91 protein-coding genes are annotated in these 91,882 nt (G+C 47.8%); 27 read left to right on the top strand and 64 right to left on the bottom strand.

Features of this window, described 5'->3' with window-relative positions:
* Positions 1-322 precede the first annotated feature (322 nt).
* Both L9G74_RS17450 and L9G74_RS17445 read left to right on the top strand, forming a co-directional pair.
* A complete protein-coding gene (locus L9G74_RS17450) occupies positions 323-673 on the top strand; it encodes a hypothetical protein (protein WP_238898050.1) in 351 nt (116 codons plus the stop codon).
* 28 nt (positions 674-701) lie between these two features.
* Positions 702-1,604 (top strand): 1,4-dihydroxy-2-naphthoyl-CoA synthase, encoded by a 903-nt coding sequence (locus L9G74_RS17445; RefSeq protein WP_238898049.1) that lies wholly within the window; start codon positions 702-704, stop codon positions 1,602-1,604.
* Positions 1,605-1,682: 78 nt separating this feature from the next.
* Here the strand turns inward: L9G74_RS17445 and cyoE are convergent, their stop codons facing one another.
* Genes cyoE through cyoA form a run of 5 tightly spaced genes read right to left on the bottom strand, consistent with a single transcriptional unit; the run spans position 1,683 to position 6,489 of the window.
* On the bottom strand, positions 1,683-2,567 hold the full coding sequence (gene cyoE / locus L9G74_RS17440; RefSeq protein WP_238898048.1) for a heme o synthase: 885 nt from the start codon (positions 2,565-2,567) through the stop codon (positions 1,683-1,685).
* Between the two features lie 10 nt (positions 2,568-2,577).
* Positions 2,578-2,910, bottom strand: a complete 333-nt coding sequence (gene cyoD, locus L9G74_RS17435; RefSeq protein ID WP_238898047.1) for a cytochrome o ubiquinol oxidase subunit IV — start codon at positions 2,908-2,910, stop codon at positions 2,578-2,580.
* Positions 2,910-3,518: a cytochrome o ubiquinol oxidase subunit III gene (gene cyoC, locus L9G74_RS17430; RefSeq protein WP_238898046.1), complete on the bottom strand. Its 609-nt coding sequence runs from the start codon at positions 3,516-3,518 to the stop codon at positions 2,910-2,912. The genes cyoD and cyoC overlap by 1 nt, the downstream gene beginning before the upstream one ends.
* Positions 3,515-5,500 carry a cytochrome o ubiquinol oxidase subunit I gene (cyoB, locus tag L9G74_RS17425; RefSeq protein ID WP_238898045.1) on the bottom strand — a complete coding sequence of 662 codons (1,986 nt, stop codon included), beginning with the start codon at positions 5,498-5,500 and terminating at the stop codon, positions 3,515-3,517. The genes cyoC and cyoB overlap by 4 nt, the downstream gene beginning before the upstream one ends.
* A gap of 8 nt (positions 5,501-5,508) precedes the next feature.
* Entirely contained in the window at positions 5,509-6,489 is a 981-nt protein-coding gene (gene cyoA, locus L9G74_RS17420) for a ubiquinol oxidase subunit II (RefSeq protein WP_238898044.1), read from the bottom strand.
* A gap of 1,406 nt (positions 6,490-7,895) precedes the next feature.
* Between cyoA and L9G74_RS17415 the strand changes: the two genes are divergently transcribed.
* Entirely contained in the window at positions 7,896-8,681 is a 786-nt protein-coding gene (locus L9G74_RS17415) for a hypothetical protein (RefSeq protein ID WP_238898043.1), read from the top strand.
* Entirely contained in the window at positions 8,678-9,556 is an 879-nt protein-coding gene (locus L9G74_RS17410) for a hypothetical protein (protein ID WP_238898042.1), read from the top strand. Before L9G74_RS17415 ends, L9G74_RS17410 begins: the two co-directional genes overlap by 4 nt.
* A 60-nt stretch (positions 9,557-9,616) precedes the next feature.
* On the opposite strand, the gene L9G74_RS17405 is transcribed toward L9G74_RS17410, so the two are convergent.
* Positions 9,617-12,370 (bottom strand): hypothetical protein, encoded by a 2,754-nt coding sequence (locus L9G74_RS17405; protein ID WP_238898041.1) that lies wholly within the window; start codon positions 12,368-12,370, stop codon positions 9,617-9,619.
* Between the two features lie 232 nt (positions 12,371-12,602).
* Here L9G74_RS17405 and L9G74_RS17400 point away from each other — a divergent pair, with 232 nt between their 5' ends.
* The 5 genes from L9G74_RS17400 (at position 12,603) to L9G74_RS17380 (ending at position 15,678) form a co-directional block, all read left to right on the top strand.
* Positions 12,603-12,905, top strand: coding sequence for a hypothetical protein (locus tag L9G74_RS17400; RefSeq protein ID WP_238898040.1), 303 nt, complete (start codon positions 12,603-12,605; stop codon positions 12,903-12,905).
* A gap of 15 nt (positions 12,906-12,920) precedes the next feature.
* Entirely contained in the window at positions 12,921-13,232 is a 312-nt protein-coding gene (locus L9G74_RS17395; protein WP_238898039.1) for a hypothetical protein, read from the top strand.
* 133 nt (positions 13,233-13,365) lie between these two features.
* Entirely contained in the window at positions 13,366-13,728 is a 363-nt protein-coding gene (locus L9G74_RS17390; RefSeq protein WP_238898038.1) for a hypothetical protein, read from the top strand.
* A gap of 178 nt (positions 13,729-13,906) precedes the next feature.
* Positions 13,907-14,917, top strand: coding sequence for a sensor histidine kinase (locus L9G74_RS17385; RefSeq protein WP_238898037.1), 1,011 nt, complete (start codon positions 13,907-13,909; stop codon positions 14,915-14,917).
* Entirely contained in the window at positions 14,914-15,678 is a 765-nt protein-coding gene (locus L9G74_RS17380) for a LytR/AlgR family response regulator transcription factor (RefSeq protein WP_238898036.1), read from the top strand. Before L9G74_RS17385 ends, L9G74_RS17380 begins: the two co-directional genes overlap by 4 nt.
* A 29-nt stretch (positions 15,679-15,707) precedes the next feature.
* On the opposite strand, the gene L9G74_RS17375 is transcribed toward L9G74_RS17380, so the two are convergent.
* From L9G74_RS17375 to L9G74_RS17185, 39 genes are all read right to left on the bottom strand, one after another.
* Positions 15,708-18,140 carry an ABC transporter permease gene (locus tag L9G74_RS17375; protein ID WP_238898035.1) on the bottom strand — a complete coding sequence of 811 codons (2,433 nt, stop codon included), beginning with the start codon at positions 18,138-18,140 and terminating at the stop codon, positions 15,708-15,710.
* Positions 18,141-18,150: 10 nt separating this feature from the next.
* Entirely contained in the window at positions 18,151-18,840 is a 690-nt protein-coding gene (locus L9G74_RS17370) for an ABC transporter ATP-binding protein (RefSeq protein ID WP_238898034.1), read from the bottom strand.
* Between the two features lie 10 nt (positions 18,841-18,850).
* Positions 18,851-20,107, bottom strand: a complete 1,257-nt coding sequence (locus L9G74_RS17365; protein WP_238898033.1) for an efflux RND transporter periplasmic adaptor subunit — start codon at positions 20,105-20,107, stop codon at positions 18,851-18,853.
* A 261-nt stretch (positions 20,108-20,368) separates the two neighbouring features.
* Positions 20,369-22,198 (bottom strand): glutamine--fructose-6-phosphate transaminase (isomerizing), encoded by a 1,830-nt coding sequence (glmS, locus tag L9G74_RS17360; RefSeq protein ID WP_238898032.1) that lies wholly within the window; start codon positions 22,196-22,198, stop codon positions 20,369-20,371.
* A gap of 19 nt (positions 22,199-22,217) precedes the next feature.
* The gene (locus L9G74_RS17355) at positions 22,218-22,991 is read right to left on the bottom strand and encodes a DeoR/GlpR family DNA-binding transcription regulator (protein ID WP_238898031.1); all 774 of its coding nucleotides are present in this window, start codon (positions 22,989-22,991) and stop codon (positions 22,218-22,220) included.
* Between the two features lie 162 nt (positions 22,992-23,153).
* Positions 23,154-24,515 (bottom strand): bifunctional UDP-N-acetylglucosamine diphosphorylase/glucosamine-1-phosphate N-acetyltransferase GlmU, encoded by a 1,362-nt coding sequence (glmU, locus tag L9G74_RS17350; RefSeq protein ID WP_238898030.1) that lies wholly within the window; start codon positions 24,513-24,515, stop codon positions 23,154-23,156.
* A 121-nt stretch (positions 24,516-24,636) separates the two neighbouring features.
* Positions 24,637-25,065: a F0F1 ATP synthase subunit epsilon gene (locus tag L9G74_RS17345; RefSeq protein WP_238898029.1), complete on the bottom strand. Its 429-nt coding sequence runs from the start codon at positions 25,063-25,065 to the stop codon at positions 24,637-24,639.
* Positions 25,066-25,098: 33 nt separating this feature from the next.
* A complete protein-coding gene (atpD, locus tag L9G74_RS17340; protein WP_238898028.1) occupies positions 25,099-26,490 on the bottom strand; it encodes a F0F1 ATP synthase subunit beta in 1,392 nt (463 codons plus the stop codon).
* A gap of 35 nt (positions 26,491-26,525) precedes the next feature.
* On the bottom strand, positions 26,526-27,386 hold the full coding sequence (gene atpG / locus L9G74_RS17335) for a F0F1 ATP synthase subunit gamma (protein WP_238898027.1): 861 nt from the start codon (positions 27,384-27,386) through the stop codon (positions 26,526-26,528).
* A gap of 49 nt (positions 27,387-27,435) precedes the next feature.
* Positions 27,436-28,977, bottom strand: a complete 1,542-nt coding sequence (gene atpA / locus L9G74_RS17330; RefSeq protein ID WP_238898026.1) for a F0F1 ATP synthase subunit alpha — start codon at positions 28,975-28,977, stop codon at positions 27,436-27,438.
* A 14-nt stretch (positions 28,978-28,991) separates the two neighbouring features.
* Positions 28,992-29,525 (bottom strand): F0F1 ATP synthase subunit delta, encoded by a 534-nt coding sequence (gene atpH, locus L9G74_RS17325; protein ID WP_238898025.1) that lies wholly within the window; start codon positions 29,523-29,525, stop codon positions 28,992-28,994.
* Positions 29,526-29,540: 15 nt separating this feature from the next.
* Positions 29,541-30,011 carry a F0F1 ATP synthase subunit B gene (gene atpF / locus L9G74_RS17320; RefSeq protein WP_238898024.1) on the bottom strand — a complete coding sequence of 157 codons (471 nt, stop codon included), beginning with the start codon at positions 30,009-30,011 and terminating at the stop codon, positions 29,541-29,543.
* A gap of 34 nt (positions 30,012-30,045) precedes the next feature.
* Complete coding sequence (atpE, locus tag L9G74_RS17315; protein ID WP_238898023.1) at positions 30,046-30,303, bottom strand: F0F1 ATP synthase subunit C; 258 nt, start codon at positions 30,301-30,303, stop codon at positions 30,046-30,048.
* 65 nt (positions 30,304-30,368) lie between these two features.
* Positions 30,369-31,181, bottom strand: a complete 813-nt coding sequence (gene atpB / locus L9G74_RS17310; protein ID WP_238898022.1) for a F0F1 ATP synthase subunit A — start codon at positions 31,179-31,181, stop codon at positions 30,369-30,371.
* 19 nt (positions 31,182-31,200) lie between these two features.
* Positions 31,201-31,578 carry an ATP synthase subunit I gene (locus tag L9G74_RS17305; protein WP_238898021.1) on the bottom strand — a complete coding sequence of 126 codons (378 nt, stop codon included), beginning with the start codon at positions 31,576-31,578 and terminating at the stop codon, positions 31,201-31,203.
* 248 nt (positions 31,579-31,826) lie between these two features.
* Complete coding sequence (locus L9G74_RS17300) at positions 31,827-32,714, bottom strand: ParB/RepB/Spo0J family partition protein (RefSeq protein ID WP_238898020.1); 888 nt, start codon at positions 32,712-32,714, stop codon at positions 31,827-31,829.
* 21 nt (positions 32,715-32,735) lie between these two features.
* On the bottom strand, positions 32,736-33,515 hold the full coding sequence (locus tag L9G74_RS17295; protein ID WP_238898018.1) for a ParA family protein: 780 nt from the start codon (positions 33,513-33,515) through the stop codon (positions 32,736-32,738).
* 88 nt (positions 33,516-33,603) lie between these two features.
* Positions 33,604-34,227, bottom strand: a complete 624-nt coding sequence (rsmG, locus tag L9G74_RS17290) for a 16S rRNA (guanine(527)-N(7))-methyltransferase RsmG (protein WP_238898010.1) — start codon at positions 34,225-34,227, stop codon at positions 33,604-33,606.
* Positions 34,228-34,324: 97 nt separating this feature from the next.
* Complete coding sequence (gene mnmG, locus L9G74_RS17285; RefSeq protein WP_238898003.1) at positions 34,325-36,214, bottom strand: tRNA uridine-5-carboxymethylaminomethyl(34) synthesis enzyme MnmG; 1,890 nt, start codon at positions 36,212-36,214, stop codon at positions 34,325-34,327.
* A 436-nt stretch (positions 36,215-36,650) separates the two neighbouring features.
* A complete protein-coding gene (gene mioC, locus L9G74_RS17280) occupies positions 36,651-37,100 on the bottom strand; it encodes an FMN-binding protein MioC (protein ID WP_238898001.1) in 450 nt (149 codons plus the stop codon).
* Between the two features lie 123 nt (positions 37,101-37,223).
* Positions 37,224-38,627, bottom strand: coding sequence for a sugar porter family MFS transporter (locus L9G74_RS17275; RefSeq protein WP_238897999.1), 1,404 nt, complete (start codon positions 38,625-38,627; stop codon positions 37,224-37,226).
* A 623-nt stretch (positions 38,628-39,250) separates the two neighbouring features.
* The gene (locus L9G74_RS17270) at positions 39,251-39,817 is read right to left on the bottom strand and encodes a hypothetical protein (RefSeq protein ID WP_238897993.1); all 567 of its coding nucleotides are present in this window, start codon (positions 39,815-39,817) and stop codon (positions 39,251-39,253) included.
* 198 nt (positions 39,818-40,015) lie between these two features.
* Positions 40,016-40,918 (bottom strand): OmpA family protein, encoded by a 903-nt coding sequence (locus L9G74_RS17265; protein ID WP_238897991.1) that lies wholly within the window; start codon positions 40,916-40,918, stop codon positions 40,016-40,018.
* On the bottom strand, positions 40,915-41,622 hold the full coding sequence (locus L9G74_RS17260) for a TadE/TadG family type IV pilus assembly protein (protein WP_238897989.1): 708 nt from the start codon (positions 41,620-41,622) through the stop codon (positions 40,915-40,917). Before L9G74_RS17260 ends, L9G74_RS17265 begins: the two co-directional genes overlap by 4 nt.
* Before the next feature lies 1 nt (position 41,623).
* Entirely contained in the window at positions 41,624-42,064 is a 441-nt protein-coding gene (locus L9G74_RS17255; RefSeq protein WP_238897987.1) for a tetratricopeptide repeat protein, read from the bottom strand.
* Positions 42,065-42,066: 2 nt separating this feature from the next.
* Positions 42,067-42,408, bottom strand: coding sequence for a DUF192 domain-containing protein (locus L9G74_RS17250; RefSeq protein WP_238897985.1), 342 nt, complete (start codon positions 42,406-42,408; stop codon positions 42,067-42,069).
* On the bottom strand, positions 42,409-43,284 hold the full coding sequence (locus L9G74_RS17245; protein ID WP_238897983.1) for a type II secretion system F family protein: 876 nt from the start codon (positions 43,282-43,284) through the stop codon (positions 42,409-42,411).
* Between the two features lie 5 nt (positions 43,285-43,289).
* Positions 43,290-44,144, bottom strand: a complete 855-nt coding sequence (locus tag L9G74_RS17240) for a type II secretion system F family protein (protein WP_238897981.1) — start codon at positions 44,142-44,144, stop codon at positions 43,290-43,292.
* Positions 44,141-45,865, bottom strand: a complete 1,725-nt coding sequence (locus L9G74_RS17235; protein WP_238897980.1) for a TadA family conjugal transfer-associated ATPase — start codon at positions 45,863-45,865, stop codon at positions 44,141-44,143. The genes L9G74_RS17240 and L9G74_RS17235 overlap by 4 nt, the downstream gene beginning before the upstream one ends.
* A 9-nt stretch (positions 45,866-45,874) precedes the next feature.
* Positions 45,875-47,179 carry a type II and III secretion system protein family protein gene (locus tag L9G74_RS17230; RefSeq protein WP_238897978.1) on the bottom strand — a complete coding sequence of 435 codons (1,305 nt, stop codon included), beginning with the start codon at positions 47,177-47,179 and terminating at the stop codon, positions 45,875-45,877.
* Between the two features lie 11 nt (positions 47,180-47,190).
* Positions 47,191-48,126, bottom strand: a complete 936-nt coding sequence (gene cpaB, locus L9G74_RS17225; RefSeq protein WP_238897977.1) for a Flp pilus assembly protein CpaB — start codon at positions 48,124-48,126, stop codon at positions 47,191-47,193.
* An 11-nt stretch (positions 48,127-48,137) separates the two neighbouring features.
* Positions 48,138-48,389 (bottom strand): hypothetical protein, encoded by a 252-nt coding sequence (locus L9G74_RS17220; protein WP_238897969.1) that lies wholly within the window; start codon positions 48,387-48,389, stop codon positions 48,138-48,140.
* The gene (locus L9G74_RS17215; RefSeq protein ID WP_238897967.1) at positions 48,389-49,033 is read right to left on the bottom strand and encodes a hypothetical protein; all 645 of its coding nucleotides are present in this window, start codon (positions 49,031-49,033) and stop codon (positions 48,389-48,391) included. The genes L9G74_RS17220 and L9G74_RS17215 overlap by 1 nt, the downstream gene beginning before the upstream one ends.
* Positions 49,034-49,044: 11 nt before the next feature.
* The gene (locus L9G74_RS17210) at positions 49,045-49,944 is read right to left on the bottom strand and encodes a hypothetical protein (protein ID WP_238897965.1); all 900 of its coding nucleotides are present in this window, start codon (positions 49,942-49,944) and stop codon (positions 49,045-49,047) included.
* Positions 49,941-51,584 carry a TadE/TadG family type IV pilus assembly protein gene (locus L9G74_RS17205; protein ID WP_238897963.1) on the bottom strand — a complete coding sequence of 548 codons (1,644 nt, stop codon included), beginning with the start codon at positions 51,582-51,584 and terminating at the stop codon, positions 49,941-49,943. The genes L9G74_RS17210 and L9G74_RS17205 overlap by 4 nt, the downstream gene beginning before the upstream one ends.
* A gap of 139 nt (positions 51,585-51,723) precedes the next feature.
* A complete protein-coding gene (locus L9G74_RS17200; RefSeq protein WP_238897961.1) occupies positions 51,724-52,299 on the bottom strand; it encodes a hypothetical protein in 576 nt (191 codons plus the stop codon).
* A 48-nt stretch (positions 52,300-52,347) separates the two neighbouring features.
* A complete protein-coding gene (locus L9G74_RS17195; RefSeq protein ID WP_238897959.1) occupies positions 52,348-52,929 on the bottom strand; it encodes a hypothetical protein in 582 nt (193 codons plus the stop codon).
* 90 nt (positions 52,930-53,019) lie between these two features.
* Positions 53,020-53,301, bottom strand: a complete 282-nt coding sequence (locus L9G74_RS17190) for a pilus assembly protein (RefSeq protein WP_238897958.1) — start codon at positions 53,299-53,301, stop codon at positions 53,020-53,022.
* 92 nt (positions 53,302-53,393) lie between these two features.
* Positions 53,394-54,023: a LuxR C-terminal-related transcriptional regulator gene (locus L9G74_RS17185; RefSeq protein WP_238897956.1), complete on the bottom strand. Its 630-nt coding sequence runs from the start codon at positions 54,021-54,023 to the stop codon at positions 53,394-53,396.
* 125 nt (positions 54,024-54,148) lie between these two features.
* Between L9G74_RS17185 and L9G74_RS17180 the strand changes: the two genes are divergently transcribed.
* A complete protein-coding gene (locus tag L9G74_RS17180; RefSeq protein ID WP_238897942.1) occupies positions 54,149-55,594 on the top strand; it encodes an OmpA family protein in 1,446 nt (481 codons plus the stop codon).
* Between the two features lie 501 nt (positions 55,595-56,095).
* Here the strand turns inward: L9G74_RS17180 and mnmE are convergent.
* The 5 genes from mnmE to rpmH form a co-directional block, all read right to left on the bottom strand.
* The gene (mnmE, locus tag L9G74_RS17170; RefSeq protein WP_238897938.1) at positions 56,096-57,457 is read right to left on the bottom strand and encodes a tRNA uridine-5-carboxymethylaminomethyl(34) synthesis GTPase MnmE; all 1,362 of its coding nucleotides are present in this window, start codon (positions 57,455-57,457) and stop codon (positions 56,096-56,098) included.
* Positions 57,458-57,530: 73 nt separating this feature from the next.
* A complete protein-coding gene (gene yidC / locus L9G74_RS17165) occupies positions 57,531-59,156 on the bottom strand; it encodes a membrane protein insertase YidC (protein ID WP_238897936.1) in 1,626 nt (541 codons plus the stop codon).
* A gap of 3 nt (positions 59,157-59,159) precedes the next feature.
* Entirely contained in the window at positions 59,160-59,414 is a 255-nt protein-coding gene (gene yidD / locus L9G74_RS17160; RefSeq protein WP_238897934.1) for a membrane protein insertion efficiency factor YidD, read from the bottom strand.
* Positions 59,381-59,737 (bottom strand): ribonuclease P protein component, encoded by a 357-nt coding sequence (gene rnpA / locus L9G74_RS17155; protein ID WP_238897931.1) that lies wholly within the window; start codon positions 59,735-59,737, stop codon positions 59,381-59,383. Before rnpA ends, yidD begins: the two co-directional genes overlap by 34 nt.
* A 19-nt stretch (positions 59,738-59,756) precedes the next feature.
* Positions 59,757-59,894, bottom strand: coding sequence for a 50S ribosomal protein L34 (gene rpmH / locus L9G74_RS17150; RefSeq protein WP_011758135.1), 138 nt, complete (start codon positions 59,892-59,894; stop codon positions 59,757-59,759).
* Between the two features lie 438 nt (positions 59,895-60,332).
* Between rpmH and dnaA the strand changes: the two genes are divergently transcribed.
* The 4 genes from dnaA to gyrB are packed head-to-tail and all read left to right on the top strand — an operon-like array spanning position 60,333 to position 66,373.
* The gene (gene dnaA, locus L9G74_RS17145; RefSeq protein WP_238897930.1) at positions 60,333-61,724 is read left to right on the top strand and encodes a chromosomal replication initiator protein DnaA; all 1,392 of its coding nucleotides are present in this window, start codon (positions 60,333-60,335) and stop codon (positions 61,722-61,724) included.
* A 16-nt stretch (positions 61,725-61,740) separates the two neighbouring features.
* The gene (gene dnaN / locus L9G74_RS17140; RefSeq protein WP_238897927.1) at positions 61,741-62,841 is read left to right on the top strand and encodes a DNA polymerase III subunit beta; all 1,101 of its coding nucleotides are present in this window, start codon (positions 61,741-61,743) and stop codon (positions 62,839-62,841) included.
* 15 nt (positions 62,842-62,856) lie between these two features.
* Entirely contained in the window at positions 62,857-63,939 is a 1,083-nt protein-coding gene (recF, locus tag L9G74_RS17135; RefSeq protein ID WP_238897924.1) for a DNA replication/repair protein RecF, read from the top strand.
* A 16-nt stretch (positions 63,940-63,955) separates the two neighbouring features.
* On the top strand, positions 63,956-66,373 hold the full coding sequence (gyrB, locus tag L9G74_RS17130; protein ID WP_238897922.1) for a DNA topoisomerase (ATP-hydrolyzing) subunit B: 2,418 nt from the start codon (positions 63,956-63,958) through the stop codon (positions 66,371-66,373).
* A gap of 186 nt (positions 66,374-66,559) precedes the next feature.
* Here gyrB and glyS read toward each other — a convergent pair whose 3' ends face one another.
* Both glyS and glyQ read right to left on the bottom strand, forming a co-directional pair.
* Positions 66,560-68,629: a glycine--tRNA ligase subunit beta gene (gene glyS / locus L9G74_RS17125; protein ID WP_238897919.1), complete on the bottom strand. Its 2,070-nt coding sequence runs from the start codon at positions 68,627-68,629 to the stop codon at positions 66,560-66,562.
* An 11-nt stretch (positions 68,630-68,640) separates the two neighbouring features.
* Positions 68,641-69,546 carry a glycine--tRNA ligase subunit alpha gene (gene glyQ, locus L9G74_RS17120; protein WP_037445578.1) on the bottom strand — a complete coding sequence of 302 codons (906 nt, stop codon included), beginning with the start codon at positions 69,544-69,546 and terminating at the stop codon, positions 68,641-68,643.
* Positions 69,547-69,652: 106 nt separating this feature from the next.
* Between glyQ and L9G74_RS17115 the strand changes: the two genes are divergently transcribed.
* The gene (locus tag L9G74_RS17115) at positions 69,653-70,249 is read left to right on the top strand and encodes a DNA-3-methyladenine glycosylase I (RefSeq protein WP_238897915.1); all 597 of its coding nucleotides are present in this window, start codon (positions 69,653-69,655) and stop codon (positions 70,247-70,249) included.
* Positions 70,250-70,686: 437 nt separating this feature from the next.
* On the opposite strand, the gene tusA is transcribed toward L9G74_RS17115, so the two are convergent.
* The 3 genes from tusA to fadB form a co-directional block, all read right to left on the bottom strand.
* Positions 70,687-70,935: a sulfurtransferase TusA gene (tusA, locus tag L9G74_RS17110; protein WP_238897913.1), complete on the bottom strand. Its 249-nt coding sequence runs from the start codon at positions 70,933-70,935 to the stop codon at positions 70,687-70,689.
* A gap of 540 nt (positions 70,936-71,475) precedes the next feature.
* Positions 71,476-72,642, bottom strand: a complete 1,167-nt coding sequence (fadA, locus tag L9G74_RS17105) for an acetyl-CoA C-acyltransferase FadA (protein ID WP_238897902.1) — start codon at positions 72,640-72,642, stop codon at positions 71,476-71,478.
* Between the two features lie 12 nt (positions 72,643-72,654).
* Positions 72,655-74,799 (bottom strand): fatty acid oxidation complex subunit alpha FadB, encoded by a 2,145-nt coding sequence (fadB, locus tag L9G74_RS17100; protein ID WP_238897900.1) that lies wholly within the window; start codon positions 74,797-74,799, stop codon positions 72,655-72,657.
* A 300-nt stretch (positions 74,800-75,099) separates the two neighbouring features.
* Between fadB and L9G74_RS17095 the strand changes: the two genes are divergently transcribed.
* Genes L9G74_RS17095 through hemG (L9G74_RS17085) form a run of 3 tightly spaced genes read left to right on the top strand, consistent with a single transcriptional unit; the run spans position 75,100 to position 77,730 of the window.
* Positions 75,100-75,729, top strand: a complete 630-nt coding sequence (locus L9G74_RS17095; protein WP_238897898.1) for a YigZ family protein — start codon at positions 75,100-75,102, stop codon at positions 75,727-75,729.
* 19 nt (positions 75,730-75,748) lie between these two features.
* Positions 75,749-77,206 (top strand): TrkH family potassium uptake protein, encoded by a 1,458-nt coding sequence (locus L9G74_RS17090; RefSeq protein ID WP_238897897.1) that lies wholly within the window; start codon positions 75,749-75,751, stop codon positions 77,204-77,206.
* The gene (gene hemG, locus L9G74_RS17085) at positions 77,206-77,730 is read left to right on the top strand and encodes a menaquinone-dependent protoporphyrinogen IX dehydrogenase (RefSeq protein ID WP_238897894.1); all 525 of its coding nucleotides are present in this window, start codon (positions 77,206-77,208) and stop codon (positions 77,728-77,730) included. The genes L9G74_RS17090 and hemG (L9G74_RS17085) overlap by 1 nt, the downstream gene beginning before the upstream one ends.
* Here hemG (L9G74_RS17085) and L9G74_RS17080 read toward each other — a convergent pair whose 3' ends face one another.
* Positions 77,731-78,039 carry an ArsR/SmtB family transcription factor gene (locus L9G74_RS17080; protein WP_238897892.1) on the bottom strand — a complete coding sequence of 103 codons (309 nt, stop codon included), beginning with the start codon at positions 78,037-78,039 and terminating at the stop codon, positions 77,731-77,733.
* A gap of 197 nt (positions 78,040-78,236) precedes the next feature.
* Between L9G74_RS17080 and hemG (L9G74_RS17075) the strand changes: the two genes are divergently transcribed.
* Positions 78,237-78,782 (top strand): menaquinone-dependent protoporphyrinogen IX dehydrogenase, encoded by a 546-nt coding sequence (hemG, locus tag L9G74_RS17075; RefSeq protein WP_238897891.1) that lies wholly within the window; start codon positions 78,237-78,239, stop codon positions 78,780-78,782.
* Here the strand turns inward: hemG (L9G74_RS17075) and L9G74_RS17070 are convergent, their stop codons facing one another.
* The 5 genes from L9G74_RS17070 to def are packed head-to-tail and all read right to left on the bottom strand — an operon-like array spanning position 78,783 to position 84,452.
* The gene (locus L9G74_RS17070) at positions 78,783-80,225 is read right to left on the bottom strand and encodes a TrkH family potassium uptake protein (RefSeq protein ID WP_238897888.1); all 1,443 of its coding nucleotides are present in this window, start codon (positions 80,223-80,225) and stop codon (positions 78,783-78,785) included.
* 11 nt (positions 80,226-80,236) lie between these two features.
* Positions 80,237-81,646 (bottom strand): Trk system potassium transporter TrkA, encoded by a 1,410-nt coding sequence (gene trkA, locus L9G74_RS17065; RefSeq protein WP_238897886.1) that lies wholly within the window; start codon positions 81,644-81,646, stop codon positions 80,237-80,239.
* Between the two features lie 14 nt (positions 81,647-81,660).
* Complete coding sequence (rsmB, locus tag L9G74_RS17060; protein WP_238897885.1) at positions 81,661-82,950, bottom strand: 16S rRNA (cytosine(967)-C(5))-methyltransferase RsmB; 1,290 nt, start codon at positions 82,948-82,950, stop codon at positions 81,661-81,663.
* On the bottom strand, positions 82,947-83,915 hold the full coding sequence (gene fmt, locus L9G74_RS17055; RefSeq protein WP_238897884.1) for a methionyl-tRNA formyltransferase: 969 nt from the start codon (positions 83,913-83,915) through the stop codon (positions 82,947-82,949). Before fmt ends, rsmB begins: the two co-directional genes overlap by 4 nt.
* 24 nt (positions 83,916-83,939) lie before the next feature.
* Entirely contained in the window at positions 83,940-84,452 is a 513-nt protein-coding gene (gene def / locus L9G74_RS17050; protein ID WP_238897882.1) for a peptide deformylase, read from the bottom strand.
* A 128-nt stretch (positions 84,453-84,580) separates the two neighbouring features.
* Here def and L9G74_RS17045 point away from each other — a divergent pair, with 128 nt between their 5' ends.
* The 6 genes from L9G74_RS17045 to hemF all read left to right on the top strand — a co-directional run bounded on the left by L9G74_RS17045 (position 84,581) and on the right by hemF (position 89,471).
* A complete protein-coding gene (locus L9G74_RS17045) occupies positions 84,581-85,675 on the top strand; it encodes a LysM peptidoglycan-binding domain-containing protein (protein ID WP_238897881.1) in 1,095 nt (364 codons plus the stop codon).
* A complete protein-coding gene (dprA, locus tag L9G74_RS17040; RefSeq protein WP_500142659.1) occupies positions 85,672-86,772 on the top strand; it encodes a DNA-processing protein DprA in 1,101 nt (366 codons plus the stop codon). Before L9G74_RS17045 ends, dprA begins: the two co-directional genes overlap by 4 nt.
* 2 nt (positions 86,773-86,774) lie before the next feature.
* Positions 86,775-87,248 carry a DUF494 family protein gene (locus tag L9G74_RS17035; protein WP_238897880.1) on the top strand — a complete coding sequence of 158 codons (474 nt, stop codon included), beginning with the start codon at positions 86,775-86,777 and terminating at the stop codon, positions 87,246-87,248.
* Between the two features lie 80 nt (positions 87,249-87,328).
* Entirely contained in the window at positions 87,329-87,892 is a 564-nt protein-coding gene (locus L9G74_RS17030) for a DNA topoisomerase family protein (protein WP_238897878.1), read from the top strand.
* An 88-nt stretch (positions 87,893-87,980) separates the two neighbouring features.
* Positions 87,981-88,544: an L-threonylcarbamoyladenylate synthase type 1 TsaC gene (gene tsaC / locus L9G74_RS17025; protein WP_238897875.1), complete on the top strand. Its 564-nt coding sequence runs from the start codon at positions 87,981-87,983 to the stop codon at positions 88,542-88,544.
* Positions 88,545-88,559: 15 nt separating this feature from the next.
* The gene (gene hemF, locus L9G74_RS17020; RefSeq protein ID WP_238897873.1) at positions 88,560-89,471 is read left to right on the top strand and encodes an oxygen-dependent coproporphyrinogen oxidase; all 912 of its coding nucleotides are present in this window, start codon (positions 88,560-88,562) and stop codon (positions 89,469-89,471) included.
* Positions 89,472-89,500: 29 nt separating this feature from the next.
* Here hemF and L9G74_RS17015 read toward each other — a convergent pair whose 3' ends face one another.
* Complete coding sequence (locus tag L9G74_RS17015; protein WP_238897871.1) at positions 89,501-89,932, bottom strand: group II truncated hemoglobin; 432 nt, start codon at positions 89,930-89,932, stop codon at positions 89,501-89,503.
* A gap of 127 nt (positions 89,933-90,059) precedes the next feature.
* On the opposite strand from L9G74_RS17015, the gene aroE reads away from it, so the two are divergent.
* On the top strand, positions 90,060-90,881 hold the full coding sequence (aroE, locus tag L9G74_RS17010) for a shikimate dehydrogenase (protein WP_238897870.1): 822 nt from the start codon (positions 90,060-90,062) through the stop codon (positions 90,879-90,881).
* Positions 90,878-91,138 (top strand): DUF1488 family protein, encoded by a 261-nt coding sequence (locus L9G74_RS17005; RefSeq protein ID WP_238897868.1) that lies wholly within the window; start codon positions 90,878-90,880, stop codon positions 91,136-91,138. The genes aroE and L9G74_RS17005 overlap by 4 nt, the downstream gene beginning before the upstream one ends.
* A 16-nt stretch (positions 91,139-91,154) precedes the next feature.
* Here the strand turns inward: L9G74_RS17005 and L9G74_RS17000 are convergent, their stop codons facing one another.
* The gene (locus tag L9G74_RS17000; RefSeq protein ID WP_238897867.1) at positions 91,155-91,694 is read right to left on the bottom strand and encodes a gamma carbonic anhydrase family protein; all 540 of its coding nucleotides are present in this window, start codon (positions 91,692-91,694) and stop codon (positions 91,155-91,157) included.
* The coding region (locus tag L9G74_RS16995; protein WP_238897864.1) for a hypothetical protein at positions 91,669-91,882 on the bottom strand (214 nt) is incomplete at its 5' end. The genes L9G74_RS17000 and L9G74_RS16995, both read right to left, overlap by 26 nt.

The raw sequence follows: 91,882 nt of genomic DNA, 5'->3' as shown, positions 1-91,882 counted from the left end.
CGTGTGATGAGTCACCTCATCACTACCTCTACGACCTTTGCTTTCGCGCTTTGCCGTGTCAGTGGGTGCGCATTATAAGGACCTTAAAAAACTCCGCAACCCCTTTTTTGAGATATTTTTCCAAGTGTTCAAGATTCCAGCCAACTGGCAATTTAAACAGCATTTTATGCCTAGATTATCCGCTTTAGGGCCATAATTACGGCATTACAGGCTGCAATTAGTTGTTGGCGCTTATGCAACATTCGTCGCGCATCCTTGTCTATTGCGGCGATATTGGTAATTTAGGCTATGAATTAATGCAGATAGATGCAGGGCATTGACTATGAAAGGTTGGATACTCATCGCCGTTGCGGCAGCGGTGCTTTATTACTTGGCAACGAAAACCGATAAGCTGGATGAGCCAATAGCTCAGACCGAGGCCATTCTGAAAAAGATTGAGCATAAGCTGGATGTGATGACGGGCACGCAGCTGATCCGTATAGATAAGAAGAAAAGCCAACTGCTGGCGAGTATCGGTGATCGTTTATCAAGTGTTGAATTACACGAACTAGACAAGATCCTAAGTACGCCAGATGGCTTTAATGATTTTAAGCAGCAGTATTGTCAGGGAAATGTGATATCTCATCCGGTTTTTAGTCGAGATAATTTGCAGTTCATTTGCGATAATCTGTAATTCACATAGTTAGCCTCAGGAAGTTGTTATGTCTCGTTTTGTTTCCGATACATTTGACGCCGAGCTGTGGGATGAAGTCCCAGGGTTTGAGTTTGAAGATATTACTTATCACCGCGCTAAGGCTCACGGCACAGTGCGCATTGCCATTGACCGTCCAGATTGTTTGAACGCCTTCCGTCCAAAAACGGTTGATGAGTTGTATATCGCACTCGACCATGCACGCCAGTGGTCAGATGTAGGCTGTGTACTATTAACCGGTAATGGTCCATCGAAGAAAGGCCAGTGGTCGTTCTCTTCGGGTGGTGATCAACGTATTCGCGGTAAAGATGGTTATAAGTATGAAGGTGCTGAAGCGGGTAAAGCAGATATTGCTCGCATGGGCCGCTTACACATTCTTGAAGTACAACGTTTGATTCGTTTTATGCCGAAGGTAGTGATTGCGGTTGTGCCGGGCTGGGCGGTCGGCGGAGGTCATAGCTTACACGTAGTATGTGATTTAACCTTGGCCTCAAAGGAACACGCCATTTTTAAACAGACTGACCCAGATGTTGCTAGCTTCGACTCAGGTTATGGCAGTGCCTACTTAGCCAAGATGATCGGCCAAAAGCGCGCGCGGGAAATCTTCTTCTGTGGTTTTAACTATAGTGCTGATGAAGCGTTTGATATGGGCATGGTTAACCGTTCCATTCCTCACGCTGAGTTAGAAGTAGAAGCGCTGCGTTGGGCCAAAGAGATCAACTCTAAGAGTCCAACGGCAATGCGTATGCTGAAGTATGGTTTTAACTTGCCGGATGACGGCTTAGTTGGCCAGCAACTGTTTGCCGGTGAAGCAACCCGCTTAGCTTACGGCACAGCGGAAGCGGAAGAGGGGCGTGATGCCTTCTTAGAAAAACGCGATCAGGATTTTTCTAAGTTCCCTTGGCACTACTAATCATATTCAGTTAGCTGAGATAACAAAAAGCCCGGCTTTATATAGCCGGGCTTTTTAATGCGGATAAATATGTTGGGCTTACAACTGCACAAATAACTGCGAGGTGACTTCTTTAAAGTCTAACGCCATAGTCACACTCAGCGCGGTGATAGTGATGATTGAGAAACCGAACACTTGGCGTGCCCAACCGGTAACCTCAATATCTTTACGATAGCCTCGAAGCGCCATCGCCAACCACCACAAACTGGTAGAACAGGCCACCGCCGTAAACGCCACCCCGGTATATCCTGTCAGCGGCAGTAACACGGAAACCAGTGCAAACACTGCCACATAAGCAACAATGTGCAATTTGGCTTTTTCAATGCCGTGTACGACTGGCAGCACTGGGATTTTGGCCGCTTTGTAATCTTCATAACGGAAGATAGCAATTGCGTAAGAGTGGGGCATTTGCCACAGGCAGAACATCAACAGCAGAATGGCTGCACCGGCATCAAATTTACCTGATACCGCACAGTAACCCACCACTGGTGGCACCGCACCAGACAGACTTCCCACAATCGTGCCATACACCGACATGCGTTTCATATAGAGGCTATACACCCCGACATAAACCACATAACCAATGACGGCGAACAAGGTCGCCATCGCATTGGTGTAGACAGCCAAAATACCAAACCCGGCGAATCCCAACGCCACACCGAACCAAAACGCATGGGGAACAGACAGTTCACCCGTCACGGTCACACGCTTTTGCGTACGACGCATTTTGGCATCGATATCGGTATCAATGCAGTTATTGATAGCACAGCCTGAGGCGACCACCAAAGATAACCCCAATACGGCAGCAAACATCAGCCCCCAATCAATGTGTCCTTGAGAGGCTAAGAAAAAGCCCCCCGCGACTGAGATCAGGTTGCCCATGATAATGCCGGGCTTGGTGACGTTGAGATAAGGCTTCAACATATTAATCAGCTCACATGTACATCATCAGCGCGTTAGCACTGTACAGAATCCAGATGGACAGACCCACCACCAGACCAATAATCAGCGCAGAGAACAGGAACGCAATAGTGTTCTCTTTGCCTGTCGGTGTGAAATCTAAGTGCAAGAAGTACTTCAGGTGCACAATAATCTGTACTACCGCAAATACCACCACCAATACGATGGTTGCTGGCTTAGAAAACTGGCTGCTCATTACTGCCCAAAAAGGGATCACAGTCAGAATCACTGATAACACAAAGCCGATCAGGTAAGACTTAACGCTTCCATGACCGTCGTCATGGGTTGAATGAGATAAATCGCTCATTACACTACCCCCAACAAGTAAACAACGGTGAATACACAGATCCAGATAACGTCCAGGAAGTGCCAGAACATACTCAAGCAACCCAAGCGAGTGATTGTGCGGTTGCCTAAGCCACGCTTAGCGACTTCGACCATCATAACTGCCATCCAAATCAGACCAGCAGTTACGTGCAGACCGTGCATACCTACCAACGCAAAGAACGATGATAAGAAGGCACTGCGTGACGGACCATTGCCATTGGCAATCAGGTGATGGAACTCATTGACTTCCATCCCGATGAAGATTGCACCCAACACAAAAGTGATCGACAACCAACCTAAGGTGGCTGAACGATTCTGTTTGTGTGCCGCAATCATGGCAAAACCATAAGTGATAGAACTGAGCAGCAGGGCAGCAGTTTCCACTGCCACATAATCCAACTCAAAAATATCGTGTCCAGACACGCCACCTGCGGTGTTCATGTACAGTACTGCATAAGTAGCAAATACTGACGCGAACAACAGGCAGTCGGTCATCAGGTAAAGCCAGAAACCGAAGAGGGTGTTTTTACCTGTATCGTGATGTTCATGATGCTCATGAGCATCAATTGCTTGACTCACGCTGCTCATGCCTTCACCTCCGAAGCACCTTTCACAAAGGCATCTTCAATTTTTTCAATTTCGTCAGGTTGGACGTAGTAGTCCACATCATTGTCGTAAGCACGCACGATGAATGCCACAATTGATGCAACCAGCGATACCGCTGCCAACCACCAGATGTGCCAGATCAAGGCAAAGCCCATGACGGCTAATGCGCCACCGATAACGACACCAGCTGCGGTGTTTTTCGGCATATGGATAGGCTCATACTTATCCAATTTCTGGTACGCAGTCCCTTTCTCTTTAGCATCCATGAAGGCATCGATATCGTGCACTTCAGGCAACTTGGCAAAGTTATAGAACTGTGGAGGTGACGAAGTTTGCCATTCCAGCGTACGCGCATTCCATGGGTCACCAGTGGTATCCAGGTTTTGCTTACGGTCACGGAACGATACAAACAGTTGCAGCAGTTGCGACACGATACCCGCCAGAATAATGAAGGCACCGACACAAGCGATATACAACCAGATGTTCCATGCTGGGTTATCAGTGTGGTTCAGACGACGAGTCATACCCATGAAGCCGAGCACGTACAGCGGCATAAAGGCTACATAGAAACCAACCAACCAGCACCAGAAGGCACTCTTACCGAGTTTCTCGTTCAGGTGGAAGCCCATCGCTTTAGGGAACCAGTAGGCGAAGCCTGCCAAGTAACCAAATACCGCACCACCGATGATGGTGTTATGGAAGTGAGCGATCAGGAACAAGCTGTTATGCAACACGAAGTCAGCACCTGGCACCGCCAACAGTACCCCAGTCATACCACCAATAGTAAAGGTGGTCATGAAGCCCAAGGTCCACATGATAGGCACGGTGATGCGTACACGACCGCGGTACATGGTGAACAGCCAGTTAAACAGTTTCACCCCGGTAGGCACCGCAATAATCATGGTCATCACACCGAAGAACGCGTTAACGTTGGCGCCAGAACCCATGGTAAAGAAGTGGTGCAACCATACGATGAAGCCCAGTACTGAGATAGCACCGTTAGCAACGATCATTGAGGTATAACCGAACAGACGTTTAGAGCTGAACGTCGCCACGATTTCCGAGAAGATACCAAACGCTGGCAGGATCAGGATGTACACCTCAGGGTGACCCCATGCCCAGAACAGGTTGATATACATCATGGCATTACCACCACCTTCGTTAGTGAAGAAGTGGAAATCCAAGTAACGGTCAAGCGTCAGCAAGCCCAAAGCAGCGGTCAGGATTGGGAATGAAGCCACAATCAGGATGTTGGCCCAAGTACATGCCCAAGTGAACACCGGAATTTGCATCAACTTCATGCTTGGTGTGCGGCACTTAAATACCGTTACCAAGAAGTTCACGCCCGTCAACAAGGTACCAAGACCTGATAACTGCAGTGCCCAAATATAGTAGTCGACCCCGACTCCCGGACTGAACGTCAGTTCCGACAGCGGTGGATAAGCTACCCAACCAGTTTTAGCAAACTCACCAACCCCTAAAGAGATGTTGATCAGAATCGCACCAGCGGTAGTTAACCAGAAGCTGAGGTTGTTCAGGAATGGGAAAGCAACGTCACGCGCACCAATTTGCAATGGCACCACGATGTTCATCAGACCGACCATGAATGGCATCGCCATAAAGATGATCATGATAACGCCGTGAGCACTAAAGATTTGGTCGTAGTGTTCAGGTGGAAGATATCCAGCATTGCCGTTAGTGGCGAGTGCCAGTTGGGTACGCATCATGATCGCATCCGCAAAACCACGGATTAGCATGACTAATGCCAGCACGATGTACATGATACCTAAGCGTTTATGGTCAACGGATGTAATCCAGTCACGCCACAACGGTACCCAAAGTTTGAATTTTGTCAGTAACACCACCAGCAACAGGCCAATAATACCTACGCCAGCAAGGGTGCCCATAACAATGGGTTCGTGATACGGCACCGCATCAATCGAAAGTTTACCTAATAAAGACATATTAACTCCTACGCCTCCCCATGAGCAGCGGCGTGATCAGCTGAATGTTGCATCTTAGGCATATCAGATGCTTCCGCATCGTGATGTTCGCCATGCTCCATTCCCTCACCATGTTCCTTACCGCCTTTGCCCCAATCGTTATAGTGCTGCATATACTTCATAACGATTTGATGGAACAGGCCATCTGTTACGTCGCTATAATACTGCACAGGATTGTTTTCACTTTCCTCTGCAAGCACTTCATAACTTTGAGGGTTCAATGGAGTTCCACTGGCTTTCACTTTGGCAACCCAACTATTGAAGTCAGCATCAGTAGCGGTCGCAATCGCTTTAAACTTCATACCGGTAAAACCAGCGCCACTATAGTTGGCCGAGAAGCCATCATAAGTGCCTTCATGGTTGGCAATCAGGTGAAGTTTGGTCTCCATTCCGGCCATTGAATAGATTTGGCTACCCAACTGAGGAATAAAGAATGAATTCATAGTGGAGTCAGAAGTGATCTTGAACTGCACTGGAACGTCTTTAGGGAAAACCAGCTCATTAACGGTTGCAACACCTTGTTCTGGATAGATAAACAACCATTTCCAGTTCAGCGATACAACTTCAACAACCATATGGTCCAGTTGCTTCCCATCAGCGTCTTCTAACGGCCGATATGGATCCAACTCATGGGTTGTTTTCCAGGTAATAGTCCCCAGAATGATGATGATGATGATCGGGATAGTCCAAATCACAGACTCAATTTTCGTGGAGTGCGCCCATTTAGGCATATAGACTTCATCACGACCTTCACGGTACTTCCATGCGAAATACAGCGTCATGAAAATTACAGGAATAACCACTAACAACATCAGCACGGTGGCGATGATAATCAGTTCTTTTTCCTGTACACCTACATGACCTTTAGGGTCTAGCACACCACCCTCACAACCAGATAGCACTAGGGCTAAGGCTGCTAAAGCGAATTTACTTAGGCTACGAATAAACACGAAGAACCTTCCTCTAACGACAGAGGTTGATAACATCCACCAATAACCATCATTGGTGGCATTGACGACGCTACTAACAGGGCTGACGACAAATCAGCTTTACAATAATAGACGCCGAAACCAATCTGCATACATCAAACCTTAGGATGGTTGCCAAATTAGTGATTTTTTGATTGAGAAGTATGAAAAGCAACCATTAGCTAAAACGCGTCACGCACCGCTGATTGTTCAGTGGCGGTTAATTAACAACACCTTAGATTAATAGTTAGCGACAGAATTCGATGAGTCATGGTTGATTATGCAGCTATCACACGAAGCAACACGACTCAAAAACGCCCCCGTAACACACAGCTCAATGCCAGCACCAAGAACTCGAAAAGTGGGAAAAGCTTAAAATACACTCGCAGGACTATTATTTGCCCTTTCTGAAAGCGCGCTTTGATAGCGTTTCCAGCGCGAAACTTGTACCGTTTTTTCGATTTCTCTTATAAATGGAACCACTCCAACCACACAAAAATGTGACTTCTGTATAGCTGGTTTGATAAACGTGAAGATTATCACAAAAATCTTTTGAGCACACAACGGTTAAGTGGTTTTTTACTCAGATAAATCAGTGATCAACCGCCACATACGCTCATCAAAGCCAGCGACAAAAGTCATTTATCTTTCGCTATAACTCAATACGGCAATGACTAAAAAAAGTTCAAATTAGCGTTAACTTAATTACAACTTTAGTAGTAATTCACCATAAATCATGCGGTTATAACGACCAATCATTATTTGCGCAATGGAATAGTAAGTAGGCTGGATGAAAAGTAGCTGAAGTACAATGGTCATTCTGCTTTAGTGAAGCAAATGGTTGTTAAAGCACTCAGGTAAACAGATAAACTAGCGATTTAAGCGTAAAATTTCCCCTTTAAAAATCAAACAGCTCAAAATAAAACCAGCAAACAATATGATTTAAAACATACAATTAACGACATACATCACATAAAACACCTGCAAAAAACCTTTTAACTACAAAAATAGGTAAATCTTCACCAATTTTCTATCAATCAAATTAAGGTTATGCCAGAATCCGGCCGCTCTTCTGTAGTAGCTATTTATTAGCCAAACTCAGTGAAACGACGACTATAAGGATGTAACCGTTTGTATTATCGACTATCTCCTCTGCCACAGTTCATCAGTGCGCCAGCACAACAGCCTCATTGTTATCTCGTGCCAACCCATCATTCGTTTTAGCTGCTTATGCGACATCACTCTCAATTGCTGCTTCGCTACAGCCAACCGCCGTACGCAGGTTGGCCACAAATCCCACAGGTTGAAACCAATAACAATACAGGGGTCAAACGGGTTAACATGTTGAATAAAAAACAGTTACCGCTTGGATTATGGGAGCGGCACTGATGTTGTATCCCAAATTAGCTAACGCGTTGTACATTGTGATGCTGCTGGTGGTGTCATTTATCATCGCCTGCATTCCGGAATCTCATCCCCTTGGGTTGGAGCGCAACTTCTATCTGTTCTTCGCCACCGCGTTGTTTATCGTGTCCAACACCGCATTGGTTGGGATTTGCATTAGAGACACATTGTTCTCCAGCAAGACATTAAAAATATTGGGTTATACCAACTTCGGTTTTGCGGTGGTTGGCATGTGCTACTGCGTCAGCCATCAAACCGGCGCGGCAATGATGGCGCTGATGTTCTATTTTTATCAAACCTTCATAGCTTCGGTGCTGGACAGCAATGGCATGAGCTTGGAAGAAAGCCAATATTGCGCCTATCAGTCAACGGGGCTTGCTAAGTGGCTGCTAGGCATCAACCTGTTCATTTCCGCCATAGTGACGTGTGATGTGCTGGCATTCCACCACCAGCTAGATTACCTGCTGACGCTGCTGGTGCTGCTAGGTTGTTACGCGGCGCTGTTTTTGCTGTACGGCATCAAATACCAACTCAACCTGGTTAGCCATAAAAACCAACGGCTAGCGGCTATCGGCATCCCGCTGATCAGTTTGGCTTACATCGTTAATACCGTGTTTAACCACCAGCTCATCGACCCTTTATTCGGCATTGATGGTGAACAGTTGACTATAGACCTCATCATCGCACTGTTTGCCACCGCTAGCGCCGCGATTGTGTGGCGACATCAACAGGTTGCCATCTCCAGTATAAAAGTTGAATTAATGCCATGATTTTGAAAATTATTAAAGATCTTCTTTGGCAAGATCAGTTTGTCGAAACTACAGGCAAGCGTCTCGACCGTGACCGCTACTTCATCGCCCAATCACTGCTCTTTATGATGGCAGTGCTAGTCGATACTTTAGTCATTGCAATCGGATCCAATGGTATTGCGGTGTTAAGCGTCTCCGATCTGTTGGGGCTATTGTGGTTAGCCGCACACCTATTATTGGCTTATCGAACGGTTGGCATTTGGTTCGCTTTACCGCTAACCCTTATTAACTTAGCCACCACCCACTTGGTGATCAATCTACTGCACATCGCTGCAGCGACAAGACATGCATCAAGTACCAATGTGCTCATTGCCGAGATGGCTATTAGCGTGCTTTGGTTAATCCTGCATCTATTTTGGTTTCGCAAGCTTCCACAACTGGCGCAACAACAACCTAAACATCCGCTGCTACAAAGCAATCCCGCACATCAAGATAGATTGCAGCTGCATGCTGTCGGCTACTTTTGGCAGAGTTTTCGGCTGCTGTTGTGGAATATCATCCCCATCATTTTATTCATACTCGGCCGTGCCGATGGCCTGCACTGGGATGACCAAGGTATTACTTTTTGTTTAGGCGCGTGGGGCGTATTACTCTGTTTCTTCGGCGGTAGAATGCTCTATCGTCGCAGCCTTAATATCGGCTGGCACTTTGGCAAAACGTTAACACTGCTGCTGTTGCCTTTGGCCGCCAGCATCACCTTGAAAAGCATTATACCAAGTGAAATAAACATACCTTATGAAGTGGCCCTGTTGCTTATCGGACTGCAGATGCTGCTAAGTTGGTTCAGCATTGTGGTAGTGGCACTACTCGCACTAAAAACAGCGCCACCAAAATAGTTGCACCCAGCAACAACAAAGCGGCCAGTTGGCCGCTTTCTTTGTCTGCACTGCGCAGCATTAGTCTTTAGTAAATAACTTTTTGGCTAATGATTTAACAGCAATTGAGCTGTCATTGAAAAAACGGCTAAAGACACTGTTAGGTACGGCAGCACTCTCGTTGTTATTTTCAGCTTGCTGCTGCGCGGTGGCCAGCATTTGCAGTAGCTTAGCGCGATCTTTGCGCTTGAGGTGGCTATCCATTTTAGGCAAGCGTTGTTCACTCACCAGCTTACCAACAAAGGCTTCACAATCACGCCCTTGTGTCACCGCGTAATACACCAATGAGGCGGTGTCGATGCCGCGTTGATCCAGCCAGTTAAGCGCCCAGTTATCTTTGGCCGCTAAAAATGGCAACCCCACATCAGGATCGCTAATACGGTTATGGCCAACCTCGGCGTGCTGCCACCGCTCCGCCATGGTTAACTCACCGCTGCGAATTAAATGATGGATAAAGGCAGCTTCCGCTGGGGGCACGAGCAAAAAGCGCAAGCCTCGCTCGCCTTGTTGGCAGAAAAACTGTACCAAGCGCACCGCTTGCTCTGCTGGCAGCAGCCAAACAAAGTCCGCTGGGCCAATGCGATAATCTTCCACATACGGCTTCCAACCACGCAATTCTGGCAATTCAAGTGCTTGGGGCGTCAACGCTTCCAGCCCTTCGCCGCTGTGTAGATAGGCAAGTAACTTGTCATAAAGTTGCTGCGCGGTACTGTCAGCAAAACTGTCGTGTAATGAGCGCCATAGCGCTCGTTCAAACAAGGCTTGAATCGGCAACTCACTCTCTGGATACGCTAATTGCGTGTCGGCATAAAACTGCAACACGGCCGTTTCGGTGCAGTAAGGTAACGCCTGTTCCAATGCCTGCCGTTGCAACCATTGCTGCCGTACCAACATGCCGGTTGCATGTTCATCAGCCGTCGCAAAATGCTCAATATTGGCGAGATAGCGCTGCCAAAAGCGTGGATGTGCTGGACGATAACCAGCAACGCGCTGATCCACCAGCAGTTGGAACGCTTGTAAGTGCGCTTCTGGCACACCTAATTGCGCCAGCTGTTCATATACTTGATATTCAACCGATTCATCGTCAATGGCGGCATAGTGCGCATAATTGCCGTAGTAATAGCACACGCGGCTGATCACTCGTTGCGGCGCTAATGCGAGCAACAGTTGCCATTGCCGTCTGGCCAGAATCGCCAAGTTTGACTCTGGGTGGATTTGCTCACAGCCGAGCAACCAAAAGAGGCTAAGTACACCACGTTGATAGCCATCGTGGCGCCAAAGCAGAGCATAAGCGGGTTGTTTGGTGCTGATCTGGCTGCCGCGAGTGCCACCGTCTTGATAGAAAACATCACGGGCAATGGACACCATCTCGTCGAAGTCTTCTTCCCTGCTAACTAACGCTAACCAAGCAAATAGCCGCTCACATTGCTCATGGTCGTCATCGACATAATCGTCTTTGATGTACTCCAGCGACTCATCAATAAAATATTCGTTCAGCCAATCCAGCAGCGCTTCGGTGTCGTCCTCATCCAAAGTGTGGTGTTTGAGGCGATAACTCACAAAGCTCGACAATGGATAATGCCAATCTTCATACAGCCAACGTGAGACAGGAGAGGGTAAGTTGGCGGCAATCTCATCCAAGTTAGTTTTACGTGTAAGTCGGTCCCAATTTGGGCGAATAGCAGACCTTAAATCATTTAGAGCTTGGCTTTCTGCTGCGGTAAAGTCAGTCTCATCATCAGCATCATCATCCCAATCGTCCTCTGGGGATTCATCCCGCGGCCAAGCAGCATAACGGCTCTCAAGATGACGCCATGCTTGCGCCACCACTTCTACGGGTTCACCGGGTTGCAACTCAGTAATGCGGTCGCGAATAGCTAAGGCTTCGGCTTCGACGGTTTGACCAAATATCAGTAGCGCTTGTACTGCATCTTGCCATTCATCATCTTCCTTGTAGTAAGCCAGTTCAGCATCGGCAACGGGCCACTCACCAAGACTGTAGAAGAAGCCTAGTATCACCTCTGCTTTGGTCAACGATTCCATCGGATACGCCAGCACAGGGCGCGCTAGCAGTCGCTCAAGCAATTGCGCTTTAAACCATTGGTAATCTTCTTGGTGTTGCAGCAAATGACTGAGCAAATCTGCTGCGGTCTCATCACCATCACGCCCTTGATAGAAGAAGCGCCGCATATGGGCACTATCACAATAGAGATAGGCTTTAATCAGCGGTCGTTGCCAGCCAAATTCATTCACCAAGTGTGATAGGGTTTCAGGCGCCCAACTGAAGCTTTCAGTGTTCCAATACGGCGTTAAAAAGCTGGCCAGATAGTGGCAATGATTCACATCGGTCAACGCCAGCATAAACAAAGCTTCAAGGCCGAAGTAGTTGTCATCATCCAGTCGCAAATCACCATCATCATTGCGCTGACGGGCAAAGTTCACCATAGCTTCTGCCACTTGCAACAGCTCAGGCATTAACTCGGCAAAGTTCAACGCGGCGGCAAATAAGATCGGTTCACTTTGGTAGGCCTCAGGTTCATCGGGGCGACAGGTATTAATCGCACGCTCAACCAGTGCTTGATTAGCACCAGCATCCGCCAGCGTTAGCGGGCGATCATCACTGTGCACAAATTCGATATTAAACAGTAATTTGCCTATAAAACGGAAAGCACTGCCATCTTGTAGACGTTGGTGATATTCAACTAATGCCGCTTTTATGCTGATGGCATCAGTGGGATTCAGCGCAATCGCTATGCGTTTTTCAAATTGAGACATCGTATTCCTTACTGTCGTTAACCTTGCCGAGGTGCTCTTTTGGGGTGCCTCATGCACCGCTAGAAACCAATAAAATGAAGTGGGGCAGTTTAACTAACCAGCAGTAATACACAACCCACAGGAACGTTTATTTACTCAATAAAAATAATGAGTTAACCAATATTGTGAACGCGGTTAAATTTGAACTAACGCTGTGATTCAGCCACAATGGCGCCATTTTTATGGATAAAGAATGAATCACATGGTTGAAATCAAACAGCTTATTACCACGCGCCAAAACGTTGTTGAAGATTATCGTGCCTTAGGCTTGCGCGTCGATGTGGTGCCTGACTCACAACACCAAGCCCCCTTCGGTAACTCCTGTAATGTCGTCGCCGAGATGGCGTTAAATGTGGATGAAAATGTCCTCGTTGAAGACGAAGTGCTCTGTATTCCCGAGGGTGAAGTGTTTGATTTTGCCAAGATGAAAGACGATTTACTGCGACAGTGTAGTAAACACGCTATCCAAGCCAAGTGGGAGATCAATGTGGCGTGACGCACTGGCGATACGGTGGAAAGTGCGAACTATATCGTTGAAGGTTTATTGAAAATAGCCAAAGACCCCAGCCAAATTACTCGCTTTGAACAGCTGTTTTTTCCAAAAGGCTACCAGCAATCGCTGGCCGAACTGCAACTCACCGAGACTTATCAACAGATAAACCCTCGCGCTAAAGTGCTGCAAATTTTACAAACTAAGCGCTACCAAGAACCCGTTTCTTATTACCACATTGAACTTGCCGCTAGCGTGCCAAAATGTCGATGCGCCCCGCGGGGCGAAAATATCGGTATCGATGATAATGGCCTGTTCCCTTATGACGAATAGCATTGGCAGCGACTTGGCTCATCAACGATTCAGCTAGGCGACAGCGGTCATCCCATAGTCTTACGCCAATTGAGCAATAAGCAACTATGCTTAACTGATAACCACCACAGCAATGCTGCACTAAGGAAGAGTTATGAAAAAGCGAGCAAGTAAGCTAACAGCGTTGGCAACAGCAGTCACTCTAGGTTTAGCTGGCGCCGCGCTATCTACAAGTGTTGTAGCCAAGCAAGATGATCACCACGAACACAAACAAGGCAAACATAAGCAAGAAAAACCGCTGCCGCCGGGTTTACAAAAGAAACTCGCCAATGGTGAACCGCTACCGCCGGGATGGGCAAAAAACTACAGCCGTGGCGATATCTTAGATCGTCGCATTTTTGATCGTGGCCGCATCACAGTGCCAATTGATCGTGACGGCATCATCACCGTCAACGTGGATAACCAGTTGATCCGCTTGGTACGAGACACCCGCGAAATTATTGATATTTTGAAATAACGATTGCGCGCTTAACAGTGAAGAGGAAGGCTAAGCCTTCCTTTTTTAATGATCGCAAACTGCAACTCACCCATGCCTATTTTCGCTGAAATCAACAGTGGAGCTGCATAAATTTCAGACTAGTCACTGCCAAACCATTTTGTTATAAATTGGTGACAACACGGTTATCATCAAAACTATGTCTTTATATTCTTGTATTTACGTGTGCATTCTCGGCAGTCTGTTATACACCATAACAGCCATTGCCCAACTTTACGGTGAAACCGCCTTCTACAGTCCTGTCGTGCATGGCATATCGCTGCTGTACTGCTTTATCAGCTTTATCGCCACCCGCAGCATTACTAAGCTACAACGTTATCAATCCAGTACTCAGATCATCAGGTATATAGAGATTATTTTTATTTCTGGAATGATTAACGCAGTAGCGAGTACTGCAGTCTGGCTATTGATACGGGCGTTAATCAATGAGCATTGGCAGGTACCTTGGCAGGGGTTACTTGCTAACCAAGCGTACTTTTTTGTACAAATCCATCTTATCGTGGCTGGTGGTTACTTGGCGTACTACTACCTTAATCAAGCAAGTCAGGCGGAAATTAATCGCGTTCGCGCCGAACAGGCGTCAACAGCGGCACAATTGAAACTACTGCAACAACAGCTAGAACCTCATTTTTTATTTAACAATCTCAATGTGTTGTCTTCGCTGATTAGCTTTAATCCGCAGGCGGCTGAACACTATGTCACTAAACTTGCCAACCTCTATCGCTATATGTTGAAACACAAAGAGAGCCATTTTGTGCCACTCAATAACGAAATCGCATTTATGCAAGACTACATCGATTTGATGAATATCCGTTTTGATGGCGCCTATGTGCTGAACATCAAAACCGATATTGCCGCACATCAACATGACTTGATTGCGGTAGGCAGCTTGCAAACCTTGATGGAAAACGCGATTAAACATAATCAAGCCAGCCATGATGCTCCATTGCAAATAGACCTATTTATCACCCAACAGCAGTTAACCTTAATCAATCCCAAAACGCTGAAGCCAAAGGTGAATTCAACAGGGACGGGATTAACTAACCTCATACAACGCTACCAAACCTTAGTGAATAAACCGGTCTCTATTGAAGAGTCACAAGATTATTTCTCGGTCTCGCTCCCGCTAATTGCCCCAGGAAGCCTATGAAAGTCGTCATTATTGAAGATGAAAAGCTCGCCACACAAAAGCTAAAAGCCATGTTGCTCAAAGCCGAGGCAGATATTGAGATCATTGCAGAGTTAGATTCAGTAGCGGCCACGCTACAATGGCTACAGCATAATTCCCCACCAGCACTCATCTTTTCTGATATTGAACTGTTGGACGGTAAGGTATTTAGCGCATTTGAACAAACATCGCCGAACTGCCCGGTGATATTTACCACGGCGTACGATGATTATTTGCAGCAAGCATTTGCAAGCAATGGTATTGAGTATCTATTAAAGCCGTTTGACCAGCAGCGCCTTGAAGCCTCTTTAGCGAAATTTCATCGCTTAGGTCAGCAGTTTTCTACGGTATCGACCGACTTAGTCAACCAATTGCAACAGGCGTTAACACCTAGCTTCCGTGAATATAAACAGCGCTTTACGATCAAACGGCATGATGCGATGGAGCTAGTTGACGCCAAAGAGTTGGCACTGTTTCGTTTAGATCACACCGGCTTATTTGCATACAACGGGGCGGGCAAGTATTTTCCAATGCATGACTTCACCCTCAATGCATTAGAACAACAGTTATCTCCAAAAACATTCTTTCGCATAAACAGAAATGAAATCATAAACATAGATTTCATTGAGTTCATCATTAACCACAGTAAAGATAAACTAAAACTCAAGCTGAAAGGCTTAGATTTTGACTGCATTACCAGCTCGCACCGTACGCCTGAGTTTAGAAAATGGTTAGATGCCTAAGATGCAAAAAGGGGCTAATGCCCCTTTATTTACTCTGTGCGTAACACCCGCGCTAAATTGACGTGACCAAGTAGCTTAACCACACCGACAACCACTAGCGCAATCATCCCCATCAGTAAAAACGGGGCGAGTAAATACAGCCACCATTGCGCTCCAACATGCACCATAAACTGTACCAACCAATGTTCGGTGAGCCACCACGTCGGTAAGATAATCGCACTCCAAGCCACCAGCACCAGTACCAGAAACTCCCGCCCCAAAATCCAGCACAGATCCAATACTCCAGCCCCCATGAGTTGCCGTAGTGCGAACTCTTTTAAACGTCGCTGAGCGCTAAAACTACATAAACCCAGTACGCCAAATGTCACCACCAACAATGCCAGAAGATTAAACAGGTTCACCATATTGGAGCCCAATCTATCTTGACGGTAGAGTGCAGATACACGCGAACTCAACAGTTGGTAACGCGGAAAGTTACTGGAAAACCGACTAGCCCAAAGTGTTCTTAGCTGGGCCAAAGTATCGAGATAGTGCCCAGCATCAAAGCTAACCACCAGTTGTGATTTGGCTTGTAGCACGTTGCCCGTAACAAATACCATTGGTCGCAGCGGTGCTTTAAGCGATGTTGTATAGTAATCATCCACCACTGCAACAATACGACCAAGATTGACGGTATCGAAACTCGGGTCCCAGCCTAAAGTTAACTGTTGCCCGATAGCTTCTTTGGCAGTGCTATATCCCAGCGCCACTAGCACCGTTTTGTTGATAATCACCGGGATAGATTCATTGCTGGTGGCATTGGCAGATAGCTCATGCTCCTGTGGCAAAAACTCTCTACCAGCCAGCAACTTAATTCCCATAGTGGCAAAAAAATCACTCGATACGGTATCAATCAACACATTTTCTACTGACAACTGATGCTGAGTGGCCGACCGTAAAGATACGACATTGCCGTGCTGTTGCGAGGGAATAAACTCCGCCGCTGCCACCTGTTTGATATTGCTTGAACGCTGCAACTGCTGCGAAAACATAGGTAGCGTGGCAAATAGCTCTCTAGAATCAATGTCGCTGAAAACCAACTTGTCTTGTTGCTCGTACCCCAACGGCGTTTGCTCAATCAATCGTATCTGCGCATATATATGACCACCAAGAATGGCGAGACCGATGGCGCAAGCCAGTTGGCAAAATAATACGCTTCGGCGAAACCAATGACCGCTTTTGCCCTTAAAGCCAGCGCCGCGTAACGCAGCAAGCGTGGGAATAGCAGAGAGTACCAATGCGGGATAAAAACCAGCCCCCAACACCACCAGCATAAACAGCCCGAACATCCATATAAACCAACGCAGATCCCACAGCATGGAGAACTGCAGTGATTGATCAAAGGCGGTGTTAACCCAAGGTAATAGCAGTAACATGCCGATAAGCGCTACGGTAAAGGCGATAAAAACCAATAGTAGCGACTCACACATAAACTGATTCACCATCATTGACCGAGTGGCGCCAACCACCTGCCGCACACCAATCTCTTTGGCACGACGCCCAGCGGTTGCTGTAGCAAAGTTGATATAGTTGAAGATGGCAATAAACAGAATAACCGCGATTAAGCTGGCGAATATCGACATCTGACGCGCATCACCATTGACCTTAAATTCATTCATTGCGTGGCCATGTAGGTGAATATCACTGATCGGTTGCAATACAAAATGGAGTGTAAAGTCAGGCACAATTTGTTGTATGGGTTGGCTCAACAAGTCGGTTATACGCTGCTCCAATTGCTGACGCTGAACATGGTCGGCAAGTCGCACATAGGTGTAAAAATCATTACGCATCCAACTTTCTAGCCCGCCTCGGCCTTCTATCGCCTCCAATGAGGCCATGCCGGCAATCATATCTAACTGCAAATGGGTATTACGCGGCAGATCAGCAATCACCGCCAATACTTGCATCGGTTCACCCGTTGGCATCATTACCCGCTGATTGAGCGGCTGTTGTGCACCAAACCAACGTTTAGCGGTACTTTGCGTGATGACCAATCCTTCTGGGCGCGTCAATGCTTGGTGGATGTCTCCAGCTAGCGTGTCAAAGTGCAACATATCGGCAAGGTTGGTATCAGCAAAGACCACATTGGGTTCTAAATACTGCCGTTTACCCACACGCAGATTCAGTGTTCGACGCGTCAGGCGAGTACCGTCAGCGACCAGTCCCTTTTCCACCAATAGCTGCCCCATCGGCCCAGCAATAGCGGCCACTTGTGTGTTATCCATCGAATCGAACACGATTTCCAGCCGTGCCAAACGTTGATGTTGTGGATGGTAAGTATCAAACCCGGTTTCAGAGACAATGATCAGTAACAGGATTAACGTGGCACATAGGCCGACAGCCAAGCCTAATATATTGATAATGGTATATTTCCCTTGGGCTTTTACCGCCAATAATGCACTGTGCAAATAATGCCAAAACATAGAATACTCCTCAGTTCGCTGTCGCCAATTTGGCACTATTGTTGATGAGTGTACCGTCTGCCATTTCCACCACGCGGCCGCAGTATTCGGCATGTTCCGGACTATGGGTGACCATCACAATCGTGGCGCCTTCGGCATTAAGTTCCTGCAATAAGCTCATCACTTCAGCGCCGATACGAGAATCTAAATTACCGGTGGGTTCATCAGCGAGAATGACCCGTGGTCGCGTGACAAGTGCTCGGGCAATGGCAACACGTTGCTGTTGGCCACCTGATAGCTGTAGCGGGCGATGTAATTGACGTTGTGTTAGCTCCAAACGCTCAAGTACCTCGTTAACACGCTGTTGGCGTTCACTTTTTGCCACTTTTTGATACAGCAACGGTAACTCGATATTTTGATAAACCGTTAAATCGTCGATCAGATTGAAGTTCTGAAAGATGTACCCCAAGTGCGACGCGCGAAACTTTTGCCGAGCAGAACGAGACATCTGGTACAGATCGCTGCCTTCAAACCAATAATGACCAGCGTCTGCGTTTTCTAATAAACCAATATGGTTAAGCAAGGTGGACTTGCCGCTACCAGAACTGCCCATAATGGCAATAAACTCGCCCTCATTGATGGTTAAGCTAACGTCAGTAAGCGCTTGGGTTTTCACCTCATCGTTGGCGAATGTTTTGCTAATATTTTCAAGCGTAATCATAGTGATATCCTTAACTATCAAAATTGAAATTGATGACCGTAGCGTTATTGAACTCCTTGTAAGGTGAAACGATGACGCTTTCACCCGCGGCCAAGCCACTCACCACTTCGACCTGCGTTCCGTTTTCACGACCGAGTGTGATAGCACGTCGCTGTGCCGTCTTGCCGTCGGCGCTGACAACAAAGGCCCATTGCCCACCGGAATCTTGAATAAAGCCACCAAGTGGTAACTGCAGCACTTCAGCTTCATTGGAGAGGTTTAACGCCACGGTGAGGTTTTGCCCACGACGTAGTTTTTCAGTAAGCGGTTGCTCAAATTTGAGTTCAATTTTGAATTTGCCGTTTTCGACTTGGGAATAGATCTTGTCGACGCTGACTTGCACAGCGCTATTGTTGATATACGCCGTCCCCGATAAGCCGACATACACGTTATTGAGATAAAACTCATCGATGCTCGACTCCACTTTAAACGCGGCTAAGTTGTCGACTTGTCCTAGACGCTCACCTTGCGCTTTTGATTCACCTAGCTCGGCGTTGAGTGAAGACAATTGACCGTCAATCGGCGCTTTAACGACTAGGTTATCGAGGTTCTTGCGAGCAAATTTGAGGTTTTTATTGAGTTGCTCCACGCTATCTTCAAGCTGCACAAGTTGGATTTTTCGTTGTTCGTTATCCACTTTTTGGCTTTCAATCGTTAGCTCGCGCGCCACCAACAGGTAGTTGAGTTCATCCGCAACTTGCTGGTACTCATCCTCAGAGATCAAATGCTTACCTAGCAGCACCTTGTTCTGTTTATTTTTACGCTGTAACTTTTTGATTTGATAATCATAGTTGGCAAGTTCCTGCTTTAAGCTCAAAGCATTTTGTTGAATTGCCAAACGGGTATCTTGCAGGTTATTAAGCTGCTCAGATATCTGCGCCTCACGTGAGATAACATCTAATTGCAGGCTGGTATTGCTCAATACCAATAATGGTTGCCCTTTGGTGACCAATTGCCCCTCTTCAACCAGAAGCTGCTCCACCCGCCCACCTTCAATGGCATCGAGATAGACACTTTGGTCTGGCACGTAAGTACCGCGAATACTGATTTGCTCACGAAATGGGGCTTCAACCACCGCAGCAACTTCGAGCGTTGATACGGCAATAGTCTCAGTGTGTGCCGTAGGCGTTTGCCAAGCACCAAAGGCGGCAACCGACACAACGGCAATGATGACAACCAACCACTTGCGATTAAGTTTTATTGGCCAATTGAATAATTTAATGTTCATGGCATAGCTCCTTTCTCTGTTGAGCAAACCTTAGCTAGCCTGTTCTACGAGTAAAAGCAGCAAAATGCTGACTGCGGAAGAGTGGGTTGTGAATGGGGAAAATCGCCAGTGGAATGAAATGAACTTAGGATAACCATCGGCGCAATGGCACGATAAATTCTTCAATTAGCGCCGAGGACAGGCACTTTTTAGCGGAGACACACCAATAAAAAAGGCGACTTACCATAGATAAGCCGCCCTCCTTACAGTAATTTCTAATGCTTATTCAACGGTCACCGACTTTGCCAAGTTACGCGGTTGGTCCACGTCTGTACCTTTAATCAAGGCGACGTGGTAAGACAACAACTGCAATGGCAGGGTATAGATGATCGGGGCAATAAATTCATCGCAGTGTGGCACTGGGATCACTTTCATGGTGTCATCGGAGCTGAATTTGGCATCAACATCAGCAAACACGTACATCAGACCGCCACGGGCACGGACTTCTTCCACGTTAGATTTGAGTTTTTCCAACAACTCATTGTTGGGAGCAACGACGATGACCGGCATATCGGCATCAATCAACGCCAGCGGGCCATGTTTTAACTCGCCAGAGGCATAAGCTTCGGCATGGATGTAAGAGATCTCTTTCAGCTTCAGCGCACCTTCCATAGCAATCGGATATTGCTCACCACGGCCCAAGAACAACGCATGGCTCTTGTCGGCAAAGTCTTCCGCCAACTCAGCAATCGCGTCATCCAGTGCCAAGGTTTGCTCAACTTTGGCTGGCAGAGATTGCAGGCTGTGTACCATAGCCGCTTCTACATCACTGCTCATGCCGTTGTTACGGCCGATGACGGCAGTCAACATCAGCAAGCCGGCAAGTTGTACGGTAAAGGCTTTAGTGGATGCTACACCAATCTCGGCGCCGGCTTTCATCATGTAGGCCATGTCGGATTCACGCACCAGCGATGAACCAGGCACGTTACAGATGGTCAGCGAAGCTTTGTAACCCATCTCTTTGGCAAGGCGCAGAGCCGCCAAAGTATCTGCGGTTTCGCCCGATTGGGAAATGGTGACCAACAAGCTGTTAGGGAAAGTGAATGATTTGCGATAACGGAACTCAGAGGCGATTTCTACGTTACACGACACGCCGGCCCATTGTTCCAGCCAGTAACGCGCAGTCATGGCGGCGTGATACGACGTACCACAAGCGATGATCTGTACGTGGCGGATATCTTTCAGTAAGGCCGCAGCATTATCACCAAAGGCATCGGCAATCACTTTGCCGCTGCTGATGCGCTGTTCTAATGTACGCGTCAGCGCTAAAGGCTGTTCGTGGATCTCTTTGAGCATATAATGACGGTATTCGCCTTTATCGCCTGCGTCGTGTGATACTTCGGTTTCTTTCGCTTCGCGAGTAACAGCATTACCTGCGGCATCATAGATGCTGACGCTGCGGCGAGTAATTTCAGCCACATCGCCTTCTTCCAGATAAGCAAACTTACGAGTGACCGGCAGCAGCGCCATGATGTCAGAAGCCACAAAGTTCTCACCGAGACCAAACCCGACCACCAGCGGGCTACCGCTACGAGCGACCACCATACGTTCGCTATCGCGACGGTCGATCACTACCGTACCGTAGGCACCTTCCAACTGTTTCACGGTCGCTTGTACCGCCGCAAGCAATGAGTCGTGTGATTTCAACTCGTGATGCACTAAGTGGGCAATCACTTCTGTATCGGTGTCCGATTCAAATTGATAGCCCAAACCTTGCAGCTGTTCGCGCAGTTCAGCGTGGTTTTCAATAATGCCGTTATGCACCACGGCGATATCGCCAGCGGATTGGTGCGGGTGGGCGTTGCGCTCGTTCGGTTCACCGTGGGTGGCCCAACGCGTGTGCGCAATACCAGTGCCGCCCGGCAAGGGATGTTCAGCTAGCGCATTCGCTAACTCTTGTACTTTACCCACACGGCGAGTGCGTTGCAGCGTGCCTTCGTTCAGCACTGCCACACCAGCAGAGTCATAACCGCGGTACTCAAGGCGCTTTAAGCCCTCAAGCAGAATTTCCATTACATCACGTTGTGCTACGGCACCGACGATTCCACACATAATATGTTCCCTGAATAAATTAGTTGCTCACCGAGTCCACCAGCAACAGTTGCACGCCCTGTGCAGCAATGGCAGCGGCGGCGGTAGCGGGTAAGCGGCTATCTGTGACTAAGATGTCGATCGATTCCCATGACAATTCAAGATTGGGAATACGACGTTGAATTTTGTCTGCTTCGAGCATGACGATGACCTGCTGTGAGACTTCCGCCATCACTTTGCTAAGGCCAGTCAGCTCGTTAAACGTGGTGGTGCCGCGGTCAAGATCGATACCATCAGCACCAATAAACAGTTGGTCGAAATTGTAAGAGCGCAGCACTTGTTCGGCCATCTGCCCCTGAAACGACTCCGAATGTGGGTCCCAAGTGCCGCCGGTCATCAATAAAGTGGGCTCATGTTCCAGCTCATGAATCGCGTTAGCCAATTGCAAAGAGTTGGTCATCACCACTAAGCCACGTTTGTGGTTAAGTTCGGGGATCAGTCCCAGCGTAGTGGAGCCACAATCGATAATGATGCGATTGTGATCGCGAATAAGCTCAGCCGCTTTGTTAGCAATGGCTTGTTGGTTGGCTGATGGACCGCTGGTGGGCGCGACGGCGATCTCTTGTGGCAGCGGGATGGCACCACCATAGCGACGTAACAATAGGCCATCTTTTTCGAGCGCCGCCAGATCCTTGCGAATGGTGACTTCGGAGGTACTGAATTCAGCAGACAACTGTTCAACACTGACTTCACCAGTGTGATTGAGTCGTTCGACGATGGTTCGGCGACGTTGCTGCGTGTTACGTTTGGTCATGAATCCAACCTAAATTTCGTTTCGAAACAAATTATATTCATTCGAAAGTTTTAGACAAGGACAAATTGTCATCAATGGCTATTTTTTCACGTTGTTCAGCCAGAAAACAAAAAGCACCGCCAACGGTGCTTTCGAAACGAAACTTACAGTTTTAATCAGCGACTATTTTTTCTTTACCGGACGCTGCCAACCAGCAATGTGACGCTGCTTAACACGGGTAATCACCAACTCATTCTCACCGACATCACGGGTGATGGTTGAGCCAGCCCCCAAGGTGGCATTCTTGCCCACCGTTACCGGCGCCACCAGCTGAGTATCACTGCCGACAAACACGCCATCTTCAATCACGGTCAGGTGTTTATTGGCACCATCATAGTTACAAGTGATGGTACCGGCGCCAATGTTTACCCCGCTGCCGATCTGGGCATCGCCCAAATAGGTTAAGTGGCCAGCTTTCGAGCCATCGCCTAATACCGCTTTTTTCATCTCAACGAAGTTACCCACATGGGCATCGGTTTTCAGTTCGGCGCCGGGGCGCAAACGTGCGAATGGACCGGCGCTAGCCGCATTGCCTAGCTTGGCACCTTCAATAATGCTGTAGGGTTTGATTTCGGCATTATCGGCAATCTGACAATCTTTGAGGATGGCACCCGCACCAATAGTGACGTTATTACCCAGTACCACCGTGCCCTCAAAAATCACATTCACGTCGATCATCACATCCATACCGATGCTGACATCACCACGAATATCGATGCGGGCAGGGTCGCGCAGGTTGGCACCATTGAGCATCAGCTCTTCAGCGCGGCGCGCTTGATAAGCACGTTCCAACGTTGCCAGTTGTACGCGGTTATTCGCGCCTTCGGTTTCAATCGCGTTAGTAGGATGTGCCGTGGCAATCGGTACGCCTTCAGCATGCGCCATCGCCACAATATCGGTCAGATAAAACTCGCCTTGGGCATTGTTGTTATCCAGCTTCGCCAACCAAGTTTTAAGCTGTTTACCCGGTACCGCCATGATGCCGCTGTTAACTTCGTTAATAGCTAATTGCTCAGCGTTGGCATCTTTCTGCTCGACGATACCAACCACTTGGTCATTATTGCGCACAATGCGGCCATAACCGGTCGGGTTATCAAGGTTGACGGTCAGCAGTGCCATACCATCTGCCGCGCGCGCATCTAGCAGTGCTTGCAGCGTCGCAGTTTGAATGAGTGGCACATCGCCATACAGGATCAGTACGCTGTCATCATCGCTGATATGGGGTACGGCTTGCGCCACCGCATGCCCAGTACCGAGTTGCTCCGCTTGTTCAATCCATTGCAAAGCACTGTTGTTGACTGCGGCTTGCAGCTTATCGCCACCATAGCCATAGATCAGATTAATGTTGTCGGCGTTGAGCGCCTTAGCGGTATCAATCACATGTTGCACCATCGCTTTATGAGCAACTTTGTGGAGGACTTTGGGCAAGTCAGAACGCATGCGAGTCCCTTTACCCGCAGCAAGAATGACAACATTGAGCGACATATTCACTCCTTAGTGATTGAAGACCGGCACATTCTAACCAAATCAAGTCGGGCGGTCAGTGTTTGTCTAAATTTGTGCAATAAAAAAGGCGCCCTGAGGCGCCTTTTTAAGCAGAGTTACATTATCTGGCAATGTTCTTCTTGATGGTATCAACAACACGCAACTGAGCGACGGCTTTAGCCAGCTCCATTGCGGCTGCCGCATAGTTGAAGTCAGCACCCGCGTTGGCCATTTCGGCCTCTGCACGACGCTTAGCTTCCGCTGCGGACTGTTCGTCAATCTCATCGGCACGCAATACAACATCAGCCAGAACAGACACAGAAGTAGGTTGTACTTCCAGGATACCACCTGAAAGGTAAAACACTTCTTCTTTGCCGTCCTGTTTGACGATGCGCGCCATGCCAGGTTTGATATTGGTCAGCAGTGGAGTGTGACCAGGCATAATGCCCAATTCACCCTCAGCACCAGTCACCTGCAAGCTAGCCACTAGGCCAGAGTAGATGCGGCTTTCTGCACTGACGATATCAAGTTGTACTGTCATGGCTGCCATGCTGTTCTCCTATGTTAACCGAGCTGGGCTCGATTACTTCTTCTTGTTGGCTTTCTCAACGGCTTCGTCGATTGAACCAACCATATAGAACACTTGCTCTGGCAGATCATCATATTCACCGTTCAGGATGCCTTTGAAGCCACGGATGGTGTCTTTCAAAGAAACATACTTACCAGGAGAACCAGTAAATACTTCTGCTACGTGGAATGGCTGAGACAGGAAACGCTCAATTTTACGCGCACGTGAAACTGTCATCTTGTCGTCATCTGACAGTTCGTCCATACCCAAAATCGCGATGATGTCTTTCAGCTCTTTGTAACGCTGCAGTACGTTCTGTACGCCTGTTGCTGTGTCATAGTGCTCTTGACCAACCACTTGTGGATCCAGCTGACGTGAAGTCGAATCCAGTGGGTCAACCGCTGGGTAGATACCCAGAGAAGCAATTTGACGTGACAGTACTACGGTCGCATCCAAGTGAGCGAAGGTAGTTGCAGGGCTAGGGTCAGTCAAGTCATCCGCAGGTACGTATACCGCTTGTACCGAAGTGATAGAACCCACTTTGGTAGAAGTAATACGTTCTTGCAGAACACCCATCTCTTCAGCCAGTGTTGGCTGATAACCCACAGCTGAAGGCATACGACCCAGCAGTGCTGATACTTCAGTACCAGCCAAGGTGTAACGGTAGATGTTGTCAACGAACAACAGTACGTCACGACCTTCGTCACGGAATTTTTCCGCCATGGTCAGACCGGTCAACGCCACACGCAGACGGTTGCCTGGTGGTTCGTTCATCTGGCCGTAAACCATTGCTACTTTGTCCAGTACGCCTGAATCCTGCATTTCGTAGTAGAAGTCGTTACCTTCACGGGTACGTTCACCTACACCAGCAAATACAGACAAACCTGAGTGAGCTTTAGCGATGTTGTTAATCAGTTCCATCATGTTAACTGTCTTACCAACACCCGCACCACCGAACAGACCAACTTTACCACCCTTAGCGAATGGACATACCAAGTCGATTACCTTGATACCAGTTTCCAGTAGTTCAGTAGTATTTGATTGCTCTTCATATGAAGGAGCTGCACGGTGGATAACGTATTTTTCGTCTTCACCGATAGGACCCGCTTCATCCACTGGCTCACCTAGAACGTTCATGATACGGCCCAAAGTGGCAGTACCAACAGGAACAGAAATAGGAGAACCTGTGTTTTCAACCTCAATACCACGACGCAAACCGTCAGAAGTACCCATAGCGATGGTACGAACTACACCACCACCAAGCTGCTGCTGCACTTCCAGCACCAGGCCTTTACAGGCACCTTCACCAACGATTTTCAGAGCGTCATATACCTGAGGTACAGCATCTTGTGGAAACTCTACGTCCACAACCGCGCCAATTACTTGGACAACAGTACCTGTGCTCATGATTAATCCTCTAAAACTTGTCTTCGTTACCCAGCCTAAACCGCAGCTGCACCTGATACGATTTCCGACAGTTCTTGCGTAATTGCAGCCTGACGGGCTTTGTTGTATACCAGTTGCAGATCATCGATCAGGGAGCCTGCGTTATCTGTTGCCGCCTTCATCGCTACCATACGGGCAGCTTGTTCAGACGCCAGATTTTCAACAACACCCTGATACACCTGAGATTCCACATAACGCACCAGCAATTTATCCAACAATGCTTTTGGATCTGGTTCGTAGATATAATCCCAGTGATGCTTAGCATCATCTTTCTCGGATTTAGGCAAAGGCAGCAGCTGTTCGATCACAGGAGTCTGCGTCATAGTGTTCACAAATTTGTTGAACACCACATACAGACGATCCAGTTTGCCTTCGTTGTAAGCTTGCAGCATAACGCGCACAGTACCGATCAAATCTGCCAATTTAGGTGCATCACCTAAACCAGAAGCATGAGCGGGTACTTTGCCGCCGAAGCTTTTGAAAAACTGCACACTACGAGCGCCGATTGGACAAAATTCCACGTCAACGCCTTTCTCTTTCCAGCTTTTCACGTCTGCGACAACCCTTTTAAACAGGTTGACGTTCAAACCACCACAAAGGCCACGGTCGGTTGCCACAACAATGTAACCAACCCGCTTGGCTTCTCTCACCTCTAAATAGGGGTGTTTGTATTCCAGAGAGCCTTGCGCAACGTGACCGATCACCTTACGCATACTTTCCGCATATGGACGACTTGAAGCCATGCGATCCTGCGCTTTACGCATTTTACTCGCGGCTACCATTTCCATCGCAGAAGTGATCTTCTGTGTGTTTTTCACACTGGAGATCTTTGTCTTAATCTCTTTTGCGCCGGCCATCTTTACTCTCCAATCTGGACCAGAGGTGTACTAGACACCTCGCGTATAATTACCAGGTTTGGGTTGCCACGAACTTGTCGAGACCAGCCTTCAGTTCACCTTCGATATCGGCGTTATAATCGCCAGTAACGTTGATGTTCTTCATCAGCTCAGCGTGCTCGCTGTTCATGTAGGAGAGCAGGGCAGCTTCAAAATCACCGACTTTTTTCAGTTCAACTGATTTCAGGTAGCCTTTCTCAGCTGCGAAAATAGACACAGCTTGGTCAGCAACACTCATCGGTGCATATTGCTTCTGCTTCATCAGTTCAGTTACGCGTTCACCGTGTTGCAATTGCGCACGAGTCGCGTCATCTAAGTCAGATGCGAACTGAGAGAAGGCAGCCAGCTCTCGGTACTGAGCCAGAGCGGTACGGATACCACCGGACAGTTTCTTGATGATCTTAGTCTGAGCAGCACCACCCACACGAGATACCGAAATACCAGGGTTAACCGCTGGACGTAAGCCAGAGTTAAACAGGTCAGTTTCCAAGAAGATCTGACCATCGGTAATCGAAATTACGTTGGTTGGTACGAACGCAGATACGTCACCCGCCTGGGTTTCAATAATAGGCAATGCGGTTAAAGAACCGGTTTGACCTTTTACTGCACCGTTAGTGAATTTTTCTACGTAATCTTCGTTTACGCGGGAAGCACGTTCCAGCAAACGAGAGTGCAAATAGAATACGTCACCAGGATATGCTTCACGGCCTGGTGGACGACGCAGCAACAGTGAAATCTGACGATATGCAACAGCCTGTTTTGACAGGTCATCGTAAATGATCAGCGCGTCTTCACCGCGGTCACGGAAGTATTCACCCATGGTACAACCAGAATATGGTGCCAGGTATTGCAGCGCAGCGGCTTCAGAAGCTGAAGCAACAACCACGATGGTGTTAGCCAACGCGCCGTGTTCTTCCAGCTTGCGTACCACGTTAGCGATGGTAGAAGCTTTCTGACCAATTGCTACATAGATACATTTAATACCTGAATCTTTCTGGTTGATGATGGCGTCGATAGCCATCGCAGTTTTACCAGTTTGACGGTCACCGATGATCAGCTCACGTTGACCACGACCGATTGGGATCATGGCATCAACGGCTTTATAACCGGTTTGTACTGGTTGAGAAACTGATTTACGGTCAATAACGCCTGGCGCGATCACTTCAACAGGACCAAAACCATCGTTATCTACTGGGCCTTTACCATCGATAGGCTCACCCAGAGTGTTTACAACACGACCTAACAAACCACGGCCAACTGGAACTTCCAGAATACGACCAGTAGTTTTTACTTTTGCGCCTTCCGCCAAATCGGCGTAAGGACCCATTACTACGGCACCGACAGAATCACGTTCTAAGTTCAACGCGATTGCAAAACGGTTGCCTGGCAGCTCGATCATTTCACCCTGCATTACATCGGCGAGGCCGTGAATGCGGATGATGCCGTCGCTTACCGAAACGATAGTACCTTCGTTACGGGCTTCACTGACGACTTCGAACTGCTCGATCCGCTGCTTAATCAGATCGCTGATTTCAGTGGAATTCAGTTGCATGCTCAAACTCCCAATTACGATTGCAGCTTATCAGACAGGCGGTTCAACTTACCACGGACAGAGCCATCGATGACTAAGTCGCCTGCTTTGATAATTACACCGGCAATCAGGCCGGTATCTACGCTGCAATTCAGCTTAACTTTGCGTGCAAGACGTTTCTCAAGAGAAACACTTATCTGCTGTACTTGTTCGGTGGTCAATTCAGTTGCCGACGTTACCGTCGCTTCAACTTCTTTAGCCCATTCGAGACGATACTCAACAAATTGCTGAGCCACAGCAGGCAGCACACCCAAGCGATTATTTTCCGCCATCACTTTGATCAGGTTCTGACCATTCACATCAACTTGCTCGCCACAGACTTTGATAAACAGGTCTGCCAGCTTGTCACTTGATAGTGCGCCATTCAGTAATGGCTTCATGGATTCATTTTCACTGACCAACGCAGCGAAACTCAGCATTTCTTCCCAAGCTCCGACTGCTTGATGTTCAACCGCGAAGTCAAAAGCTGCCTTAGCATAAGGACGAGCAATGGTGGTTAACTCAGCCATAACTCCACTCCCTTATTAAATTTCAGCAACGAGTTTCGCGATAATGTCGCTTTGAGCGGCTTCATCAATCGAACGTTCGAGGATTTTCTCAGCACCAGCCAGTGCTAGAGCAGAAACTTGCTGACGCAGTTCCTCTTTTACACGATTACGTTCGGCTTCAATTTCTGCTTTCCCCTGAGCGATGATTTTCGCACGCTCAGCGTCTGCTTCAGCTTTGGCTTCATCAATAATCTGCGCCTTGCGTTTATTCGCAGACTCAATGATTTCGTTGGCTGTAGCCTTAGCATCTTTCAATTGATCCGAGACTTTTTCTCGAGCCAACTCTAGGTCTTTGGCTGCACGGTCAGCGTTTGCAAGACCATCAGCAATCCTTTTTTGGCGTTCTTCGATGGCATTCATCAAAGGTGGCCAAACATACTTCATGCAAAAAACCACGAAGAGGAAAAAGGCGAGCGTCTGACCGATGAGGGTAGCGTTGATATTCACAACAGCCTCCTACTTTTGATTTAAGACAGAAGCATTAACCAGCCAGCATTGCACCCAGTGGGTTGGTGAACAGCATGTAAAGTGCGATACCTACACCAATCATGGTTACAGCGTCGAGCAGACCTGCAACGATAAACATTTTAACCTGCAGCATTGGTGCCATTTCAGGTTGACGAGCAGCGCCTTCCAGGAATTTGCCACCCAGCAGACCGAAGCCAATAGCGGTACCCAGTGCACCCAGACCAATGAGCAGAGCAACAGCAATTGCAGTAAAGCCCAGAATCGTTTCCATCTGTATCTCCAAATTCTAAATCTATGTTAGTTAATGATTTAGTTAAAAATATTTTTCAGCAATCCTTAGTGATCTTCATGTGCCATGCTTAGATAAACAATGGTCAACATCATGAAGATGAACGCCTGTAGAGTGACAACCAAAATATGGAAAATCAGCCATCCGAGTTGTAAACCAATACCCAGAGTACCGATTGCCAAGTTAGCACCATACATCAACGCAATAAGGATGAAGATCAACTCACCTGCATAGAGGTTACCGAAGAGACGCAGCGCCAGAGAAATTGGCTTAGCGATCAAGGTAACAAACTCAAGCAAGAAGTTGACAGGTATCATTGCCTTTACATTAAAGGGTTGAAGTGTCAGTTCTTTCACAAAACCAGACACACCTTTCACCTTAATGCTGTAGTAAATAATTAATACAAACACCCCGAGCGCTAAGCTGAAGGTGACATTAAGGTCAGCCGTTGGAACCACCCTAAAGTACTGGTTATGATCGCCAGCAATCAGCTGCGCCAATTGAGGCAGCCAATCCACTGGAACCATATCCATGAAGTTCATCATGAATACCCAGACAAAGATGGTTAAGGCTAGTGGTGCAATCACTTTATTGCGACCATGGAAGGTTTCTTTCACGCTAGAATCAACAAACTCCACCAGCATTTCGACAAAACATTGCAGTTTGCCAGGAACGCCCGTAGTAGCTTTTTTACCAACGCTACGGAACAGCCATAGGAACAACACCCCAAGACCTACCGAAAAGAGCAACGAATCAATGTGCCATGTCCAGAAACTACTTGGTTCTGAGCCAGAAGCCCAAAACGTCAAGTGATGCTGGATATATTCCTGCGGCGTTAAAGCTTCACCAGTTGCAGACATGATTCATCCCACTTTAACTTTACTTGAAGTATAAAGGTGCTGCCCAATGCACGATTAACCCCAACAAATAGCAACTGAAAAGCGGCACAATGGCGACTTCCATGTTGATAAATACCAGTGAAAAAAGCACGATTGTCGACAACATCTTCATCGCTTCCCCCCAGTAAAAGCCTTTTAGGACTTTCGCTGATGCCGTTGCCCCCACATGGGCAAAAGCTAGGGTTGCGAATACAAAATTAGGCAGCACAGCAATAGCCGCTCCCGCAAGTGCGGACAGACCATACTGCACTCCCCACATTGCGAAAAAGACTACTGAAGCCCCCCCAGCTACCACCGCCTGTAAGCCAACCAGTTTGTACGCTGATTTTCTTGAACGGTGGGCTAAAATCTTACTCAATCAGTCTTCTCCGCATTAACTACTTTTTGTACAACGGCCAGAATTTGTTCAAAAACTGAGTTACTCCGCACAAAAAGCTTGCGAAAGTATACCGTTAAAAGACTTCAATGCAACGTGATGCAAAATGGAAATTGGCGATGTAAATGTGACGTATCGCCAATTTATCTGCTTTAGAAAATCTGCATATGTAGGAAAATTACTACAATTTTAACTAAAATGCGGGTAAAATTAGTTCAATATTGACTAATTTAGTGAATTTTTGAAAGGATACCGTCCAACTCCGACAAATTCTGGTAATTAATTACAATTTTTCCGGTACCTTTGTTGCTGTGCGATATGGTTACTTTTGCACCTAAAGTCTCAACTAATTTGCTTTCTAGCCGCGAAATATCGGCATCTTTGGTTGGTTTTTCAGCTGGTTCGACCGGATTTAACAGCCTAGTGACCAGCCGTTCGGTTTCACGAACTGTTAATCCTTTCGAAGCAACAAGTTTGGCGGTCATGGTTTGCTTGTCACCTTCAAGCGCCAATAAGGCGCGAGCATGGCCCATATCGAGGTCGCCACGCTCTAACATCACTTTGACAGGTTCTTTAAGCGTATTGAGACGCAACAGGTTGGTCACTGCAGTGCGCGACTTACCGACAGCATCCGCCACTTGCTGGTGGGTGAGTTCAAACTCTTCCAACAAACGGTTTAACGCAATGGCTTCTTCCATGGCGTTAAGATCTTCGCGTTGGATGTTTTCAATCAACGCCATAGCCACGGCGCTTTCATCAGGTACCTGTTTGACGATACAAGGGATTTTATCCAGCTGCGCAATCTGCGCTGCACGCCAACGGCGTTCTCCAGCAATAATTTCATAGTGGTCATTATCAATTTTGCGTACCACTATCGGCTGAATGATGCCTTGGCTGCGAATCGAACCCGCCAGCTCTTCTAGCGCTTCAGGCGACATATCTTTACGTGGCTGATATTTGCCAGGGTTAAGCAGGTCAATGTCCAGATTCAGCAACTGCTCAGCGCCTGACGCACCGTCCTGCGGTTGCGGCTCACTGGCGGCTTTACTGCTGGCGGCATGGCTAGTACTCAATAGCGCATCAAGCCCTTTACCCAAACCCCGTTTTTTTAAAGACATGCGATTTCCTTTAACCCTGTTTTATGACTTCTTATGCTGTTCACTGCGACGGATCATCTCACCCGCTAATGCCAAGTACGCCTTAGCACCGGCACTGCCTTTGTCGTAATACATCGCTGGCGCGCCAAAGCTTGGCGCCTCGGCCAAACGCACGTTACGCGGGATCACCGTGCGATAAACCTTCTCACCAAAATGCTGTTTAAGCTGATCGGACACATCATTGGCAAGGCGGTTACGCGGGTCGTACATAGTACGCAAAATTCCTTCGATGGTTAACCCAGGATTGACCATGGCGGCTAACTTAGTGATGGTATCAACTAAGGCCGTTATCCCTTCCAAGGCGTAGTATTCGCACTGCATTGGTACCAACACGGAGTCGGCAGCCGACATAGCGTTAACGGTCAGCATATTGAGCGATGGCGGGCAGTCGATAAAGATATAATCGTATTGATCGCGAATGGCATTTAACGCATTACGCAAACGGATCTCGCGGGCAAAAAACTCCATCAGTTTGATCTCAGCGGCGGTTACGTCACCATTGCCAGCGATCAGATCATATTTCCCCACAGTGTTACGCACCACCACTTCATCGAACGGCTTTTCTTCAACCAGCAGTTCGTAGGCGGTGTTTTCCGCTTCATATTTGTCAACACCACTGCCCATGGTGGCATTACCTTGCGGATCTAAGTCAACTAACAGCACTTTGCGTTTGGTGGCCGCCAGAGATGCCGCTAGATTGACACTTGTTGTTGTTTTTCCTACGCCACCTTTCTGGTTAGCTACGGCTATAATTCTCGCCACAATGTCACCTTGTCCATTACTGTCAGTGATTGAGTTCCGTTTTCTATCAGCAACAAGTTGCTTGATACGCCAGCGAATTGCAACAAGCTCAGTCGCTGGATTTGATGAGCAGCAGATGCCGTTGCTCAGCTAAATGGGGCACGTGCAGGGTGATTTGCTGCTCAATCGCAAAATTCTTCGGTATGTTAGCCAATTCAGCGTTATCGAGTTGACCTTTTAGCGCAAAAAACTTGCCAGATGCGGCTGGTAGATGGTGACACCATTGCAGCATATCAGTAATTGAGGCAAAGGCGCGGCTCAGCACACCATCAAAACCTTGCTCTGGCTGATAGGCTTCTACACGGCTCTCGACCGGAGTGATGTTGGTCAACTTGAGTTCGATCTGCACCTGTTTTTGAAAACGAATGCGCTTACCCAAACTATCAAGCAACACAAACTGCTTATCGGGATTGAGGATCGCCAATGGAATGCCTGGCAAACCGGGGCCAGTGCCCACGTCGATAAAACGTTCGCCCTCAAGATGTGGCGACACCACGAGGCTGTCCATGATATGGCGGATCAGCATCTGCTCAGGCTCACGCACTGAGGTAAGGTTGTAGGCTTTATTCCACTTGTGCAGTAGCCCGACGAACGCAATAAGCTGCTGTTGCTGTTCAACAGTTGCAGTGATATTTGCTTCGGCTAAATAAGATTGTAACTGTGCAGCTAGCACTCTTAACGCTCTCCAAATTGATTAGGCGCCGATATTATGCGGCCCAGAAAAGACTAAGGGAAGCCCGAAGCTTCCCTTTGCCAGTGAAGATTCAGTGTTATGCGCTCTTACGCAGCAACCCCATTTTCTTCAAATGTACTAGCAAAATCGAAATTGCCGCCGGGGTTACCCCAGAAATGCGCGATGCTTGACCAATGGTCTCAGGTTTATGCGCATTCAGCTTAGCCGTCACTTCGTTAGACAGCCCCGGCACTTTGGCGTAATCCAGATCTAGCGGCAAACGAGTATTTTCGTTGCGCGTCGCTTTGTTGATCTCATCTTGCTGACGTTGAATATAACCGGCGTATTTCACTTGGATTTGGATCTGTTCCGCCACTTGTGGATCTTCCACCCCTGGGCCAAAACCTTCCAGTGACATCAGCTTGTCGTAATCCATTTCAGGACGACGCAGCAGTTCCTCAAATGACGCTTCACGGGTGATAGGCGTATTCAAATGCGGATTTAGCGTTGGCACCAATGGCGAATTCACATGGATCCAACTGCTACGCAGCCGTTGTGATTCAGTATCAATGGCTTCCACTTTGGCAGAGAACTTAGCCCAACGCTCATCATCAACCAAGCCGAGTTCGCGGCCTTTTTCGGTCAAACGCAGATCGGCGTTATCTTCACGCAGCAACAAACGGTATTCAGCGCGGCTGGTGAACATGCGGTACGGTTCTTTGGTACCCAGTGTGGATAAATCATCAACCAACACGCCCAAATAGGCTTGATCGCGACGAGGGCACCAAGATTCTTTGCCTTGCACCTGCAACGCAGCGTTAGCACCGGCCAATAAGCCTTGAGCGCCCGCTTCTTCGTAACCAGTCGTGCCGTTGATCTGTCCAGCAAAGAACAAACCATCGATAGTTTTGGTTTCCAGCGAATTTTTCAGATCGCGCGGATCGAAATAATCATACTCAATGGCATAACCAGGACGCAGGATCTCTGCGTTTTCCATACCTTGAATTGAGCGTACTAAGTTCAGCTGAACATCAAACGGCAAGCTGGTTGAAATGCCGTTTGGATAGATTTCGTGAGTGGTTAAGCCTTCGGGTTCGATAAAGATCTGATGCGAGTTTTTATCAGCAAAACGGTGGATCTTATCTTCGATCGATGGGCAATAACGTGGGCCAATCCCTTCGATCACGCCAGAATACATTGGGCTGCGATCTAAACCGCCGCGAATTATGTCGTGGGTACGCTCGTTGGTATGGGTGATATAACAAGAGATCTGCTTAGGATGGTGACTAACATCGCCGATAAATGACATCACAGGCAATGGAGTATCACCTTGTTGCTCAGTCATGCGGCTAAAATCGATGGTACGGGCATCAATACGGGGTGGCGTACCGGTTTTTAAGCGGCCGACGCGTAAAGGTAACTCACGTAATCGGCTCGCCAAAGCAATGGCTGGTGGATCACCGGCGCGGCCACCGCTGTAGTTTTCTAAACCAATATGGATTTTTCCTGCCAAGAAAGTGCCGGTGGTTAACACGACAGCGGGAGCTTCAAACGCTAGTCCCATCTGCGTTACCACACCAACCACCTTGTTGTTTTCAACAACGAGGTCTTCCACCGCTTGTTGGAATAAACGTAAATTGGGCTGGTTTTGCAAAATGCGTTGGATCGCTTGACGGTATAACGCGCGATCGGCTTGCGCACGAGTTGCTCGTACTGCCGGGCCTTTACTGCTGTTGAGTACGCGGAACTGAATACCGGCGTAGTCTGTAGCGGTTGCCATAGCACCACCTAGCGCATCGATCTCTTTCACTAAGTGACCTTTACCGATACCACCGATCGCTGGGTTACAGGACATCTGCCCTAACGTATCTAGATTGTGCGTCAGTAACAGCGTTTTACTGCCCATTCTAGCAGCAGCTAAAGCAGCTTCAGTACCTGCATGTCCGCCACCCACAACAATCACATCAAACCGCTCGTGAAAACGCATTACTCAACCTTTATGAAGCTCAAAAGAAAAACCACGTAGCAGATCATTTTAGCATCTCCAAAGATTGAGGTGAACGATCTATTTTGAGAAAAGATCGCCGAGGTAAAAGCTTTATAGATCTTAAGATCTTTATATAGATCTCTTTATTATGTTTGCTATTAAGCAGCGCTTTTTCGGTGGGTAAGTCGTTTAGCTGATGTAGATCATCAACTTAGGTGAGATCTAACCTGTGATCTAAAAATGATCTTATTGGCTAATTGCTGTGTATAGATCGCGGTTTTATCCACAGAGGCGATCAAGGGCGGATCGGGGGGTTGATTCATACAGGGATTGATCAGATCTAAATGACAATTTATCCACATATTTATATTTTAAAAACATAAAATGTGGATAAATTGGATCTTATCTGTGTATTACAGGGTACAACATTCAGAATTTAAGCTTGAGCAGGTTGGATCCAACTTTCAAGCCATTGAATTGCAGGATCTTCTGGAACCGGATCGTATTGCACATCAATTTGGATCTTCGCGGTGAGTTGTTTCGCTTGGTGCTGTTCTAACGCCTCTGTCAACTTGGCTGGGCCTAGGCAAAAAGTGTCATAACTGGAGTCGCCAATGGCACAAACGGCAAATGAAACGGCGCTAAGATCGCTGTCAGTTGCTAGCAAAGATTGATAGAAAGGTTGCAAATTATCGGGTAGATCGCCGGCGCCATGAGTCGAAGAAACCACCAGCCACCAAGCGCTTTTATCTAGCTCGTCCAGCGCTGGGTCAAGATGGGAAGTCACCTGATAGCCTTGCTGCTCGAGTACACTCGTAAGCTCATCTGCAACATATTCCGCCCCGCCAAGGGTGGTACCGACAATGATCTCTACCTTATTCGTCATATCCATTTACCTGAGTGTTAAACGACACTGGGCATGTTAAAACAATCATCCGCTGCCGAACAGTTAACGCACAATAAAAAGGCCACAGACAATGCTGTGGCCTTGATGTGTAAAACGAGTCAGTTATGCGCCGATATCGCGTAGCTTGTTACCTGACATCAAGTTAGATTCGATTTTTTCCAGTGTTACCCCTTTGGTTTCTGGAACAAACAGAATGGTGACTACGATGAACAGGAAGTTAAATGCGGCGTACATCCAGAAGGTTTGCGCAGTACCAATACCGTGCAACAAGCTCAGGAAAGTGGCGCCTAGCACCATGTTGGACGCCCAGTTGGTGGTAGTCGAGCAGGCAATACCAAAATCGCGGCCTTTCAGTGGCTGGATTTCAGAGCACAGTACCCACACCATAGGCGCGGCACTCATGGCGTAACCTACGATACACACCATAGACACCAATACGGCTAGGTAAGAGAAGTATGCTGGTGCATCACCTTCTAACACGTATTTCAGCAGCAAACCTAAACCAAACATGCCGATGCCCATTACGGTAAAGCCGATTTTCAGTGCCGGTTTGCGGCCCCAACTATCTGCCATCGCGATAGCAATAAAGGTCGCCAGTACAAACGCTAGGCCAACAAATGCGGTACTAAACATCTGCTCGGTTGGCGTACTGAAACCGGCAATTTCAAAGATTTTTGGCGCGTAGTACATCAAAATGTTCATGCCGGTAAATTGTTGCATGAACTGCAGCACCATCCCCAAGAACACACTGCGGCGGAAATTTGGGTTAGCTTTGAACAGGCCAAAACCTGATTGTTTGACTGACAGGCTGCGCATGATGTCGTCATATTCTTCGTCTGCTTCACGCTCACCTTTACGGATATCGTGTAGCACTTTACGCGCTTCCACCAAGCGGCCTTTTGAGGCTAACCAACGTGGTGATTTAGGCATAGACATTACCGTGCCGATCAGCAGGAATGATGGGATCAGCAGTACGGCAAACATTAAACGCCAGTTGCTCACATCCAAACCGAGCATGCTATAGGTTTCTTTCACGCTGAAAGCTGTGTCAGACAGGAAGGCAGCGAGAATACCGATAGTGACCATCAATTGATAAGTGGCAATTCGGCGGCCACGCACTGATTTTTCTGACATTTCAGATAGATAAAGCGGTGCGGCGAATGATGCAATACCAATCGAGAACCCTTGTACCACCCTAAACACATACATGACGGTGAGATCTGGTGCCAGCGCACACCCCAATGTGCCGATACCAAACAAAATTCCGCCTACCAGTAGGCTGTTTTTTCTGCCCAGTGCGGCAGACAGCCAACCGTTAGAAATGGCACCAATGGTGGCGCCAAGCATCATGGTACTGACGACCCATTCTTGTTCATGTGTGGAAATGTTCCAATCATTAACGATAAATGGCAGGGCGCCAGAGATAATGCCGATGTCTAACCCAAACAGCAGTCCTGCAATTGACGCTGCGAAGGTGACCAACTTGCTACTTTTACTGTTTGCCATAATGGTCTCATCTCATATTGTATTATAATACTAAAAATAAAACTGGCTCCGAATGTATCAAAAAATAATCGCAAGTAATGAGACATATTTGACAAATAAGGAAGAAAATTTCACATTTTGGCACGTTCCCCCAACTGGAGCGGCTACAAAGTGAACGGCTAATGCTTGTGGGGCATCAGCCCTGACAGACTACTCGTAATGGCGATAGCTGTGTAGAGCGTTTGACGGGGGTTTTGGCTTGATTTTGGGATTTCATCGGCAAAAATGAGGCTGACGTTAAGGTTTGTGTTAGTTTTTGCTTGATTTATATACTGTTAGCTAAGTGTATAAGACGCTTAATTGGTTGATTAGGGCCGCGAGCAAATTATGCCTATTCTGAAATAAAATTTCATAATAATGAGGCAATCTTAGCAATCGAGTGATGTTGTCAGCCAACGTCAATGGCTCCAGTTAGCGTAAAAATGCCTGCTGATACAGCGCTAGACACCTACAGCGACTTGGCTTTTGCTTTTCAAGTGGCGCACGCCATGGACTTTTCCTATATCAGGGGATGGAAAAGCCAACGACGATATTTGAATACTCTGCCTCAAATTAAAGCAGCTATTTTCCTTTCGATACACCCGCTATAAATCATCTGCTTTCCATAACGTTAAAGGCTCGGCAGAGCACCATTGCCAGAACTTGTCTTCCACCATATCACTGGTCTCGTGAGCATCTCGGCCCTCAAACAAACGCCAATTGTCTTCGGCAAACTTTAGGGCATGTTGTTTTAAGTGGCCTGTAGCCGATGCTAAATCCTCTCCGTCCAAAAAAAGATTCTGATAGAACGTCCATGGTACTTGTGCATCGGGAGGTAGTTGCTGGTTTTTGTAATACCCCTCGGTAAATATGCTGGCAGCGCCGCCGGTAGACACACAGTCATTCCAACGTTCGCAGTGATATAAAAACTCTTTTTCCTCCTCCTCTGTGCCTCTTAGTTCTCGATAGGGACAAGGTCTTTCCCAAGCTCTATCAATACTGGTTTCTGCGATACCTTTGCGCGCTAGTTCAACCTCATGAGGCTTAGAAATGGCTCTTTCCATTAACAAGTCATAGGCGCTTTTTTCCTTAGCGATGGCAGTAGAAGCTATGCTGAGCAGTGAGAAACACAATAAGAGCTGTGCCAGAAATACTCTTCTATTTAATTGCATCCTAGTACCTAATTCATTGTTTATATGGCGTGTAAGTAGATAATGACATTAGTCATCCAGTTTACTTTTCCAGATAGATAAAGGTTCGGCAGCGCACCATTGCCAGTATTGCTTTTTGACGAGCTTATCGGCTTCGCGGATGCTAATCCAAGTCTGTGATACAAACAAAAATTACCGTGGAGCCAGCCACCGTAAAAATTACAGCCTTACAGGTATCAGTTCAACTCGTCTATTGGCCGCCCGACCATCAACTGAATTATTGTTTTTTAGCGGATGAGCTTCACCTACTCCTCGCACATCAATTATTTCTGCGGGGACGCCATACTGATCAATTAGGAGCTTTGACAAATTGTAGGCTCGAGTTTCGGATAATATGAGATTGGACGCTTCGTCCCCCTGACTATCAGCAAACCCAGTGATTTTATAATTGCACATGCTGTCACGTTTAATCACTTCTGCAATACTGCCAATCTGGCGTTTTTGCTCATCAGTAAACTGCGCAGAGTTTACATCGAAGTTCAGTGTTAACGCTCTATTGGGTGCGCTCTTTATAGGTGAAGCAGTCTCGATGACTTCCATCACCAGACGAGGTTGGGAGTCAATATCTGTTATGTGACTAACAATATATGAGGCCGACAGATTGTTATTTGTTTTACTAGCAACAATTACCTGCTGACGATTCTCTACACCGTCGATAAAGTGGGATAATGAAGCTCTCCAGCCTATTAAGTCTCCACAGGATATTTCCTGACAACGGTAGCGAATCGTATAACCCCGCTGCTCCAACAATTCCTCAAGTAATTGTGCTACGTGAAATGCTGAATATTGACGACTGAAGTCAAATATCCGCACTTTTGCTTTACCGTTAAGTTGTACGGACTTTTCAGGGTAATATCCTTCTGTACGTACGTTAGTTTCTTGATTCGCAAATGTAAGAGCCCCTAGGGGAATCTCCCGATTGATCAATATCTTACTTTCACTGCTGAACAACTCTGCCTCTTTAAACTTGTATTCACTGAGTGATTCAGCTTGTGTGGCAAATGCGCCACCTAGGAGAGAAAATACCAAAAGCGATTTGATGTTCATAACAATCCCTGTCATTTCAAATTTCCATCAGACACTATATGTGACTGCATTCTGATTGTTGATTGGGAACTCAGCGCCAGTCGAGGACCATTCAATACGCCAAGCGCGTTACATGCTCTTTGCTCAGATGATCCAAACCACCCTAGGCTTGAAACCATTAGTTCGCGTAAAATAGGAACTTTCAGTTTGTAACACCAAAGTGTTCTAATTTTCAGCAGATTGGCATCCTGAATATTCATACTTTCGTTTTTCCCGGCAATTTGAACCGTTTCTTTTTTGGCTGAACGGTAGAGCAAACTGTCATTAGGAATTATCCAGCGCTCTAGATCTGCTGTATCGTTCACTAAGGTTGTCTTTCGTTTCACTTTGAAAGTGTCAAAAACGGCTATTGTGGGATGAACTATGGTGACTGTTGCGGATATTGTATTCATCGCGGCTTCATCAAGTCTTACCTTTACATAAGCCTCCCCCATTTTTAGAGCTCCTGTTCCACCCTGCATATATAAAGGCACCATGCCTTTACGCAGTGCTTCTCGCATTGGATCAAGCTGAGCATTGTTAAGGGAACCTGCTCGGGCAGCTTCAAATGTTGCAGTGTTTAATGTGGTTTTGGCGCGATATATATAGGTAAATTCTAAAATTCCAAACAGCAACAGGAAGAAAATTGGCATCAGCACCAGAAACTCTGTCAAGCTTTGACCTCTGAAATACTGTTTCACGTTAACTCCCTTTGGAAACCTGATTAAGGGTTTGTGTCAACTGCTTGATTTGCTTTAGTTCCGCAGTGTCTGGTGCTAAAGTTTGTTCAGCTTGCTGCAAAGTTTGGCGTGATTGATTAAGTTTAACAACAGCTAGGTTAAACCAAGCTTTGCCGTCCTGATTGTCCAGTGCTAACACCTTCTCATAGCAACGAATCGAAGCCTCATATCGTCCCTGACGAGCATATATATTGCCAAGCTTAAACCAAGCTTCTTTATACTCTGGATTTGTCAGGGTTAGTTGCAGGTACTGGGTTTCAGCGTCCGTTAAACGGGCTTCGGTATAGGCTTCTTCAGCTACTTTCAATTGCTCAGTGAAGGAGATATTTGTCTGCTGCTTGTTCTGTGTTGAGGCACAAGCTGTTAGCAAAATACAAAGTGATATCAGTGTGATAGTTTTCATTTCTATCTCAATTCCAGTTGTTGCCCGAGAGTCAGTTCTAGACGACCTATACTGCCTGAGGCTAATTCCAATGTGTGCTCGGCATTAGCGCAGTACGCCATCCTCCACGGCGAAAGTTCAGGCACCAATTTACAAATTTTCAGATCTCCATCTACAAATACGATATCTAGCATATGACGCATACCAAACATGTGTATTGCGCGGCAATCGTTGAATAAAAAACCTTCATCAATTTGCAAAGGTGGTTTGCCCAACAAGCCTCTGGCGCGTTGCCAAAAACTGTGCGGTAAAAACACCCTATTCAACAGCGCTCGTTCATCGAAATACAAGGATTTAAGTTGCATTTATCCCCCTTTGGTAAACAGAGCGAACATCTGGGTTGCAATAGGAAAAAACAACACAATAAAAGTGGTCGGAAAGATGAATAGCACCAAAGGCCCTACGAGTTTTACAGGTGCTTGCATCGCCAACTTTTCGGCACGCTGGAAACGTTCTGTACGTCGTTGTTCAGATTGGATTCTTAAGGTTTCGCCCACGCTTGAACCACTTTTTTCTGCATGGGAAAGCGACGATACTAGGCTGCGTATTTCTCGAATATCTAAGCGCTCGCTCATATTCCGCAGTGCTTCAATTTTCCCTACACCAGCTTTAATGTCTCTAAGCACCTTTTGAAACTCATGGTTCAGTGGACCAGGTGGGCCCTTTTCAACAGCTTGCATCAGTGCGCTATTAAGATTCATCCCTGCTTCAACAGCCATGGTAATGAAGTCGAGATAGATCGGTAACAGGCGCACAATCTCCTTTTCTACTTTCTTTTTACGGTCGTTGAGATTGATTTCAGGAAAAATAAAACCAAACAGTGAAAAAGCCAGCGGCGCTATACCTGCGGGCTTGTCCAACATTAGAAAACATAACCAGGATAACAGTGTAAATGTTAATGATGACAATAGCTTAAGTGCAAAAAACTGTTGCGCTGTTACTAGATAAGCAAGACCTGCCCGTCTCAGTTTAATTTTGCTTCGCTCTATGTATTCTACCGAGAGTAAGTCACCAAAGTAATGAGACAGAAAACAGATAGCTGGCCAATTTAGCCTCATCAGTGGTGGCAGCGGATCCATGTACTGTCTATCGGCTTTTTTTACAAAGCTAACAATACGCCCGAAGGCTATGAATCCGATGAAAATGGCGATGCTGATAGCCAATGAAATAATAAAGGTCATCGTAATTACACATCTATGTTGACGATTTTTCTGATAAAGAAAAATCCAATAATTTCAAGTACAACTACGATGGATATCACCATCCATCCATACCATTCTGTCCACAACAGCGACATTTGATCCGGTTCCATTTGGTATAAAACCAAGCCTAGCAATATCGGCAGCCCTGTCATCACGTAGCCCTGTGCCCGTCCCTGAGCGGTAAGCGCATCAATCTTGCCTTCCATTTCCAATTTTCTGCGCAAAGTATCAGCCATACGTTCAAGTGTTTCGGCTAGGTTTCCACCGATTTCCCGGGATATTTTCATCCCTGAAATCACTAGATTCAGGTCCATTAGCGGAATGCGCTGGTATAGATTGTCTAAGGCTTCGTTGAAACTAACCCCCACTCGTACTTCTCTAAGGAACAAATCAAATTCCTGCTTGATGGGGGCACTGGATTCTGCAATAACAGACTCCAGCGCTTGGTTCAAACTGGCACCTGAGCGCATAGCCGTCGATGTTCCCTGTAACATGTCTGGCAATTGACTGATAAAAGCCTTTTGCCGCCGCTTTCGCAGTATCGAAAAAATCACCGTTGGAGAAGCCCCCACCAAAACAGCCATTACGGAGGCAGGGATGATATTACCGGTCAAAAAAAAGGTGAAAACGAAAAACAGTACTACAGCCGCTAGGTTCAACATGAACAGTTTTTCGGGCTCGATAGTCAGAAAAAGATCTGACAACTTGATCTTAGCCTGTGCTGTAAAGTTCCGCCGATAGCTGACAGCAGCCCCAGAAACTACTCTCACCAAAAACCAAGCAAAGACTCCAGCGGACAGTGAAAAAAACATCGCGACCAGTGCAATTTCAAAAGTCATGGTGCCAAATCCTTTACCTTCGCGCCGGGAGAAAATATGTCCATATCCACCTCTAGTCCGCGTTTAGCTAGTTCTTCATAAAACTGCGGTACTATGCCAGTTGAGATGAACTCACCCTTTACCTTGCCATCATCGCCGTAGCCGTTTTGTTGAAATTTAAATATTTCGCCAAGCTGGATTCGGTTGCCCTCAACTCCCGCCACTTCGCAAATGCTGACAATCTTGCGTGAGCCGCACGCAAAGCGGGTTTGCTGAACAATCAGGTTAACGGCGGAAGATATCTGCTCACGAATTGCCAAAATTGGCAGTTCCACCCCAGCCATCATCACCATCACTTCCAAACGTGAAATACAGTCTCTGGGGCTGTTAGCATGAGCGGTGCTGAGTGAACCATCGTGGCCAGTGTTCATTGCTTGAAGCATATCAAGCGCTTCACCGCCACGGCACTCGCCCACCACAATTCGGTCTGGGCGCATACGCAAACAGTTTTTCACCAAATCTCGAATAGGTACTTCACCCTTGCCTTCTTGGTTTGATGGTCTGGCTTCGAGTGAGATAAGGTTGTTCTGAGTCAGCTTGAGTTCCGCAGCATCCTCAACGGTGATAACCCGTTCATGCACTGGAATAAAGTTGGACAGCACATTCAAAAGAGTCGTTTTTCCCGAGCCGGTACCTCCGGAGATAATGATGTTTTGCTTGTGTTTCACCGCCATTTCCAGAAAGTGCACCATAGCTGGACTCAAGGTGTTGAAGTTCACCAAATGCTGAGCAGTAAGTCGCTCCTTCATAAACTTACGAATGGTGATACAAGGGCCTTTAAGGGCTATTGGGGGAATTACTGCATTTACCCGTGAACCATCTTTCAAACGGGCATCCACTGTTGGGGAGCTTTCATCTATGCGCCGTCCAAGCGGTGTAACTATCCGTTCAATGGCTGCCAATACAGAGCGATCATCGGTAAATGTCACGTCTGATTTTGTAATGCGTCCTGCTTTCTCATAGAAGATTTCGTCAGCCGCATTCACCATAACTTCACTGACATCATCCATTGCCAGCAAAGATTCTAGAGGACCAAGCCCAACCGCTTCGTTTAGCACTTGATCAGAAACTTTTTGCCTGTTTAACTCTGCAGGAAAGTCTTCCATCTCCGCCACAATGCCGCTAATCATGCTGTCTGTAAAAGTTCGCAATTCCTCATCAGTCATCGTATTCACGTTGATACGACGTAAATCCATTTGCTTGAGCAGTTCCTGATGAATTTTGCTACGCCATTCTCTGACTAGAATAGAATGAGCGCTCTCCGTAGCAACAGACTCCTCTATTTGCGGCTGTTGTGGTGGAGGGGCGTCAGGCTCCTTGGAGGTATCAGTCGAGTTCACAGCGGTTTCCGTCGAGGAGGAGACTGGATCAGAATTGGTTCTGAGCTTGGTGTGATTTTTGGCGGTTATTTGGTAGGAATGCAACTCAATCAAATCATCTGGCTGCAGCGGACCATAGGTCTCGATAGTATTGCCATTGACTCTGAGACCACTTTTGGGAATTAACTCACTGACAAACAGGCCATCATCGGTACGAATAAAGCGAATGTGCTCCTTGCCAATTCGCCAACCGTGCAGCTGTACGAAGCAAGAATCGTCTTTACCCAACACACAACTTGCTTCTTGGCAAATCTGCTCCGCAACCCAAGTTCCTTTGCTAGTTTTAACTCGTAGTTGAAACATCACACTTCCTCAGTCCAGTAACCAATCTGAGGTCGGTACATCAACTGCGGTACCTTCCATATCTGTCAAATTCTGCTGAATATCGTCAGAAAGCGGTACATCAACTTTGGTTACTGTAGGTGTGACCAAAATTATGAGTTCGCTGCGGCCTTGTTGGAAATTACGGGAAGTGAACAATTCCCCTAAAATCGGAATATCTCCCAACAGCGGCAGCTTTTCGTAACTACGGCTATCTTCCACTTTGATCAGGCCTGAAATCACCAGTGTTTCGCCGGCTCTCATATTAACTACCGATTCAGTGTTACGTGTCAGTAACCCTGGAACGCCCTGTACTACAGTGGAAAAGTCGATGGAGCTCATTTCTGCCCTAACGGTAGAAACAATATTGCCCTGCTCATCGATAATTGGCTGGATATCCAACTGAATACCATAGTCCTGCATTTCAACAACTGGCTGACCAAACTCATTCAGAACTGCGAGCGGGTAAGAGCCTCCCGATTGAAAACTGGCTTTTTCACCACTGCGAGTGCTAAGGGACGGTTCCGCTAAAATACGGGCTGTACCTTGCTCCTTAAGCAGATTAATGATGGAGTTTATACCAGTGGCTATACCACCGTAACTATAAGATTTAGATGATGAAATAGGTATTTTTCCATCAAAGAGTCCTAACAGTTCATTGTCGTCAGAACCGAATACATAATAGTCGTTAGGTTTGAAATTGGTCACCAGCGCTAGGGAGGGACCACTGATGGCATTATCCCAATTGATACCGAACTGCAGTCCATCGTTTTTGTTTATCTCAAGTACTTTGACCTGCATTTTAACCATATCTTTGATTTCAACTTGCTCCGCTCTGACCATGGATATGACCTCTGGAAACTTCTCCAGCGTTCCTTGGAACAAGGTCGCATCCTCAGGACGGATTTTTCCTTCAGCTAGAATGAATCCACTCTCATGGCGGAAGCTGACATGCTCGAATGTTCTGAAAACTGAGCGAAGTTCTTTCAGAGTTTTACTGGCTTGTGCGGGTAACACGTCTACTGTAAGTGTCAGTTTGCGTTCGCCTGCTTTCCAAATGTGCAGTTCAGTGGAGCCAGGTGCTTTGGGGATCAGCAACAACTCGTCGTTGTCCATCACACTGGCGCCAAGAACGGTATCCATACCTACAGCAATCCGTTTAACCTCCCCAACCTGAATGGTTTTGACTTGTCCCATGTATAGCTCAATGTATTGTTTGGCTGGTGCCGCCAAGATGGATTGAGCAAATCCCAAACCAAACAGTAACACCATCACATTTACGCGCTTAAAAAACATATCCTTGTCACCTAATTCTTCACTGCCTGAGAGGAAGCGCTGTATTTCAAAATACTGAGTTCACCCGATTTTGTGCTTGGGCTTGCAATGGATACCGTTACTGGCTTTAGACTGCCACCGGACGTACTGGATAAGGTATAGAGCTGGTACTGTCCTTCAATGCTGGCGGCTTCTGATGCTAACTGCTTGCTGTTGAACATAGTCTTGGCCAGTTGCTGCTCGTCTGAGCGATTCCGTAGCATGAAGGCTATCTTTCCAACATCTTTGGCCAGTACAAGCTTTGCTGCGTCTTGATATTTCACTCCGACAGTGATTGATGAGTATTGGAGTGAGCCTTTGCCTACACCATGAAGAACAAAGTCCTGAGTGGGGGAAACTAGAGATATGTCATCCACAGCCAAAATACGAACGCTTTGTAAAAGTGGCTGAATTTGGGTGGTCTTCTCGGTACTCTCTGCTTCAGGCTCAACTTCGGTTACCAACATCAGATCAACGATATCTCCCGGTAAGGTCATCCCTGAAACCGAATTTATTTCATCGATTTGCAATGTTACTGCACGCTCGCCTTCACCTAACAGATCTGAAAAGCTTTCAATACCAAGACCGGATACATAGTGCGTCAGCAAAGGTTCTCCGGGTGACATATCGTGCTTTACTACCTGACCGTTGTAATAATCAAAATCTCCCGGAGCGACGGCTGATGCTGAAGCAAAAGATACTGGCATGTCGGCAACTGCCATATTGTCTGGGCTGAGAATTTCTCCCATTTGTATTGGTCTAGATGCCACCACTACGGAAACTGTTTCAGCTTCTTCCTGTACTATTTGGCTCTTCAATATTTCTTCTTTATTTTTTAGATAGTTATTTGACAGCCAGAACGCAGCTATTGCTACAAGCACTGCAATAATTAGCATTAACCAACTGCTTTTAGACTTTTGGAAAGACACAAGTGGCTCCTTTACTTGTTAAAGCTTTCTAATTCCTTTTTCGCTTTAGGGACTGGATTAACTTTTGGCGACGCATTAAGTGATGTCACCTGAAATTGGCTTAATGTTTGCGCGTAGATGTAGCCGGAATGCTCCTGCTTCACTGCATCAACTAGTCTATTAGCTATCGATTTATTATCTTTGTAAGGCATAAAGAAAATCGTCACTAACACCACAATTCCCAGCACATATTCAACGACGCCAAATCCACACTGCCTCTTCATCAGTTGTCTATCCTTATCGCCTGAATGAAGGTTTGACCATCTCTATTGGTCATAGCCAAATTTAGGGTGCTACTCTCTTTAGCAAAAAGTAGAGCCCCACCTTCTGAAGACGTTGATTCTTCATGTTGTAATACCCACCCTTGTCCCGTTAACGTCGACTTGTAAAACACCATGTTTGACGCCATAGACATCTTGTTAACCAGCAATAAATGCCTTGATTCCCGCAGACCATCATAAGTTTTTATATCGTTGGCAACCTTGGTATTACGCGACATGGGAAAGCCTTTGCCCAAGTTTTTTAGCTGAGTTTTCTCCACAGATGGTAAGTTGGATATGGCCAGCGTGCCGGATATACGCAGTTTATTCAGTTGTTGGAACTGCACTGTATAAAGCAATCCATCTTTGAGATGGGAATAGATTATCCAGTCGCCAAAGGCCGACTCTCTAATTTCTCCCCGCCAAGCATTCTGGTAAAACTGATAAATATCCTTGGGTGATTTATTGGTGTCAAAACCGGTAATAGACATATCGACGCCATTAAACACCAAATCGTCAGCAACCACCTGTAACTTAAAATATTTTGGGATGGGAAATTGCACGCTTTCCTGCGCCTGAGTACCAAAGGTAATCAGCACGGCTAACACTATGCTTCTTATCATCTTCTTCTATGCCCCAACTCTTGTAATTTAGTCTTTAAGCGGCGTTCACATATCGAGGGTGTGCTCACTCGTCCTTTGTTATCGTAGGTTCCCAGTCTCACGCAGGGCACTGCATCCGGCTCAATCTTGGCCAAATCCAGCCAATCTAATTCCTCGGCAATAGGCAATATTGACAAAATTTTCATCAGTTTTTCTAATCCCAACTTTTCTGCAAATGCACTAATAGGGACTAAGTATTTAAGCTCTTTCTTTGCTGCTTCTGGTCCGCCAATCATCCAACCTTCGGTAAGTAAGGCTCCTTGACGAGTCATCGCCAAACTGTTATCACCAAGTTCAGGAAACCACTTAAAACTGCGCAACTTACTACTGACAGTAACCTGGTAGAAGCCTTTGTTACTGAGTTCCAAACCCGGTGCGAAGGAGAGTACATTACCGATAGCTGTGGATATTTTGGAAAAGTCCCCGGGCAGCTCTGACTCTCTGCTTTGGCTGTTATGATAAAAGCCAGCCTTATTCTTATCTTCTTCAAATAAGGTCACCCACTTATTCGAGGTCAGATCTTTTACCTGTAACACGGGGTTTAATGTTTCTTGTACCTTATTGGTATTTTGGTCCAGATATATGGCGGTATTTTTATCGGCAAACACGCGATTACGGATCTCATTGCTGATTTGAACATCTGATTTAACTGGCGTGTCCGAGTTGCGATTTTTGGGTTTGCTCTGGAAATATGCCACTCGCTCCCAGACGGCATAGCGGGCGGCCTGCTCTGTCATCTGACGATTTTCTATATGCTTGAATACCATGGGCAACAGCAGCGCCAATGGCATCAGCACAAAGCCACTAATAACAATAAACTCGGCCAATACGCCGCCACGTTGTTTCGGGATATTCATGAAATAACCCCTAAGCCAATTAACACCTTAATGAGGTTGTCATCACTTTTCTGTAAGCGTGTTTGCCAGAATGGGTTGTAAAGATTGCCAAACTCTCTGAGTTTGTCCTGTCTGGACCATTTAATCATCCAAGGCTTATTGCTGCGGGATTTTACTTCATCAGGTCTGGAGAAGACGGGGGCTGCTGACGCCAAAGCAAACAATTGCTGACCGGGCATGCCGCCCTTTTCTTCCACCTTGTATTTATCGGATCTGTCAGCCTGAGTATTTTTGTCATCTAGCGTCTTACGCGTCGGTATTTTTGACTCGTCTTTCTGCAGCAGTACCGTAAACTCGGGGCCAATATCCGTTTTAGTGTCGGCCTTGAAGTCTAAAAACTTTCTCAGCCCTGCAGTTTTTTCGAGGTTATAATAAATATCCCCTTTTCTTTCACCTTGGTGCCTAGTTGGGCGGTATACTCCGGTGGCCGCGTAGTTATTGCGCCAAGCATTTGCCCACGCTTGTCGGTTGTTGTTGCGATTATAGTTAACTGCTTTCCATTCATTAGTGTTTGGAAAGGCATTCTCTGCCACGCCCTTGCGCGATCGGTAGGTGTATATCTCACTGTGTAGTTCCTCATCTAGTGCATGGGCAGCACCCCAGCCGAGCGGCGCAAACTCTTCAGTTCGTTTTTTGCGACAACCTCCCCAGCTTATGCTGCGATATCGTTCCCAAAAGCTGAAGGTATCCAGTGAGGTCCAGCTCCACTGATACTCACGGTTTTTCTTGGTTATGGTAAAGTCAGTGCCACCGTATTTTTCCGCCCAAATTCCGGAAAAAAAAGGATCGCAGCCAATTGGCACAGTAATTCTTGGCCCTACCTTATAGTTACGGTTGGTCATCATGCGGTCGCGAGAGTCATTTACCACATTACCAAACTCGGCAAATCGCTGAGCAGACAACGAGTCCCCCTGGATCTCTCGGCGCTTAAAGTAACTAGTTGATCCGCCATAGGCTTGAATGAACTTAGTGATGTTGTACGCGCTGACTAATGGACTGGCCTTAACGTTTGGGTCGTTAAGCTTAATGGCCTCTTTGTACAAACTTATTCCTGACGCCAACGTTATATTATGATTAACTAGCTGCAAATTCGCCAGCAAGGCTATGAGCCGATCTTGGGCCTTAATAAAAGGGCCACTACCTGTTTTAATAGCATTTCTTAGCACCGTGGTGCCTTGATGCATAACGTTGGTCAGTTTCTCTATGATGGGGCCAACATAGGGGATCCATTGGATCCAGTCGCCGATGGTTTCAAGATTTCCGGTGAACTCGTGGATCATATTGGTCCAAGAAGCGAGCGCGACAACCTGGCCAATGGCAATTTGATTGGCCACCATGGCACGATTGGTGATGGCGATAACATTCATATCGCGGGTAATCATGGTGGTGGTACTGTAGGCGACATTATCTGCGGTGTTTTGTAAGCGCACTCGCTCAGTCGCGACTACTCCAGCGTCATACAAAGAAAATATTGCCAAGCCAATAGCCGCAAATATCGCCAGAAAAAGCACACTAGCGTACCCTGTCTGTCGTTGATTAAATCGCGTTAAATTAGCGTTTGCCGCAGCTCTGCGTAGCAGATAGCGGTAGAATACTTGCATGGCTCAATCCTTTGACCCTAGTTTCTGTCCTTCACGTGACGCTTGTCGTTAACTCTTCCGTTAACTAGTGCATTGAATTGCTGGCGGCAATGTTTAACTGCTCAGCTTTTTATCCATTATTTGCGTGCCGAATCACCCTCTATAAATCATCTGCTTTCCATAACGTTAAAGGCTCGGCAGAGCACCATTGCCAGAACTTGTCTTCCACCATATCACTGGCCTCGTGAGCATCTCGGCCCTCAAACAAACGCCAATTGTCTTCGGCAAACTTTAGGGCATGTTGTCTCAAGTGACCGTCGGCCCACTTAAAATCGGATGGATTGAGCAGAAATATACTGCCATCCTTGTATAGCTTCCAAGGTACCTGGTCGTCAGGTTGCCGTTGATGATTCTGAAAGAACGCCTGCGTAAAAACGCTGGCCTGCGCGCTGACAGACACGCAGTCATCCCAACGTTCGCAGTGATATAAAAACTCTTTTTCCTCCTCCTCTGTGCCTCTTAGTTCTCGATAGGGACAAGGTCTTTCCCAAGCTCTATCAATACTGGTTTCTGCGATACCTTTGCGCGCTAGTTCAACCTCATGAGGCTTAGAAATGGCTCTTTCCATTAACAAGTCATAGGCGCTTTTTTCCTTAGCGATGGCAGTAGAAGCTATGCTGAGCAGTGAGAAACACAATAAGAGCTGTGCCAGAAATACTCTTCTATTTAATTGCATCCTAGTACCTAATTCATTGTTTATATGGCGTGTAAGTAGATAATGACATTAGTCATCCAGTTTACTTTTCCAGATAGACAAAGGTTCGGCAGCGCACCATTGCCAGTATTGCTTTTTGACTAGCATATCGGCTTCGGTAGCACTTCGTCCTTCAAACAAACGCCAGTTTTTTTCTGCAAACTTCAAAGCGTAGTTGTAGGTGTGTCCCAAACCGCCGCCAAATTCAGCATCATTCTGGGCTAGATCTTCACCATCTTGTGCCCACTCCGGAGGTATTTGTTGCCCGGTTTGGTGGTGTTCGAAAAAGCCTTCAGTAAACCGACTTGCATCATCTGCAGCTGTTTTACAATCTCGCCAGCGGCTACAACGGAGGAGTACTTCGTCTTGATCTACACCGTTTTGTCCCCACAAACGCGAACTATTGTATGGGCATGGTCGTTCCCAAGCATTTTCTATGCTGGTTTCAGCCACACCTTGGCGGGCAAATTCAGCTTCTTCTGCTGTCGTCGCGTTAGCAAGGATACTTTGCAATGTTGGCGTTTTTTCTTGCGCCATGGATGTAGGCACAGTTATGAGCAGCAATACAAGAAGTGAAAAATTTAAGCGAAAATGTGTTGGACTTAATAACATCGTTACAGTGTTCCGATACGAAAGACATTGATTTTGTAAAAAACAGAATTAGGCCATTTTTAACAATGGCCTAATTCTTATCAGTGTTGGTTAGTTACTACGCTTACTAGCCTTAGAAGCCGTTTCGTTGTAACTGTCTAAGCCACCAGCTTGTTTTGCATCTGTTACGGCTTTTGCCCCAGCAGTTTTAGCTTCAGAATTGGCATTCTTAGCCTGTCCCGCATTACCAGCAAGCTCTGCAGCCATTGAGGCTGTTTGGTTACGAACTACATCCCCAAACATGGTGAAAGCACCGATGGCCGCAATAGCAATCAGCGCAACAATGATAATGTATTCAGTCATACCCTGACCGCGAATTTTACGTTGGAACATAGTTTCACTCCTTGAAGCTATTGATAGTAATTTCGTGACTATTATTAGAGCGAACCGTCAATGACTCAATTACCCCAAAGGATAATAATTGCTCAAGCATTACACCCTGAAGGATTAATTGAGTACGACGACATTAGTTGAATACGCCCTTTAAGATTGTTTTTTCTGTAAATATTTTGAAGATGCATTTTCACTGTGTTCAGGGAAATATTGAGCGCATTCGCAATCTCCTGATTGCTTAACCCTTCAAAAATACAATCCACTATTTTTCTTTCTTTTTTAGTAACATCAAGCGCCATTATTTCCGAGGTTGCTAACTTTTTCTTTCCTGATATTTCATAGATATATTGAGAGAGCGCTTTTCGTGAAAAATACATTTCTCCTTTTATAAGGCTATCGATAGCAGATAGCTGCAGCACTAAAGAACTATTTTTTATCAATTGGCCATGAAACCCTGCTAGCAGCAATTCAACTTCTATTTGAGTATCAAGGTGATTGACTACCGCAATATAGGCCGTAGAGGACTTTTGCCTTGAAGATACGCTTAGGATTGGCTTTTGTGTACAATCAACAAAAAACACGTGACTGATATGCTGTTCATCCGTATTTGATAATGCTTTGCGTAAACACCGTTCATTCTCAAGGTAGAGCTGTTTTAACTCAGGTAGTAAGTCAAACCCATCACCCTCTAGGTGCAAACCGCGGTGAGATCGTATATCCATATAGTTCTCGAGTAGTATTCAGCTGAAACAAATTTCAGAGGCTGACATTTCGTTCCTTGTGTCGTATCATCCTCCCTGTTTAATTAATAAGCTAAAGCAATATTCACCCACAGAAAAGGATTTTTATGGGACATAATACTTTATTGAGTGCAATCCTTTTGGCTGTTACTGCCTTCAATGCCTCTGCCAGTACGCTTTTCAGTACCTTCCCTGATGCTAAATATCCCGAAGATAAACTCGTTCATTTCACCCCATTCAATGTCATTACGGCCATTGACGGAAGTAATATCTCCGTGTTGCCAGTGTCCGGCAAACTTACCAAACACAGTTTCGATCTTCCTAACAGCTATACGTTGGAGTTGGTTATCAATAACTATCTCGATCAACTTAAAAAACTAAATGCTGAGATACTGTTTCAATGCCAGCAGGAGGCTTGTGGTGAGCCCTATGAGTTAGAGGCTCAGTTAGCACCGAGCATAACTGTAGATACTAAAGAGCCCGATGCGTATGTGGCGGCCAAGCTCACAGGTAGTAGCGGCGATGTGTACAGCATCATCTATGTTTCTCGCAGAGATTGGGGGAGTACGAATGTACAGATCGTCGCTCTTGAGATTATTCCAGAGCCTTTAGGGCTGATTGAAGCAAACCCTGCGTTTTTACAACAGGCTCCCACACAAGTGGAGATAAAAGATAGACGCAGCGAAGATGAGCAAGGCTCGGCAGATCATCCGCTGCTTGGCCGTATGCCCGGTAGTTTCATCAGTGATTACATGCAAACCAATTTTACTCAAGTTCCTGTGATTACCGGTATATCGGCTGCGGGTTATCAGACCCAGTCTCTCGATGCCAAAGTTACTCGGATAAGTTATCGAATGCCGAGGAAATACTCTATGTTTGAAATTAGCCGTAATTACGCTGCTGCAGCCAACAAGTTAGGTGCTGAAGCGGTATTTCATTGTAAGGGAGAGGCCTGTGGTGACGATGCCAAACTGATAAGGGCAATGAAGTTACATCAGGATGATAAAGAAGATGAATGGCAAGATTATCAGCTATTCAAATTGAGCCGCCCTAGCGGTGATGTGTATTTCGATATCTATGCTCAAGGTTACTACAAGGGCGTGCCGGCAGACACTACGGTGCGAGTGATGGAGCTAACGGCATTGAAAGACGACCGAGTGGTCATTAACCTTGATGCGCTCACTGAGGCCATTAGCCAATCCGGTAAGGCTACGCTGGAAGGCTTGCTGTTTGATTACGATAGTGACCAGATGCTGCCAGAGTCGAAACCGGTGCTGGAGGTACTGGCAAACTACCTTAAGCAACATCCGACGCTGGATTTTTACGTGGTTGGCCATACTGACGATAAAGGTGACAGAAACTATAACCAGAGCTTGTCACAGCGCCGTGCGGCGGCAGTAATAAAACAGCTCACCGAGCTATACCAGATCCCCGCCAGCCAATTAACCGCTCATGGTAATGGTGAGTACAGCCCCGTTGCCAGCAATGCCAACGAAGCGGGTCAGCGGCTGAATCGCCGGGTAGAGTTAGTGCTCCGCTCTGACAAAAAGTAATCCACGCCAGCTTCGCTGCCGATGGCATTGTTTGGCGATTAGCTGCGAAGCCTTCAAACAGGATTGAGTTTTGTGCGATCATCTAAGCCGTGTTTGGCTGATTCCACTTCCAGTAGACGCTTGGCTCGAATAGCCTCGGCTTTTTGCAATGTGGTTTTGTTGTGCTCGCGCTTAACTGCGTTTTTTGGCTTGTTGTAGATAAATAGATTCAGTGGTTCGTAAGAGCGCTTTTGAGCCCTTGAACCGCCTTCCGAGGTCTTTGAGCCGTAATAGTACACAAGCCTGATGGGGCGCAGGCCATTCTTATCTGGTTATCGCTTTTGTATATTGATTTTCATAGGTTTTTCTCATCCTGTGCTCCGCATGTGCGCCAGAATTTATCTTCGGAGTACATACGGAGCAAGAATCGACAAAACCCTTCAAATCACTTCCCACCAAGTAAAACAAAATTATTTTAAAATCATAATGTTGTTTTGATTTGGTTTGATGCGTTTTACTATTTTACTTCCCGATACAGAACGAGCTGAAGATGCGGCCGAGCAAGTCATCCGAAGTAAATTGACCGGTGATTTCGCTCAAGGCTTCTTGGGTTAGGCGCAACTCTTCGGCTAACAGTTCACCGGCGAGGAACACTTCTAACTGCTCTTTGCCGAGTGCCAGATGTTCGCTAGCGGTTTGCAGCGCATCTAAGTGGCGGCGGCGGGCAATAAAGCTACCTTCGGTACTGCTATTAAAGCCCATAAGCTGTTTCAGATGCTGTTTTAACTCGTTAACACCGGCGCCTGTTTTGGCAGAAATACGGAATACGGGATAGCCCTGCTCGGTGCTGTTATCGACCATTTCACCTGTCAGATCGGCTTTGTTACGCACCACGGTAATACCGAGGTTGGCGGGCAGACGATCAACAAAGTCTGGCCAAATTTCTTTGGGATCGACCGCGTTGGTGTCGGTGCCATCCACCATAAATAACACCCGATCGGCGGTATCAATTTCTGCCCAAGCGCGTTCAATACCGATGCGCTCGACGGTATCTTCAGTATCCCGTAAACCGGCGGTATCGATGATGTGCAGTGGCATGCCGTCAATATGAATGTGCTCGCGTAATACATCGCGCGTGGTACCGGCAATCTCGGTGACAATGGCAGATTCTTTACCCGCTAACGCATTGAGCAAGCTCGATTTACCGGCGTTAGGGCGGCCGGCAATGACCACTTTCATCCCTTCGCGGATCAGCGCACCTTGCTGGGCGCTTTGTTGTACTTCGCTGAGTTTGTCGATGATGCGATACAGCGCATTAGCGATTTTGCCATCAGAGAGGAAGTCGACCTCTTCGTCTGGAAAATCAATCGCCGCTTCCACGTAGAGACGCAGGTTGGTGACCTGTTCCACCAACTGATGCACTTCGTTAGAGAACTCACCTTGCAGTGACATGAGCGCGCTTTTGGCCGCTTGTTCACTGCTGGCTTCAATCAAGTCGGCAATCGCTTCGGCTTGGGCGAGGTCGAGTTTGTCGTTCAAAAAGGCTTGTTCGCTGAATTCACCCGGGCGGGCCATACGGATGCCATCAACATGCAATACGGCGCGCAACAACATATCCATCACTACTTGGCCACCATGACCTTGCAGCTCCAGTACATCTTCACCGGTAAAGGAGTTCGGCGCTTTGAAAAACAGCGCAATGCCCTGGTCAATCACGCTGCCATCGGCGGCTTTGAATTCACAGTAGTCGGCGTAGCGGGTTTTAGGCACTTTGCCCAGTAATGCCTGCGCCGCTTGGGACGCAAACTCACCAGATACACGAATAATGCCTACGCCACCTTTACCGGGAGCGGTAGCTTGCGCAACGATGGTATCGATAGCCACGGTATGTTCCTTACGTTCAACAATACAAAAAGGCGGCTGTTGGGCCGCCTTATAATCTAGCTAACAAAGCTGTTTACTTCAGGCCTTTTTTCTCAAGCCCGGCGTAAATAATCTTCTGTGACACGATGTTCACAATGTTACCTACTAACCAGTACAGTACCAGACCAGCAGGGAACCACAGGAAGAAGAAACCGAAGATAACAGGCATGTATTGCATCATCTTGGCTTGCATTGGGTCCATGGTCGGCGACATTGGTTGCAGTTTCTGCATGATATACATGGTGATACCGTTCAAAATCGGCAACACGTAGTAAGGATCTTGCACTGACAAGTCATGGATCCAGAAGATGAATGGTGCGTGGCGCAGTTCCACACTTTCCATCAACACCCAGTACAGTGCGAAGAAGATTGGCATCTGCAATACGATTGGCAGACAGCCACCCATAGGGTTCACTTTCTCTTTCTTGTACAGCTCCATCATTGCCTGACCCATCTTCTGGCGGTCATCGCCAAAGCGGTCTTTCAGCTCCTGCATTTTTGGTTGCAGGTTGCGCATTTTCGCCATTGAGGTGTATTGCGCTTTAGTCAATGGGAACAGAATACCGCGCACGGTAAAGGTGATCAGGATAATTGCCAGACCCCAGTTACCCACGAATGAGTGGAAGAACATCATCAGTTGGTAGATAGGTACCGCCAACCACCACAGTACACCGTAATCCACTACTAAGTTCAGCGTAGGTGACAGTTCTGATAGGGCGGCTTGGTCTTTTGGACCAACGTAGAAATCGGCACCAACCGTTTGGGTTTCACCAGGGGCTACCGTTTTGACTGCACCTTCAAAACCGATGCTCGCAATCGCTGCACCCACTTTGGCTGATACTAAGGTGTTGGTTTCATCCGCTGGTGGTACCCAAGCTGATACAAAGTAGTGTTGCAGCATGGCAACCCAACCACCTTGAGTGCTTTCTAGCAGATTCTTTTTGCTGATGTCATCAAAGTCATACTTTTCGTAGCGCGTCTCGGTGGTTGAGAACGCTGCACCGCGATAAGTAGGCATCATCATGTGACTGTCAGACTCTTTAATGGTCTGCGCAATCTTGGCTGACATCTGAACTTTCAGTGGTTCAGCTGACGTGTTGTTAACACGATAATCAACCCGTACATCAAATTTACCTTTGGTGAAGGTAAACACTTTGGTGTAAGTCACGCCATTAGCTGCCACAAAAGTTAATGGCACTTCCAGTTTGTCTTGGCCATCAGCTAAGGTGTATTGCTGTTTTTCAGCAGCGTAAGCGGCACGCTTGGTATCTGAATCGATACCATTTTGGCCAATCAGGCTACTCTGCGCGATATAAGTGAAATCAGGCTTCTGCTCCAGCAGCACAAACGGCTCATCTTTATTGAGTTCCAGTTTGTGTGACACCAGCGCGGCACGCACAATATCACCACCAACAGGATTGATCAGTACATCCAGTTGGTCGGTAGTTACATGGATCAGCTCTTTAGAAGCGGCAACTTGGTTGTCAGAAGCACTTACTGAAGCCGTGTCGACGTTATTATTTGCTGCTTGCTGTGTTGACGCCGCCGCTGCAGTTTCAGTTACTGCTGGTTTGGGTGCATGATCTGCCTCCCACTGGTTCCAGATTAAATAGCTCACCAGTAGCAGGGCGATAAGCAATATATTGCGTTGAGATTCCATAGCCTATTTATTACACCTATTGTTTTTAGGAGGTACGGGGTCATTGCCGCCCGAATTTAAGGGGTGACATTTTATAATGCGTTTGATGGATAACCAACTCCCTTTAAGCGCACCGTGAAGTTGAACAGCTTCAATTGCATAATGAGAGCAACTTGGATAAAAACGACAACGCTGTCCAAGCAATGGACTGATAAACATTTGATAGCCGCGAATGAGGCTAATGATCAACCATTGAAACGGCGACTTAACTTGCGCCATAGCTTATCCACCAAGGTTCTGAGCTGTGCATCGTCCAGGTCCATTACGCCGCCACGTACCAGCACCACGATATCAATATCAGGTATAGCATGCTGACTTAGGCGAAAACTTTCGCGAATAATGCGTTTAACTCGATTGCGTTGATTAGCTCTTTTGACATGGCGTTTAGGCACAGTCAAGCCAATTCTGGGATGGGGCAAGCCGTTAGGAATCGCCAGCAGAGTAATTTCCGCTGATGAGGCTTTTTTGGGGTCGGTAAAAACTGATTTGAATTGTGCGGGAGTTAACAAACGTAACTCCCGCGAAAAGGTGTAACTTGTCACCTATGTCTACTCTACTTAATTAAGCAGACAGACGAGCGCGACCTTTAGCGCGGCGACGAGCCAGTACCTTGCGGCCGTTAGCTGTAGCCATGCGTGCGCGGAAGCCGTGAGAACGCTTGCGCTTCAGGTTGCTTGGTTGAAAAGTACGTTTACTCATGATGGCAATCCGTCTTCATAGTTGGTTAATTTCCCTGAATCCGGAGATACAGGTGCAAAAAAGAGGCCGAATTGTAATCACTTTAATGCTGTGCGTCAACAATGCGGCCCCACTTTACAGCGAATAAAATCACTGCGGACGATATTGATCCGGGTTTGAACACTATAGAGTGTGGATAACTTTGTGTATTTACCACAAGATATAGTACTGAGTTCCACAATAACAAGATCGTTGGGCGCGCATTATAGATCAAGGTCGATCGCTTAATAAAGTGGGATTTTTCATAGATTCTTTACCCCAAGATCCAGTATGATCGCCGCAGATCAAAACAGATGCAGATCGACGATCAGCTTGGGGATAACATTTTACTCCACGGCTGGTTATTCAGATCTTGCCATATAATTCGCCCCCTTAGGGCTAAATATTGGGGATAAATTGGTGACAGTTTCTCTTTGGCAGCAATGCATTGGCAGATTGCAGGATGAGCTCTCTGCGCAGCATTTCAGTATGTGGATTCGACCTCTCCAAGCAGAGATGGATGGTGAAACACTGGTGTTGTATGCGCCAAATCGTTTCGTACTCGATTGGGTACGCGACAAATACCTCAATATGATCAACCAGTTTTTTACTGAGCAGATGGGTACCGATGCGCCAAAGCTGCGCTTTGATATTGGTAGCCGTCCAGTGGCTAAGCCTGTTGCACCCGTCGCACCGGCTGCGGTGACTCGCACCAAGAACACCGCCGCTAAAGCGGCCATGCCGACCACCATGTCATTTGCCGATGACGAACCGGTGGTTGAACACGGTTATCGCAGTAACATTAATCCGACGTACCAGTTTGATAACTTCGTTGAAGGTAAATCGAACCAATTGGGTAAAGCGGCGGCACTGCAAGTATCAGAAAACCCCGGCGGTGCGTATAACCCGCTGTTTCTGTACGGTGGCACCGGTTTAGGTAAAACCCACTTATTGCACGCGGTTGGCAATGGCATTTTAAAAAATAAGCCCAATGCCAAAGTGGTGTACATGCATTCTGAGCGCTTTGTACAAGACATGGTAAAAGCGCTGCAAAACAACGCTATTGAAGACTTTAAACGTTATTACCGTAGCGTTGATGCGTTGTTTATCGATGATATTCAATTCTTTGCCAACAAAGATCGTTCTCAAGAAGAGTTCTTCCACACCTTTAACGCGTTGTTGGAAGGTAATCATCAGATCATCCTGACCTCTGATCGTTATCCAAAAGAGATCGACGGCGTGGAAGATCGCTTGAAGTCCCGCTTCGGCTGGGGTTTAACGGTCGCCATTGAGCCGCCAGAGTTGGAAACCCGTGTAGCGATTTTGATGCGTAAAGCGTTAGAGAACGGTATTACCCTGCCAGATGAAGTGGCGTTCTTTATTGCTAAGCGTTTGCGTTCCAACGTTCGTGAGTTAGAAGGCGCGCTAAACCGGGTGATTGCTAACGCTAATTTCACCGGTCGACCAATTACTATCGATTTTGTGCGCGAAGCGTTACGTGACCTCTTGGCTCTGCAAGAAAAATTAGTCACTATAGATAACATTCAGAAAACAGTGGCTGAATACTACAAGATTAAGATGGCAGACATGCTATCGAAGCGCCGCTCCCGCAGTGTTGCCCGGCCACGGCAAATGGCAATGGCGTTGTCTAAGGAATTGACCAACCAAAGTCTGCCAGAAATTGGTGATGCCTTTGGCGGTCGAGACCACACAACGGTGCTTCATGCTTGCCGCAAGATTGCACAGCTGCGTGAAGAAAGCCACGACATCAAAGAAGATTATGCGAACTTGATCAGAACGTTGTCTTCTTAAATCAGGGATCTACACAATGAAATTTACTATTGAAAGGGATGAGTTGCTCAAACCGTTGCAGCTCGTATCAGGTGCAGTTGAAAGACGACACAATTTACCCATTCTCTCTAATGTTCTTGTGGAAGTAAGCGGTCACTCACTTAAGTTGACTGGTACTGATTTAGAAGTTGAATTGGTCGGTTCCGCCGCCATTACTGGCGATATTCAAGAAGGGCGCACCACTGTGCCTGCGAAGAAGCTGCTGGACATTGTTAAGTCGCTGCCAGAGCACACTGAAGTCAACGTTGAACAGCAAGAAAACAAATGGTTGCTGCGTTGTGGCCGTAGTCGCTTCTCGTTAGCTACTCTGCCAGCGGAAGAATATCCCAACGTTGAAAGTTTTGCGCCGAATATTGAATTCAGCCTCAGCCAAAGTTTGTTGAAATCTTTGATTGAAGCCACGCAATTCTCTATGGCTAACCAAGACGTGCGTTACTACCTCAACGGTTTGCTGTTTGAAACCGAAGGCAGTGTATTGCGCGCAGTGGCTACCGATGGCCACCGTTTGGCGTTGAGTCATCGTTCTATTGAAGCGCAGTTGCCAGAGAATCAAGTGATTGTGCCACGCAAAGGTGTGGTGGAATTGTCGCGTCTGTTGGATAGCGATGATCAGAGCATTGCCTTAGCTATTGGTGAAAACGCTATTCGCGCGACCACCGCCAATGCGGTATTAACCAGTAAATTGGTGGATGGTCGTTTCCCAGATTACCGCCGTGTGCTGCCTAAAGGCGGTGACAAAGTGGTGATTGCTAGCCGCAACTCGCTAAAACAATCGTTAACCCGCGCCTCGATCCTATCGAACGAGAAATTCCGCGGTGTGCGCATTCAACTGTCTGATTCGTTGTTAAAAATCAATGCTAACAACCCTGAGCAGGAAGAAGCGGAAGAGATTGTCGACGTCGAATACAACGGCCCAGCGTTGGAAATCGGCTTTAACGTTTCTTATCTGCTTGACGTGCTCAACAGCCTGAAATCGGATGATGTGCGTATTACGCTGTCAGATGGCAACTCTAGTGCCTTGATTGAAAACCACGTAGAGGAAGACTCTATGTACGTGGTCATGCCCATGCGTTTATAGGTCTGACGCGCCTTAATGATTATCCAGCAGTTGCATGTTGAGAGTTTTCGCAACATTCGTTCAGCCCAATTGTCACCCGGCAATGGGCTGAATCTCATTTATGGCCAGAATGGCAGCGGTAAAACCAGCCTGCTCGAAGCCATCCATTTCCTCGGTCTCGGCCGTTCCTTTCGCAGTCATTTATCACAGCGGGTGATCCAAGAGGGCGAAGATAAGCTGCAACTGTTCTCGCGTTTAGCTGCCGGTGATGACGAGCACAAACTCGGTTTACGCCGTTTTCGTAACGGCGATACCGAAGTGCGTATGGATGGCGAACGCATTAAAAAACTGTCGTTGTTAGCCGAAGCTTTACCCATTCAATTGATCACGCCAGAGAGTTTTGCGCTGCTGTTTGAAGGGCCAAAAGCGCGACGGCAGTTTATCGATTGGGGCGCGTTTCACGCCGATAGTAGCTTCTATTTGAATTGGATGAGTGTTCGCCGGGCACTTAAACAGCGTAATCAATTACTTAGAGATAAAGCGCGCTACCAACAAATCGCCTTTTGGGACAAAGAATTTGTCCGTTACAGCCAGGTTGTCACTGAAATACGAAAACACTATGTAGACTCGTTAAATGAGCAACTTAAGGGTATAATCGGGGGGTTTTTACCGCAGGTAGAAGTGCGGGTTTCTTTCACTCAGGGATGGGACAGTAAATCCGATCTGGCTGAGCTGTTGCAAACGCAATATGAGCGGGATATTTCGCTAGGCTTTACCGTCAGCGGCCCACATAAAGCGGACTTGCGCTTACGAGTAGGAACCTTGCCAGCGCAAGATGCGTTATCCCGCGGTCAGCTGAAATTGTTAGTTTGTGCGTTGCGAATCGCACAAGGAAGATTGCTCCAGCAGCAGTTAAACAAAAACAGCATCTATCTGGTGGATGACTTGCCGTCAGAGCTAGATAAACAACATCGAAAACTATTGCTGCAGGAGCTGGTGGACACCCATGCGCAGGTATTTGTGACTGCCATTGACCCTGCTGCTATATCGGATTCTTTGAACTTCCCACCTGACAGGACGTTCCGCGTGGAGCGGGGGGAAGTGAAGGTCATTGAATAGCCAACGAGAGAATAATATGTCAAATAACAGTTATGATTCTTCGAGTATTAAGGTGCTCAAAGGCCTGGACGCCGTACGGAAAAGACCAGGTATGTACATTGGTGATACCGATGACGGTACCGGTTTGCACCACATGGTATTCGAGGTGGTAGATAACTCCATCGACGAAGCTTTGGCGGGTTACTGTAGCGATATCACCATCACCATTCATCTCGATGGCTCGGTATCCGTTAAAGACGATGGTCGTGGTATTCCAGTGGCGTTGCACCCAGAAGAAGGTGTATCAGCAGCACAGGTGATTATGACCGTACTGCACGCCGGTGGTAAGTTCGACGATAACTCTTATAAAGTTTCTGGTGGTTTGCACGGTGTAGGTGTGTCAGTAGTAAACGCTTTGTCTGAAAAGCTGAAGCTGACCATTTGCCGTGACGGCCATAAATACGAGCAGTACTACAACCACGGTGAGCCGAAAGAGCCGATCAAAGCGATTGGTGACACAGATAAAACCGGTACTGAAATCCGTTTCTGGCCAAGCAAAGAAACCTTCACCGATGTTGAGTTCCATTACGAGATTCTGGCAAAACGCGTTCGCGAACTGTCATTCTTGAACTCAGGTGTGGGCATCCGCTTGGTGGATGAACGCGATCAAAAAGATGAATTCTTCCACTACGAAGGTGGTATTCGCGCGTTCGTTAACTACCTGAACGTTAACAAAACCCCAGTAAACAAAGATATTTTCCACTTCTCGCAAGAGCGTGAAGATGGCATCACCGTTGAAGTGGCGATGCAGTGGAACGACGGTTTCCAAGAAAACATTCTCTGCTTTACCAACAACATTCCACAACGCGACGGTGGTACCCACTTAGCCGGTTTCCGCGCCGCGTTGACTCGTAACCTCAACAACTACATGGAAGCTGAAGGTTACAACAAGAAAAACAAAACCAATGCCACTGGCGATGACGCCCGTGAAGGTTTGACCGCAGTTATCTCGGTTAAAGTGCCAGATCCAAAATTCAGCTCGCAAACCAAAGACAAACTGGTATCAAGCGAAGTGAAAGCTGCCGTGGAACAAACCATGGCTGAAAAGCTGAATGACTACCTGCTGGAAAACCCGAACGAAGCACGTTTGATTGTATCGAAAATTATCGATGCTGCGCGTGCGCGTGAAGCAGCGCGTAAAGCGCGTGAAATGACTCGTCGTAAAGGCGCGTTAGATTTAGGTGGTTTGCCAGGTAAGCTGGCCGATTGCCAAGAGAAAGACCCTGGTCTTTCTGAAATCTACATTGTGGAAGGGGACTCAGCGGGCGGTAGTGCTAAACAAGGCCGTAACCGCAAGAATCAAGCGATTCTGCCGCTGAAAGGTAAAATCCTGAACGTAGAAAAAGCCCGTTTCGACAAAATGCTGTCTTCACAAGAAGTGGCGGCGCTGATCACCGCACTGGGCTGTGGTATTGGCCGTGACGAATACGATCCAGATAAAACCCGTTACCACAACATCATCATCATGACCGATGCTGACGTCGACGGCTCGCACATTCGTACGCTGCTGTTGACCTTCTTCTTCCGTCAAATGCCTGAATTGATTGAACGTGGTTATATCTATATTGCGCAGCCACCACTGTTTAAAGTGAAAAAGGGCAAGCAAGAGCAGTATCTGAAAGACGAACCAGCATTGACTGAATATCTGACTAACCAAGCGTTGGACGGCGGTTGTATCTATCCATCAAAAGATGCGCCAGCGATTGCCGGTGCTGCAATGGAAAAACTGGTTTATCAGTACCGTGAAGTGGAAAACGTTATCGACCGTTTGGAAAAACGTTTCCCAACCAATGTGACTGACCGCATGATCTACCACCCACGCGTAACTGCCGACATGTTGGCGAGCGAAGTGGACATGGTGGCTTGGTGTAAAGCCCTGCTGGAAGATTTAGAAGCGCGCGAAAGCCATGGTGTACTGTACAAACTGGTACCGACACTCGAACCAGAACGCGGTGTCTATCTGCCACAATTGACTGTACGTAAACACGGTATTGATACCCACTACCTGTTTAGCTATGACTTTTTCCATTCGCATGACTACAACAAGATTGCCAGCTTAGGCGAGCAGTTGGATGGCTTGATTGAAGAAAGCGGCTACGTGCAACGTGGTGAGCGTAAGAAAGACGTTAACAGTTTCTCTGAAGCATTAGAGTGGCTGGTGGCTGAATCTAAACGCGGCGTGTATATCCAACGTTATAAAGGGTTGGGTGAGATGAACCCTGAGCAGTTGTGGGAAACCACTATGGACCCAGAAGCGCGTCGTATGCTGCAAGTGACTATTGAAGATGCTATCGGCGCCGATCAGCTGTTTAATACACTGATGGGTGATGCGGTAGAACCGCGTCGCGACTTTATCGAATCTAACGCCCTAAATGTAGCCAACTTGGACGTTTAATTAGGTACAAGAGTTTGATAAATAATAAAAAAGGAAGGCGTTGGCCTTCCTTTTTTATTGGTCAAATTTACTGCGGTTTACGATAAACGGTATAAAAAAACGCGCCGCTCTATTGCAGAATTCGGCGCGTTTTTATGAGGCCAGCGCGGCTGGCAAACTACGATGTAATGCCGTTGCCGCTCTGTTTTATTGCAGCAATGAGATATCCGCGACTTTCAGGAACAGGCCTTGCAACTTATTCAACAGTGCTAATCGGTTATCACGCAGTGCCGCGTCATCGGCCATCACCATCACGTGTTTGAAGAAGTTATCTACCGTATTGCGCAGACCCGCTAACAGCGTTAGCGCCGCTTGGTATTTGCCTTGTTCGAACAGCGGTACAAGTTGCGGTGCTAATGCATTCAATTCGTCATTCAGCGCGATTTCCGCCGCATCTTGCAATAATGCTGAGTTGATGTCGTTTGGCAATTCGCCTTCAACTTTCGCCAGAATGTTAGATACGCGTTTATTGGCCGCTGCCAATGCCTGTGCTTGTTCCAGTGTACGGAAGTGGCTTACGGCATTGATACGCGCGTCAAAGTCAGCCGGCTTAGTTGGGTAACGCGCCAGTACCGACAGGATAACGTCAGTGGCGATACCTTTATCTTGATACCAAGCACGGAAGCGCGCCATCAAGAACTCGACCACGTCATCAGCGGTATTGGCATTGCTCAGGTTGCTGCCATGAGCAGCAATGGCTTGTGCCACTATATCACGCAGATCTAAGGCCAACTTGTTCTCAACGATGATACGCAACGTACCAATCGCGGCACGACGCAGCGCAAATGGGTCTGCCGCGCCTTTAGGTGCTTGGCCGATACCGAAAATACCGGTCAAGGTATCCAGTTTTTCAGCCAGCGCTACTGCGCATGAGGTGATAGCTGTTGGCACGCTGTCGCCTGAGAAACGTGGTTTGTACTGTTCTTCCAACGCAACGGCAACTGCTTCAGTTTCACCATCAAGACGGGCGTAATGCATACCCATGGTGCCTTGGGTGTCGGTAAACTCCATCACCATGTTGGTCATCAAGTCGGTCTTAGACAGCAGACCAGCACGCGCTGCATCTTTGCCATCTGCACCTAAGCTGCTAGCAATATAACCGGCAACCTTAGCGATACGCTCAACGCGGTCTTTCAAGGTGCCGAGTTGTTGTTGGAATACCACTGTACCCAAACTATCGATGCGTGACTCAAGTGTATGTTTTTTATCGGTATTAAAGAAAAATTCGGCATCGGCAAGGCGAGGGCGAACCACTTTTTCGTTACCGGCAATAATCTGCTGTGGATCTTTCGATTCAATGTTTGCCACAAAGATGAAGTTAGGCATCAGCTTGCCGGCGTTATCAAATACTGGGAAGTATTTTTGATCGCCTTTCATGGTGTATACCAGCGCTTCAGCCGGTACTTGCAGGAATTTTTCTTCGAAAGATGCGGTCAGCACTACTGGCCATTCCACCAAAGACGCGACTTCTTCAAGCAGCGCTTCGTTGATATCGGCGGTGCCGCCCAGTTTAGCTGCTGCCGCTTCGGCATCGGCTTTGATGATCGCTTTACGCTGCTCGTAATCAACAATCACTTTGCCGCGTTCCAGCAAGTTTTGTTGGTAATCATCGGCATGGGCGAGTTCAAAGCTGGCTTCACCCATAAAGCGGTGGCCACGAACGGTACGAGCTGAATCAATACCCAGAATGCTGCCTGCAACCACCGCATCACCCAACAACATAGTGATGGTGTGTACAGGGCGGATAAATTGGGCGGTGTTCGCTCCCCAACGCATACGTTTTGGGATTGGCAGTTTATCCAACGCAGTTTGCACAAACGCGGGGATCAAGCTGGTGGTCGCAACGCCGGTGACTTTGGCGTGATAAACCAGCCATTCGCCTTTATCGGTGGCTAGACGCTCAGCGTCGGCCACTTCAATGCCGTTACCACGAGCCCAGCCTTGGGCGGCTTTGGTTGGGTTGCCGTCAGCATCAAATGCGGCTTGCACTGATGGACCACGTTTTTCAACCACTTTATCTTGCTGTGCAGTCGCCAGTTGTTCGATTGAAATCGCTAAGCGACGCGGCGCGGCAAACCATTTGGCTGCCGTGTATGGCAGTTCAGCTTTGTTTAGCTCTTCGGTGAAGCTCGCCAAAAATGATTCTGCCAAGGTGCGCAGTGCTTTTGGTGGCAACTCTTCAGTACCAATCTCAACGAGTAAGTTTTCAAATTTCATACTGCTAGTCCTCACTTACACATTGGGAAGCCGAGTGCTTCACGCGCTTGATAGTAGGCTTCAGCCACACCTTTAGCCATAGTGCGTACGCGCAGAATATAACGTTGGCGTTCGGTCACTGAAATAGCGTGGCGCGCATCCAACAGGTTGAATGCGTGTGAGGCTTTCATTACTTGCTCGTAAGCGGGTAGAGGTAATGGTTTTTCTAAGCCCAATAAGTGATTACAGGCTTTTTCACATTGGTCGAACATGCCAAATAGAAAGTCCACATCGGCGTGTTCAAAGTTGTAAGTCGACTGTTCAACTTCGTTTTGATGGAATACGTCACCATAAGTGATTTTGCCTAATGGGCCGTCAGTCCACACCAAATCGTAAACACTATCAACGCCTTGAATATACATTGCCAGACGTTCTAAGCCGTAAGTGATTTCACCGGTTACTGGACTACATTCCAAGCCACCCACTTGCTGGAAGTAAGTGAACTGCGTCACTTCCATGCCGTTCAACCACACTTCCCAGCCAAGACCCCAAGCGCCAAGCGTTGGTGATTCCCAGTTGTCTTCAACAAAGCGAATATCGTGCACGGTCGGGTCGATACCCAGCGCTTTGAGTGAGCCCAAATATAGCTCTTGGATATTATCTGGAGAAGGCTTCAGCACGACTTGGAATTGGTAGTAGTGCTGCAGGCGGTTAGGGTTTTCGCCGTAACGACCATCGGTCGGGCGACGGGAAGGCTGGACATAAGCGCTGCTCATTGGCTCTGGGCCGAGAGAACGTAAGAAAGTTTGCGGATGAAATGTACCTGCACCCACTTCCATGTCCAGCGGTTGGACAATTGCACAGCCTTGCTGTGCCCAGTAATCCTGTAACGTCAGGATAAAACCTTGGAAGGTTTTAACGTCATACTTGCTCGTCATGTCTACTGTGTCAGCCATTGATAGAAAATGTTTTCGATTATACCTTGTAGGTCACTGGTTATGTAGGTTAATTTTGCCGCAAATGGCCAATTTGCTGGAGTTTATTATGGATAATGTTAACCGCTGTGGCTGGGTGTCCAACGAAGCCATCTATCAACAGTATCACGATGAGGTGTGGGGACGACCGGTGTATGACAATCTGGAACTGTTTGCTAAGTTGTGCCTCGATGGTCAACAGGCAGGGCTCAGTTGGATCACCATCCTTAAACGGCAGCAAAATTATTACCGAGCGTTCGCTAATTTTGTGCCGAGTGAGATCGCTAAGTTCGACGATTCGCGGGTAGAGGAGTTAATGCAAGATACAGGCATTATTCGCAACCGTGCCAAAATCCGCTCGATTATTGGTAATGCTCAGGCGTATCTACAGATGGAGCAGCAAGGTGAGAATTTTAGTGAATTCTTGTGGAGCTTCGTTGGTGGCAGTCCCAAAGTAAACCATTTTAGCCAAATGAGCGAAGTGCCCGCCCAGACCGAAGCATCGGTAGCAATGTCGAAAGCATTAAAGAAAAAAGGCTTCAATTTCTGCGGACCGACCATCTGCTACGCCTTTATGCAGGCGGTAGGCATGGTGAATGATCACTTAACAGATTGTTTTTGTTATCAATCCTGTGGCGGTGTTTCACGTGAAACATCGTGTTCGTAGCGCTAAATCGCGAAATCGTGCGCTACGTGAATTCTGAGATTGTTTTGGCTAACTTTACTCGCAGATTTTAACGAATTTTTTTGATTTTGTGAGCGCTTCGAACACTCAAAGCGATCAAATGAAAAAGCCTAAGCCGATAGCTGAACAGACGGCATGATGTTAAACAGTTATCTTTTAGGTCTTATTGAGCTTACTAACACTTAGTCAGGCGAAGCTATTGGCAATTTGAATACGAGTATTTGAGTTGCCGTCTGCGTCGGCGGTGTGTCAGTCCTCAAACGGACAAATGGTGCTAGTACTGTTTTGGCGGCGGGGTATATAAATACATCATCTAATGTGGCTGGCACAATCGCCAACTAGCACCAATTTGCTTCAGCTTTGTTAGGTTGTGTAGTTGGCTTAGTTGTTCGTTCGGGGACCGACCCACAGACTTGGTACTAAAGACCTTTCTTGATCAAATATTGGAACGGCATGGTTTCGGTTTGCGAGGTCACCAGCGTGTGGTCCATAAATTGACAGAAGCCGGGAATATCGCGAGTGGTTGCCGGGTCATCTGCAATTACTAATAAAGTCTCTCCATCCTGCATGTGACGAACTTGCTTACGAATCATCATAATCGGCTCCGGGCAGCGTAGACCTAAAGCGTCCAAAGTGACATTAGCGTTTTCAAATTCGGTTGCGGACATCAGATACTTCTTCTCTAAAGGCAAAAATCGTGCGGCTATTTTATCGCGCCCGTCAGCAGATTGCAGCTGTGAATTTTTGATTGTTTCACGTGAAACAAAGCATCTTTTGTTAGGATGCTGCCACGGCTTGTGAGTTGTAGGGCGGTGGTGAAAGATGGCATCAATTCAGCGAAAAATCCGATAACAACGCAGCGGTATCGCGGCGCTCACGTTGTTGAGATTAAGCATTTCTATGTAGAGGTTTGTTGGTTTTGGCGATGTTCATTGTTTCACGTGAAACAATGCCAACGTCTTAGAAATCACCATCGCTTGAAAGAGTCCTTTGCTTGTTAAAGTATTTCTAACCAAGCAACCAAGCAACCAAGCAACCAAGCATACGCGCCGACTGAACCTGATTGCAGTTTGGTCTAGTTTGGTAAAAGAGAATTCAGAATGGGGCGAGTCGGCAGAACGTATAAGATGAGCCGCCATGGCTCTTGAGTGTTTCACGTGAAACAAAAAGAGGCTTCATTGAAGCCCCTTTGTTAGTTTGCGACACAGTTAGTCGACGCGTTCGAAGATGGTACTAATGCCTTGGCCAAAGCCGATGCACATAGTGGCTAAGCCGAAGGTGGCATCGCGTTGTTGCATCAGGTTCAACAGCGTGGTGGAGATTCGAGTGCCAGAGCAGCCCAAAGGATGCCCCAGTGCAATTGCTCCACCGTGTAGATTCACCTTATCGTCAACCTGTTCCATCAAGCCTAAATCTTTCACGCACGGTAGTGATTGTGCGGCAAAGGCTTCATTCAGTTCAACGACATCAATATCCGCGATGCTGAGGTTAGCGCGTTGCAGTGCTTTCTTGGTCGCTGGTACTGGACCGTAACCCATAATCGCCGGATCACATCCTGCCACCGCTATCGATTTAACCCGCGCCTTAATTGGCAACCCAAGTGCCTTGGCTTTGCTTTCAGCCATGACCAACATTGCTGATGCGCCGTCGGAAAGTGCCGATGAGGTGCCTGCGGTCACTGTGCCATTAGCGGGATCAAATACTGGCTTGAGTTGGCTTAAGGCTTCAAGGCTGGCATCACCCCGGATCACTTGGTCATCTTTGGCCAAGCAAACATTGCCGTTATCGTCATGTCCTAGCGTAGGTAAAATCTCGTTAGCAAACTCACCAGAGGTCATTGCGGCATAGGCGCGTTGGTGGGAGCGCAGGGCAAACTGGTCCTGCATTTCTCGGCTAATACCATGCAGTTTACCGAGCAGTTCAGCCGTTAAGCCCATCATTGCCGAAGCTTTTGCTATCTGTTTACTCAAACCCGGGTGAATATCAACGCCATGTGACATCGGTACGTGGCCCATATGTTCAACACCTCCGACAATAAAAATGTCGCCCATGCCGCACATGATAGATTTGGTCGCTTGGTGGAGTGCCTCCATCGATGAACCACATAAACGGTTTACCGTGACCGCGGCAACGGTTCTCGGTAGGCCAGCGAGCAGGGCTGCATTACGGCCGATATTAAAACCTTGCTCTAATGTCTGCTGTACGCAGCCCCAAATAATATCTTCAACTTGGTTGGGGTCTACCTGCGGGTTACGCGCTAGTAACGCTTGCATCAGATGAGCAGATAGATCTTCCGCACGAGTGTGACGGAAAATGCCTGCTTTTGAACGTCCCATAGGAGTACGTAAACAATCAACAATTACTGCGTGTTCCATTTTCACTCCTCCTTAGGCACCGTGATAAAAAGACTGTTGTTGCTCAATACGAGCATGAACGGACGAGGGTACTTGATACAGTGGCCCGAGATGCGCAAACGCTGCCGCCCAATCGAGATAGTTACCGAGTCCCATCTGTTCAAGGTAGCTAAATACGCCGCCTCTGAATGGTGGAAAACCTAGGCCATAAATCAGTGCTACGTCAGCCTCCGCGGGAGATTGGATAATACCTTCATCGAGACAAAGAATGGTTTCGTTGATCATTGGGATCATCATACGGGCAATAATCTCATCATCGCTGAATTGCTTATCGCTCGGCTTGAAGAGTTCGAGTGCATTTACGGCTGGTGTTTTTGCCAACTTACCGCGTTTGTCTAAGCTGTACTGATAGAAACCTTGCTTGGTTTTTTGACCATAATGGCCAGCGCTAAACAGCTTGTGAATCGCATCTTCATAGGTTACCGCCATGCGTTCTGGGAAACCTTCCGCCATCACTTGCTGAGCGTGGTGGGCAGTATCGATGCCGACGACGTCTAACAAATATGCCGGGCCCATCGGCCAGCCAAAGGTTTTCTCCATCACCTTATCGATTTGTTGGAAGTCAGCACCATCTGCCAACAGTTGACAGAAACCAGCAAAGTAGGGGAACAGCACGCGGTTAACAAAAAAGCCGGGGCAATCATTTACTACAATGGCGGTTTTGCCCATCTGCGTAGCGTAGCCAACGACAGTTGCCACGGTTGCCTCAGAAGTCTTGTTCGACTTGATGACTTCAACCAACGGCATGCGATGCACTGGGTTGAAGAAGTGCATACCGCAAAAGCGTTCAGGCTTTTGTAATGCTTGCGCTAGTTGGTTGATAGAGATGGTGGAAGTGTTGGAGGTAATGACCGCAGTCTCCGCCACATGCTGTTCAACTTCCGCAAGTACCGTTGCCTTCACCTTGGGATTTTCTACCACGGCTTCAACTACCACATCGCTGTTACCAATGGCTTGGTAACTCAATGAGGGATGAATGGCGTTGAGTACCGTTGCCATTTTATCTGCCGTGATTTTGCCGCGTTCCAATTGTTTACCCAGCAACTTGCTCGCTTCGCTTAAGCCGAGTTCAATGGCGCTATCGGCAATGTCTTTCATCACCACCGGCACTTTTTTAGACGCACTTTGATAGGCGATACCGCCACCCATAATGCCAGCGCCGATGACCGCAGCGTGCGCTGTTTTGCTGCCTTTAGCCGAGAATTTTTTGGCGAGCGACTTTACATACTGATCATTAAGGAACAGGCGAATTAATGATTGTGCCGCCGGCGTCTTGGCCACACTGATAAACGCTTGGTGTTCGTTTATTAAGGCTTGCTCACGTGTACACGCTGCGCTCTTTTCAATGGCGTTTAATGCAGCCATCGGCGCAGGATAATGTTTACCCGCTTTGGCATAGACCAAACCTTTAGCCACAGTAAATGCCATGGTTTGTTCAAGCGAGCTTAATGGTAGTGGCGTTTGTTTTTGCTGGCGCCGTTGTTGCCAGTCGATATCTTGGTTAATCGCCAACTGCAGTAATGAACGTGCGCTATCTATGAGTTGTTCGGCACTGACCACGGCATCAACTAAGCCGAGAGACAGCGCTTCGTCGGCGCGACATTCTTTCGCGGTGGTGATCAATTCCAGCGCATTATCCAATCCAAGCAGCCGAGGCATACGCACTGTGCCACCAAAGCCTGGAATAATACCGAGTTTGGTTTCTGGCAAGCCGATACGTGCACTATCACTTGCTACGCGGAAATCAGTGGCGAGCACTGCTTCACAGCCACCGCCGAGGGCGTAGCCGTGAATGGCGGCAACGGTGGGAAACGGTAAATCTTCGAGCTTGTTAAAGATGACGTTGGCACCTTCAAGCCAGTGATAGAGCTGGGCATCTTCTTCCGCAAATAACGCCAGAAATTCGGTAATGTCGGCGCCGACGATAAAACTATCTTTGCTGGAGCTGAGTAATAGCCCGTGGATATTTTTAGTGGCACTGATGATATCAAGTGCTTGCTCAAACTCATTCAGCGTTTGCCGGTCAAACTTATTTATGGCGCTTTGCTGGCGATCGAACTGCAAATGGGCGATGTTATCTTCAAGCGACACTTTTAGCGTTGAACTTTGATAGAGCATGGTCAACCTTCCATATGAGTGTGGCCGTGAGCCACAGTGACAGCTGGTACGATGAGGTTTCAGTGTGAAAGCTAATTGAGCAAAATACAACAACCAATTTAAACGGTTGTTTTAATTTTTACTTGTGAGGAAGATATGGCTTACTCAACGTTATGAATATAAACAGTAAAGTCATTCAACATCCTAGTGGATATACTGGCTATACCTTGGTCTAATGCTGACTTATCAAATGCTAAAGTAGCCGCGTTGGGGCTGAGCAAGGCATAATAGCCGGCAATGAAATTGGGTTAGGAAGGCACATTGAGTCATCAGTATTTTGTGCTGGCAGCGGCGGTACGCGTCGAAGAGGAAGTGAAAGGTAGCAAGTTTATTACTGTGCTATTTAATGCGACCGATCAGCAGGATTTTCGCAATCAATTACAATTGGTTAAACAGGAATATCCTGGCGCGAATCACTATTGTCAGGCATTTGTTATTTCTGCCCCGGGCGATAACGCGGTGGTGGGGTTTAGTGATGATGGTGAACCGGCAGGCAGTGCGGGTAGGCCGATGTTGAATGTGCTTGTCGGGGCGCAGTTGGGTTATTGTGGCGCGGTTGTCGTGCGCTATTTTGGTGGCACCAAACTTGGCGTGGGCGGATTAGTGCGAGCTTATGCTGGCGGCGTCAAACTGGCGCTGAGTCAAGCGAGTCTATTAACCCGCGAGCCGACGGAAACCATTACGTTGCACTGCCAATATAGTGAACTTGGTTCGGTGGAACATTTTTGCCAAAAGCAGCAGTTGCTGATTGAAGACAAACAGTTTGCTGAGCAGGTAACGTTGAAGATCCAACTGCCGTTATCCAGTATTGAACCTTTGTGTGAGCAGTTGAACGCCATCCATCCGGTGGCGATCACGATTATTAGAAATTCAGCCAATATTCGTCGGTAGTTAGGCGTTTAGGAGCGAAATGCACTTTCGAACGATTACACGTATTACCGGCCTGCTGGTTGGCCTGTTCTCTATCACCATGTTACCACCCGTTGTGGTGTCAATGCTGTATGAAGATGGTGGTGGCACCGCATTTGTGCAGGCATTTATTCTCAGTCTGACCATGGGCGGTATGCTGTGGTATCCCAATCGACAACATAAGCAGGAGTTACGCACCCGCGAAGGCTTTCTGATTGTGGTGCTGTTTTGGACGGTGCTGGGGGCAATTGGTACTCTGCCATTCCTTATGGTGGAAAACCCGTCGCTGGGGCTGGCAGATAGCGTATTTGAGTCGTTTTCGGCGCTGACGACGACCGGAGCGACGGTTATCGTCGGTTTGGATGAATTGCCCAAGGCGATTCTGTTTTATCGGCATCAACTGCAATGGCTCGGCGGCATGGGGATCATCGTACTCGCGGTCGCTATTTTGCCGGTGCTCGGCATCGGTGGTATGCAGCTGTATCGCGCGGAAATTCCCGGTCCGGTAAAAGACAGTAAGATGACGCCGCGGATTGCCGAAACGGCCAAAACCTTGTGGTACATCTACCTGTTGCTGACCATTGCCTGTGCCGGTGCGTATTACCTCGCCGGGATGACCAGTTTTGATGCCATTTGCCATGCGTTTTCGACCATTGCCATTGGCGGATTCTCCACCCACGATGCCAGCATTGGCTACTATCAAAGCCCGGTGATCAATCTAATTTGTGTCTTTTTTCTGTTGGTCGCAGCGGTCAATTTCAGCCTCCATTTCGCTGCGTTTTCGCGTCGAGGCATCAATTTCAAAACCTATTTTCGCGATGCCGAGTTTCGCGCGCTGATCTTTATTCAAGTTGCGCTGACCGCGGTGTGTTTTGTCACCTTACTGCATGCGGGCATCTACGACTCCGCCGAAGAAACGTTTGATTATGCCTTGTTTCAAGCCGTGTCGGTGTCAACCACTGCGGGCTTTGGCACTGAGAGTTTTCACGAATGGCCGCTGTTTTTGCCGATTTTGCTGATCTTTTCTAGCTTTATCGGTGGCAGCGGTGGCTCAACGGCTGGCGGCATCAAGGTCATCCGTATGGTGCTATTGATGCTGCAAGGTTTTCGCGAGTTGAAGCGACTGATCCACCCGCGGGCGATGTTCTCTATTCGTATCGGCAGCAAGGCGTTGCCAGACCGCGTGATTGATGCCGTGTGGGGCTTTTTCTCGGCTTATGCGTTAGTGTTTGTGGTGTGTATGTTGATTTTGATGGCGACCGGAATGGACGCCATCACCTCGTTTAGCGCCACGGCAGCGTGCTTAAATAACCTCGGCCCAGGGTTGGGGGATGTGGCTGCCAACTACGCGGCTATTTCCGATGCGGAAAAGTATGTGTTAGTGATCGCCATGTTATTTGGGCGATTAGAAGTTTTCACGCTGTTAGTGCTGTTTATTCCCAGCTTTTGGAAAAGTTAATGACAAATATATTGGTATTGTATTCGACTGTTGACGGTCAAACGCGTCGTATTTGTGAGGCGATGATCGCCGAGTTTTCAGCGGCAGAAGTGCAGCTAGTGGCGATTGAACAAGCGACTGAGCAGCAATTGCAATGGGCGGATAAAGTACTCGTGGGCGCCAGTATCCGTTATGGCAAGTTTCGCCCGGCTTTATTCCAATTTATTCAGCGGTTCAATGTGCTGTTGGACGCCAAGCCGAACGGCTTTTTCTGTGTTAATGCGGTAGCGAGAAAACCCAACAAAAACACGCCAGAAACCAACAGCTACATGCAAAAGTTTTTGCAGCAATCACTGTGGCAGCCCAAACAATTAGCGGTGTTTGGTGGTCGTATTGATTACCAACAGATTGGTTTGGTAGATAGAACCATGATCCGCTTTATCATGTGGATGACCAAAGGGCCAACCGACATGACACAGGTGCACGAGTTTACCGATTGGCAGCGTGTACGAGAATTTGCCGCCTCATTCGCTCAAGAGGCGTGATCACAAACTACAGAACTTGCCGTGCAGAATAGAGATGATCTCAGTGACTTGCTGGTTTTTTAGCGAGTAATAGACAATCTGCGAGCTTTTACGCGTTGCCACTAAATCCTCAGCGCGTAATACCGCGAGATGTTGTGACAAAGCTGACTGGCTGAGCGGCACGGTTTCGTTGAGTTCGGTCACGCTCAGTTCTTTATCGAGCAACAAACACAAGATCATCAATCGATAAGGATTGGCAACCGCTTTGAGCCATTTGGCCGCAACACCGGCGTTGGTCAACATCGCTTCAACATTGATATCTTGGTTCATTTGTGACACTCATCTCATTTTGATTAGATAATTCTAATTCAATAATAAAGACTCAGCAATCTAGTGGTCTTTAACCTAGATCGCATTTTTGCTAATTCGCTTAGCGCAAGCTGTACTTCTTCGGCCACTGTCGTAGATTCCGCCAAAGGTTTGCGGCACTATTTTTACTTACATTGAGTGTCAGAGCCCCCAACAACATGAAATCAATTCTAATTTTGTACTATTCCCGTGGCGGCCATACTGCCCGTATCAGCCGTCATATCATGCAAGCGATTAATGCACAGCAACATCATTGTGAAATGATGGATATCACTGAAGCGAGCAAAGAAGGTATCGAGTGGGATAAGTGGGATGCCGTGGTCGTTGGTGCGTGCGTGCTTTATGGGACTTACGACAAGAGCGTGTTTGCGTTTTGTGAGCAGCACCAACAGCAGCTAACCGAGAAGGCGGTGAGCTTTTTCTCGGTCAACGTGGTGGCCAGAAAACCGGAAAAACGCTTGTTGGAAAACAATAAATACATGCAGAAGTTTATTCGACTGTCAGCATGGAAACCGCAGGATATTAAGATTATTGCCGGTAAGGTGGATTACCCGTCATGGGGTTGGTTAGATTCGCTGATGATCCGTTTGATTATGAAAATCACCGATGGCCCAACCGATCCAACCGCGGTGATTGACTACACTGACTGGGATGATGTGGCCGCTTATGGCGAACACATCATCCGTTTGACCGACAAAGCGTAATCAGTAGCGCCAGAAGCTGGGGTGTAATAGTACGGCAACGGTTAAGATTTCCAGACGCCCCAGCAACATACCAATCGATAGTGCCCACTTAGCCACGTCGGGTAAACTCGAAAAGTTGCCCGCTGGGCCAATCACATTACCCAAACCGGGGCCCACGTTAGTTACTGCGGTGATCGAGCCAGATAAGCTGGTGAGAGGATCTAAGCCACACAACACCAAAATCAACGCCAGTAGCACAATCACAATGGCGAATAACATCATGAAGGTGACCAGCGAGCGCACAATCTCTTCGTTAATTGGGCGGTTGTTGTAGCGTTCTCTAAAAATACCGTTAGGGTGAAATTGTTGCTTTAACTGCTCACGCATGATGGCAACGGCGATTTGAAAACGGAAGATTTTAATCCCGCCAGAGGTGGAACCGGAGCAGCCGCCGACAAACATCAAAAATAGAAACGCGATATTCGCCAATGCGCCCCAACTGCCATAGTCAGTCAGGCCGTAACCTGTGGTGGTAACCACTGAGACCACGTTAAAGCTAGATAAGCGCAACGCATCGATAAATTGAATGTCTCGGGTGTCGTACAACCAATAGGCTAGACCAAATGACACCAATAACAGAAACAGCATATAACCGCGGATCTGCGCATCATTCCACACCTTCAAGCTGCGCGATTGGATGGTTTGGGCAAACACCAACAGCGGCAAGCCGCCTGCCGCCATAAACACCACGCCAACCCAGTGGCAGCTAGTAGGAAATGCCGCCATTGAACTATCGGAGGTGGAATAACCACCGGTAGATAGCGTCGTCATTGAATGGTTAATCGCTGCAAACCAGCTCATTCCGGCAAAATGATAAGCAATAGCGCAGGCGATAGTCAGGCCGATATACACCAAGAACAGGTGCTTAGCTAAGCTCTGTGTGCGTGGAATGGTTTTATCAGACCAATCGGACGATTCGGTACGGAACAGCCGCATACCACCGACGTTGAGGAATGGCAGAATGGCTACCGCCATCACGATAAAGCCGATGCCGCCAAGCCACTGCAGCAGTGAGCGCCACACCAGAATCGAGTGATCCATCTTATCCAAACCGGACAGCACGGTGGACCCGGTGGTGGTAACGCCAGACATGGTTTCAAAAAACGCATCGGTGTAGCCAATGCCGTGGTACAGCGTAAATGGCATTGCCGCGAATAGGCTTACGATAAACCAAGTTAAACTGGTGAGCAGGAACATATCGCGGATGTTGAGGTGGATTTTCTTGCTCTGGCCGTTGTGCAAACAGATGCTGGCAAATATTCCGGTAACAGTAGCCGAGATCATAAAGGCCATCACGGTCTCTTCACCGTAAACTAAGGCCAATATCAACGGGATAAACATAAAGCCCGTCAGCATTGACAGGAACAGGCCCAAAATAAACAGCAGCGGCTTATAGTTCAGCATGGCAAGACTACCTAGAAGAAGAACGCGCTCGGTTGGAATAATTTCTCAACTTCGCCGATGAACTTCTTGTTCACCAAGAATAGGATCACGTGGTCGCCTTGCTCGATCACTGTGCGGTCATGCGCCATCAACACCTCTTCATTACGCACAATCGCACCAATGGTGGTGCCCGGTGGTAATTTGATGTCGCCAACCTGACGGCCAACCACCTTGCTAGTGCCGGGATCGCCATGAGCAATCGCTTCAATGGCTTCGGCGGCGCCACGACGCAACGAGTACACGTTACAGATGTCGCCCTGACGAATGTGGGTTAGCAGCGCGGAAATGGTGGCTTGCTGCGGCGAGATAGCAATATCGATATTGGCTTCTTGCACAATATCAACGTAGGCTTCGCGTTGGATCAGCACCATCACTTTTTTAGCGCCTAGGCGTTTAGCCAGCAGCGCTGACATGATGTTGGCTTCATCATCGTTGGTTACTGCAATAAACACGTCGGTTTGGTCGATGTGTTCTTCTTGCAGCAATTCTTGGTCTGACGCATCACCGCAGAATACCGTGGTGTTTTCTAACGCTTCTGAGAGAGCCTCGGCACGCTCGGCACGATGCTCAATCAGCTTGACCGAGTGATTACGTTCCAGCTTTTTGGCCAACCCTTGGCCGATGTTACCGCCACCGGCGATCATGATATTGCGGTAGGAGTTATCGAGCTTCTGCATTTCACTCATTACCGCGCGAATATGACGACTATCGGCCACAAAGAACACTTCATCATCGGCTTCGATGATGGTGGTACCACGTGGCATGATGGCGCGACCTTGACGGAAGATAGCGGCCACCCGGGTATCAATATTTGGCATGTGCTCGCGCAATGCGGCCAGAGCATTACCCACTAACGGGCCACCGTAGTAAGCCCTAACCGCCACCAAGCTGACCTTGCCATCGGCAAAGTCTAACACCTGTAAAGCGCCGGGATATTCGATGAGTCGCTGTATGTAAGTAATCACTAACTGCTCTGGCGCGATCAGCTCATCTATCACAAAACCGCCACGCAGTTTCGCTTCGGAATTTTTGGTCTCGCTGTCGATAAACAGCTTGTCCTGCATGTTCAAATATTGCTCAGAACGGATGCGAGCAATCTTGGTTGGGGTGCCAAATAGGGTGTAGGCGATCTGACAAGCTGACATATTGCATTCGTCGCTATTGGTCACCGCCACCAACATGTCGGCATCTTCTGCACCGGCATCTCGCAGCACACCTGGGTGGGCGCCATGACCGACCACCACCCGTAAATCAAACTTATCTTGCAGGGCGCGCAAGCGGTTGCGGTCATAGTCAACGATGGTGATATCGTTGTTTTCCCCTACTAAGTTTTCAGCAAGGGTGCCTCCAACCTGACCGGCACCAAGGATGATGATTTTCATGCCTTGAATAGCTCCTAAGCGATAGCTTTGACCAATTTGGCGTAGTAAAACCCGTCCATATTGTCTTGTCCGGGCAGGATTTGCCACCCTGTTGCGTGGTTTTCTTTAGAAGCTGTGATGGTCTCTAAAGCCGCATCGGGAGTGCGTGCGAGGAAAGCCTCTATTTGTTGGCTGTTTTCATCTGGCAAAATAGAGCAGGTGGCATAGAGCATGGTGCCGCCGGGTTTGAGCCATTGCCAGCAGTGATCAAGAATCTGCGCCTGCAACTGTTGCAGAGCGTCGATATCGGCCGCTTTACGGAGCCACTTAATATCGGGGTGGCGGCGGATCACGCCTGTTGCCGAGCAGGGCGCATCCAACAAAATCCGGTCGAACTTATCGCCGTGCCAACTGGCATCAATATTGGCCGCATCGGCACACAGGATAGTGGCCTCAAGCTGCAAACGTTGGCAATTCTCGCTAACACGTTCGAGTCGTTTAGCATCATTGTCCAGTGCCACCAAACGAATGTTGGCAGATTCGAGAATATGGCAGCTTTTCCCTCCGGGCGCCGCGCAGGCGTCGAGGATCAGTTCGCCATCTTGAGCATTCAGCAGCGTTGCCGCCCATTGCGCCGCTTGGTCCTGCACTGACACGCTGCCGTCGGCAAAACGTGGTAGCGCGGTCACATCGGTGGGGGCTTCAAGCAGAATAGCATCGGCGGTAAGGCCGGCACTGGCTTCGATCTCTGCGGCTGCCAACTGCGCTAAAAACGCTGCGCGACTTTGCTGCCGTTGGTTGTTACGCAGCCACATTGGTGGACGTTGTTGGCTTTGCTCGATAACTTGCTCCCAGCTATCGGGATAGGCCGCTTTGAGCTTTTTCACCAACCAGCCGGGGAAACAGTATTTCAGCGTGTCATTACTGGTATCCAGCGGCGTTTCATCACGTTGAATATTACGCAGCACGCCATTGATCACTTTTACTAGACCTTCATGGCCGAGTTGGCGACATGCCTCAGCGGTTTCTGAAATAGCCGCGTGCGCCGGAATACGAGTGAAATACAGCTGATAACAACCAATTAGCAGCAGGTGATGCAGCAAACGTTGCTTGTTTTTAAATGGCTTTTGCAAGCGTTGGCTAACGCAGTTATCCAACTGTGGCAGCACGCGCATCACGCCATAGCTCAGTTCGGCGAGCAATGCTCGGTCTTTGCCGTTGGCAAGCTGTGCTTGATGCTGTGGCAATACGTTGGATAACGAGGCGCCGTTTTCCAACACCTGAAACACCACTTGTGCCGCAAGTGCACGAATATTTAGCTTCATTGCGCACCATCCGCTGTGGCGCTGCTGAGCACGGTGCCTTCTGCAAACCATTCGCCGCGGGCGTTGAGGATATCTGCTACTGGCATGGCTTTTTTGCCCGGCAGTTGCATCTCTGTGATCACCAGTTGCCCTGCGCCCGTGGCAATGGTCAGCCCTTGTTTATTGGCGCTAACAATGGTGCCCGCTGGCAGGTTCACGCTGTCGGCCAGCGGTTGCGCTTGCCAGACCTTAATGTTTTGCTCGTTCAGCGTGAAATAACTGACTGGCCATGGATTAAAGGCGCGGATTTCACGCGACAGCGCCAGCGCTGGTTTATGCCAGTCGAGCAACGCTTCCTCTTTGGAGAGCTTCTCAGCGTAAGTCGCTAAGTTATCATCCTGTGGTTCGGCTGTGAGTGTGCCCGCTGCTAGACCCGTTAAAGCTTCTACTAAGGATTGTGGTCCCAGCTCAGCCAACTTGTTATATAAGGTGGCTGAAGTATCGCTGTCTGCAATCGGCAGTTTGCTGATTAACAACATGTCGCCGGTGTCGAGCCCGGCATTCATCTGCATGATAGTGACGCCAGTTTCGGCATCGCCCGCCCATAATGCGCGCTGGATTGGCGCGGCGCCGCGCCATTTTGGCAGGATGGATCCATGCACATTGATACAACCGAGTTTCGGTGTATCCAACACCACTTGTGGCAGAATCAAGCCATAGGCCACCACCACCATGATATCGGCATCTAATGCTGCCAGTTCTTGCTGAGCCGTGGCATCGCGCAGTGTTTTAGGTTGGTACACCGGCAGTTGCTGCTGTTCAGCCAATACCTTTACTGGGCTTGGCGTCAGTTTATGACCACGTCCAGCTGGGCGGTCGGGTTGGGTATAGACTGCCACCACTTGGTGATGGCTATCGATAAGTGCTTGCAGGTGTTTGGCGGCAAAGTCGGGCGTACCGGCGAAGATGATTTTCAGCGAGTTCAAAATGGTGTCCTGAATGAGTGCAAATTAACGGCTTTTAGCATCTTGGCGCGCAGATTTTTCGAGCTTCTGCTTGATACGTTGGCGTTTTAGTGGCGACAGATAATCGACAAACAATTTGCCCTGCAAGTGATCCATTTCGTGCTGAATACAGATGGCGAATAGCTCATCCGCTTCTACAGTGAACTCTTTACCATGGCGGTCGAGCGCCTTAACGGTGACGAATTCACAACGGTCAACTTTGGCGTAAACGCCCGGTACCGATAGACAGCCTTCTTCATTACAAAAGTCGCCGCTTTTGCTGATGATCTCCGGGTTGATAAACACTTTAGGACGATCTACGTCGTCCTGTAGGTCCATCACGATCAACTGCTGATGAAAATCGACTTGGGTGGCAGCCAAACCAATGCCTTTTTCCTGATACATGGTTTCGAACATATCGTCGATCTGCGTTTGCAGCGCTGGCCCGAAATCGGTCACCGGTTCGGCGACGGTTCTAAGTCTTTCATCTGGATAACGTAGTACGGTTAACAAGGTCATATATAACTCTTAACAATCGTGCTAAAACCAAGTGACTTGGTTATACTCTTTGGTGCTAATGCCATAATTTTAATCGTTCGTGGCTATCAATAACAGAAAAAGCTCGTTTTTCCTAATATGCCAACTACATGGATGGGCCCATGAAAAGGTTTACTTTACTTGCGTTGCTTGCCGTTTGCTGCGGTGGAACACATGCAGATGAACTGACATTAAAGGCCGGTCACCCCGACGCGTATGTGGTAAAAAAAGGGGACACTTTGTGGGATATCTCGGGAGTGTTCCTAAAAGACCCGTGGCGCTGGCCCCATCTATGGCAAGCTAACCCACAGGTTGCTAACCCGCATCTTATCTATCCCGGTGATCGACTCACATTAGTTTTCATTGATGGTCAGCCACGATTGGTGAGCAAACGCTTTGTTAAAAGTAGCCCAAGTGGACAAATTAGTGCGAAATCAAACGCGATTCCCGCCATCGATTTAGCACTTATCGAGCCTTATTTGGTGCAGAACCGCGTGGTTGATGCCGAGTGGCTGGAACAGCAACCCAAAGTGCTCGGTGGTGAAAATCCGTCGTATCATCACGTAGAAGGCGATGTTATCTATGTACAAGGCCAAGTGGCACAGGGCACTAAACTGGCGTTTTACGCCCCCGGTCGTAAGTTTAAAGATCCCGACACTGGCGATCATCTAGGGCAAGAAATTATCTTGTCGGCCACTGGGCGAGTGATTGAATCGGGCGATATATCGCGGGTGCAACTGCTGAAGAGTTTCCAAGAAACCAAAGTGGGTTATCGCGTGTTATCTGTTGAAGATGACGCCTTCATGCCAGCCTACTTTATGCCGACGGCGGGCGAGGTGGCTGATGCCAAGCTGTTAGCGGCGCACGGCAATATTCGCGAAATGGGCAAGCTCGATGTGGCCTACATCGACCGTGGCTCACAAGCTGGAGTGCAAGCTGGGCAGGTGTATACCGTGTATCAGCCGGGTGTTAAAGTGGTGATGAACCGTGAGGGTAATCCGGTGGTTGCGGCTGAACAATCCGCTTACGAAAAAATCAAAGCATCGTTTGGTGATGAGATGCAGTTACCAGATCTGTATCGCGGCCAGATGATGATTTTTAAAGTGTTTGATAAAACCGCATTGGGCTTGATCCTTGTCGACCAACGTCCGATGCGAGTTGGCGATAAGTTGTTTACGCCAGACGTATTGTTGCAGGGAGAGTGACGCAAGATTCTTTAGTCGACTGGTTAATTGTCAGTGCAGTATCCGGGCTTGGCTCGCAACGGATTAGACAATTGCTCACGCACATGGATGTGCAGACGTTACGACAGCGGTTACAGCACGAACCTGAAACCTTGTCGCATAAGCTGCAGGCATCCCATTTTGTTGCTGCTCAACAAAAGTTAGATACCGCACTGACTTGGCAAGCCATGGCCGATGATCATGTGATTGTCACCCCCGATTCTTCTTTTTATCCACCACTGTTACATGAGATTGATGACGCGCCGACGGTATTGTTCTGCAAAGGCGATGTGCAAAGCTTATTGCGGCCAGCCATTGCGATTGTCGGTAGCCGTGATGCTAGCCGTAACGGGTTGCAGCAGGCGTATGATTTTGCTTCTCAGCTTGCGGCGGCAGGCCTAACCATTGTCAGCGGTATGGCCGCGGGCATTGATGGCGCAGCGCACCAAGGCTGTTTAGCGGCTGGTGGTAACACCTTAGGGATATTAGGAACGGGCGTAGAGCAGATATATCCGCGGCGCCATAAGCAACTGTTTATAGATGTTCGGCAACAGGGCTGTTTGGTCAGTGAGTTCTGGCCTGATGTTAAGCCCTTCGCCGGTAACTTCCCTAAACGCAACCGCATCATTAGTGGCATCGCGCTGGGCACGTTACTCATCGAGGCGCGGCGCAAAAGTGGCTCGTTGATTACTGCGCGCCTTGCCAGTGAACAGGGGCGTGAGGTATTTGCTATTCCCGGCAATGTGTTAGCCGGTGATCATCAAGGCTGTCACGATTTAATCAAAAATGGGGCGAAACTTGTCGAGGATTTGGCCGATATAATAGAAGAGCTGCCGCCTTTATTGCAGGCGCACCTTGAATCATTGGCAATTGAACCCCATTTAGCCAATCAAGACAGCTCCGAGTTGCCATTTAGTAGACTGTTAGCTAGTGTAGGTTATGAGACCACTGCACTGGATGTCGTGGTTGAACACAGTGGGATAACGTTGGATCTGGTGTTGGAACAGTTGTTAGAACTTGAACTGCAAGGTTGGGTTGCAGCTGTACCTGGTGGTTACGTTAGACTTAAGAGGAGCTAGCCATGTTCGATATCCTCATGTATCTGTTTGAAAACTATGTTCATAGTGAAGTAGAACTCATGGTCGATGAAGATGAATTGACCAAAGAACTTACCCGTGCTGGTTTCCATCAGTCTGAAATTCTTAAAGCGTTGAGTTGGCTTGAACGTCTCGCTGCATTGCAGGAGAGCGAATCGCCGTATCTTGCGGCCAGCAACAAACACTCGTTCCGTATCTATACCGCGGATGAGATGGATAAGCTGGACGTTGAGTGCCGTGGTTTTCTGTTCTTCCTCGAACAGATCAATGTATTGAGCTTTGAAACCCGTGAAATGGTGATTGACCGTGTCATGGAACTCGAAGAATCCGCATTGGTACTGGAAGACCTGAAATGGGTGATCCTGATGGTGCTGTTTAATGCGCCGGGCAATGAGTCGGCTTACGCCCAGATGGAAGATTTGATCTTTGAGCAGCCGGATGGTCGGCTACACTCATAAGATATCGAAGAAGAGGCGTTGAGCCTCTTTTTTATTGCCTGTGGTATCATGCGCCACAATTAAGATAGGTAAGGCGAGTTATGGCCAAGATAGATCAACAGCTGTTTAATGCGAAAGCCCATGCATTAGAGAAAGAATATGAACTCTGCCCCCAATGTGGTGCGGAGCTGACGATTCGTCACAGTAAACATGGGAGTTTTCTTGGCTGTTGTAACTATCCAGAGTGCGATTATCGCCGTCCGTTAGTACAGCATGAATCCATCGAATCACAACCTATCCCCGGTTCCGAGTGCCCGGACTGTGGCGCTGAGTTGGCGGTAAAATCGGGACGTTTTGGTATCTTTATTGGTTGTAGTCGTTACCCTGAATGCCGCCATATCGAAAAACATACGCAAGAGTCGCCAGAGCAGCAGGTGAGTTGTCCGCAATGTAAAACTGGCCACCTCGAATCTAAAACCAACCGCTTTGGTAAAACCTTCTACGCCTGTAGTGATTATCCGCAGTGTCGCTTCTTGGTGAACTATCCACCACATGCCGAGACGTGCCCGGAGTGTGGCTTCGGTATTTTGGTCGAGCGGAAAACGGCCGCAGGTAAACGGCTTGAGTGCCCCAGCAAAAGCTGTAGCTACAAACGTCCGCTGTGATCTTGCTCAAGTTTTTCTGGTCTGTCATAGCCACTGCGTTATAATTCCGCCACTTTATGATTAACCATCTCATCGTTAAGGATTGAGCATGTTGCAGATAGCTGCGACCGACGTCGCAAAGCTGTTGGCTGATGGCGGCGTCATCGCCTATCCCACTGAAGCGGTTTACGGTCTTGGCTGTGATCCAGACAATCTCACCGCGGTTCAACGTATTCTCGATATTAAACATCGCCCTTGGGAAAAGGGGCTGATCATGGTGGCCGACAGTTTTGAGCAACTGCGCCCTTATCTGGAGCTGGCTGACATCGGCGAAGCTCAGCTCGCCCATGCGCAGCAGTATTGGCCCGGGCCGTTCACCTTTATTTTTCCGGCCAAGGCTAGCTTATCCACGTTAGTGCGTGGGCAATTTGATACTGTGGCGGTACGCGTATCGGCGCATCCCGTTGTTAAAGCACTCTGTCAGGCAGCGGGAAAACCGTTGATTTCAACCAGCGCTAACCCAGCAGGTGAAGACCCAGCGCTTGATGCCGCTACCATTAAGCAGATGTTTACTGGCGAGATTGATGCGCTGGTGGTGGGCGAGTTAGGCGAACAACGCCAGCCTTCGACCATTATTGACATTCGCACTGGTAAAGTGCTGCGTCAGGGATAACCAACAGGAGTACACATGGCACCGGATTCCAGTGCAGTTAAAGCGTTCTTGATGCAGTTGCAGAACAACATCTGCCAAGCGCTAGAACAACTCGATGGCTCAGCAACATTTGCAGAAGATAGCTGGCAGCGTGAACAAGGCGGCGGTGGTCGCAGTCGTGTACTCACGCAAGGTGCGGTGTTTGAGCAGGCGGGGGTGAACTTCAGCCATGTGACTGGCGAACAGATGCCTGCATCAGCAACGGCGCATCGTCCTGAACTGGCTGGCCGCAGCTTTGAAGCGATGGGCGTGTCTCTGGTGATCCATCCGCTGAATCCCTATGTGCCAACAACCCATGCCAACGTGCGTTTCTTTATTGCCCGCAAAGAAGGCGCTGATCCGGTATGGTGGTTTGGCGGTGGTTTTGACTTAACGCCGTACTATCCATTCCTTGAAGACGTAAAAGCATGGCATCAACACGCGAAAGAGTTGTGTGATCCATTTGGTAGCGATGTCTATGCCACTTATAAAAAGTGGTGTGATGAATACTTCTTCCTGCCACATCGTAATGAAACCCGCGGCGTGGGTGGATTGTTCTTTGATGATCTCAATGACGGTGGCTTTGAACGCTGCTTTGATTTTATGCAGGCGGTGGGCAACGGCTTTATTGATGGCTATCGGCCGATTGTCGAGCGCCGTAAAGATACCGCCTATGGCGAGCGCGAGCGCGAGTTTCAGTTGTATCGCCGTGGCCGGTATGTGGAATTTAACTTGGTGTATGACCGCGGCACGTTATTTGGTTTGCAAACTGGCGGCCGCACCGAATCCATTCTGATGTCGATGCCGCCACTGGTGCGCTGGCAATATGGTTTCACGCCGGAAGCGGGTTCAGCAGAAGCTGAGCTGTATGAGCATTTCCTCAACCCACAAGATTGGTTAGCTGTGTAGTCAAACTAACCAATCTGCGTGATTAAACTTTATTGATTACGCATATGGTCAGCCAGCTGGCTGATTGCTTGATAAATAACGCGGCGATGTTCCGCGTTTTTTATTGTTCCTTCCAGTGCGGCACGCATGCACAACAACCACTGGTCTCGCATATTGTCATCAATGGCAAAATTCAGATGCCGCGCTCGCAGCATGGGGGCTCCGCGGCGTTGGGTAAACAGTTGCGGGCCGCCGAGCCAGCCGCTCAAAAACTCAAACAGTTTTTGTTCTGACTCATCCAATGCTGGTGGGTGGATGGCTAATAACTCTTGGGTTTCTGGCCGTGTGCGCATCTCGTGATAAAACCGCTGCGCAATTTGGCGAATAGTGGCTTCACCGCCGATTAAATCGTAGGCGTTGGATTGAGTAGGATCGCGCTCCGGCATCGGCTTCTTCCCTAACAGTCTTTTGATAAAATTCATAAAACCTTGAGTGTAGTTGCTGGCGCGGCCATTATAGCCAGCAAATCTTATTATGCAGTATGGATGATTGCTGCATATGCGTTGGCCAATTACACTGGCCGTATTCACTTGATGGCTGTTACCTCCTATGACCGATAACTATGTGGTGATGGGCAATCCTATTGCTCATAGCAAATCTCCCGAGATCCATCGCGCCTTTGCCGCACAAACCCAGCAAGCTCTGAACTATCAAACGTTACTGGTGCCGCTAGAGGCGTTTGCAGATACGGCCAAGCAATTTTTTGCCGCAGCGCAGGCCAAGGGCGCCAATGTCACCGTCCCGTTTAAAGAGCAAGCTTTTGCATTATGTGACGAGCTGAGTGAGCGGGCGCAACTGGCGGGCGCGGTGAATACTTTAATTAAATTAGATAACGGCAAGCTGCGTGGTGATAACACCGATGGCTTAGGTCTGGTGAGTGACCTACAAGCCCATGTTGATTTACACGGCGCAAAAGTTTTGTTGCTCGGTGCTGGTGGGGCGGCCAAAGGCTGCTTACTACCACTATTAGAGGCGGGGGTAGCCAGTATTGATATCTTTAACCGCACCTATGCCAAAGCACAACAACTGGCGGCTGTTGCCCCTGCCACCTGCCAAGCGTGTGAGTCAGAGTCATTAGCGCAAGGCTATGATGTAGTGATCAACTCCACTTCCGCCAGCCTCAACGGGCAACTGCCTGATGTCCCCGGCAGCATCATCGCGGCGCATACTCTTTGTTATGACATGATGTATGGCAAAGAGATCACAGCATTCAACCAATGGGCGCAAGCGCAGGGCGCAAAACAGGTCATCGATGGTTTAGGCATGTTAGTGGGGCAGGCGGCACATAGCTTTAACTTGTGGCGTGGCGTGTTGCCCGCCGTTACACCAGTACTACAGCAACTTAGACAACAACTCGAGCAACAGTCATGAATCAACAACTGCTTTTTAATGATGACGCCCAAGCCGAGCCAAAGCGCCAAGCGGTAATCTGCTCGGCGATGGATGGCGGTATGCGTATCCATTGTGTTATTACGGTGAGTTATCTCGCCCAGCTCGGCGCGAAGGTTGATGATGTGTCCGAGTGGCTCGCTGCTTATGAAGACTATCGCTTCGATATTGAAGATCAACTCGAAGCGATGATTGCTCAAGAAGCATTTAACGCGGCAGGTGAAGTCGAACTGAGCTAGTACGACTTCATCGTCATTACCGTTCTGCTAGATAGTCGTTCTTCAACCGCACATAGTTGTCAGAAGACTTAGGTAAAAAGGCTAGCTCGCTATCCCGTAATGGTCGAGCTTGCTTGGCCGGATTGCCTACATAGAGAAAGCCGCTTTCGAGTCGCTTACCGGGCGGTACCACCGAGCCAGCACCAACAATCACATTATCTTCTACGACTACGCCATCTAATATTACCGAGCCCATGCCCACCAAAACGAAGTTGCCAATTTGGCAGCCGTGCAGCATGGCCTTATGTCCGACAGTTACATCATCACCAATAATCAATGGATGACCTTCAGGATTGGCTTCGCTGCGACGGGTCACATGCAAGACGGTGCCATCTTGAATGCTGGTACGTTTACCAATGCTGATATAGTTAACATCACCCCGCGCGGCCACCATTGGCCAAACGCTGGCATCATCACCAATACGAATGTCGCCAATCAGCACTGCTGCCTCGTCTATATACACATTTTTGCCTATTGTTGGCGTCATTCCTTTATAAGCTCGCAGGTTCTGATTCATTAAAAAGCGCTCCTTTGTTGTTGTTTTGCGCATTATATGGCGAAAAATAAACTACTTGGCTCAAATAGTCAGCAAACAAGCTAAAAATGACAAAAAAGCTTAAAAACCCCCTTGCGGAGTTTTTTAAGGTCCCTATAATGCGCACCCACTGACACGGCAAAGCGCGAAAGCAAAGGTCGTAGAGGTAG

Origin of the sequence: Shewanella electrica (assembly GCF_022321485.1) — a bacterium.
Lineage (GTDB): Bacteria > Pseudomonadota > Gammaproteobacteria > Enterobacterales > Shewanellaceae > Shewanella > Shewanella electrica.
This window is presented reverse-complemented; position numbering and strand designations above follow the sequence as displayed.

Excerpts from the sequence above, each read along its gene's own strand:
- L9G74_RS17450 (WP_238898050.1), top strand. The coding sequence starts at position 323 with ATGAAAGGTTGGATACTCATCGCCGTTGCGGCAGCGGTGCTTTATTAC.
- L9G74_RS17445 (WP_238898049.1), top strand. The coding sequence starts at position 702 with ATGTCTCGTTTTGTTTCCGATACATTTGACGCCGAGCTGTGGGATGAA.
- cyoE (WP_238898048.1), bottom strand. The coding sequence starts at position 2,567 with ATGTTGAAGCCTTATCTCAACGTCACCAAGCCCGGCATTATCATGGGC.
- cyoD (WP_238898047.1), bottom strand. The coding sequence starts at position 2,910 with ATGAGCGATTTATCTCATTCAACCCATGACGACGGTCATGGAAGCGTT.
- cyoC (WP_238898046.1), bottom strand. The coding sequence starts at position 3,518 with ATGAGCAGCGTGAGTCAAGCAATTGATGCTCATGAGCATCATGAACAT.
- cyoB (WP_238898045.1), bottom strand. The coding sequence starts at position 5,500 with ATGTCTTTATTAGGTAAACTTTCGATTGATGCGGTGCCGTATCACGAA.
- L9G74_RS17415 (WP_238898043.1), top strand. The coding sequence starts at position 7,896 with ATGTTGTATCCCAAATTAGCTAACGCGTTGTACATTGTGATGCTGCTG.
- L9G74_RS17410 (WP_238898042.1), top strand. The coding sequence starts at position 8,678 with ATGATTTTGAAAATTATTAAAGATCTTCTTTGGCAAGATCAGTTTGTC.
- L9G74_RS17405 (WP_238898041.1), bottom strand. The coding sequence starts at position 12,370 with ATGTCTCAATTTGAAAAACGCATAGCGATTGCGCTGAATCCCACTGAT.
- L9G74_RS17400 (WP_238898040.1), top strand. The coding sequence starts at position 12,603 with ATGAATCACATGGTTGAAATCAAACAGCTTATTACCACGCGCCAAAAC.
- L9G74_RS17390 (WP_238898038.1), top strand. The coding sequence starts at position 13,366 with ATGAAAAAGCGAGCAAGTAAGCTAACAGCGTTGGCAACAGCAGTCACT.
- L9G74_RS17385 (WP_238898037.1), top strand. The coding sequence starts at position 13,907 with ATGTCTTTATATTCTTGTATTTACGTGTGCATTCTCGGCAGTCTGTTA.
- L9G74_RS17380 (WP_238898036.1), top strand. The coding sequence starts at position 14,914 with ATGAAAGTCGTCATTATTGAAGATGAAAAGCTCGCCACACAAAAGCTA.
- L9G74_RS17375 (WP_238898035.1), bottom strand. The coding sequence starts at position 18,140 with ATGTTTTGGCATTATTTGCACAGTGCATTATTGGCGGTAAAAGCCCAA.
- L9G74_RS17370 (WP_238898034.1), bottom strand. The coding sequence starts at position 18,840 with ATGATTACGCTTGAAAATATTAGCAAAACATTCGCCAACGATGAGGTG.
- L9G74_RS17365 (WP_238898033.1), bottom strand. The coding sequence starts at position 20,107 with ATGAACATTAAATTATTCAATTGGCCAATAAAACTTAATCGCAAGTGG.
- glmS (WP_238898032.1), bottom strand. The coding sequence starts at position 22,198 with ATGTGTGGAATCGTCGGTGCCGTAGCACAACGTGATGTAATGGAAATT.
- L9G74_RS17355 (WP_238898031.1), bottom strand. The coding sequence starts at position 22,991 with ATGACCAAACGTAACACGCAGCAACGTCGCCGAACCATCGTCGAACGA.
- glmU (WP_238898030.1), bottom strand. The coding sequence starts at position 24,515 with ATGTCGCTCAATGTTGTCATTCTTGCTGCGGGTAAAGGGACTCGCATG.
- L9G74_RS17345 (WP_238898029.1), bottom strand. The coding sequence starts at position 25,065 with ATGGCAGCCATGACAGTACAACTTGATATCGTCAGTGCAGAAAGCCGC.
- atpD (WP_238898028.1), bottom strand. The coding sequence starts at position 26,490 with ATGAGCACAGGTACTGTTGTCCAAGTAATTGGCGCGGTTGTGGACGTA.
- atpG (WP_238898027.1), bottom strand. The coding sequence starts at position 27,386 with ATGGCCGGCGCAAAAGAGATTAAGACAAAGATCTCCAGTGTGAAAAAC.
- atpA (WP_238898026.1), bottom strand. The coding sequence starts at position 28,977 with ATGCAACTGAATTCCACTGAAATCAGCGATCTGATTAAGCAGCGGATC.
- atpH (WP_238898025.1), bottom strand. The coding sequence starts at position 29,525 with ATGGCTGAGTTAACCACCATTGCTCGTCCTTATGCTAAGGCAGCTTTT.
- atpE (WP_238898023.1), bottom strand. The coding sequence starts at position 30,303 with ATGGAAACGATTCTGGGCTTTACTGCAATTGCTGTTGCTCTGCTCATT.
- atpB (WP_238898022.1), bottom strand. The coding sequence starts at position 31,181 with ATGTCTGCAACTGGTGAAGCTTTAACGCCGCAGGAATATATCCAGCAT.
- L9G74_RS17300 (WP_238898020.1), bottom strand. The coding sequence starts at position 32,714 with ATGTCTTTAAAAAAACGGGGTTTGGGTAAAGGGCTTGATGCGCTATTG.
- mnmG (WP_238898003.1), bottom strand. The coding sequence starts at position 36,214 with ATGCGTTTTCACGAGCGGTTTGATGTGATTGTTGTGGGTGGCGGACAT.
- mioC (WP_238898001.1), bottom strand. The coding sequence starts at position 37,100 with ATGACGAATAAGGTAGAGATCATTGTCGGTACCACCCTTGGCGGGGCG.
- L9G74_RS17275 (WP_238897999.1), bottom strand. The coding sequence starts at position 38,627 with ATGGCAAACAGTAAAAGTAGCAAGTTGGTCACCTTCGCAGCGTCAATT.
- L9G74_RS17270 (WP_238897993.1), bottom strand. The coding sequence starts at position 39,817 with ATGCAATTAAATAGAAGAGTATTTCTGGCACAGCTCTTATTGTGTTTC.
- L9G74_RS17265 (WP_238897991.1), bottom strand. The coding sequence starts at position 40,918 with ATGACAGGGATTGTTATGAACATCAAATCGCTTTTGGTATTTTCTCTC.
- L9G74_RS17255 (WP_238897987.1), bottom strand. The coding sequence starts at position 42,064 with ATGAAAACTATCACACTGATATCACTTTGTATTTTGCTAACAGCTTGT.
- L9G74_RS17250 (WP_238897985.1), bottom strand. The coding sequence starts at position 42,408 with ATGCAACTTAAATCCTTGTATTTCGATGAACGAGCGCTGTTGAATAGG.
- L9G74_RS17245 (WP_238897983.1), bottom strand. The coding sequence starts at position 43,284 with ATGACCTTTATTATTTCATTGGCTATCAGCATCGCCATTTTCATCGGA.
- L9G74_RS17240 (WP_238897981.1), bottom strand. The coding sequence starts at position 44,144 with ATGACTTTTGAAATTGCACTGGTCGCGATGTTTTTTTCACTGTCCGCT.
- L9G74_RS17235 (WP_238897980.1), bottom strand. The coding sequence starts at position 45,865 with ATGTTTCAACTACGAGTTAAAACTAGCAAAGGAACTTGGGTTGCGGAG.
- L9G74_RS17230 (WP_238897978.1), bottom strand. The coding sequence starts at position 47,179 with ATGTTTTTTAAGCGCGTAAATGTGATGGTGTTACTGTTTGGTTTGGGA.
- L9G74_RS17220 (WP_238897969.1), bottom strand. The coding sequence starts at position 48,389 with ATGAAGAGGCAGTGTGGATTTGGCGTCGTTGAATATGTGCTGGGAATT.
- L9G74_RS17210 (WP_238897965.1), bottom strand. The coding sequence starts at position 49,944 with ATGAATATCCCGAAACAACGTGGCGGCGTATTGGCCGAGTTTATTGTT.
- L9G74_RS17205 (WP_238897963.1), bottom strand. The coding sequence starts at position 51,584 with ATGCAAGTATTCTACCGCTATCTGCTACGCAGAGCTGCGGCAAACGCT.
- L9G74_RS17200 (WP_238897961.1), bottom strand. The coding sequence starts at position 52,299 with ATGCAATTAAATAGAAGAGTATTTCTGGCACAGCTCTTATTGTGTTTC.
- L9G74_RS17195 (WP_238897959.1), bottom strand. The coding sequence starts at position 52,929 with ATGTTATTAAGTCCAACACATTTTCGCTTAAATTTTTCACTTCTTGTA.
- L9G74_RS17190 (WP_238897958.1), bottom strand. The coding sequence starts at position 53,301 with ATGTTCCAACGTAAAATTCGCGGTCAGGGTATGACTGAATACATTATC.
- L9G74_RS17185 (WP_238897956.1), bottom strand. The coding sequence starts at position 54,023 with ATGGATATACGATCTCACCGCGGTTTGCACCTAGAGGGTGATGGGTTT.
- L9G74_RS17180 (WP_238897942.1), top strand. The coding sequence starts at position 54,149 with ATGGGACATAATACTTTATTGAGTGCAATCCTTTTGGCTGTTACTGCC.
- yidC (WP_238897936.1), bottom strand. The coding sequence starts at position 59,156 with ATGGAATCTCAACGCAATATATTGCTTATCGCCCTGCTACTGGTGAGC.
- yidD (WP_238897934.1), bottom strand. The coding sequence starts at position 59,414 with ATGGCGCAAGTTAAGTCGCCGTTTCAATGGTTGATCATTAGCCTCATT.
- rpmH (WP_011758135.1), bottom strand. The coding sequence starts at position 59,894 with ATGAGTAAACGTACTTTTCAACCAAGCAACCTGAAGCGCAAGCGTTCT.
- dnaN (WP_238897927.1), top strand. The coding sequence starts at position 61,741 with ATGAAATTTACTATTGAAAGGGATGAGTTGCTCAAACCGTTGCAGCTC.
- recF (WP_238897924.1), top strand. The coding sequence starts at position 62,857 with ATGATTATCCAGCAGTTGCATGTTGAGAGTTTTCGCAACATTCGTTCA.
- gyrB (WP_238897922.1), top strand. The coding sequence starts at position 63,956 with ATGTCAAATAACAGTTATGATTCTTCGAGTATTAAGGTGCTCAAAGGC.
- glyS (WP_238897919.1), bottom strand. The coding sequence starts at position 68,629 with ATGAAATTTGAAAACTTACTCGTTGAGATTGGTACTGAAGAGTTGCCA.
- glyQ (WP_037445578.1), bottom strand. The coding sequence starts at position 69,546 with ATGACGAGCAAGTATGACGTTAAAACCTTCCAAGGTTTTATCCTGACG.
- L9G74_RS17115 (WP_238897915.1), top strand. The coding sequence starts at position 69,653 with ATGGATAATGTTAACCGCTGTGGCTGGGTGTCCAACGAAGCCATCTAT.
- tusA (WP_238897913.1), bottom strand. The coding sequence starts at position 70,935 with ATGTCCGCAACCGAATTTGAAAACGCTAATGTCACTTTGGACGCTTTA.
- fadA (WP_238897902.1), bottom strand. The coding sequence starts at position 72,642 with ATGGAACACGCAGTAATTGTTGATTGTTTACGTACTCCTATGGGACGT.
- fadB (WP_238897900.1), bottom strand. The coding sequence starts at position 74,799 with ATGCTCTATCAAAGTTCAACGCTAAAAGTGTCGCTTGAAGATAACATC.
- L9G74_RS17090 (WP_238897897.1), top strand. The coding sequence starts at position 75,749 with ATGCACTTTCGAACGATTACACGTATTACCGGCCTGCTGGTTGGCCTG.
- hemG (WP_238897894.1), top strand. The coding sequence starts at position 77,206 with ATGACAAATATATTGGTATTGTATTCGACTGTTGACGGTCAAACGCGT.
- L9G74_RS17080 (WP_238897892.1), bottom strand. The coding sequence starts at position 78,039 with ATGAACCAAGATATCAATGTTGAAGCGATGTTGACCAACGCCGGTGTT.
- hemG (WP_238897891.1), top strand. The coding sequence starts at position 78,237 with ATGAAATCAATTCTAATTTTGTACTATTCCCGTGGCGGCCATACTGCC.
- L9G74_RS17070 (WP_238897888.1), bottom strand. The coding sequence starts at position 80,225 with ATGCTGAACTATAAGCCGCTGCTGTTTATTTTGGGCCTGTTCCTGTCA.
- trkA (WP_238897886.1), bottom strand. The coding sequence starts at position 81,646 with ATGAAAATCATCATCCTTGGTGCCGGTCAGGTTGGAGGCACCCTTGCT.
- rsmB (WP_238897885.1), bottom strand. The coding sequence starts at position 82,950 with ATGAAGCTAAATATTCGTGCACTTGCGGCACAAGTGGTGTTTCAGGTG.
- def (WP_238897882.1), bottom strand. The coding sequence starts at position 84,452 with ATGACCTTGTTAACCGTACTACGTTATCCAGATGAAAGACTTAGAACC.
- L9G74_RS17045 (WP_238897881.1), top strand. The coding sequence starts at position 84,581 with ATGGATGGGCCCATGAAAAGGTTTACTTTACTTGCGTTGCTTGCCGTT.
- L9G74_RS17035 (WP_238897880.1), top strand. The coding sequence starts at position 86,775 with ATGTTCGATATCCTCATGTATCTGTTTGAAAACTATGTTCATAGTGAA.
- L9G74_RS17030 (WP_238897878.1), top strand. The coding sequence starts at position 87,329 with ATGGCCAAGATAGATCAACAGCTGTTTAATGCGAAAGCCCATGCATTA.
- tsaC (WP_238897875.1), top strand. The coding sequence starts at position 87,981 with ATGTTGCAGATAGCTGCGACCGACGTCGCAAAGCTGTTGGCTGATGGC.
- hemF (WP_238897873.1), top strand. The coding sequence starts at position 88,560 with ATGGCACCGGATTCCAGTGCAGTTAAAGCGTTCTTGATGCAGTTGCAG.
- L9G74_RS17015 (WP_238897871.1), bottom strand. The coding sequence starts at position 89,932 with ATGAATTTTATCAAAAGACTGTTAGGGAAGAAGCCGATGCCGGAGCGC.
- aroE (WP_238897870.1), top strand. The coding sequence starts at position 90,060 with ATGACCGATAACTATGTGGTGATGGGCAATCCTATTGCTCATAGCAAA.
- L9G74_RS17005 (WP_238897868.1), top strand. The coding sequence starts at position 90,878 with ATGAATCAACAACTGCTTTTTAATGATGACGCCCAAGCCGAGCCAAAG.
- L9G74_RS17000 (WP_238897867.1), bottom strand. The coding sequence starts at position 91,694 with ATGAATCAGAACCTGCGAGCTTATAAAGGAATGACGCCAACAATAGGC.